We start from the raw sequence: 115,343 nt of genomic DNA, 5'->3' as shown, positions 1-115,343 counted from the left end.
TCGTCGAAAAATATCCGTCGCTGGTCGCGAGGCTCAACACCACCTTCGCGTCCGAAGGCGTCTGGGCCAACGAACACCATGAGGACGTCGCCAAGGCGCAAGCCGACGCGACCGGCGTCGACATCGCGGCCGTCAGGCGTTTCGTGGATCGCTCCAACTTCCGCGTCGTGCCGCTGGATGCCGAGGTGATCGCAACCCAGCAGGCCGTCGCAGACCGCTTTGCCAAGCTCGGCCTGATCCCGAAGCCGGTCAACGTCTCCGACATTGTCTGGAAGTGGACGCCAGGTTCCTGAGCGGGCACCCTTTTGAGGAGTGGTAAAATGAGTTTCTACAGAGACTTCAATGACAAGCTCGCGATCGAACGCTGGAATACGGACCAACGCAAGCCGTTCGAGACGATCAAGGTCACGCAGCTCTCACCGACCGTGGGCGCGGAGATCTCCGGCGTCGACCTCGCCAAGGAGGTGAGCGAGACGCAATTCGCCGAGATCAGGCGGGCGCTCGACGAGAATCTTGCCGTGATCTTCCGCGACCAGAAACTGTCGCCGGAGGACCATAAGCGCTTCGCGCGCCGCTTCGGCAAGTCTTTGCACCGGCATGAGCTCGCCGCCACGCGCTTCAAGGGCGATGGTCCGTTCGATCCGGAATTCCTGTCTTGGAAGACCGGCCGGGATTCACGCTTCACCGCCGGCGACGGCTGGCATCCCGACGTGTCCTGCGATCCCAGCCCGATCGCCTATTCGCTGCTGCGGGTGACGAAGACCCCGCCGCTCGGCGGCGATACCGCCTTTGCCAACATGTATCTAGCCTACGAATTCCTGTCGGATCCGATCAAGCAATTGCTCGACGGGCTGACCGCGATCCACGACGGGGCGCTGGCCTGGACCGCCGGCTATGGCGCAAAGCCTGATCCCGGCAAGACCTATCCGCAAACCGAGCACCCGGTGGTGGCGATCCATCCGCGTACGGGACGCAAGTTCCTCTATGTGAATGCGTCCTTCACCTCGCATATCGTGCAACTAACGCGGCGGGAAAGCGACGCCGTTCTCCAGCTCTTGTTCCGGCATGTCGAAAGCCAGCTTGCACTGCAGACCCGCGTGCACTGGCAGCCGAATTCGCTGCTCGTATGGGATAATTGGGCGAGCCAGCACCACGCGGTCTGGGATTACTATCCCGAGGAACGCTGGGGCGAGCGTGTCTCGGTAGTGACTGGAGAGGCACCGCGAGCGCGGCTCGATCTCAGCGAAGCAGCCGAGTAGCTTCGCCGATGCGGCGCTCCATCTAGCTCCGGCGGCGCGCCCGCGTGCGCGCCGCTTTCTTGGCGGCGGCGGAGCGGGCCTTGGCGCCCTTGGTGCGGCTCGCCTTGCGCGCGGCAGCGGAACGCGAGGCCGAAGATTAACCCTATCAGCCTCTCAGCGCCGCGAGCAGTTCGTCCGGCCGCTCCGCCATGATCATGTGGCCCGCGCCCGGCACCACGACAGTCTTCGCATGCGGGATCGCCGCCGCGAGCGCCTTGCCGGCCTTCACCGGCGTCATCATGTCCCGCTCGCCAAGAATGAGTGTCGTCGGCACCTTCACGCTCGCAGCCGCAGTCAGCGCATTCGCGTAGGCATTGCAGGCGGACAGATCCTTGAACAGCACGCCCGGTTCGCAAGCCTGAAGCACGGCCTGTGCGCCGCCATGCATCCACAGGCCCGGCGCGAGGCTGCCGCCGAGCTCGGCGTTGAAGCCGAGGCCCCAGATCGAGACCATGTCGTTGGCATCCTGCGAGTTGGCCTCGGCCGCTTTCAGCAGATCCGGGCCGACGGTCATGGTCGCAGCCGTGCCGATCAGGCTGAGCGCCGACACCTTGTCGGGGTGACGCGCCGCGGTTTCCAGTGAGATCAGCGATCCCATGGAATGGCCGATGAGGTGCGCCTTCGCAGCGCCGGCCGCATCGAGCAGCGCCGCCGTCCAGTCTGCCATCTCAGCGATACTTCCCAGTGATAGGCCGGCCGAACGGCCGTGGCCGGGCAGATCAGGCGCCAGCACGCCAAAGCCGTGATGGGAAAACCAGCGCGTGTGCAGCGCCCAGGTCGAATGATCGAAGCCGGCGCCATGGAGGAAGACGACCGTGGGCAGGGACTTGTCGAAGTCGCGGCCGCCGGTCGCGACAAACACCTCAGTGCCGTTGACGGAGAGCTTCATCGTCTCAAACCTTTTGCGAGATGCGCAGCGCCTGCGCGAGATCGTCGATGATGTCGCTGGCCGTCTCGATGCCGACCGAGAGCCGCACCAGCTCCTCACCGATGCCGGCGGCCTTCAGCTGCTCGGCATCCATCTGCTGATGCGTGGTCGAGGCGGGGTGGATCACCAGCGTCTTGGCGTCGCCGACATTGGCAAGATGGCTGATCATGCGCAGGGACTCGATGAACTTGCGTCCCGCTGGCCGGCCGCCCTTGATGCCGAAGGAGACGATCGAGCCCGCGCCGCGCGGCAGCAGCGTCTTCGCAAGCTGGTAGTCGGGATGGGTCTCCAGCGAGGGATGCAGCACCCAGTCGACCGCCTTGTTGGACTTCAGCGCCTCCAGCACCAGGTGCGTATTCTGGATGTGCCGGTCCATGCGTACGCCAAGCGTCTCGACGCCCTGCAACAGCTGGAACGCATTGGTCGGTGACAGGCAGGCGCCGAAATCGCGCAGGCCTTCGGTGCGGGCCCGCATGATGAAGGCGGCCGTGCCGAACTGCTCGTCGAAGACGATGCCGTGATAGCCGCCATAGGGCTCGGTCAGCACGCCGAATTTGCCCGATTTGCGCCAGTCGAACCGGCCGCCGTCGACGATGGCGCCGCCGATCGCGATGCCGTGGCCGCCGATCCACTTTGTCGCCGAATGCATGACGATGTCGGCGCCCAGCTCGATCGGTCGGCTGAGATAGGGCGTCGCAAAGGTGTTGTCGATCAGCAGCGGGATCTTTGCCTCATGCGCGATTCCCGCGACCTTCGGGATATCCAGCACCTCGAGCCCGGGATTGCCGATGGTCTCGCCGATCACCAGCTTCGTGTTCGGCTTGATCGCCTTCCGGAACGCGTCATGATCGCGTGGCTTCACGAAACTTGTGGTGATACCGAAGCGCGGCAGCGTGTGCGCCAAGAGATTGATGGTGCCGCCATAGAGCGAGCTCGACGCCACGATGTGGTCGCCGGCGTTGAGCAACGTCGCGATCGCGAGATGCAGCGCGGCCATGCCGCTTGCAGTGCAGATCGCGCCGACGCCGCCTTCCAGCGCCGCGAGCCGCTCTTCCAGCACACCGGTGGTCGGATTGGAGATGCGCGTATAGATGTGGCCGGCGCGCTCGAGATTGAACAGCGCCGCCGCATGGTCGGAATCCTGGAACACGTAGGACGTGGTCTGGTAGATCGGCACCGCACGCGCCCCGGTCGCGGGATCCGGATGCTGGCCCGCATGCAGGCTCAGGGTTTCGAAGGCGGGCGGTTTCGGCGCGGGCATGCGTGGCCTCGTTAACTTCTCGGTAAGATCTTCGACATTTGCCACAGATCGAGGGGGACGTCAGCCGTTGACAGGCCGATTTTGCGTCTTTCTGCCGCGAGCTCCGGCAGGCGTGCGCCGTAACTGAGTTCTTAACGAATTGCCTCTATTTTTCGCGTTCTCGCCAATGTGATCGCCTGCTGCCTGATTCTCCACGGCGCGGCGTCAGCAACCCGAAGAGGCAGAATGCCGGCTCTCAAGAACCTGTTTTCGTTGCGCTCGATCGGCGCCAAGCTCGCCCTCATGACCTTCGTCGGCGCCGTCTGCATGGCGATGGTTGCCTCGACCGTGCTGTGGATCGCGCGCAACCAGCTCGTCACCGAGCGCATCGAGAAGGCGCATGCTGCCGTCGATATCGTCTGGAGCCTGGCCGATGGCTACTACAAGGCCTACAAGGCCGGACAGATGACCGAGGAGGAAGCCAAGAAGCGCTTCCTCGAGGCCAACAATTACGTCTGGTACGAAGACCACGGCAACTACGCCTATATCTATGACTACGAGACCGGGCTGTGCGTCTCCAATCCCGGCATCCCCCAGTTCGTCGGCAAGGACATGCGTCCGAACAAGGATGCCAATGGCATGCCGTTCGCGATCGCGCTGATGGACATCGCCAGGAAGGGGCAGGGCACGCTGCGCTATTCGTTCCGCCGCAGCGGCAATGATGCGACGCCGCTCGACAAGGTCGCCTTCACGCGCGGTTTCGCGCCCTGGAACCTGATGATCGGCTCGGCCGAATACATGTCCGAGGTCGACAATTCGTTCTGGTCGATGGTGCAGACGGCCTCGATCGTCATCGCCGTGCTGATGCTGATTTCGATCATGATCGCCTGGGCCGTCGGCCGCAGCGTGGTCAAGCCGCTCACCGGCTTGAAGGAGCGCATGGCCTCGCTCAGCGAAGGCCAGCTCGAGGCGCCGGTCGCGCATGCGGATCGCCGCGACGAGATCGGCGAGATGGCGCGCACCGTGCAGGTGTTCCGCGACGCCATGATCGAGACCAACCGCCTGCGTGAGGAGCAGGCCGTCACCGAGCAGCGCCAGGGCGAGGCCCGCAAGGTCGACATGAACCGGCTCGCCGATCAGTTCGAGCGCGAGGTCGGCGAGATCATCGAGCTGGTGTCGGTGGCTGCAGGCCAGCTCGAGACGTCGTCGACGACGCTGTCCAAGACCGCCGACACCGTCGCGCAGGTCTCGAACCGCGCCTCTACCGCGTCGGGCGACGCATCCGCCAACGTGCATTCGGTCGCCGCCGCGAGCGAAGAGCTTGCATCCTCCATCGGCGAAATCTCGCGCCAGGTCGAGACCTCGGCGCGGATCGCCAGCGAGGCGGTCAGCCAGGCGCAGAAGACCGACAGCCGCATCAGCGAGCTGTCGCAGGCCGCAAGCCGCATCGGCGACGTCGTCGATCTCATCCAGACCATCGCCGGCCAGACCAACCTCCTGGCGCTCAACGCGACCATCGAGGCCGCGCGCGCGGGCGAAGCCGGCCGCGGCTTTGCCGTGGTGGCGTCGGAAGTGAAGTCGCTCGCCGAGCAGACCGCCAAGGCAACCGACGAGATCAGCCAGCAGATCGCCGACATCCAGTCGGCGACGCGCGATTCAGTCGCGGCGATCAAGGAGATCGGCGCCACGATCGGCAAGATCTCGGAGATTTCGGCCGCGATCACCACCTCGGTCGAGCAGCAGGGCGCGGCCACGCAGGAGATTTCCCGCAACGTGCAGCGCGCCGCCGAAGGCACCTCGCAGGTCGAGACCAGCATCGCCGACGTCCAGCGCGGCGCCTCCGAGACCGGCGGTGCGTCCGCCCAGGTGCAGTCGGCCGCGCAATCGCTCGCGGGCGAAAGCGCCCGCCTCAAGCGCGGCGTCGCCAGCTTCATGAGCTCGATCAGGGCGGCGTAAGCGGCGCTATGTTGTGGCCATCCTTCGAGACGCCCGCTTGCGCGGGCTCCTCAGGATGAGGTCTGGTGTTGCTGTTAGACCCTCATGGTGAGGAGCCCGCCTCTTGGCGGGCGTCTCGAACCATTGAGGCCGAACTGCCTCACGCCCCCACCAATCTCTCCCGCACCTCCGCCGCGATCTCGAACGAGCGCAGCCGCGCGGTGTGATCGTAGATCTGGCCCGTGGTCATCAGCTCATCCGCGGCGGTGTCGGCGATCAACGCCTTCAGCTTCTCTTCGACAACCGCGGGCGAGCCGACGGCGGAAATCGCCAGCGCCTGCGCGACGCCGGCCTTCTCGGCCGGCGACCACAGCGCATCCATGTCGTCGACCGGTGGCGGCAAAGGTCCGGGCGTGCCGCGGCGCAAATTGATGAACTGCTGCTGCAGCGAGGTGAACATCCGCTGCGCCTCCGCATCGCTGTCGGCAGCGAACACATTGACGGCGACCATGGCATAGGGCTTGTCGAGCTGCGCCGACGGCTCGAACCGCGCGCGATATTCGCGCAGCGCCGGCATCAGCATCTGCGGCGCGAAATGCGAGGCAAACGCAAACGGCAGCCCGAGCATCGCCGCGAGCTGCGCGCCGAACATGCTGGAGCCGAGGATCCACAGCGGCACCTTCGTGCCCATGCCGGGCACGGCGCGGATGGTCTGGTTCGGTTTGACATCGCCGAGCAGCGCCTGCAATTCCAGCACGTCATGCGGAAAATTCTCCGCCGCCGTTGCAAGGTCGCGCCGCATCGCCCGCGCGGTGAGCTGGTCGGTGCCGGGCGCGCGGCCAAGGCCGAGATCAATCCGTCCGGGATAGAGCGACTCCAGCGTCCCGAACTGCTCGGCGATCACCAGCGGCGAATGGTTCGGCAGCATCACCCCGCCCGAGCCGACGCGGATCGTCTTGGTCCCGCCCGCGACATGGGCGATCACCACCGACGTCGCCGCGCTCGCGATACCCGTCATGTTGTGATGCTCAGCGAGCCAGAACCGCTTGAAACCCCATCCCTCGGCATGCTGCGCGAGATCGAGCGAATTGCGAAACGCCTGCGCGGCGTCGGAACCTTGCTTGATAGGCGCGAGGTCGAGCACGGAGAAGGGGATCATGGAGGCTACCGGTGTGGAGGGGCTGCGTGTCTGAGGCAAGGACATGTAGTGTCACCGCGCGGGATGGGTAGAGCACCGTTCACAACCCTGTTATGGCGCCGCATGGGGCCCGTCGTCTCAGCTGGGCGTTTCGCGCGTGTTGTAGTACTCTCCGTGCGCGCCACCTTCGCCTGGAGGACAGACATGACCCTTGTCGTACTCAGTCGCCGCAACCTCCTCGTCGTCGGCGGCTCGGTCCTTGCCTCAGGCGTCCTGGCGGCGGGCACTTCCAGCCTCCTGCTGCCTGCACGTGCGGACGGCCTCGCGCCGACGGAATCGATGACCGGCGGAGCCAACAACTACCGCAAGGGCGCGCCGATCGTGGATCGGATCGGCAAGGGCGGCTTCTGGATGAGCGGCACTGTGCGCCGCGCCGGCGACGGCGCACCGCTGGCCGGACAGCGCATCCAGATCTGGGCGCACACGGTCGAAGGGCAGGAGCACGAGCCGCAGAGCCACGGCGCCACGCTCACCGACAAGGACGGTGCGTTCCGGCTCGAAATGCCGCAGATCATTCCGATCTTCGGCCAGCCGCATGGTCATCTCGCTTATGATAGCGGTGAATTCAAAACCGTCTTTCTGCGGCCGATCATGCGGAGCGCAAAGGACGCCAGCCTCGAGGCGCATTTCGTGCTGCAGCCGGCCTGATTGCGTTGCAGATCAAGGGCTGGAAATCCCTGATCTGGGCCGCACTCGCGTTGGCTATCGGTGTGCCGATCGCGCTCGCAGCGACAAGCGAGCAGCTCGCATGGCGCGGCCCGATCTACATCCTCGCCGGCTTCGCTGGAATCATCGCCCTCGGTCTCGTGCTGGTTCAGCCGCTGCTGATCGGCGGATATCTGCCAGGCCTGTCGGCCTATCGTAACAGGCGCGCCCATCACTGGATCGGCGGCGCGCTCGCGGCCGCGGTGGTGATCCATGTCGCCGGCCTCTGGTTCACCAGCCCGCCCGACATGATCGACGCGCTCACCTTCTCATCGCCGACGCCGTTCTCCCCCTTCGGCGTGATCGCCATGTGGGCGATCTTCGCCGTCGCGCTTCTAGCCGCCCTGCGTCGGCGATTGGGACTGCGGCTCCGCGCATGGCGCCTGATTCATATTCCCCTCGCGATCATCATCGTCGCATGCAGCGTGATCCATTGCCTGCTGATCGAAGGGACGATGGAGACGATCTCGAAGGCGGTGCTCTGTGCGCTTGTCCTCGCGGCCACCATCAAGGTCGTGGCCGACCTCGGGCGAAAGCGGATGGTGCGCAGCGAGAGTATCGCGCCGCAATAAATCATGCCGGCTCGCGCTCGGCTTGCCGCTGATGGCGCCGACAACTATCCTCGCATGATGACCGCCAGCACCCCCGATCTGAAAGCGTTCCTGCTCGCGACGCCGTTCTTCGGCGGTCTCACGGATGCAAGTCTCGACCTGCTGGTCTCGATGCTGGTCGAGTGCAGCTTCGATGCCGGCGCGACCGTCGTGGCCGAAGGCGAGCCAGGACGCTCGATGTTCATCGTCAAATCCGGCCGGCTGGTGGTGAGCAAGCGGGCACATTCGGGAAGCGTCATCCCCATCTCCGTTCTGGGGCCCGGTGATTTCTTCGGCGAGATGACGCTGATCGAAATGCAAAATCGCTCCGCCACGGTGGTCGCGGAAAGCCCGACCGTGCTGTACGAGCTGACGGCGCCAAAGCTCTACGCCTGCTATAAGGCCGATATCCACGCCTATGTGATCATTCTGCAAAACATCAATCGTGAGCTCTGCCGCCGGCTGCGCCGTTCCGACGATCGCTTCACGGGATATTTGTCGGGGGATGATGGATAGGGCATTTGCGAAATCCCCCATGTTGGCGGCGACCTCGGCGCGACCGACGTTTTTTGTTATAGGTGAGCCACGACGCGTCCCTGCGCGCGAGGCTGGCGCGCCGGCTGTTGCAGGTCGGCTACGCGGTGAAGCTAGCTGAAAGCCCGCGGCGTGCGCACAATGCGCCCGCGCCAATTGGACCTTCGTTGGGGGAAGAACATCGTGACCGGTGCCCGCCTTGTGATCCTGCTTGTTGCATGCGCCTGCAGTGCCGCGTCACCCGCATGCTCCGATGACTTGCTGGAATCGGCAGCCCCGTTGGCCGTCACTATCGGCAAGGATGTTGTCCGGCTCGACGGGCTCATCATCAGGAAGTCCGACGCCCAGGGCCGGCTGCCGATTGCGATTCTCACCAATGGCGGCGTTGCGACCGCAACGGGCGGAGGCGGGGCGAACATCGCGACCTACGCGCATTACGCGCGGGATTTGGCGCGGCGCGGCTGGCTCGCCGTGGTCGTGATGCGGCGCGGCTTTGGCCAGTCCGAGGGGCAAAAGCCGGTGGCGATCGCCTGTCAGGCCGCATCCCTCGATGCATGGGCAAACGCCGCGGCGGACGATCTGCAGGCAGCCCTCGATATCGTCGCGAAGCGGCCGGATGCCGATGCGAGCAGGGTGATCGTGATCGGATCCGAAATCGCAGGCGTGGCGGCCGTCGCGCTGTCCGCGCGCAATCCGCCCGGATTGGTCGGCGTCGTCTCGGTGTCGGGCAGCCTGCAGTCGGAATCGAACTGCCCGATCAACGACCTCCTGGTCGAGCGGTACAAGAGCTTCGGCACCAGGAACCGCGTCCCCAACCTCTGGATCTATTCCCGGAGCGACAAGGCGTTCGGCCCTGATCTTGCCGAGCGCTTGCACAGCGCGTTTCTCGATGCCGGCGGTGACGTCAAGTTCGTCATGTTCTTCCGCGACGGCGACGTCGGCACCGCCATCTTCGGTCAGGCGACCGGCGCATGGTACGCGCAGATGGATGCCTTCCTGCGCGTCAGAGGCCTGCCGACATGGAGCCCGGCCGACGTCTGGAGTGTCGCCGACCGGCTCAAGATCACCGACAGGATCGAGCGGGAGAATGTCGCGGAGGTCCTGTTCCAGCGCTATTTCGCGGCTCCCGGCGAAAAGGCGATCGCGTTCTCGCCGACCCTGCAGGCCGCGTGGACGCGCCCCCCGAACAAGGTCGTCGCCGAGCCGCATCTGCCGCTGACGTACCAGCTTGGAGCGAAGAGCCTGGATGAGGCGCGCAACGGCGCCCTGGCGAGCTGTCAGAAGATTGCGCAGGACTGCGCCATCGTCATGGAAAATGATCGCTGGGTCGGTGACGTCAGATGATGCGTCCGTTCTGCAGAACCCCAATATGCCGCGCGCATGTCGCTTTCGCGGTCGTTGCCCTCATCGTCTCGTGCGCGACGGCGTTCGCCGGCGATCTCGTCGAGGAGCGTCAATATCTGCGCGTCAAGATCGGCGGCAGGGATGTTCGCCTGGAGGCGCTGTTCGTCAAACGCTCTGATGCCGCGGGACGTTTGCCGATCGCGTTCTTCAATCACGGCCGGCCGCCGGTTCGTGTCATGGCGCTGGATCAAAGTCTCTCTCGCGATCCAGGCATCAATGCCATCGCCGACATCGCGCGCCGGGGTTGGCTCGTGGTGGCGATCAACCGGCGTGGCTATGGTTCGTCCGACGGCCCGAGCCAGTCTGACGGGCCGTGTGCTGCGGATACCTTCATGTCCTGGATGAATGCGGATGCCGATGACATCGAGGCCTCGATCGGCATTGTCACGCAGCGCACTGACGCCGATCCGGCGCGGATGATCGTCATCGGTGAATCCGCAGGCGGCGCGGCTGCGCTCGCACTGGGCGCGCGCAACATTCCGGGCCTTGCGGCGGTGATCGACCTTGCGGGCGGCGAGCACCTGGCGGGATGTGCTGTCATCAACGATGCCATTCCCGCTGATTTCAGGGCGCTTGGCGCGCGCAGCCATGTTCCCAATCTCTGGGTGTTCGCCAGGAACGATCTCAATCATCCCGTCGATCAGATCGAAATGATGCGAGCGGCATTCACGGCATCAGGCGCCGATCTCAAGCTCGTGCTGCTCGAGCCGATCGGCGAAGACGGTCACACCGGACTGGGATCGATTGCCGGTCGCGCGCGCTGGCTGGCCGAGCTCGACATTTTCCTGAGGAGCCGCAATCTCCCGACCTGGCCGCTCTCCAACGTCGAATTCGTGCTGCAGAAACTGCAATGGCCGCCATCCCTGCACAACTATGTGCAGGCCTATCTGACCGCGCCGGGCGAGAAGGCGCTGGCCCGCACACCGGGAACGCAGAATGCGTCCTATCGGACCGCGCCGACCCTCGACGATGCGCGCAAGTTCGCCCTCGATGCCTGTCAGCAGAAGGGCGAGCATTGCACTGTTGTGATGGAGAATGACCGCTGGACCGGGGCGCAATGAATTGTGCGACAGGCGCATGCGATCGTCGGCAAGATGGCTGTGCGGAACGATCCTGAAGCACTAGCTGGACAAAGGACGCCCGCATCCGCCGGCATGACCTGGTTCATCGTCAGGAAGGATGTTGCAGGCGACGGATTGCGCTTGCCGTTGAGGACGACAATCCGTAAGCCATTGTCCAGCGACCGGTTACCTTCGCGGGCTCCAGCCTTTCCGGCGCCGTTCCGCTGAGATGATGGAGGATCACATGCGTCTCGCCCTGTTGGTTGTTGTCATGGTGGCCGGGCTTGCCGGTGCAGCACACGCCGAGCGCGACTATCCCTGGTGCGTCTTTGGCGGATCGCTCGGCTTTTCCGGCGAATGCATGTACTCGACGCGTGAACAGTGCCTGGCCTCGGCATCCGGGCGCTGGAACACCTATTGCGACATCAACCCGCGCGTGAGGTTTCAACAGCAGACGACGCCGCCTCCGCGCCGGACGCATTGATGACCGCAGCGGAAGCGGCCGTCACGCCAGCAGGCGCCGCGCATTTGCAAGCGTGTGTGATGGAAGCTCTCCGATTGTATCGCGATAGAGCTTGGAGAAATCACCCATATGCCAGAAGCCGTGGGCGCAGGCGCTGGCCTTGACGGTCAGGCCCGGGGCTCCGCTGCGGAGCTGGCGCCGGACGGCCCAGAGGCGGCGAAGCTGGCTGTAGCGCAACGGGCTGGTGCCGCAAACGGCGTGGACGGCACTGTGCATCGTGCGCGTCGAAACGCCGAGCTCCTGTGCCAGGGTATCGCAGTAGATGTCAGTGGTCTGGTTTGCGCTGACCACGCGTTCGATATGATCCACGATCGTCTTGTACCGCCCGCGCGCGTGGCCGTGGTCGATGGATCCGGAGCACATCGCCTCGTCGAATGACGAGAACAGCGCAGTCTCGATTGCCTCCGGCGTGCCCTCGGCCTCGATGGCCCCGGGTTCCGCGGCGGCGGTCTCGAGCACGCCGCGAAGGTGCATTTGCAATCGGACCAGGTCGACATCGGTCAATTGCAGCAGCACATGGCTGTCGTCGAAAGCCTGCCAGCTATCGGCCAGTGCATCCCGGCGGATCGCGAGGATAGCGACCAGACGCCCCTCTGGCTCGTAGACCGTGCAGTCGGGGGCGCCCTTGAGGATCAGCAGCGACCGGCCGATATCCTTGCCGTTGACCCGGGTCGAGGCGACATCGTCCATGGGGACGACGAAGACGAGCCGGCCAGAGAAATCGTACCCCCTGATGATGCGCGGAAATGTTCGCACCAGCGAAAGGGAGCACGAGGGCAACGCGACACTGGCCCGCAGCACCGCGAAATCACCTGTTCTCAGCGGGATGCTTTCGGCACCGGCATATCGTTCGCTCTCGCGAAACTGGTCAATGTCCGCGTAGCGCACCAACTCCAGCGACGTCGAGGAATGGAGGTTTCTGAAGAGCATCGGAAATTCGAATCAAAGGCAATAATCGTATGAAGTTCATCATATTAACGCCGGCATGAGTTGGGAAAAAGTGGCATTTTCGTTCATTCAGGCGAAATTTCACGCGGCCTTCTGCCGGAGCAGCTTCGCCAGTACGGGATCTTGCCCGCTGGTCGATGAGAATTTCACCAGCGCGGAGCGGGCGTCGATCCGGGCGACGGTTCCAACAAGATCGGCCGAACTGCCCTCGATCCGCAGGCGAACCTGCGTGTCGATCGGCCAGCTCTCGGGAATGTCGTCGATCCTTGCGCCGCCCTCCGAGATGTCCCGCACGACAACGTCGAAGGATTTTCCCGCCACCAGCAGCGTGCCGGGACGACGGACCTCGAGCCGTGTTGCCGCGCGGCGGTCGACGTCGGAGGTGGAGGTCCTGATGACCCGCACCAGCGTCAGCCGCAATTCGTCGACCTTCTGGGCGATGTCGACCGAGCCATGTCGGATTTCGGCAGCGCGACGACCCGTCTCGACAGCCTCGCGCGAGACGGAGGCGATCTGGGCGGCGACCTCGCGGGCTGCGAGCGAGGTTTCCTCGACGGTGCGCGAGATCTCGATCGTGGTGGTATTCTGCTGCTCGATGGCGTCGGCGATGGTTGTCGACACCGTTTCAACATTGCGAATCACCTCGCCGATCGCGCTGATCGACTGCACCGAGGCGCGGGTCGATTCCTGGATCTCGGCAATCTGCTGCGAGATTTCGCTGGTTGCCTTGGCGGTCTGCTCGGCGAGCGACTTTACCTCGGATGCGACCACGGCAAAGCCACGTCCGGCCTCGCCGGCGCGCGCCGCCTCGATCGTGGCGTTGAGCGCCAGCAGGTTGGTCTGCTCGGCGATCTCGCTGATCAGATTGGTGACGGCGCCGACCTTGCCGGCGGCCTCTTCCAGCCGCGCGATCGTCGATTGCGCATCAGCGGAGGCGGTGACTGCCTGCCGCGTCAGGTCGCGGGAGGTGGAGACCTGCTGGGCGATCGCGGTGATCGATGCCGCCATGTGCGAGGATGCCTTCGCCATCGTCTGGGCATTGATGAGCGCCTCTTCGGCGGCGGCCGCGACGCTGCTCGAATTCTGGCCCAGCGTCCGCGCGGTGTCGTTCATCTGGGTCGCGTTGTCGGCCATCCGGCTGGTGCCGCTCGCGACGTCGGCGACCGCAGCGTTGGTCTCGCGCTCGACTGTTTCGGCCATGTCCTGAAGTGCGGCAGCCTTGGCCTCCTCGGCCCGGAGCCGCCGCTGTTCGTCGGCCGCGGCCTCCTCGCGCATCTTCTCGGCGGCCTTGATCTTGAACTGCTCGATCGAGCGCGCCATGTCGCCGATCTCGTCGCCGCGATTGAGGCCCGGCAGCTTCACGTCGAACTGTCCGGCGCCGAGCGCGATCAGCGCCGACGTCATCGACGACAGCGCGGACGACATCTTGCGGGCGATGACCAGCGTGATCGCGCCGAGAACGATGACGATGCAGAGCCCGGCGATGATCAGCTGTCGCGTGCTCGACCAGACCTGCGCGTCGAGATCGTCGATGTAGACTCCGCTGCCGATGACCCATCCCCACGGCGCGAAGCCCGTGACATAGGACAGCTTCGGCTGCGGCGCGTCCTTGCCGGGCTTCGGCCAGTGATATTCGACCACGCCCGAGCCCTGGCGTTTGACGGTCTCGGCGAACTCCACGAACAGGCGCTTCCCGGTCGGGTCCTTGATGTTGCTGAGATCCTGCCCGTTGAGCTCCGGCTTGATCGGGTGAATGATCATCCGTGGCTCGAGGTCGTTGATCCAGAAATAGTCGCCGTTGCCGTAGCGCAGCTTGCCGATCTCGTCGGCCGCGCGTTGACGGGCGACGTCGTCAGGCGTCTTGTCGCGCTGCGACCTGTCGTATTCGCTCTTGGCGATGCTGAGTGCCGACTGGACCAGATGGCTGAGCTCGTTCTGCCGCTGCTCGCGCAACGAGACGGCGAGATTGTCGACCTGAACGGCGGCGAGGCCCAGCAAGCCGCAGAAGCTCAACCCGATGATGCCGTAGATGCGAAGCTTGATCGAAGCGCGCAGCTTCATTCGACAGATCTCCCCACGTTCGGAATCCTTGCGTCTCGCGGCCCGGCCTGAGCTTCGTAGGCGCGTCGCACGCAGCCTACCGGCGTAGAGTATCGATGCGATTAAACGGCCTATCGAAATTCGGAGGGAGCGGAGTCGGACAGGAATTATCTTGCCGGAAAGGACACGAGTTGCCGAATCTCGATATGGAAATCGTCGGTGCGCAGGACCGGCCTTGCTTCACGCAGCCGCTGATTTCGACCCGTTGCAGACCTCGGCCTATCAGCTAAAGATGAGGGCCTGGTCTCCGACGCGTTCAACAATGGCAATCGCGATCAACCTTCGAGCCGATGATGCCTCCGCGGGCGAGGTCGAACGATTGTGGGACCAGGTCGCGGCGTTCGAGGACGAGCCCTCGATGCGCGCTCTCGGCTACCGGCCGCATCTGACGTTCGCAATCTACGATTCGCCCGAGATCGAGGCGAAAACCGCATGGGAGGCGATGCTGCGCGCGGTGAATAGCGATGCGCAATTGCGCATCGCGTTCAAGCGCATCCGCTGGTTCTCCGGCCCCCCGCTGGTCCTGTGGGCGGAGCCCACGAGTGACCCGGCGCTCGCGCGGTGGCACGCCGCGATCGGCGAAGCCATCGATCCCGCTCACTGTCGACCTCACTATCGCCCCGGCGCCTGGACGCCGCATTGCACCCTGGGGACGCGCATCGCGGATGCGAAGCGCGATGATGCGATCGCATTTGCGCGGTCTTTCGACCAAGACATCACGGTGCTGTTCGACGTGGTGGACTGCGTGACGTTCCCGCCGGTGCGGGTGATTGCAGAACAGAGATTGCCGCCGATTCCGTGAGGGCGTTGGTCGGCTACAGCAGCGCGATCGAGTGCAGCGAATTTTGATGAAGGCCGAAGGCGACCAGGCCGGAGAGAAGCAACGCAGTTCCAGTCACGATCAGGCAAAACGCAAACACTATTGAAGGCTCCGGTTCGTCTCGAATGCCAAGGACGATAATAGATAAAATTTTAGCGACAATCGAAAGGAAGAATTAACCTTACCTGCGCGGCTCATTCGTTCAGTTCGGTTGCCAGGAAGTCGTGCATGTCCTGGATTGAACGCGATGCCGCATTCGCGTCGTATTTGAGCCAGTGGCCGAACAGCCGCATTCCCTCGGCGAGGTTCGGGGCATCAAAGGCATGATAGGCTCCGGGATAGATCGTAAGCTTGACGCGCGCCCCCTTGCCCGCACGCCGTTCCATCAGGAGTTCGCAATCCCTGGCCGGACTCCAGTCGTCGAGGGCGCCGATCAGGATCGTGGTCGGAATGGTCAACTGGTCGGTGGCAAGCGCGCATAGGGGATAGTAGGCGACCGCAGCCCTGAATCTCAGCCCATCCGGAACTGCGAAATAATCGGCCGAATGGGTCGAGGCCAATTGTAGCGCGACGATGCCGCCCTGCGATGACCCAACAACTGCAATTCGCCTCGGATCGACGTAGGGAAGCTTCGCAAGATAGCTCAATGCGCCCAGTGCGTCCCTTTGTCGTGCACGCAGCACGTCCTGCCGGATAACCGTCTCCGCCTCACAAGCGTGTTCGATGCCGCGGGTCGTAAAGCTGTCCACCATGAGCGAGACGTAGCCCCAGCCTGTGAGCAGCTCCGCCATCCGGCTGCGGGTATTGTCCAGCAGCCCGGAGCAGCCGTGGAGATAGACGACCGCGGGGAAAGGGCCGGGTCCGTCAGGCCTGGAGAGATAGCCTTCGATCTCATCGGGATTGTTGGTCGGCGTTTCGCCGCGCTCGCGCGCCCGCTGCTGCTGGAGACGGCCCATGATGACGGGCGCATTGTCGAACTTCACCAGATCGCCCGCCGAAGCGATGGTAATGATCTCGAATGTTGCGAGAACCGTCAGGATGAGACGTGTGATAATCCCGGTCCGCACGTTTCGCTCCCCGATACGTCTCGCCCCGCCTTGCGAGCTACGATCTGGCCATCCTGCCCTACGAAGTTCACCGTACCTCTGCCGCTCGGATCAGTTGCGGTGTTTCCGCATGGGAAAGGCCCCTCGGTCGTCCATTCGCGGTTGGCAGGCCGCGCAACCTGTATTAGGCTCCTCGAATATTGACAACTTTCGAATTTCAATAGGAGGCCCATTATGAATTGGTGGCTACTCCTTACGATACTCGCGGTCGCAGCGTCCGCAGGCTTGGCCGCCGGGAAGACCGATCAATCCATGGGGTGGAAACTTGAGCGCCTTGGCGGGGGTCCTGCGTGGGGGAGCCGTGGGTTCACCCTGGCGATCATCATCCCCTTGCTTGCCGTGCTATACGCATCCGAGCTCAGGGCGGACTCTCCGCGTCCGGAGGGCACGGTTTATGCTTACGTATCGGCCTTGCAGGGAGGAAACATCCCAGCCCTGCAGGCACTGCTGGAACCTCAGCTCTATCAAAACACGTTGGCCCAGACGTCCGGAACGGGGGTCTATCCTGTCGTTCGAAGTCTGGGGGCGATTGCGAATATTCAAGTATCGGCAGTTCAATTGGATCCCGCCCACCAAGCGTACTGGTTTCAAGCGACCGTTTCTCACGAGAGAGGCATTTCTCGTTGGACATTCTTCGTGGCGGTGGCGGATCTACGAATACGGCAGACAAATCTTGAATTCGTTTCGTTGATTCCGATCAACCCGCCGAGCCCGAGCCCGAGCCCGAGCCCGAGCCCGATCCCCGGTCCGGCGGCTCCAAGCAATCCGGTCCACGGGGGCGTCTACGGCGATATCTTCGGCAGCCGGCCCCTTCGTAATCCGGATGCAGGCGGCCAGATTGCCTCTGCGTTTCCGAATTGGGGCGAGCAGCCCACTCCGCGGCCGCCGCCGCCGCCATCCGCCCCGCCGCCCGTGCAATACAGCAACCCGTGCCAAACTACGCCTGGCGCCTGCGGCTCCGGGACTTCAGGCCAACTCAATGATCGCCGGCTTGTTGAATTCCTCTTCGCGACCGATCGCGTGCCGAAGAACGGAACGACTGCCGTCGAGTTTACAGGTGATCGTCAAGCAAACCTCACGTTCGGCGCTGCTGCCATTCACATCCCCGAGCACCACCGAATAGGCCGTACCGAACTGCCCTCTGTATGGAAGTTCTGGGGAATAGAACTTCGGCGAGAGCAGCAAGATGATACGAAGCACTTTGCGCTCCGCAAGCTATCGATCATGCCTCTTGAGAATTGGGAGCAACTCGTGAGAGGGAAAAATGCGAAGAGCGCCTTGGTGTTCGTACATGGCTTCGCCAACACATTCGAGGATGCCATGTTTCGCAATGCGCAGATGGTCTACGATCTCGACTATCAGGGTCTTTCGGTTCTCTACTCGTGGAGTTCGCGCGGAGAAGTCCAGGACTATCGCTATGATCTCGACAGTGCACTTGCCGCGCGGGACGGCTTCATCTTCATTTTGAAGAAACTGAGGGATCTTGGGATCGAGCATGTCGATGTGCTTGCACACAGCATGGGCAACCTTGTCGTGCTTGACGCCCTGAAAAACAATGCAGGATCCGCAAGTCCTCTTCAGCTGGATCAACTCATCATGGCCGCGCCGGATGTGGATCGTGGCACTTTCGAGCGGCAACTCCCAGACGTACAGAAGATTATCCAAGGCGCCACGCTGTACGCGTCGGGAGCCGACAAGGCGCTGATGGCATCCAAGGTTCTCGCGATCTACCCTCGAGCTGGCGACGTACCAACAGGGATAGGTCCGGTCGTCCTTCCCAACCTGGATACGATCGATGTAACGGAGATTGGGGACGAGCTGTTGGGGTTGAACCACGCTGAGTTCGCCACCAATCGCGCGGTCATGGACGACTTGAAGATATTGCTCGACAGCCGCGGCAAGTCACCGCGGTTGGGTGAGATCCGCGGTTTTCCTGAGCCACCTCTTACTCGGGCCTACTGGAGGTACGTTCCCTGATCGTTGAATGCGTAGGATGGTTGAGCACTTGCGAAACCCATCATTTTTCCGCGCGGAAGGAGCGTTGACGGGTTTCGCTGCGCTCAACCCATCTACGAGCTTAATCGGTCAGTAATAGTCATGACGCTTGTGGTCGCCCATGCGGAACCGGACATTTGCTTCATGGTAGGAGACACGCTCCTGAGCCATGAACATTTCACGCTCAAAGGTGATATCGGCCCGGTCAACGGCGAGTTTCATAGCCTAAAAATTCAAATAGTGACCGGCGAGCTTGCTATCGGATTTGCAGGAAATTTCGATGCCGCTTATTCGGCGGTATCAGCTCTGAAATTGGCCATCGCCGCCGAACCCGTACTCGATCCTACGGAATGGATTGCATCTAGAAACATCCTCGACGCGGATTTTCTGGTATTGAAGAACGCGGCGAAGAAGGAATTGTTCGTCATTGAGCGTGGTGAGGTTCGGCAAGCTATCAACGCGCATATCGGTGACACCGACGAGTGGAATCGGTTTCTTCAACTGAAAAAAGAATACAGTGGGGCGGCGGAGCGGTTCTCTGTCGAAGAAGATGGAAGGGTTCTGAGATCCGATCCAGTGACATGCGGCGAGAAGGAGTTTTCGGTTGCATCTGACGCGATGGAGGCCCTTTGCTGGGATTGTGTTGGCCGAAAACAGCCCACGGTAGGAGCAATCAGCGGGTGTGTCGTTCGTGTTGTAGATGCTCGAATTTCAAGGCAGCTCGAATACCTCCAGGCAGTCGAAGACTCTCATTTTCCATGGGAGCCCGCTGGCGGCTTCGCCATTCTGGCGTCGAATGAAATAGAACGCGGGATCGGAATCTATTTTGGAGTTGGACAGAGAGGATTCATTCTCCCGGTGGGGGGCCAGCCGCCTTGTGTAGGTAGTACGGCATCAACTTTAAAAGCGTTCGTCGAAGAAGCCCGCTCCAAGTTCGGAATGAGGCTAACAGGCGGCACCTGGGGCGAAACTTCCTAAAGCGGCCGATCAAACGTACAGATGGGCCGCGCCGCCGCAATCCGTCGGGCAAAACACCCCCCTCCCGCCAAACTCCGTCAATCCCCTCCCGCAAAAATATTCCACTTTACCGAAATTCGGTTTTACGGCATTCTCTGCGCCATCCCGGCCCGTTGGAGAGGGGCGATCGTACGTCGTCACGAACGTGGGTTGGGGAAGCGGTGGACGCGGCAGCGCCGGCGCGGATGTGAGGGCAGGGCGGGCGGAGGATTGAGCCGAACCCCGTGAGCCCGGCACAAGCCGTGTCGTACGAACGGCGCCCATGCGTACGGCAAAACCGTGTGGTCCTGGCCGTCGTCGCTACGGTCAAGCCTTTGCGGAGGCGGCACTGGCGTCAACCGGCGCGGTGCCGGTGAATTCCGCGAGGGCGACGGAGACAACAAGAATTCGTCTCCGGGGAGAGCGCGGCATAAGCCGTCCAACCATCGCGCAGGGAAGGCCGAGTGTTCGGCGTCACCTGTATGCTGCTGTGCGGTTTCCTTGCGCTACATTTTCGCGCAGCGGACCGCGGGTGCCTCGTCGGCACCCGGTCTTCCCTGCGCCCTCTTCACAAGAGGAGGGCAACGAAGACGAGCAAAACTCGGGCGTTCGGTGCCGCGAGAATGCCGATCCATGTTCATTTTCTGAAGATGAATGGTGCTGCCAGACAGGATTGAACTGTCGACCTCTCCATTACCAATGGAGTGCTCTACCACTGAGCTACGGCAGCAATGCTGGGATAAGAATCGGCCGCCACAGGGGCCTACCAAGCGGGCCGATATCTGCCACAGGCCTCCCCGCTGTGCAAGCTTGCAAGGACGGCCAAAACGAGAAAATCGGAGCGATATCGGGGATATTACGGCCGTTTTCGCCCGAAACGACCAACTCTCCGTCGAATTTGGTTCCGATTCCCCGGCCAACTGGCCAGTTGGCCGCCGCAGCGGATTCGACCCATTTTGGATTTCGCACGATCGAGAGCATCAGGGGCTCTTGAGCTGCCGCATTCTCAGGGCATGTTACCCGTCATCTGCTGGATGGACGCTTGATGGCCGACGAGAACGACAAGACCACGAAACAAGCGAAGGGATCGCGGGACGACCGCCTGAAATCGGCGCTGCGGGAAAACCTGAAGCGGCGCAAGGCGCAGGCGCGCGAACGCGCCGCAAGCGGTGATCCCTCGCAAAACGAAGATGGTTCCCTAGATGAGGGAGCCGCCGGCAAGGCCGGGACCTAAAGCGCGTCGCGCTTTAGGTTATTGTTTGAGCATGATCTTTTCGGAAAACCGCTTCACACTTTTCCGGATCACGCTCCTGAACTTTGGAGTGCATGGACGTGGCCATGGGGCAGAACGAGCAGGACCAGACCGATCGGACCGCGATGATGTCGCGTTTCATCCGCCCCGAGCAGACGTTTCCGACGTTGACGCCGGCCGAGATCGAGCGCCTCAGGCATTTCGGCGAGCTTCGCACCTACAAGGACGGCGAGCTGCTGTTCGAAACCGGCAAGCCGGGGCCGGGCATGTTCGTCGTGCTGAAGGGCCACGTCGCGATCACCCAGCGCGACGGCCTCGGCCATGTCTCACCGTTGATCGACCAGGGGCCCGGGCAATTTCTGGCCGAGCTCAGCCAGCTCTCAGGCCGTCCGGCGCTGGTCGATGGCCGCGCCGAGGGCGATGTCGAGACGCTGCTGCTGCCGCCGGAGCGCCTGCGTGCGCTGCTGGTCGCCGAGGCCGAACTCGGCGAGCGCATCATGCGCGCGCTGATCCTGCGCCGCGTCAATCTGCTGCAGGCCGGCGTCGGCGGCATCGTGCTGATCGGTCCATCGCATTCGGCCGGCGTGGTGCGGTTGCTGGGTTTTCTCACCCGCAACGGCCAGCCGCATCATCTGCTTGATCCCGACAGGGATCGCGATGCCGCCGAGCTGATCGCGCGCTATTCGCCCAAACCTGAGGATTGGCCGCTGGTCGTCACGCCCGATGGCGCGGTGCTGCGCAACCCTGGCGAGACCGAGCTTGCGCGCGCGATCGGCATGATCGGCGGTCCGCGCAATGATCGCATCTATGATGTCGCGATCGTCGGCTGCGGCCCGGCGGGGCTTGCGACCGCGGTGTATGCGGCCTCCGAGGGGCTATCGGTCGCGGTGCTCGATACCAGAGCGTTCGGCGGCCAGGCCGGCGCCAGCGCGCGCATCGAAAACTATCTGGGTTTTCCGACCGGCATTTCCGGCCTGGCGCTCACGGCACGCGCGTTCAACCAGGCGCAAAAATTCGGCGCGGACATCATGATCCCCGTCACGGTGCAGTCGCTCGACTGCACCCGCAAGGACGGGGCTTTTTCCGTCGCTCTCGACGGCAGCGATGCCCTGCGCTCGCGTTCGGTGGTGGTCGCAAGCGGCGCGCGCTATCGCAGGCCTGATATCGCCAACCTCGACAAGTTCGAGGGGCGCGGCGTCTGGTACTGGGCGTCCCCTGTCGAGGCGAAGCTGTGTGCCGGCGAGGAGGTCGCGCTTGTCGGCGCCGGCAATTCGGCCGGGCAGGCCGCAGTATTTCTGTCAGGCCACGCCAAGAAGGTGCTGATGATCATCCGCGGCGGCGGCCTAGGCGCCAGCATGTCGCGTTATCTCATCGAGCGCATCGAGGCGACGCCGAACATCGAGCTGCTGTTCAACACCGAGATATCGGCGCTCGAGGGCGACGAGGCCTCGCTGCTGCGGCGGATCCGCTGGAAGAGCCGGCTGTCTACGGATGAGGATTCCGCCGACATCAGGAATCTCTTCTTGTTCGTTGGCGCCGATCCCGCCACCGGCTGGCTCGACGGCTGCGGCGTCACGCTCGATCGCGGCGGCTTCGTCGTGACAGGCGCGCAGTCCGAACAGAACCAGGGTCGGCTGGTCGCGCCGTTGGAAACGTCTGTTCCCGGTGTCTACGCCGTCGGCGACGTCCGCTCCGGCTCGGTCAAACGCGTCGGCGGCGCCATCGGCGAAGGCGCGCAGGTGGTCGCCTCACTGCACGGTTATCTCGGCGACGCCGCAAAACCGGCGCTTTAGTCAAGGACAAGACAAGCAAATGGCAAGTCGAATGTGACTTGCGATTTTGCCGACAACTGCAGACTATCTCCTCATCCTGAGGAGCCGCGAAGCGGCGTCTCGAAGGATGAAGGCCCAGCCGGGCCTGCATGGTTCGAGACGGCGCTTGCGCGCCTCCTCACCATGAGGAGCTACAAACAAAACGCTTAACGGGAGGACTAAATGGCCGAACTCGTCGTGCTCTATAAAACGCCCAAAGACACTGCCGCCTTCGACAAGCATTATGCCGAGACCCACATTCCGCTCGCCAAGAAACTTCCCGGCCTGAAGAAATATGCCGTCAGCACCGGTGCCGTCGGCTCGCCCGCAGGTCCCTCGGGCATTCACCTCGTCGCCATCCTCAGCTTCGACAGCGTGGCCGACATCCAGAAGGCGTTCGGAAGCGAAGAGGGCAAGGCGGCTGCAGGCGACGTGCCGAAATTCGCCAGCGGCGGCGCCGACCTGCTGATCTTCGACACCAAGGAAGTCTGAATCTCCGCTATCGTCGAACGCTGCCATCGTTTGTGACAGCGCTGCAATAAATTCAGTCATGCATTTGTCGATTCGCACGATGATGCATGGCTGCACGCGCATGTGTGATCGTGCGCATGTGGCAATCCGATAAGGACCGTAATATTTCTCCGATCTCAATGCTGAGAACAGGAGATATGTCATGGTACTCGGAATGAGCCTGCAAGCCTTCACACTGGTCCATGTCATCATCAGCCTGATCGCCATCGCCGCCGGCCTCGTCGTGATGTTCGGCCTGCTCGGCTCGAAGCCGATGCCGGGCCTCACCGCGGTCTTCCTGTTCTTCACCATCCTCACCAATGCGACGGGCTTCCTGTTCCCCTTCAAGGAGCTGCTGCCCTCCTACATCATCGCCGGCATCTCGCTGGTGCTGCTCGCGATCGCCTGCTTCGCGCTCTACGGCATGAAGCTCTCGGGCGTGTGGCGGCCGGTCTATGTCGTGACTGCGATGATCTCGCTCTATTTCAACGTCTTCGTGCTGATCATCCAGTCGTTCTTGAAGATTCCGGCGCTCGCCGCGCTTGCACCGGCGGTGCCGCCGGCACCGCCCTCCGGCCCGGTGTTCGCCGCGGTGCAGGGCATCGTGCTGGTGTTCTTCGTGCTGGTGACCATCGGCGCCTGGCGCCGCTACAAGCCGATGGCGTTCGCCTGATCGTTTTTGACTGAAGGAGCCCCCCTATGCCCACTATCACCACCAAAGACGGCGTCGAGATTTTCTACAAGGACTGGGGCTCGGGCCAGCCGATCGTGTTCAGCCATGGCTGGCCGCTGTCGTCAGACGACTGGGACGCGCAGATGATCTTCTTCGTCACCCGCGGCTATCGCGTCATCGCCCATGACCGCCGCGGCCATGGCCGCTCGGCGCAGGTCGCCGACGGTCACGACATGGATCACTATGCCGACGATCTCGCCGCGCTCACCGCGCATCTCGATTTGAAGAATGCGCTTCACGTCGGCCATTCCACTGGCGGCGGCGAGGTGGTGCACTACATCGCCCGTCACGGCGAGTCTCGCGTGGCGAAAGCCGCGATTCTCTCGGCGGTGCCACCGCTGATGGTGAAGACCGAGGCCAATCCCGGCGGTCTGCCGAAGAGCGTGTTCGACGGTCTCCAGGCCGCGCTCGCCGCCAGCCGCACGCAATTCTACCGCGACCTCCCCGCCGGTCCGTTCTACGGCTACAACCGTCCCGGCGCAAAACCCTCGGAAGCGGTGATCCAGAACTGGTGGCGCCAGGGCATGATGGGCGGCGCGAAGGCGCATTACGACGGCATCGTCGCATTCTCGCAGACCGACTTCACCGAGGACCTGAAGAAGATCAACGTGCCGGTGCTGGTGATGCATGGCGACGACGACCAGATCGTTCCCTACGCAGACTCAGCGCCGCTGTCGGCCAAGCTTCTGAAGAACGGCACGCTCAAGACCTACAAGGGATTTCCGCACGGCATGCCGACCACGGAAGCCGAAACCATCAACGCGGACTTGCTGGCGTTCTTCAAGAGCTGAGCGTTGCCTCTGCTCGCAGGAGCGGGTGGGATGTCACAGCGACGCTCACCGGTGTATCTTCGAGCTCGCAGCCGCCGTGTCGGCTGCGAGCTTTTGGATATTTCGGCGGCGGCGCGCGTTGAGCCCCGTCCGCCCCCCCTGGAGAAGTGCCGGCGATGTCTCCCCAGCTCAAACTGATCGCGCTCGATGCCGACGATCTCGCGGTGATCTCGACCCATGTGCAGGATGCGCGCGTCCAGCCGTCCGACATCGTCTGGCGGCAGGGTGAGAGGCGCCTGGTGGTCGGCATGAGCCGGCTGGACTGGGAGCAGACGCTGGAGGGTGAGACCGCGCCGCGCCGGCTGGTCGCCGCACTCCGCTTCGACCGCGTGCTGGCCTGCAAGTCGCGCAACATCGATCTCGCCGCGCCTGAAGCGGTGCTCGACCTCGTCGGCATCGAGTTTCATCCCCAGGGCGGCCGCGACGAGGAGCCCGGCGGCAGCGCTTTGCTGCTGTTTGCCCAGGGCGGGGCCATCCGCCTCGACGTCGAGTGCCTGGAGTGCGAGCTGACCGATCTGGGGCCGGACGAATTGGGGGCGGGACTGCAGATCGAGGGGGAGGGGTGAGGCGGCCTGTATAGGGTTGACGCAGCTTCCCCGCCGCGCCATTGAGCAGGGGGCCGGTGAGCCGGACCATGCTCCTAACCAGCAGAAGCCAAGCCCAAAATGCCCGTTCGTCTCGACCGCAGCAGCGCCGATTTTGACCAGCGATTCCAGGCCTTCCTCGCCGCCAAGCGCGAGGTTTCGGCCGACGTCGAGGCCGCCGCGCGCGCCATCGTCGACGACGTCGCCAAACGCGGTGATGCGGCCCTGCTCGAGGCCACCGCCAAGTTCGACCGCCTGAAGCTGGATGCCTCGGGCCTGCGCATTTCGGCCGCCGAAATTGAAGCTGCGACAAAGGCCTGCGATGCCGCGACGCTGGATGCGCTCAAGCTCGCGCGCGATCGCATCGAGATCTACCATCGTCGCCAGCTGCCGAAAGACGAGCGCTTCATTGATCCGCTCGGCGTCGAGCTCGGCTGGCGCTATTCCGCGATCGAATCCGCCGGCCTCTACGTGCCCGGCGGTACTGCGGCCTATCCGTCTTCGGTGCTGATGAATGCGGTGCCGGCGAAGGTTGCCGGCGTCTCGCGCCTCGTGATGGTGGTGCCCTCGCCCGATGGCAAGCTCAATCCGCTGGTGCTGGCGGCGGCCGCGCTCGGCGGCGTCAGCGAGATCTATCGTGTCGGTGGCGCGCAGGCGGTGGCGGCGCTCGCCCATGGCACCGCGACGATCGCGCCTGTCGCCAAGATCGTCGGCCCAGGCAACGCCTATGTCGCCGCCGCAAAGCGACTGGTGTTCGGCAAGGTCGGCATCGACATGATCGCCGGTCCCTCCGAAGTGCTGGTGATTGCCGACGATACCGGCAACGCCGACTGGATCGCCGCTGATCTGTTGGCGCAGGCCGAGCACGATGCCAGCGCGCAGTCGATCCTGATCACGGACTCCGCGCGCCTTGCCGCCGATGTGGAGAAGGCCGTCGAGGCGCAGCTGAAGACGCTGCCGCGCGCCGCGATTGCCGGCAAGTCCTGGGCTGATTTCGGCGCCATCATCATGGTGAAAACTCTCACCGACGCCATCCCGCTGGCAGACGCGATCGCTGCCGAACATCTCGAGATCATGACCAGCGATCCCGACGCGCTCGCCGCAAAAATCCGCAATGCCGGTGCGGTGTTTCTCGGTGCGCATACGCCGGAGGCGATCGGCGATTATGTCGGCGGCTCCAACCACGTGCTGCCGACGGCGCGCTCGGCGCGATTCTCCTCGGGCCTCGGGGTCGCCGATTTCATGAAGCGCACCTCGATCCTGAAATGCGGCCCGGACCAACTGCGTGCGCTGGGGCCGGCTGCGATGACGCTTGGACAAGCGGAAGGGCTGGACGCTCATTCGCGCTCGATTGGATTGCGCCTCAATCTGTCATGACAAAGCCGCCCGAACAGGACGACTCGACCAATCGCATCGTCGCGGTCACCCTCGACGAGGACTCGATCGGCCGTTCCGGGCCCGACATCGAGCATGAGCGCGCGATCGCGATCTACGATCTGATCGAGCAGAACCTGTTCGCGCCCGACGGCGCGGAGGGCAAGGGACCGTTCACGCTGCATATCGGCATCACTGGCAGCCGGCTGATGTTCGACATCCGCCAAGAGGACGGCACGCCCGTGGTCGCCCATCTCTTGTCGCTGACGCCGTTCCGGCGGATCGTGAAGGACTATTTCATGATCTGCGACAGCTATTACCAGGCGATCCGCACCGCGACGCCCGACAAGATCGAGGCCATCGACATGGGCCGCCGCGGCATCCATGACGAGGGATCGCGTACGCTGCAGGAGCGGCTGAAGGGCAAGGTGCGCGTCGATTTCGAGACCTCGCGCCGGCTGTTCACGCTCATCACTGTCCTGCACTGGAAGGGGTAACCGCGGATGGCTGCGCCCCCACGCGCACGCGATCCGCAATCGGTGCTGTTCGCCTGCGCGATGAACAGCGTGCGCTCGCCGATGGCGGAGAGCCTCCTGCAGCACATGTTTCCGCACGGCCTCTATGTGAAGTCGGCCGGCGCGAGAAAAGGCGAACTCGATCCGTTTGCGGTTGCCGTGATGGCTGAGCTCGGCCAGGACATCTCGACCCACAAGCCGCAGACCTTCGAGGAGCTGGAGGACTGGGAGGGGCTCAATTTCGACCTCATCATCACCCTCTCGCCGGAGGCGCATCACAAGGCGCTGGAGCTGACCCGCACGCTTGCCGCCGACGTCGAATATTGGCCGACGCACGATCCGACCACCATGGAGGGCAGCCGCGACCAGAAGCTCGCCGCCTATCGCGAGGTCTGCGACCAGCTGTTGATGCGCATCCGCCGGCGGTTCGCGAAAGTGGGCGCGGCGAGCGGGTAGTATGGGGCGGCCGTAACACCCGCGTCACAGACTAAGGGCACACGCATGTCGGACACCTCGAATCAGCAAAGTCCGGGTTCCCGGGTTGTGAAATCAGCCCCCTTCCGATAGGTTCCGCGCGCAATTCACCCCCTGCCTGATCCCCCAAATCACCTGATGCTCGGCCGCCCCAAATTCGTTCTTGCCTCCGGTTCGCCGCGGCGCCTGTCGCTGCTCAACCAGGCCGGCATCGAGCCGGACGCGCTCCGGCCGGCCGACGTCGACGAGACGCCGAAGCGGGGCGAGCTGCCGCGCGCCTGCGCCAATCGCCTCGCGCGGGCCAAGGCCGATGCGGCGCTCAAGTCGGTGCAGCTGGACGACGAACTGCGGGGCGCCTTCATCCTCTCCGCCGACACCGTGGTGGCGGTCGGCCGCCGCATCCTGCCGAAGGCCAATCTGGTGGACGAGGCCGCGCAGTGCCTGCGGCTCTTGTCGGGCCGCAACCACCGCGTCTACACCGCGATCTGTCTGGTCACGCCGCGTGAGGCGTTCCGCCAGCGTCTGGTCGAGACCCGGGTCCGCTTCAAGCGCCTCTCGGAAGACGACATCCAGGCCTATATCGGCTCCGGCGAATGGCGCGGCAAAGCGGGCGGCTATGCCGTGCAGGGCATAGCCGGCTCGTTCGTGGTGAAGATGGTGGGGTCCTACACCAACGTGGTCGGCCTGCCGCTGTACGAGACCACGACGCTGCTCGGTGGCGAAGGCTTTCCGATCCGCTTCGGCTGGCTCAACGCCACCGCGGTCTGACAAAACCGCGAAAACAACCCCATGCACAGTAGAACCGGTCGGCGAGGATCCTGCGCCGCGGCCTGAGAAACCTGTTTGCCGACGGGCCCTTGAACGCCCCGACCTCGTGTACAGCTATCCCGATCATGGACGACCAAGTCAAAAAGCCCGCCCCGCCCCTCAAAACCTGCCCGATCTGCGGCAAGCCGCAGGCGCAGGCCACCCGTCCGTTCTGCTCGTCGCGCTGCCGCGACGTCGATCTGAACCGCTGGCTGAAAGGATCCTACGTCATCCCCGGTCGGGATGACGAGGTCGACGACGTATAATAGCAAGTAATATCAATGTCTTATTCGGTCGACCGGAGTGCCGCGGCAAGCCCGCCTTACCTTGTGCACAGCCGGGCCGCGCCCGGCGAAGCCGAAGGCGAAGCGCGGGTGGACAGGCAGCTCTCGGCCCACTATAAACCGCCCGCTCGATGGGCTTTGGCCCCTCTCGTGGAGCACGCCCAGGTAGCTCAGTTGGTAGAGCATGCGACTGAAAATCGCAGTGTCGGTGGTTCGATTCCGCCCCTGGGCACCATCCCCCGTTAAGCATCAGGTCCTGATCAGCCGGCAAGCGCTGTTTGCCGCGACCGCAGGTGGCCGCCAAGCGCAGCGAGGGCGGGGCTAGCTCGAGGAGCGATCCTTGAGGTTACTGATCTCGGCGTTCCATCGCTGTTACGGCTAAACAAACAAGACGTCGTTGGCATGGGCCAACAGCATTCTGACCGAGGTGTGCTGCAGCTCGATCGTGTGCGCGGGGTCTGTTGCGACCACGACATTCGATCCGGATTGCGTCACCTCGGTGCTGGTCAGCAGCGCTTGAACCGTCGCGAATTGGGAAAATAGCGAGTGGTCCAGTTCAAGGATGTCGTGTGGATTGCCACTGGTCGTCGCCACATGGAAGTCGGTGATCGCGGCCCTGCCGAAACCAGCCTTGAACACGAAGGTGTCGCCGCCGCCACGTCCTGTGATGACGTCAGTGCCCGAGCCGGCCTGGAAGATATTCGCGCCGGACGATCCGATCAGTCGCTCGTTGCCGGAGCCGGCTATGATGTTCTCGATCGAGTTCAGCACGCTGAAACCGACCTGACTGCCGACCATGGTGTCTCGCGCAAGGTTGACCGTCACATGGCCGGAAATCTGCGAGAGATCCAGCGTATCGTTGCCCGGACCGCCATTGAGGAAATGGAATTGGAAATTGCTGCCCGGCATCAGCGTGATGGTATCGTTGCCGGCAGCACCGTTGACGACGAAATTGGCGGAGGAGATCGTGATGTGGTCAGCGCCGGCAGTGCCGGCCACAACCGCCTGGTTGGCCGGAGCGACAATCTGATTGTCGAGCGTGAAAGTCGCGACGCCACTGCTGCCGACATTGCCCGCGAGGTCGGTGTCGATGGCCGTGACGAAATGGGTGCCGGTACCGACCAGCGTGATCTGTTCTGACCAGTGGCCGGTTGCATCAACGGTGACGGCGCTCCCTATGTTGTTGGTGTTGTCGGATAGCTGGATCTGGGTCCCAGCCTCTCCAGTGCCGGAAACGGTCAACTGTGGATTGGCAATCTGCGCGTCCGGCGTCGTGATCGCCATGTGCGGGGCGAGCGAGTCGTAGATGAAGGCCAGGCTCGCATGGCCGGCGCCAGCGGTGTTGGTCTCGCTGGCGGTGACGGTGTGCGACCCCTGCGACAGGTTGGCGGGTGTAAAGCTCCAGCTGCCGGAGGCGTCGGCCGTTGTCGTGCCGATCGATGCGCTGCCTTCGGTGAAGGTGACGATCGCAAACGGATCGCCTGTGCCGGCAAGCGTCGGGTCGTCGGTCAACCGGTCGGTCGCACTCGCGCCGGTGTCGTGCGCGAGCGATTCGGTGACTTGAGGTGGCGTGATCGGCGCCACGGTGATCGAGGTACCGGCTTTGCCGTCGCTTGCCGCGGTGAAACGTTCGCCGAGATTGGTGCTATCGAGTTGTAGGGAGCCGATCTCCACGCCGTTGCTGAAGAGGTGCAGCGTGGCAGTCGCATCGAGCGAGGCGCTGGTGACCTTGAGCTGAGTGAGGTCGATCCGATCGCCAACGCTGAAGCCCGAGATGTGAGCCCCGATGGTCGTGTTGTCGATCGTCGCGTCGTCGAGAACGAGGGTTTCGTTCGTGCCTTTAAGGAACTGAATGGCTTGACCGGCGATCGATGTGTTGCTGAGCGTCAGGGTTGCGTTCGCATCGATGAGAAGCCGCCCGCTCGTTCCGAACAATCCTGCATTTGCGAAATCGATATGCGAACCGGCATTGGCCTGGATGGTGCCATTGTTGGTCACAAACGTCTGCGAGAAAACAAGTCCGCCGGTGCCGGAGGCTTCCATCAGGCCATCGTTGACTGCGTCAATCCTGACCGCGTCGAAAAGCGTGGTATTGAATTTGAGCGCGTTTGTCCCGGTGGCGTTGATGATGCCGCTGGCCTCGTTGTGCAGTGTAAAGACTGCATTGAAATTACTACCTCCCCCTGTGATGAAGGAGCCGGCACCAGAGATCGTCTCGAAATTGTCGAGGGTGGTGTTACCGCTCGAGTTGAAAATTGAGTCAGGAGTGACGGAGTTAAGACTCGAGTCGGATAGCCGAACTGTCCCGTCGCCAATCAGCGTGGCGTTACTCGAAATGAGCAGGCTGGCTGAGCTTGTGGACGTTCCGAGAAGATTGATGGTGCCTTCGTTGGCGATGGTACCGTCGATACGCAGGGTGTGGTTGCCGCCGACGTCGACAGTACCGAGATTGGTTAGCGCTCCATTCGAAAGGCCGTCGAGTGTGGGGCCGGGTTCACCCGAATTCGTATCTGCTGTGGCCTCCGACTGAATGACGCCGGTGCCGATCGTTCTCAGAGTTCCACCGAAGATGACGGTACGGTTTTCGAGGTCGACATGTGAGCCATTGTTGGCCTGAATGGTCCCATTATTGGTGACGAACGTCTGCGTGAAGATCAGGCCTCCGGTGCCAGCGGCTTCCATCAGGCCGTCGTTGATCACGTCAACCCTGACCGCATCAAAAAGCGAAGTGTCGAACCTGAGCGCATTTGTTCCGGTGGCGTCGATGACGCCGCTGGCCTCGTTGTGCAGCGTAAAGACTGCGTTGAAATTGCTTCCTCCCCCGGTGATGAAGGAGCCCGCACCAGAGATCGTCTCGAAATTGTCGAGGGTGGTGTTGCCGCCGGAGTTGAAAATTGGGTCGGGGGCGATGGTGTTGAGGTTCGAGTCGGATAGCTGAACTGTTCCGTGTCCAATCAGCGTGGCGTTGCTTGAGATGAGCAGGCTGGCTGAGCTTGTGGAGGTTCCGAGAAGTTCGATGGTGCCGTCGTTGGCGATGGTGCCCTCAATACGCAGGGTATTGCCATTTCCGATCTCAATGAGGCCGAGATTGGAGATCGCGCCGTTCGAAATGCCGTCGAGGGTCGGCCCGGACTGATCAAAAGCCACGTTTGCCGCTGACGCCGACCGGATAACACCCGTGCCTGTCGTCCTCAGTGTCCCGCCGGAGATGACGGTGCCGTTTTCGAGATCGACATGCGAGCCGTTGTTGGCCTCAATGGTGCCGTTGTTGGTGACGTTGACGGCGTCAAGAACCAGGCCACCCCTACCCGAGGCCTCGATCAGGCCGGCATTGGTGAGCGTTCCATGAATGTCGACTCCCGGAGCCCCCTCGATCACGAGCGCGTTGAGGCCGGTGGCGTTGATGATGCCGCTGGTGTCGTTCTGAAGCGTCAGGGATGTGTCGATGGTGGCAGGACCGATCAGATAGAAGGTGCCAGCGCCCTCGATCGTCTGCGCATTTTCGAGGGTGCCGGTGCCGGTATCCTGGATGGAATTGAGCCCTGAGTCCGAAAGCACGACCTTGCCCGTGCCGAACAGCGCCGCGCTGCCGTTCACCACCAACGTCGCTGCCGAAGTCGTATCGCCGAGAACGTTGATCGAGCCGAAGTTGTTTATGGTTCCGCTGATGCGGAGCTGATAGCCGGCATCGATATCGACCGTCCCGAGGTTTGTTACGCCGCTGAGTTGGGCAGCGGCTTCCGGATCGATGCTCTTCGACCGGATCGCTCCGGTGCCGATTGTGCGTAGTGTACCACCAGCGATGGTGGTCCCGTCATAGAGGGCAACATTCGAGCCGTTGTCCGCCTCGATGATGCCGGATGTGTTGGTGATGCCTACTGCAGAGAAAACAATCCCTCCGCCAATGTCGAAGGCCCCTGTCCCAATATCGATATGTGAGCCGTTGTTGGCCTCGATGGTGCCGCTATTGGTGACGTTAACGGTCTCGAGAACCAGGCCACCCGCACCCGATGCCTCGATCAGGCCGGCATTGATGATTGTACCGCTGACGCCGACCCCCGGAGCTCCCGTCATCGCGAGGCCATTGACACCGGTGGCGTTGATGATGCCGCTGGTGTCATTCTGCAACGTCAGAGATGTGTCGATGGTGGCAGGACCGATGAGATAGAAGGTACCGGCTCCCTCGATCGTCTGCGCATTTTCGAGGGTGCCGATGCCGGTATCCTGGATGGAGTTGAGTCCCGAGTCCGACAGCACGACCTTGCCCGTGCCGAACAGCACGGCGCTACTATCCACCAACAATGTCGCTGCCAAAGCCGCATCACCGAGGACGTTGATCGAGCCGAGGTTGCTTATGGTTCCGTTGATGCGGAGTTGATAGCCGGCATCGATATCGACCGTCCCGAGGTTTGTTACGCCGCTGAGTTGGGCAGCGGCTTCGGGATCAATGCTCTTCGACCGGATCACTCCCGTGCCGATTGTGCGTAGTGTGCCGCCGGCGATGATGGTTCCGTCATAGAGGGCAACCTCCGAGCCGTTGTCCGCCTCGATGACGCCGGATGTGTTGGTGATACCTACAGCGGAGAAAACAACACCTCCGCCAATGTCGGAGGCCCCTGTACCAATATCGACATGTGACCCGTTGATGGCCTCGATGGTGCCGATGTTGGTGACGTTGACGGCTTCGAGAACCAGGCCGCCCTTGCCCGATGCCTCGATCAAACCGGCATTGATGATAGCACCGCGGGCGCCGACCCCCGGAGCCCCCGTCATCGCGAGGCCATTGACACCGGTGGCGTTGATGATGCCGCTGGTATCATTCTGAAGCGTCAGGGATGTATCAATGGTCACAGGGCCCAAGAGATCGAAAGTACCGGCTCCCTCGATCGTCTGCGTATTTTCGAGAGTGCCAGTGCCGGAATCCTGGATGGAATTGAGCCCCGAGTCCGACAGTACGACCTTGCCCGTGCCGAACAGCGTTGCATCACCACTCACCAGCAAAGTCGTCGGCGAGGCGCTCGAGCCAAGCGTGATGGTCCCGTTGTTCGTCACCGAGCCACTAATCAGTCCGGTAGCTCCGTCGAAGATGATCGGTTGAGGCCCAGTTCCCGGGATGAAGATGTCCTGGCCCGCAATCGGCGCGCCGGGCGTTGTCCAATTCGCGGCGTTGTTCCAATTGTTCGGGTCGCTGGCGACCGTACTGGTCCAGGTCTTTTCCGTCACCACCGGGATCCTGAACTGACCGGACGCATTTCCGAATCCGTCACCTACTCCGCCGGTGATGAATTCCAGCCCGACGACTGTCCCGGTAATCGTCAGCGATGCCAGCTCCGCATTGACCTGATCCAGGCTGCCGCTCAGCGTCAGGTGGTTGGTCCCGCTGCCGATGACCGGGCTTCCGCCGAAGTTCGCGGACAGCAGCCCGTAGGCGTCAGACAAGACCACCACAAAGACCTCGCCGGTGGTGTTGCCGGTCTCGGCCACCTTCATGAGAGGCACTGGCGTCACAAGTCCCGCAGGAGCCCTGACGACCGAAGGCGTCGTGATCGTCGGCGCTCCGTTGACGCTGACATCGACCGAAACAAACGGCGCGCTCTCGCCGTTGCTGTTGCTGGCCAGCATGAACAGCGAATCGGGTGTCGTCGACGTGTTGGTGTCGGTCAGCGTCGTCAGGTCGGCGTTGACCTGGTCGAGCGTGCCGGTGATGGTCAGCGTGTTGGCGCCGCTGTTGACGATGGTGCCGCCGCCGCCCGGGACCAGGGTGGAGGCTGACAAGGCGCCGTTGACGTCCGAGAGCACGATCGAGAAGGTCTCGCCCGGCGTCGTCGGGGACTCCACGAGGCTGATGCCGCTGATCGAACCGGCTTGATTGACGCCGGTTATCGCCGATGAGGGAGCGATGATCGAGAAAGGCACATTGGTGCCAGGCGTGACCGTGACCGCGATCTTGTGGTCGTCGCTGCCACCGCGCCCGTCGCTGGTGGCGACGTCGATCTGGTCCGGCCCGACGCTGTTGCTGAGGAAGGAGAGCGTGGCAAGCGCGGCATTGACCTGGCCGAGGCCGCCGCTGATGATCAGTTGCTGGGTGCCGCTGCCGGTGATGCTGGCGCCACCGCCGCTGCCGGGCACGAAGGCAGACAAGAGGCCTGTGGTGTCGGTCAGCACCACCGTCATGTTTTCACCGGTGCCGCTTTGGGCATCCGGATCGGCGACGCTGATCTGGTCGGCGCCGGTGAATGACAGCGCAGTGCCCTTGGACACGGTCTCGCTCGCCGGCGCGGTCGTCACCGGCGGCTGGTTCGCCACCACGTTGATTGCGATCTTGTGGTCGTCGCTGCCGCCGCGCCCGTCATTGGTCGCGATGTCGATCTGGTCCGGCCCGACGCTGTTGCTGAGGAAGGAGAGCGTGGCAAGCGCGGCATTGACCTGACCGAGCCCGCCGCTGATCGTCAGTTGCTGGGTGCCGCTGCCGGTGATGCTGGCGCCTCCGCCGCTGCCGGGGGGGAAGGCAGACAAGAGGCCCGTGGTGTCGGTCAGCACCACCGTCATGTTTTCGCCGGCACCGCTTTGGGCATCGGGATCGGCGACACTGATCTGATCAAAACCGGTGAAGACGAGAGGAGTGTTGGTGGATGCGATCTCGCTCGCCGGTACCGTCGTCACCGGCGGCTGGTTCGCCACCACATTGACCGCGATCTTGTGGTCGTCGCTGCCGCCGCGCCCGTCACTGGTTGCAACGTCGATCTGGTCGGGCCCGGCGCTGCTGCCGAGGAAAGTGAGCGTGGCAAGTGCGGCGTTGACCTGGCCGAGGCCACCGCTGATCGTGAGTTGCTGGGTTCCGCTGCCCGTGATGCCGGCGCCGCCGCCGCTGCCGGCAACAAAGGCCGACAACAGCCCGGACGTATCGGTCAGCACGACCGTGATGTTTTCGCCGGTGCCGCTCAGCGCGTCGGGATCAGCGACGCTGATCTGGTTGGCGCCGGTAAAAGCGAGCGGCGTGCCTGTGGAGGCGATCTCGCTCACTGGTACCGTCGTCACGGGCGGCTGGTTCGCCACCACATTGATGGCGATCGTGTGATCGTCGCTGCCGCCGCGCCCATCGCTGGTCGCGACGTCGATCTGGTCGACTCCGAGGCTGTTGCTGAGGAAGGACAGCGTGCCGAGTGCGGCGTTGACCTGACCCAGGCCGCCGCTGATCGTCAATTGCTGGGTGCCGCTACCGGTGATGGAGGCGCCACCGCCGGCGCCGTTGACGAAGGCCGACAACAGGCCGGTGGTGTCGGTCAGCACGACCGTGATGTTCTCACCGGTGCCGCTCAGCGCGTCGGAATCGGTGACGCTGATCTGGTTGGCACCGGTAAAGGCGAACGGCGTGCCCTTGGACGCGATCTCGCTCGCCGGCGCGGTGGTGACCGGCGCCTGGTTGGTGAAAACGCTGAGCAGGCTCCCGGCGGCGCCGTCGCCTGAGACCAGAAATGTCTTGCCGGTATAGTCACCGGTCATCTGCAAGGTGGCTACTGTCGCACCGCTTGCATCCCGCAACACAAGCAGGTCGGAACCATCGATCGTCGCCGATTTCGCCGTCGTGTGGGTGAGATCGATGGTATCCAGTGTCGTGAAGCCTTGCAGCGTGGCTGCAAATCCTGCCGCATTCACCGCGTCGATGATCAGCTTCTCGCCGGTTTCCGGCGCATCGAAGTTGATGGTTTCGCTGCTGGCTACGGCGCCCGCGAATTCGAGCGTCGAGCCGTCGAACAGCCGAGCCGAGCCGGTACCTACCACATCGTTGGCGATCAAGAGTGAACTGGTCCCCTGACTCTCGGACCAGAGTTGACCGTTGTTGGTGATCGATTGCCCGGTGACCGCAATCGAGCCGACGCCGCCCACAATGCTGCTGGCGTCTATGAAAAGCTCGGCGGCCTGGAAGTTATCGTTGACCAGCGAGATCCGGCCGTTGCTGACGACGTTGATCGAGTTCAGAAACGGTGTGTTGTGTGCATTCAGCGACAGCTCGTTGCTGAGCGTGGCTGTGCCGCTCACGTTGAAAAGCGAGGCGGTGATATCGATCAGGTTGACCCCGTTGGAGACCTCGAATTTGGATCCCGCGCTGAGGCTCACATTGGTGAGCAACGTATCGATGGGACTGGCTGCACCGGGAGTGTCGAGATCAATAAATGTCCCGCCGGCCTCGATGACGAAGTTGGCACGTTGCCCGCCTGTCAACAGCCCATTGGAATCGAGATTGGCAATCGCGCCCGCCTGCACCGTTCCTGCCACGTCGAACGACATATCGACTGAGGTCGCGACGACGCTGATTGAGCCGGCGACGTCGAGGGTCGCACCGCTGGCGACAAAAGTGGTTTCATTGACGACGAGACTGTTGACGGTGGCATTGCTGCTCAGCGTTGGGAACGGCAGGTGCGGCCCGCCTCCCATGTCGACGTCATCGGCGTTTCCCGGAATGCGTCCGGCTGGCTGCCCGCCGATGGACCAATTGAGTGGATCGTCCCAGTTGCCGTTGTTCGCCGCGCCGGTCCAGATCAGTAACGCCATGTTACGCCCCCATTGCTGGTTGCATCGCTATTAAGTAGTAAATAGAAAAATAAACACGTATAAATTGAAAAATCGGGCGGTCTTAGGCACGCAAGAATGGAACCCACAGAAGTGGGAGAACCGCAGCAACTCGGCTTTCATTGACCAAACGGTGGCGCCGAATGTGACACGCCAGAGTTTGTAGAGGCGCGTATCAAACGCTGGTTTGATCGCACCCAATTCATGGTGGCCGCCAACGGCGAGCCCTCTCCGCGTATTGTTAGACTATCGTCGAAGACGTCTTGGCCGGTCAATCTGAATAAGTTTTCGTTGCTTGGGAATATTTCGGCAAAAAAATGATAGGGGAGCTCCCGAGGCGGCGACTCCGGTTGGTCGGCGATTGCCAACGAAATTTGAAGTAGTTTCAATAATGTACAAGTTCGCATCTTTGTATTGACTGGGCACCACGCTTCGCTTTTCCACGCTCGGGCACGATCTCGTACGAAGCACTCTCAAGAGCGGCCCATCCAGATGGTTCCGCTCGGACAGTCATCCGCCAGTTGCAACTGTTCGAAGCCCATCTTTGACCAGAACCGAGCAGCTCGCCCGTTCGCGCGGTTGACGCCGACATGCATCGCCTTGATGCCCAGCCGTGATGCGCGGGCCACCCACTCCGAGAAGAGCAAGACTCCAGCTCCGCGTCCCTGAAGCCTCGAGGACAAGTTCAGATGCAAGTGTGCTGGAAAGGCTTCAACGACCTGTTTGGGAGGTTGTTCTGGATGATGAATCGCAAATGCCCGGCGCTGATCGGCCGACCATTGGGCTGACGGTATGGTGCTTGGGTCGTCGTACTCTCGACGAAGCTGCGGCCACCATTCGGCCTCGAGCCTGTCGTGCCATCTTTCGGTGTCGGACGTGCCAACGACGAAACCGGCGACTCCCACATCATCTTCAACAACGAGCGCCAGGCGTGCTTCAAGAGCGGCGTAGGGCGCAGAGTAGATGTGACCGATCAGCTTGCCGTCCTGATAGAGGTGCGAGGCATCGCCGCCGTTGTGGCCGGTAGCAAGAGAAATCGCATAGACAGCTTCAAGATCGACTGACCTGAATTGTCTGATTTTGAGTGCTCGCATTCGATGATCATTCGGGAGCGAATTCAGTGTTCAAACGCTGCAGTGCCGCCGGCAAGCCCCTGGATGGAGGCCGTCAATAAACCGTCTCCGGTTGCACCAAAGGCTCGATATCGAGGTCGATGCGAATTCCCGAGCTGTCGCTGCGCACGACGACGAAATGCACGGGCTGACCGGGGTCGAGATTGATTTCTTGATGGGGCACGTTCGGAGCAAAATAGACAAAATCGCCAGAGCCGACGTCCGCTGTGAACTCCAACTGTTCGCCCCACCGGATCTGGCTCCGGCCCTTGCTGACATAGACCGCGACCTCGTGCGTTCCGTGGTGATGCGCGCCGGTTCGTCCATTTGGCGGCAGGGTTACGGTTCCCATCCAGATCCTTGCACCGCCCCTACCCGCAAACTCAAATGCTGTCGCCCGGCCCTTTCCGGAAGTCGTGGCTGCGCGCACCACCCTCACCCCGTCATGTCGCCAATCTTCGATAGCCATGGTCGACTCCAGTTTTGTCCACGAAAGCGAATGCATGTACTCTATCGTGCACAGCTGGACTGTCCACTATAAAGATTGGAATTCGCAAATTTGTCCTCTATAGATGACAATATTTTGACCCAGATCGCTCAGGCCATTCGCAGACGGCGGGAGGAATTGAGCCTGACGGTGCGCGCGCTTGCGAGCAGGAGCGGGGTTTCCTCTTCGATGATCTCGGATGTGGAGCGCGCCGCCAAATCGCCGACGATTTCGACGCTTGCCGCGCTTTCCGAAGCGCTCGAGATGCCGCTTTCGATGCTGGTCGAGAGCCGGCAGCCGGCCCGACTGCGCGTCGTCAAAGCCGTAGAGCGGCAGTGGCTCGTCGAATCGGGCACCGGCGCAAAGTGCGATCGCTTCATGCCTACCGTTGCCGGCAGCGAAATCGAGTTCTTGCGCTATGTGGTGCCACCAAGAACCTTGGCGGGACCATTTCCTGCTCACGCGCCGGGCACGATAGAGCACGTTTATCTGGTGTCGGGTGCGCTTCGCATAACCCTCGGCAACGATGTCGCAGACCTCCAGGCAGGCGATAGCTGCTCGTGCTACGCCGATTTGCCGCACGGTTTTGACAATCGTGATGGCAAAACGCCGGCCGAACTCATTATCGTCGTCGAACCGCCCCGTGCATCGATGTCGGATCGGGCAAGGCGCCACGAGAGAGGCCAATGACGACGACCTCGTGCGTAGGGCTCCTATTTCCGCGGGTCGCTCGCGTCATTGTGGCGGTTGGCGAAGACGGGCTGCCCTGGATCTCGCTTCGATTGCGCCGCTGGTTTGCTACCGGACGCCCATCCGATTATCCTCCAGGTTGCAACGTCTGCGCTTAAGTTGCCGAACGGCTCTTCGAGCAACATTCCGTCGGCATGTGCAACGTCTTGGCTTTCGCCGGCGGGGATTCGTTCGACACATGGACATCATGTTGGCCACCGCACTTGACCTCGGCCTGCGCGGCGCAGTTGCGGGCCTCTTCCTGATGATCGCGGTCGTTATCTTGAGGCGTGTTCGCCCGCTGGATGCGATCAGATGGCTCAGCGTCGCCATGGCTGTCTCAGGCGCACTCTACGCGATCGTGACGGCACCATTCGTGCCGAAGGCAACGGTCTGGTGGATCATGCCGGTCCTGGCCGCCAACCCGGTCCTCGTATGGTTATGGGCGCGGGCGAGTTTCGATGACGATTTCGTGGTTCGGCGCTGGCATGGCGTGCTGTGGCTGGCTGTCGTCGGCGTCTGGTTCTCGGTGATCTACACATCGACGACATGGCCGATGTTCGCCAAGGCGGGCGTTCGATCGATGTCGGTCCTGGCGATTATCCTGTCACTCTCCGCTGCCCTACAGACGGTCAGGACGTGGAAGACCGACCTCGTCGCCGGCCGGCGCCGGCTGCGGTTCGCAGTCCTGATTCTGTCACTGCTCATTGTGGTCTCGCTGTCCGTCCCGGAACTGATGCCGATCTCGGCCAGGAGCTTCGGCATTTCCGGCAGCTTGGCCACCGCCGTCGGCCTGCTGGCTATCGCGGCACTGGCCGGATGGGCTCTATTCCATCCGCCGCCCCCCGCCGTGGTCGCGATCGCAGCGACCGGGTCTGAAAATATGGGTCATGTGGCTTCGACCAAAGCTACCGAGGGCGGTCGCGCCGTCGCGTCGCTTCTGTTGCGTCGGCTCGACAATTTGATGACGGTCGAACGGATCTATCGGCAGGAAGGCCTCACCATCGGCGGGCTCGCGGCCAAGCTCGATGTGCCGGAATACCGGCTCCGGCAGGCCATCAACGAAGGCCTCGGCTATCGCAACTTCAATGCCTTTCTCAATCGCTACCGCATTGAAGAGGCCAAGGCGGCATTATCCGATCCGAGTCAACGAGATGTCGCGGTGCTGACGATCGCCATGGACTCCGGCTTCCAGTCGATTGGACCGTTCAATCGTGCATTCAAGGCCGAAAGCGGCCTGACGCCGACCGAATTCCGTCGCGAGGCACTTGCCCGGTCGGCAGCCATTGCATTGGAAAACGACGGAAAACTTCAGAATCGGCCAATCCCCGTGAAAATCGGCTAGCCGAATTCTGTATCGGGCGAGAACGAACTCGCGGCGGCCGGTAGATTTCTATGTTGATGGTGGCGTCGGAGCAGGCAAACGTGTGCGCAGGGACGAAATCACCTGGGGTTGTGCCAGCCAATGGCTTTTGTCAGAGACGCAGCATAATATTAGTTACGCCATTCCAGGGGCCTAGAGTCTGATGGATGACAGAACGCGATCGTTACGCTCGCTCGTCATCGAACGGTCCCAACCAGCTGGGCCTTCGTCCCGGCGGCAAAGATGGCGGCTGCCGGCCGTTGCGATACTGGTAGCCTTGCTTGTGCTGGGGGGCGGGGCGGTGCTTTGGCTCGGCGGTTGGTCGCCGTCCGCGCAGGCGCCGGCTGCCGCGATCTCATCCAGCCAGGTCGCACAACAGGAGCATCCGGCCCAACCGGCCGCGCTCAGCGCGGGCAGCCTGATCGCGTCCGGCTACGTCGTAGCGCGTCGCAAGGCCACGGTCGCGGCCGAGGTCACGGGCAAGGTCGTCGAACTCCTGGTCGACGAGGGCATGGTGGTGGAGGCCGGCCAGGTTCTCGCCAGGCTCGACGATGTCCTGGCCGACAAGGACTACGCGCTGGCGCAGGCGCGCGCCGAGGCTTCCGATGCGGCCGTGGCCGCGATTGCGGCCGATTTGGCCGATGCGGAGCGAATCCTCAATCGAACCCAGACGTTGTCGGGGAAGAACTACGCCACTGAGGCCGATCTGACCAAAGCGCAGGCGAGAGCCGGCGTCCTGCGAGCCCAGCTTCGCCAAGCGGAGGCCCAACGCGCGGCGGCCCGACTCGAGGCCCAGCGCTACAGCGAGGTGCTTGGCAAGCATCGGATTCGCGCCCCGTTCACCGGCATCGTGGTCGAGCGCAGCGCGCAACCCGGCGAGATGATCTCGCCGCTGTCGGCCGGCGGCGGTTTCACCCGCACCGGCATCTGCACCATCGTCGACATGGACTCGATCGAGATCGAGGTTGACGTCAACGAAGCCTCGATCGGCCGCCTGCATGCCGGCACCCGCGTCGAAGCCGTTCTCGATGCCTATCCGGACTGGCGCATCCCGGGTGCCGTCATCGCCATCGTGCCGACCGCCAATCGCGAGAAGGCGACCGTCAAGGTCCGTGTCGGCATGGACGTGAAGGACCCGCGCGTTCTGCCGGACATGGCGATCAAGGTGACCTTCCTGGAAGACGCTGCGCCCGCCACCGCGCGGTCCGATCACCCTTAAGCACGCGGGAGCAAGACCGATGTCATCACCAGCCGAGCCGATGATTAGTATCGTCGATCTGTGCAAGCGATTCACCAAGGGGAAGGAAACGATCACCATCTTCGATGGTCTCAACCTCGTCATTCCGCGTGGGGATTTCGTTGCCGTGATGGGACCGTCGGGGTCCGGCAAGACCACCCTGCTCAATCTGCTCGGCGGCATCGATCGGTCCAACGCAGGCGGGATCGAGGTCGCCGGTGAACGCCTCGATCGTCTGTCCGAGACAGAACTTTCGCGCTGGCGGGCATCGCATATCGGCTTCATCTTCCAGTTCTACAACCTGATGCCGATGCTGACCGCGGCGCAGAATGTCGAGCTGCCGCTGTTGCTGACGCGGCTCGGCCGCAACGAGCGGCGCCAGCGGGTCGAGACCGCGCTCGGCGTGGTCGGGCTCGCCGATCGGGTCAAGCACTATCCCAAGGAAATGTCGGGTGGGCAGCAGCAGCGCGTCGCCATCGCGCGCGCGATCGTTTCAGATCCGGCGTTGTTGTTGTGCGACGAGCCGACCGGAGATCTCGATCGCACCACCGCCGACGAGATCCTGTCAATCCTGCAAGTGCTCAACCGCGATCTTGGCAAGACCATCGTGATGGTGACCCACGACCCGGCGGCGGCGCAATACGCCAGGCGATCGCTGCATCTCGACAAGGGCCACTTCATCGAGAAGGAGCTCGCGGCGTGAACGACCTGACCTTGATTCGCAAGAATCTGTTTCGCCGGAAATTGCGGGCCATCCTGATGATGGTGTCGATCCTGATCGCGTTTGCGATTTTCGGCGTGCTGGCGAGCTTCGAGCGCGCCTTCAACGCCGGCCAGGACCGCGCCACGCCCGACCGCCTGGTGGTCACCAACAAGATCAGCTTCACCCAGCCGCTGCCGATTTCCTACTTCAACCGCGTCGCCGCCATCGACGGCGTCGCCCAGATCAATCACTTCAGTTGGTTTGGAGGCTATTATCAGGAGCCAAGGAACTTTCTCGTTGCCTTTGCGGTGGATCCGGAGAACTGGATGAAGCTTCGCGATAGCGACTTCGTGTTCTCGCCCGAGGCACGCGCAGCCTTCATCCGCGAGCGCACCGGCGTTCTGGTCGGGGCGCGCATGATGGAGAAATGGGGCTGGAAGGTCGGCGATCATATTCCGATATCGAGCAACATCTGGTCCCAGAAGAATCGCTCGCATGCCTGGGACTTCATCATCGTTGGCAGCTTCACCGCCCGCATTCCGCAGGCCGACACCAACGTGATGCTGATGGGCTACGATTATTTCAACGAGACACGCTCGTTCGGCAAGGACCTGATCAGCTGGATGTCGCTGCGCACCACCTCGGTGGCCGCGAACGAGCGCGTGAGCAACGCCATCGACGGGATGTTTGCCAATTCTCCCTACGAGACGACGACCGACAGCGAGAAGGCCTTCAACAAGGCGTTCGCCGCCCAGCTCGGCAACATCGCGCTGATCGTCGAACTGGTGGTCGGGGCGGCCTTCGTGACGATCCTGATGATCGTCGGCAACACCATGGTGATGACGGTGCGCGAGCGCACGCGCGAGATCGGCGTGCTGAAGACGCTGGGCTTTTCCGGTGGCCGCATCCTGCGCATGGTGCTCGGCGAATCGATCCTGTTGGCGCTGCTCGGAGGCCTGCCCGGCCTCGGCGTCGCGCTTCTTCTGATCACGAGAGTGCGAGACAGCCTGATGAGCTTCGTTCCGACGCTGTCGCTATACCCCGACATCGGGGCGGCGGCGGTCGGACTGATGGTCGTGTTCGGGATCATCACGGGTCTGGTGCCGGCGCTCAACGCGATGCGCCTCAATATCGTCACCGCGCTGGGACGGAGCTGATCCGATGCGCTCGATTTTCCTGCAGATCCTGGCCGTCACGACCATCAACCTGAAGAGCCTGCCGCAGCGCCTGTGGCTGTCGCTGGCGACGGTGATCGCGGTCGGTCTCGTCGTCACCGTGCTCCTGGCATTCCTCGCCATGGCCAATGGATTCCAGCGCACCATCGCGGACTCCGGCGCGGAGGACATCGCCATTGTGTTGCGCAGCGGCTCGCTGTCGGAAATCAACAGCGTGGTCCTGCGCGACCAGGTTCGGCTGATCGAGGATGGCCCGGGGATCGCCAAGGGCGCGGACGGCAAGCCGCAGACCTCGGGCGAACTCTACCTGACGGTCGATGGGATCAAACGCAGCACCCAGACCAAGGCGAGCCTGCCGCTGCGCGGTCTCGGCCCTCAAGGCCCTGCGCTACGCCGCGGCATCGTCATCACCGCCGGCCGCATGTTCAATCCGGGCAGCAACGAGATCATCGTCGGCAAAGCGCTGGGCAAGGAGTTCGAGGGCTTCGATCTCGGTCAGACGGTGACCTTCAACAGCACGCGATGGATGGTGGTCGGAATCTTCGCCGCCGACGGGAGCGTATTCGAGTCGGAGATCTGGGCCGATCTTCCGGTGGTGCAGAGCCTGTTCAAGCGCACCGGCGCCGTCCAGACCGTACGCGCACGGCTGACCAGCCCAGCGGCGATCGAGGCGCTGCGGGCGTACAGCGACAACGAGCCACGCCTCAAGCTCGACGTAATGTCGGAGGCCGCCTATTTCGCCCAGCAGGCGTCGAATACGTCGGACCTGATTCAGAAGCTCGGCTGGCCGCTGGCGATCGCGATGGCATTTGGCTCGCTGGCGGGCGCGCTCAACACCATGTACTCCTCGGTCGCGGCGCGGGCGACCGAGATCGCGACCTTGCGCGCCATCGGGTTCGGCGGCTTTTCGACCTTCGTCGGCACGCTGGTCGAGTCGTTGATCCTGGCTGCGATCGGCGGCGTGATCGGGGCCGCAGCCACCTATCTGGTCTTTGACGGCTTCACCGCCTCGACCATGGGCGCAAGCTTCAGCCAGGTGGTGTTCAACTTCCAGCTCAGTCCGCGTTTGATCGGCCAGGGCCTGTTGCTCGCGCTCGTGGTCGGCCTGTTCGGCGGACTATTTCCCGCATTCCGAGCCGCGCGCATGCCGATTGTCGCTGGGCTCTACGGCTGATCGTTCCCAACGCTCGAGGCACGCGAACCTGCCCGCGATCATGCAGACGGTCCTTTCGGCGCAAATTGTAGAGCTATTGCAAACATATGCGAGTTCGTAGCTCTAGTCTGAATGGCGCACCATGTTCCCCCCGCTGCAATAAAACTGCAAACATCGGGGCGACAGCCAGCCCACCGGCCCTACAATCCGCTGAACCAGTTGTAGCCATAGGTCTCCCAATAGCCGCCGGTAAAGTCGTTGCCGATCTCGATGCCCGCGACGTGCTTCGGGTTCTTGAAGCCGAGCTTGGTCGGGATCCGCAGTTTCATTGGGTAGCCGTATTGCCGCGGCAGGATCTCGTCGTCGAATTTGAGGGTAAGCTGGGTCTGCGGATGAAGCGCCGTCGGCATGTCAATCGACGTGATATAATTGTCGTTGCAGCGGAAGGTCACGTATTTGGCCGACGTGTCGGCCCCGATGCGCGTGAGGAAATCGCGGAACCGGACGCCAGTCCATTTGCCGATGGCGCTCCAGCCCTCGATGCAGATGTGCCGCGTGATCTGCGTGAATTGCGGCAGTGCATGGAGCCGGTCGAGGCTCCATGGCGTTTTGTCGACCGCCATCCCGGAAATTTCCAGCTTGAAAGTCGATCCGTCGACGTCAGGCGATTTTTCCGGCGAGTTCGGCGTGTAGAACGAGTTGAACGGGAACGGGCGCGTGATTGCGCTTTCCGGATATTCCCTGGCCATGGCGGCGGGATTGAATAGCCAGGCCTGCACGCGATCGTTGAAGTCGGAGACGTTGCCGAGCATGCGCTCGGTCGATAGTCCGTCGACCACGTCGCATCCGGTCAGCAGGGTCAAGCTGCCGAGGCCCGCGATGTTTTTCAGGAATAGCCGGCGGGTCGATAGATCCAGGTGCTTCGAGACGTCCTTGAGGATGTCCCTTCGGTCGGACTCCGACAGTTTTTCGACTTGTCTGCGCTTCATAACGCCTGTCTCCGATCAACGGCCGCGGACCATGGCGAGCAGGCTCGCCGGCACGATCAGCGCCATCGCCACATGAACCACCAGGAAGGCGCTGATCGCCGACATCGCGACGAAGTGGACGACCCGCGCGGCGGCGAAATCGCCGAACAGAGAGGTCAGGACCCCCAATTGCACGGGCTTCCAGATCGCGAGCCCGGACAGTACCGCGACAATTCCGGCAAGGATGACGCCGCCGTAAAGCAGCTTTTGCACCGCGTTGTAGGTCGACAAATCGGCATGTGCGAGCCGGCCCTTCAGTGCGTCGGACAGGTCGGCCAAGAGCGCGCGCGTGCCGATCGGCCACAGCTTGCGGTAAAAGCGGCGCGACAGCACGCCGTAGCCGAGATAGATCAGCCCGTTTAGCATCAGCATCCACATCGCCGCGAAGTGCCATTGGATCGCGCCGCCGAGCCAGCCGCCGAGCGTCAGCGCATCGGGGAAACGAAACGGGAAGATCGGCGAGGCATTGTAGATCTGCCATCCGCTCGTGATCATCGTGATCGTCGCTACGGCGTTGACCCAGTGGGTGATGCGCACGATGCGCGGATGAATGACCTTGCGTCCGGCGTCTTTGAGTTTCGTGTCCGAGGCATATGAAGCGATCAGGCTCATCCCGCACTCCGTTGAATTCAGTCGTCGCCGGCCCGCGCCCGCGGTTGTGTCCCGCGGGCGCGGCTGCGCGTTACGGCATCAGCACGGAATCGACGACGTGGATCACGCCGTTCGACTGGTTGACGTCGGCGATCGTGACGATCGAGGCGCCGCCCTTGGAATCGATGATCTCGATCTTGCCGCCATCGTGCTTCACGGTGAGTTGCTCGCCTTCGACGGTCTTGAGCATCTTGCCGTCGGTGAGGTCGGACGCTTCCAGGCGGCCGGCGACAACGTGGTAGGTCAGGATCTTGGTGAGGGTCGCCTTGTTCTCGGGCTTCACCAGGGTGTCGACGGTACCGGCCGGCAGCTTGCCGAACGCAGTGTTGGTCGGCGCGAATACGGTGAAGGGACCCTTGCCTTCGAGCGTCTCGACGAGACCGGCGGCCTTCACCGCGGCGACCAGCGTGGTGTGATCCTTCGAGTTCACCGCGTTCTGGATGATGTTCTTGGAGGGATACATCGGCGCGCCGCCGACCATCACGGTCTTTTCGTTGGCGTACGCGTTGATCACCGCAATGCTGCTCAGCGAGGTAGCGCCGATCGCGGCCGCAAGAAGAATTTTGCCGAACTTGTTCAAAGTAGTCTCCTGTGTCTGGATTGATGGTTGTAGCGAGATTGGCGTGAGCCGGGTCGGCATCGCGTGTCTCGTGCTTCGAAGTACAGAGCGTCCGAGAGTTTGTTTCAGTGCGATTCAAGAAACGCGCGATAAAAAATTGGGACCGGCAGCTGAAACTTGATGATGGCGAAGGCGTATCGGCGAGCACGCTACGCGCTCCCGATCGACGCGCGCGCGGGCAGGGTCCATCAGGCGGCGGTCTGACGGTTGCCGTGCGGGCGCTCGAGCGTCGCGCGCACGTCCATGAGGGCGCGCCGCAGCCAGGTCTTGATGGTGTTGGCGGGAGCGCCGAAGCGCTGCGCGAGTTGATCGCGGCTTTCGCCACGAACATAGGCCGCGACGATCAGGCGGCGCTGCAACGGCGCAAGCGCCTGCAAGGCCGCGAACGCATGGCCGTTTTCCTGCGAAGACTGAACCTGGTCGAGCGGGCTGCGGTCGTCTCCGGCCACCTCCATGACGACCGATTGATCGCACTCGACCTCGACCGTCGGCCGCCGGACGACATTGATCGCCTGATTGCGGGTAATGGTCGCCATCCACGTAATCGGCGAACCCTTCGCAGGGTCGAAGCGCGCGGCGTTGTGCCAGATGCGGACATAGGCCTCCTGCATCACGTCCTCCGCGAGATCGCGGCGCCTGACGATCGCGAGCGCGACGGCAAACATCTTGCCCTTGGTCAGGCCGTACAGGGCGGCGAATGCCGCCTCGTCGCGATGGCCGACTGCGATCAGAAGCCGCCGCAGCGCGTCGGCACCGTTTTCGACACGAATATCTTCGATCATGGCTCGCCCCAGCCCTCGTCAAGCAGAACCGGCGCCCGGAAAGCCCGGGCGTTTCATTGATTTGTCATTGATTGCGAAATAACGTCACGATCTATGACATCAACTCACACGGGCTGTCAAGGCCCCCGACCGTGCACGCCTCTCGATGGTTTTTTCGAGCTTGCAATTTCGTCCGGTTGAATGTTCGCTGCCGGCGCATTTCGGCGCTCTTGATCATGAATTTCCGGCGGCACAGACCGAGTTGAGCGATGAAGAGACTACTCAGTCCGGTTCTGGTCCTGTTCGGAAGTTCGGTCGTCGCATTTCTCCTGATCCGGCTTGCGCCCGGCGATCCGGCGCTGGCGCGGCTGGGGCTCGAGGCGGACGACGCCTCGATAGCCGCCTTGCGAAGGGATTTCGCGCTGGACCAATCCATCGTCCTGCAATATGTGCGCTGGCTGTCGCATGTTCTGACCGGTGATTTCGGCCGCTCGCTGCAAACCGGAAGGCCGGTGCTTCCACTGCTGCTCGGCGCGCTTGGCCCGACCATGCTGCTGTCACTGGCGGCGCTCGTGCTGTCGACCGCGATCGCAATACCGGCGGGTGTGATGGCCGCGAGCCGCCGCGAGAAATTATCGGACTACGTATTGTCGCTGGTCGCCATTTGCGCGCTGTCGGTGCCGAGCTTCTGGCTCGGAATGCTGCTGGTGATCGCCTTCGCGATCCACCTGCCTGTCCTGCCCGCGTCGGGCTACGTCTCGCTGGCGGTCGATCCGGCCGGCTTCCTGCGGCATCTCGCGCTGCCTACGCTGACGCTCGGCATCGCGCTCGCGGCTTCGAGCCTGCGCATCACCCGCGCCGCCATGCTGGAAATTCTGGGCGCGGACTTCATCCGCACGGCCCGCGCGAAAGGGTTGCGACAAAGCGCGGTGCTGCGCAGGCACGCTCTGCCGAATGCGATGGTCCCGATCGTGACGTTGCTCGGAATCCAAATGGGCCAATTGTTCGGCGGCGTCGTCGTCACCGAAACGCTATTCGCATGGCCCGGCCTGGGCAAATTGACGGTGGATGCGGTATTCGCGCGCGACTATCCGGTGGTGCAGGGCGCGGTGCTGGTGACGGCGACGCTTTTCCTCCTGATCAATCTGCTGACCGATCTGCTGTACACGCAGCTCGATGTCCGGATCGGCTCCGTTGCGGGCGGGGGTGCTTCCTGAAACCGGCGGCGCCCAGGTCTGATAGAGCGGCGGCGCGGACGGCGTTTGGTCCCCGCGCCCGCGTCGGCGGGGTGATCGTCGCGGCATCCATCGCCGCGGCTGCGCTCGCGCCGATGCTGGCGCCGTATCCCCCTGACGCGCTCGAATTCGCATCGATCCTGGTCCCCCCCGGAGCTTCTCATCTCTTTGGCACCGACGACCTCGGTCGGGACGTGTTGTCGAGGGTGTTGTTTGGTGCACGTGCTTCGTTCATGGTCAGCCTCGCCGGCATTTTCGTCGCATTTCTGATCGGCACCGCGGCGGGCGTCTCCGCAGGCTATTATGGAGGATGGATCGATGAAGCGCTCATGGCGATCGCGAACGCAATCCTCGGTTTTCCGGGCATCCTGGTCGGGCTTGCTCTGGCGTCGACGATCGGTCCACGGCTCGAAAATGCGCTGATTGCGATTGCCATCGTCAACATTCCGATCTTTGCCAGGCTCGCGCGGTCGCAGGCGCTCGTGGTCCGCGAACTCGGTTATGTCATGGCCGAGCGCGCCATGGGCCTCGGTCATTTGCATATCCTCACGCGAACGATGGTGCCGAATGTTCTTTCTCCGCTGATCGTCCAGGCCTCGCTTCTGGTGGCCTCCGCCGTCATCATGGAGTCTTATCTCTCGTTTCTGGGCCTTGGCGCACAGCCGCCGACGCCGACGCTGGGGAGCATGCTGCGCCAGGCGATGGGGTTTCTCGACCAGGCGTCGTGGCTCGCATGGTTTCCGGGCTTGGCCATTTTCCTCGGTGTGCTTGGCTTCAACTTGCTCGGCGACGGGCTTCGGGATTATCTGGATCCGCAACAGTGCTGATCTATTCGGAGAACCTTTCCACGTGCGCAGCGTCACGCGACGAACATTCGTAGCCTTGCTGGGCACCGCCCCGCTGCTAGCCACCTCCGGCCACGCTGCGCACGACAACACCCTCACCGTCGGGATCGCATCCGACCCGGTCACGCTCGATCCGGCGCTGATGTCCTCCTATTTCGAGATTTCGGTCCAGTTCAACATTCACGAACCGCTTCTGCATATGACTCCGGATTTCCGGATCGAACCCGGCCTTGCGGACTGGACCTCGCCCGACGCACTGACCTACCATCTGACGTTGCGGCCGGGCCTGACCTTCCATGACGGGACGCCGGTCGACGCGGCGGCCGCGAAGTTCAATTTCGACAGGATGCTCAATCCTGCAACGGGATCGCCGCGTCGACTCGAATTGGCGCCGGTTGTCGCGGTCGACGTCACCGGCCCGCTCACCTTTACGATCAGGCTCAGCAAGCCCTATGTGCCGCTGCTCCAGGTCCTGGCCTTGCGTGCCGGAATGCTGGTGTCGCCGCATGCCGTCCAGGCATTAGGAGCCGACTTCGCGTCGAAGGCTGTCGGCGCTGGGCCTTACCGGGTCGTCCGTTGGACCAAGAATTCCGAACTCGTGCTGGAGCGGTTCGACGCATACTGGCGCGGGCCGGCGCCGGTCGGCCGCATCGTTTTCCAGCCGGTGGTCGACGAAACGGCGCGCATCACCAATCTGAGAGCCGGCACGTTTCAACTCGTGGATGGCGTGCCGCCGCAGATGCAGGGTCTGATCGGGCGAGATCCGGCGCTGACGCTGAAGCAGATGCCAGGGCTTGGCTTCAACGCATTTTCGTTCAATATGACGCGGCCGCCCTTCAGCGATATCCGGCTCCGTCGCGCCATGATCGCGAGCTTCGATCCGGACACGGCGCTGCATGCCGTCTATTTCGGGACGGGCGCCGCGGCCTACGGAGCGATACCGCCGTCGCAGAGCTGGGCCTATGACCCCGACTTTAAGCCGTATCGCTACGATCACGTGCTGGCGAAGTCACTGGTCCGCGAGTCCGGCGCGGCTACACCGGTCGATCTGACGATTACGGTCACCAACACACCATCCCAGGTGCGCATCGCAGAAATTCTCCAGGCGCAGGCCAATCTGGTCGGCTTCAATGCGGTGATCCGGCAGATTGATCCGACCAGCCTGATCACGGTGCTAAGGCAGCGGGATTTCGACATCGCGATTTCGCCCTGGTCGGGCCGCTCCGATCCCGACGGCAACATGTTCGGCTGGTTCACGAAGGATGGACCTTTCAATTTCTCGGGTTACGTCAATGACGAGGTAACCGGATTGCTGGAGGCGGCTCGTGCCGAGCCCGACCAGACCGGCAGAGCGAAGCTTTACCGCGCCGCACAGACGCAGATCGCCGCGGACGCCCCGATGCTGTTTGTCGTATTTCCCGCAACTATCCAGGCGTCGTCGGCCTCGCTCGCATGGAACCAGTTTCCAGATGGAGCCTTTCAGCTGCAATTTGCACGGTATCGTTGAGCTTGGACTGCTGGCATCCTTCGCTTGCGCAAGGTTGACAGTTCATGTTGATGGTGTCATTCATTGTGACATGAAAAAGAAGGCGGCCTCGTCGACCTACAACAGTCCACTGCGCGAACGGCAGAAGGAACAGACACGCGAGATGATCCTGATCGCGGTCGGCAAGATTCTCGCGCAGGCTGACACGACGGCCGTCACCATTGGCGAGGTTGCGCGCGTCGCCGACATCACCATGCGGACGATCTTCCGGCATTTTGCCAGCCGGGAGGAATTGTTAGGCGCTTTCTGGAAATGGCAGTTGGAGAAAAGCGGGGGCGAAACGGTGCTGGCGCCGAATTCGCTCGAACAACTCTCGGAGAATATCAAGACTCTGTTCGCGAGCCTCGATGCCGACGAGGGCGTGATCAGGGCCGTCATTTCCTCGCCGGAAGGTCGCGAAATGCGCACCCTGACCAACAAGCGGCGTTTGGAAGCGATGCTCGATTTCATTGCGCCGCTCGTGCCCGAGCTCTCGAAGCGGGATCGCCACAGCATGGCTTCTGGGATCATTTCCGTTTCGAGCGTTCTGTCCTGGATGTTCATGCGCGACAATTGCGGCTACGACGGAAAGCGCGCGGGCGAGGCGGCGGCTTATGCCGTGCAACTCATCATCGAGGGCGGGCAGCAGCGTTGTTCGGCGCTCCGGGCTCAACGTTCGACTGGGGCCTAGCCTCAGCGAGCGCCGATAAGGCTCCGCCTCGCACGAACGCCGGCACGGCAACCCGCGCGTAGTTAATTCCGGAATCGCTGCTACCCACCTGTCCTGGCACCCCGCTTGCTCAGTCACCTCCAAAACGCGGCCTCAGCAGGGAGGCCGTTTCAGGTTGAGGCAAGTGATGCAGGAAGTGTCCCGTTCTGGTGCGGCTGGAGAACTCCGGCTCGATGGGTTGATCGCCGATTTGTGGTGGCGGGTTCGGCTGCTCAACACCGACATTCTCGAGGAAGAGGCGAAAGCCGGGGTGTTCGACGCGCAGCAGCCGACCTATCCGCCGCTCGCGGCGAACCTCCGCGCGCGACGCGACAATCTGGTCGCGACGATCGGCATGCTCGAGCAGCGTGCGAGATCGGCGTCCGAAGCGGCTTGAGAGCGGTCTTCGCCACTCCTCGATCTAACCCGAATGCCGAAGCGCATCGGCACGCGGTGCGTTCGCGGCGGCCAACTGCTCGCGTCCATGTGCCGCGGTGAAGTCCAGGACCGGACCGAGCGGGACGATCCCGGTTGGATTGATCGAGCGATGGCTTTCGTAATAATGGCGTCGGATATGCTCGAAATTCACCGTCTCGGCGATACCGGGCCATTGATAGATGTCGCGTGTATAGGCCGAGAGATTGGGGTAGTCGATCAGGCGGCGGATATTGCACTTGAAGTGCCCGACATAGACGGCATCGAAGCGGATCAGCGTCGTGAACAGGCGAATATCGGCCTCGGTCAAGACGTCGCCGAGCAGAAAGCGCCGCTCAGTGAGCCGCTGCTCGAGCCAGTCCAGCGTGTCGAACAGCGGCACGACAGCTTCCTCATAGGCCTCCTGCGTCGTGGCGAAGCCCGCCTTGTAGACGCCGTTGTTGACCGTGTCGTAGACGCGCGCGTTGATCGCGTCGATCTCTTCGCGCAGCGCGGCCGGATAATAGTCACCGGGTTTGGCGCCGCTGCCGTCAAAGGCCGCGTTCAGCATCCGGATGATCTCGGACGATTCATTGTTGACGATGCCGCCGGTGTGCTTGTCCCACAGGACGGGAACGGTGACGCGACCCGTGTAGTACGGATCGGCCGCCGTATAGATTTGGTGCAGGAACTGCGCCTGGTAGACGGCGTCCGGGATGACGGCCGGGCCGTCCGCGAAGGTCCAGCCGTGCTCGAGCATCAGCCAATGCACGACGGATACAGAGATCATGTCCTCGAGCCCCTTCAGCGCACGCATGATCAGCGTGCGATGCGCCCAGGGACAGGCGAGGCTGACGTAAAGATGATAGCGGCGGGCCTGCGCCTTGAAGCCGCCAGTTCCGGTCGGGCCGGCGTCGCCGCCGGCCGTGACCCAGTTGCGGAAGGAGCTGTCCTTGCGAATGAAGCGGCCACCGTTCGGCGCCGTCGCATACCAGGCGTCTTGCCACTCACCGTCCACCAGCAATCCCATGTCAGTCTCCTCTTGCGTTGCCGTTGTTGCCGACCGGCTCAGGTGCGGGTGATCGAAAGGCCGCCATCGACCAGCAAGGCCGTTCCGGTGACGAACGATGAATCCTCGGATGCCAAATAGAGCACGGAACGGGCCACTTCTTCAGGCCGTCCCACACGCTTCAGTGCGTGCAGGTTGGTGATGAAGGCCGCCTTGTCCGGCGTATCGTTCATCTCGCGATACATCTCGGTCTCGATCGCGCCTGGGAGCACCGCATTGACCCTGATATTCTGCGGGCCGAACTCGGCGGCGAGCGTCTGCGTCAAGCCGATCAGGCCGGACTTGCTCGCGGCATAGGCGGCGACACCGGGGAATGAGGAGCTGTAGCCGACAAAGGTCGAGGTGAAGATCACCGAGCCGCCGCCATGCCTGGCCATCTCGGCGATCTGGTGCTTGGCGCCGAGGAACGAGCCGGTGAGGTTGATCGCGACGGCATCGTTCCAGCCGGCCTCCGAGACGCCGGTCGAGGCGCCGCCTTCACCGAGCGTGCCGGCATTGTTGAAGGCGATATCCAGCCTGCCGAATGCCTTCACCGCCAATGCAACCAGGGCCTTGGCATAATCTTCCGAGCGCACGTCGCCGGCCAGCGCGACCGCCGTGCCGCCGCTCGCCTTGATCTCGGCGACGAGGCTCGCCAGCTCGCTTTCGCGCCGGGCGCCGACCACCACCTTCGCGCCTTCGGCCGCGAACAGCTTGGCCGTGACCCGGCCGATGCCCGAGCTCGCGCCGGTCACGATGGCAACCTTGTTTGAAAGACGTCCCGCAACTTGTGTCATGTCCGATCTCCCGTTCGGCCGCTCCATCAGCGACCTGATGACAAGCTACGTAGACCCTCAGCGAACTGGAAAGAAGACAAAGAAAATGGTTATATTATTCAGCTTTGCTGAATGATTGAGGATTGCCCGTGGATCGTCTCCGTGCCTTTGAGGTGTTCGCCGCGGTGGTGGGCCAGGGCTCCTTCACCCGCGCCGCCGACAAGCTCGAGACCTCGCCGGCCAATGTCACCCGCTACGTCAACGAGCTGGAGGAGATGCTCGGCGCGCGCCTGCTCAACCGGACGTCGAGGCGGCTTTCACTGACCGAAACCGGCAAGACGCTGTATGACCGCGCGCTCTCGATTCTGGAGGAGGTGGCGGAGACGGAAGCGATCGCGTCCTCCGCGGCCATGCAGCCGCGCGGGCGCCTGCGGATCAATGCGCCGCTGAGCTTCGGCATCCTTCACCTCGCGCCGCTATGGCCTCGTTTCATGACGCGCTATCCTGATATCCAGCTGGACATCAGCCTGGTCGACCGGCTCGTCGATCTCGTCGACGAGGGCTTCGATCTGGCGGTCCGCATCTCGCGCGGCGGATCGCCGAGCCTGATCAGCCGCAAGATCGCGGCCGTTGGTCACTTCGTTTGTGCTTCGCCCGAATACGTCGCCAAACATGGCGCGCCGCAGACCCCGGACGACATCAGACACCATCCCTGCATTGCCTACGCCTATTCCGCCTCGGCCGACGAATGGCGATTGCTCGACAAGGAGGGCAAGGTCCACACGGTGCCTGTCACCAACATCTTTCATACCAACAACGGCGAAACGGCTTGTGCGGCGGCGCTGGCCGGACTCGGACTGTTCCTGCAGCCGACGTTCCTGGTCGGCGAGCTGCTGCGGCAGGGCCGCCTCGTTCGCCTGCTGCCAGACTATCATGCGCCCGAGCTCGACGTGCTGGCCGTCTATCCAAGCCGTCGCTACGTCAGCGCCAAGGTGCGCGTGATGGTGGACTTCCTGGTCGAGGCATTCCAGCACAAGCCGTCGTGGGACTAGCGGGTTGCAGTTTTTGGCGCTGTTCGCTGTCACATTCCGTTCAACCTTGAGATGATAATAACATAGCTATCTTTTGTTATCTTTATCGTTCGGTGGTTGAGCTCTGGAATGTCGTCTGCCTCAGTCGAGAGCGCGGATTCGGGGCTGGCCTGCCTTGTTCTCCTGCTTAGGTCTTTGGGCATCCCCGCGGATGCCGAGCAGTTGCGCCATCACGCAGGCGGCGCGGCCTATGGTGTTGCCGAGATGTTGCGCCGCGCGCGAGAGCTCGGGCTCAAGGCGCGGGTCGTCGGCAGGGACTGGTCGTGGCTCGAGAAGGCTTCGCTGCCGGCGATCGCCGAATACGGCGACGGCACGTTTTCGATCCTGGCCAAGGCCGGTGAAGGCAAGGCGCTGGTGCACGATTCCGTCAGCGGCCGCTCGCAGCTGTTGACCAGGGAGGAGTTCGAGGCGGTCTGGACCGGCCGTCTCGTGCTGATGACGCGCCGCGCTGCGCTCGGCACGCTGACCGGCAAGTTCGACATCGGCTGGTTCCTGCAGGCGATGCACAAATACCGCGGCCTGCTGGCGGAAGTGTTCGTCGCCTCGTTCTTTCTCCAGATCTTTGCGCTGATCGCGCCGCTGTTCTTTCAGGTCGTGATCGACAAGGTGCTGGTGCATCACGGGCTGACCACGCTCGACGTGCTGATTTTCGGCCTGCTTGTGGTGTCGGTCTTCGAGACGCTGCTGAGTGCGTTGCGCACCCACATCTTCGCCCACACCACCAACCGGATCGACGTCGAGCTCGGCGCCCGGCTCTATCGTCATCTGATGGCGCTCCCGTTCGCCTATTTCGCCGTGCGGCGTGTGGGCGATTCAGTGGCGCGGGTGCGCGAGCTCGAGAACATCCGAAATTTCCTCACCGGTTCGGCGCTGACGCTGGTGATCGATCTGCTGTTCACCATCGTGTTCCTTGCGGTGATGTTCTATTACTCGCCGCTGCTGACCTTCATCGTGATCGGATCGTTTCCGTTCTACATCGCGGTCTCCGCCGGGGTGACGCCGCTGTTCCGGTCGCGGCTCGATGAAAAATTCAATCGCGGCGCAGAGAACCAGGCCTTTCTGGTGGAGAGCGTCACCGGCGTGGAAACGCTCAAGGCGATGGCGATCGAGCCGCAGATGCAGCGCCGCTGGGAGGAGCAGCTCGCGGGATATGTCAGCGCGAGCTTCAAGGTGCTCACGCTCGGCAACTGGGCAAGCCACGGCGTGCAACTCGTCAGCAAGGTCGCGACCGCGCTGACATTGTATTTCGGCGCCCGCCTCGTCATCGACGGCAATCTCAGCGTCGGCGAACTGGTCGCTTTCAACATGTTGTCCGGGCGCGTCGCCCAGCCGGTGCTGCGGCTGGCGCAGCTGTGGCAGGATTTTCACCAGGCGCGGCTGTCGATCGCGCGGCTTGGCGACATTCTCAACACCGCGCCGGAGCCCGCCAACCTGCCGGGTCGCGCGGCGCTGCCGGCGATCAGCGGCGCCATCACCTTCGATCAGGTCGCCTTCCGCTATCGCATCGACGGGCCGGAGATATTGCACGGCGTCAACCTGCATGTGCCGGCGGGGCAGATGATCGGCATTGTCGGGCCCTCAGGCTCGGGCAAGTCGACGCTGACCAAACTGGTGCAGCGGCTCTATGTGCCCGAGAGCGGACGCATCCTCATCGACGGCGTCGATCTGTCGATGGTCGATGTGGCCTGGCTGCGGCGCCAGATCGGCGTGGTGTTGCAGGAGAACGTGCTGTTCAACCGCTCGATCCGCGACAACATCGCGCTCGCCGATCCGGCGATGACGATGGAGCGCGTCATCACTGCTGCCGAGCTCGCCGGCGCGCATGAGTTCATCCTCGAGCTGCCGCAGGGCTACGACACCATCGTCGGCGAGCGCGGCGCAAGCCTGTCCGGCGGCCAGCGCCAGCGTATCGCGATTGCGCGCGCGCTGGTCGGCAATCCCCGCATCCTCATTTTCGACGAGGCGACGTCGGCGCTCGATTACGAGAGCGAGCGCATCATCCAGGAGAACATGCGCAGGATCGCGCAGGGCCGCACGGTCCTGGTCATTGCCCACCGCCTGTCGACGGTTCGGCGTGCCGACCGGATCCTGACCCTGGAGCGGGGACGCCTGGTCGAGGACGGCAGCCATGATGAGCTGATGCGCCGCAATGGCCGTTACGCCAGTCTGCACAGGCTGCAAGCAGGTCTCCATGAAGTCGGCTAACTCCAATGTCCTGCCGCTGCGCCGCCAGGCTGCGGCCAGACGCGACCAGCTGGAGTTTCTCCCCGCAGCGCTGGAGATCACCCAGACGCCGGTCTCGCCGCTGCCACGTGCGATCGCGCTTTCTATCTGCGGCTTCCTGGTGATCGCTCTCGGCTGGGCCTGCGTCGGCCATATCGACATCATCGCCACCGCTCAGGGCAAGGTCGTGCCCGCCGGCCGGGTCAAGCTGATCCAGCCGCTGGAGGCCGGCATCGTCACTGCGATCCACGTCAGCGACGGCGACAGGGTCAGCCAGGGCGATGTGCTGATCGAGCTCGATCACACGATCAATTCGGCCGATCGCGACCGTGCGCGTCACGATCTGACGCATGCGCGGCTCGATGCTGCACGATTGGCTGCGTTGCGAGCCGGCATGTCTTCCGGCGCGATGCCGCTCGATTTCGTGCCGCCGCCGGATGCCCCGGCCTACGATGTGGCGCGGACCCGTGCGGCGATGACCGCGCAGGCCGAACAGCAAATCGCCAAGATCAACGCGCTCGACCAGCAGATTGCCCAGAAGGTCGCGGAGGCCGACAGCGTCGGCGCGACCATCGACAAACTGCAGGCCGGGTTGCAGTACCTCACTGACACCGCCGACATTCGCGAAAAGACCATGAAGATGGAGTTCGGCAATCGCATCGCCTATCTCGACGCGAAGCTCAGGCTCAGCGAACAGAGCCACGAGCTGGTCGTGCAACGCCGCCGCGCGGTCGAGGTCGAGGCCGCGCGCAAGGCTCTGGAGGCATCCCGCGACCAGACCCGCGCCGAATATGCCCGCGGCATCGTCACCGACCTTGCCGACGCAGAGCAGAAAATGGCCCAGGCCGAGCAGGATCTGGTGAAGGCCGACAAGAAGATCCAGGACCAGGTGCTGCGCGCGCCGATGGATGGCACGGTGCAGCAGCTCGCCGTTCACACCGTCGGTGGCGTGGTGACGCCGGCGCAGGCGCTGATGGTGGTGGTGCCGGCCGATGCTCAGGTCGAGGTCGAGGCGATGGTGCTCAACAACGACATCGGCTTCGTGCACCAGGGCGATCCGGCCGAGATCAAGGTCGATACGTTCAACTTCACCAAATACGGCCTGCTGCACGGGACCGTCATGAGCGTCTCTCAGGACGCCATTCAGCGTGACAAGCCCGCGGGCCAGGTCGAGGCGCAGCGTCAGGCGGGGCAGACTGCGCGCAGCAGCGAACCGCCGGGACAGGAACTGCTCTATGCCGCGCGCGTCGCGCTCGGCGATCGCCGGATGCAAGTGGAAGACCACATGGTCGATCTCGCGCCGGGCATGGCGGTGACGGTCGAAATCAGGACCGGGCAGCGCAGGATCATCGAATATCTGCTGTCGCCGCTGCTGCACTACCGGCACGATGCGATGCGGGAGCGGTGAAGCCGGGAATGCTGCGGATCACCGCCTTGACGTGGTCCGGCGTGATCAGCCGCGTGCATTCGAACTGCCGCGGCGTGCCCGAATGGCGCGGACACCAGAGGAAGTCCTTGTGGTCGAAACGCTGGCGCACGTCGTTCCAGCAGCTGTTGCAGGCATGCCAGTTGATCACGCGGTACGGGGTGTCGAACTCGTTGTTCGGATGGGTGAAGCCGGAGATCATCACCACCGGCGTGCGCGCGGCCCAGGCGAGCCAGGACAGGCCGCTGGAGAGGCCGACGAAGAACGATGCGTGCTTGAGATAGCGCACCCGTTCGGACAGTGGCTTGTCGCCGGTTTCGTCCTCGGCGCCGTGCGGGATGTGATTCCAGATCAGGCCGTGGCCGTGGACCGGCTTCTGGTCGATGCAGATGACGCGATAACCGGCCTCCCTCAGGAAGGCGACGATGCTGCGCCAGCCGTCGGGATTGTTCCAGTATTTGCTCTGGGTCGTGCTCTGCACCGCGATGCAGACATAGGGCTCCGCGATCGGGCGGCTGTCGTCGGGGATCGTCAGGCGCGGCGGCACCTCGGTGGGATCGACGCCCAGAATGTAGCCGGCCGTGCGGTGCAGGCCGACATGACGGAAGTCGGTCGGCTGGTACAGGAAATCCTTGTCGTCGAAGAACAGACCGATGCCGTAGCTCGCGTAATAGCGCTCCGGCTCGACCTCTTCGGGGGTCACGAAGGTGATATGCGGGTATGAGTCGCGGAGCAGCGCGATCAGCTTCTCGCTCATGGCGCAGGTCAGCTTGCAGCCGTGGCGCTCCTGAAACTTGACGGCATAGGGAAACCAGCCGAGCGGATCGCCGAGCGTGCCGACCGGAAACTGGATCAGCACCTCGCGATCCCTGGCCGAATAGTCGTGTGTCAGGACGTTCTCGTCCTGCTGCCAGACCTCGATGCCGATGCGCACGTAATAGCGCTTGGAACTGCTGATCCGCCCGGCCGGGATCACGGTCTCGAACAGGATGTTGCCGGTGTCGAGATCGCGCAGCCGCACCTTCCAGGGATGCGTGCTCTGGGGCAGCGCGACGCGGCAGCCATGGTTGAAATCGTATCGCAGGCCGTTCGCGCCCTGCTGCGTCGGCAATTCGGCCGGCGCGCGATAGGCGCTCTTGGGCGGGACGGGAGCCGCTGAAGACGCAGGCGCCGGCGCTGCATCTGCAGAGACTTGCACGGGGGTGGCATCATCTCTGCCAGTCTCTGCGGAACCGTTGACGCCGGTGAATTTGCTCGGGTCTGCAGCGATATTCATGTGACACCAATATCAGACGTAACATCGCTTGCTTAAACACGGTGGCGCGAGAGCGAGTCAATCCGTGTTCGGTGTCTCCGCTGCAGAACGTCTCATCGAATGCGAGAAAAAGAATCGGGGCTCGTCATATTCCTATCATGGAAGCACTTTCCGACGTGCTGAAGCACGCGCGCGCCATCGCGCAACCACTGTCAACAGAGATTTCTACCGACGCGCGCGATGACGAAGAAAGTGTCACGTGACTGTATCGGATCATGATTAACGTAGTTAACAGACAATCAAGGATTGCAGTGCGAGGCATTTGATCATGACCACCGTGAGCTCCGGAACGATCTACGTAGTCTCCTCGGGACAATCCGCCGACGGCATCGTCGTACAGCAGGGCGGCAACCTTTTTGTGAGCTCGGGAGGCACGATCACCAACGCGATCGACAACGGCAACGTCGTGCTGTGGGGCGGGACCGCCGTATCGACCACGATCTCTGGCGATGCCTACCATGCCGCGTTCGAGAGCATTGTCGCAGGAGTCGATAGTGGCGCGCATGTCTCCGGCGGCTATCAGTCCGTGGATGCCGGCGGCGTCGCCATCGGCGCTACACTCCAGGGCGGCTCGCAGTTTGTGAGCGGCACGGCGATCGGCACCGTCATCGGCTCAGGTTCTCTCGAACAGGTCTACGGCATCACCAGCGACACGACAGTCGAGAGCGGCGGCATCCTTACGCTTTTTGGCGGTGCGCAGATGACGGGCACCACAACGATCAACGCGGGCGCCACCGTCGATATCGACGGCGGTTATGCGTTGAGCGGATTTACGGTGAACAGCGGTGTGACGCTGAAAGCGTTCAACGGTGCCAGCACCAACAACACCGAGGTCGCGGCCGGTGGGACGCTCGTTCTGAACTTCGCGACAGCAAACGCCACCACCATCGACAGCGGCGCGCAGCTCGATCTGTCGGGCCAGACGTTTGCGATTGCGAGTGGCAATACGCTGCAGCTGGTGAGCGGCGGTCAGCCGGTGGGAACAGTGACCGTCAGTGCCGGCGCCAAAGTGGAACTCGACACTGGCGCGGTGTTGAGCGCCCTCGCGCTGCCTGACGGCGTCACGGTGGAGGTCGCGCAAGGTGGCACCCTCGATCTGATTGGCGGGGCGCAGCTTACCAGCACGACGGTGTTCAGCGCCGGCGGCATTCTGGAGTTCGGCTCCGGAACAACGGTGAGCGGCTTCGTGGTGAGCTCAACCGGCCCGACGCTGGAGGTCGGATCGAGCGGCGCCGCGATTGCTCCGGTGGTGCTGTCCGGTGCGACCCTTGAGGTGGCTTCGGGCGGTACGGTGACGTCGGCGACGATTAACTCTGGCGGTGTGGAGTACGTCAGCGCTGGAGGCATCGACAGTGGCGCGCAGGTGAGCGGCACCCAGCAGCTCGGCGTCTATATCCCTAATTTGCCTGCTGGCGTGCCCAACGCAACTGCGATCAACGCCACTGTTTATGGCGTGCAGGCGATCGGAGCGCCCGGCATGACCTACGGCACGGCGATCGGCACCACGGTCAGCTCCGGCGGCGTCCAGGAATTGTATTCAGGCGTCGCGAGCAACACGACGATCGTAAGCGGCGGTACGGTTGTTCTCGAAGGCGTCTTTGGCGGTCATGGCGCGGCGAGCAACACTGTCGTCGAGAGCGGCGGTGTGCTGCTCGTGCAAATTGCCCGCGTGGCGAGCGATACGACAATCGAGAGCGGTGGCATCGTCCGATTGTCGGGCACCGGCGCACGGCTGGCGGGCACCACGACGGTCAGCTCTGGCGGTCTTATCGAGGTCGATGCTGGCGCCAAATTCCAGGTGTCATCGGGCGCCAGCATTCCTGGCGTCACGGCTCTGGCGGGCGGCGAGCTCGATGTACAGTCGGGCGGCACCGCCACGGGGGCTCTTCTTCTGAGCGGTGGCTACGAAGCGGTCTACAGCGGCGGCACCGACAGCGGCGCCACGGTGTCGAGCGGCGGCTTGCAGGATCTGCAGGGCGTGGTGACGAGCGCCACAGTGCTGAGCGGCGGCATGCAGCATGTCTATGCCGGTGGCCTTGCCAGCGGGACTGTCCTGAGCGGCGGCAATTTGTTGGACGACGGGACCGTGCAGGGCGCGGTGATCGGCAGCGGCGGGTCCGAGGTGGTCAATACCGGCGCGATCGACATCTCCGCGACCATCCTGAACGCCGGCTATCAAAGCGTGCTCGGCACGGCGACAAGTGCGACGGTGTCGAGCGGCGGCACGCAATATGTCTACGCCGGCGGCGTTGCCAGCGCGACGGCGCTCAGTGGCTCGCTGGTCGATTACGGCACGGTCAGCGGCGCCGTTATCAACGATGGCGGCTATGAGGCGGTTTACGCCGGCGCGACCGATATCGGCACCACGCTCTCGGGTGGTGGACACCAGGGCGTTGCGGGCACCGTGATCAGCGCCACGGTGCTGGGCGGCGGCGAGCAGGACGTCTATGCCGGCGGTATCACCAGCGGCACGGTGCTGAACGGCGGGTTCGAGGCGAACTCGGGCGGCACCGCCAGCGGCACCCGCATCGGCAGCGGTGGCCGCGACTATGTCTACAGTGGCGGCCTTGACGTCGGCGCGACAATCTCGAGCGGCGGATACGAGGCGGTGCAGGGCGTGGCGACGAGCGCCACGGTGCTGAGCGGCGGTGTTCAGCTCATCTACGCGAACGGCCTCGCCAGCAACACACTGGTCATGTCCGGCGGCACGTTGGACGTGCTCTCGGGCGGCATTGCCTCGTCGACGACGGTTTCCCAGGGCGGACTGGAGGTCGTCAGCGCCGGCGGGATCGACATCGGGACAAGAGTGAGGTCAGGCGCTGTCTTGGTGAACTCCGGGTCCGTGAGCGGGGCGGTCATCAGCGGTGGTCGGGAAACCGTCTCCGGCGGCCTCGATGTCGGTGCGACCATCCTGGCAAATGGCCAGGTCCGTGTCTTTGGGGGCACCGTGAGCGGTGCGACGATCGCAGCTGGCAGCCAGTACATCAACTATGGCACGGCGGTAGACACCACCATCAGCGGCACCGGCAGCTACCAGTACCTCGGAGTTAGCGGGGGCGTTGGCTCCGCAAGCAACACCACCATTCTGGCGCACGGTGGCCAGGAGGTGGGATACAGCGGCGGCAGCGGCTACGCCACTAGCACTACGATCCAGGGTGGAGGCGAGCAGGATATCGGCGCAAGCGGCGGCACTGGCATTGCGGTCAGCACAACAATTTCAAGCGGTGGCAGCCAGGTCATCTTCAGCGGCACGGCGATCGACACCATCGTCTTCAGCGGAGGTGACCAGGCCGTCTTTGGTGGTACGGCCAGCGGAACCATGGTCGAGGCTGGCGGAACGGTATTTGTGGCTCCACCTGCGACCAACGATCCGGCTGGAGGTACGATCACCGATACGGTGGTTAGCTCCGGCGGCGTCCTATTCGCGGGAGGTGTTGCCAATAATACAACGGTGCTCAGTGGTGGCGCGCTCGTTCTTTTGAGTGGTGCCCAGTTGACCGGCGCGACGACGCTCAGCGCCGGCAGCATCGAGGAAGTCGGTTGGGGGGGAATCCTGAATGTGTCGAGCGGATTCACGCAGGCCGGCGTCACACTCGAAGTGCTGTCGAGCGGCACGCTTGCACTTTACGCCGGCGCACCGCCGGTTAGTGCGACAGTCATGTCGGGCGGCATCGTCGAACTGTTCGCCGGCGCGCAACTCACGAATGCGACGACACTCCTTTCCGGCGCTATCGAGGAAATCGGCTCCGGCGCGACGGTGAGTGGCTCAGTGCTGAGCAGTGGCAGCACGAACCTGTGGATCGCGTCGGGCGGCACGGCGAGCAACATGGTTCTTTCCGGCGGGACCCTGCAGGTGCTAGCTGGCGGCATCGCAGTTGCGACCACGATCGCGAGTGGCACCGAAACCGTCAGTTCCGGTGGCGTCGACAGCGGCGCCACGGTTTCCGGTGGCAATCTCGTCGTCAGTTCCGGTGGCTCGATCGTCAACGCGGTCGCCGGCGGTGGCGAGATCGATCTCTATGGCTCGGCGACCGTCACGATCTTGAGTTCCGGTGGACGCGAAAATGTCTACACGAACGGCGTGACGAGCAACACGACGATTGGAAGCGGCGGGACGCTCCAGGTCACCTCCACTTACGCGTTTGGTGGATATCTGCCTGGTGGTGTCGCAGTCGGGACACTGGTCGAGAGCGGCGGGGTTCTGACCGAAGTGACGGGCGTGACAAGCAACACCACCGTGGCCTCGGGCGGTACGTTCGTGCTCCGCGCTGGGACAGTCATCAACGCCACCATCGACAGCGGCGGCACGGCGGTCGTCTCGGGAGGATCCAGCCTGTTCCTCAGCAACACCGTCATCGAGGGCGGTGGCACGCTCGACCTGGTTGCCGGTGGGTCTTTCGATGATCCGACCCAAGCCAGCCTCAACAATGCCGCGGTCCTGAGCGGCAGTGCATTGGAATCGATAGGAGGCGTTGCTGCGACAGCCACGACAGTCGAGGCAGGGGCTGTCGTGGATGTCGGTTTTGGCTTTACCTTGAGCGCTCTTGCGCTCCCCAGCGATGTGATCATCAAGGTGGAGAAGGGCGCCACGCTTGCACTGGTGGGCGGCATCCTGCCGACCAGCACGACCATCGTCAGCTCCGGCGCCACTTTGGAACTCGCCTCTGGCGTGTTCAGCGGCCTCGCCGTCGGCAGCGGTGTGACGGCGAAGTTGGACGCGGGCGTGACCGCTTCGGCGACGACCGTCCAGGCCGGCGGTGTCGAACTGGTCGGATGGGGAGCCACCGATATCGGTGCCCGGGTCAGCGGCATCCTGGAGCTCGGAGTGGGGTCTGTTCCTGGCGGCAACTCCAGCGGGACGTTGGTGGAGAGTGGTGGCGGGCTCCTTGTGGCAACGGGCCATGTCGATAGCGCGATCATCGAGAGCCACGGCTATGCTGTCGTGTCCAGGGGCGGATCTGCCGCCAACACGACCGTCGATGGCGGCACATTGACCGTGTTCGGATCGGCGACCGGCACGACCGTCGAGTCCGGGGGCAGCCTCAACGTGATGGTCAACTACTTTGATGCAGGCCCGAGCGCGACCGTCGTTTCGACGACGGTAGCGTCCGGCGGTACTGAGACGCTCGGCTCGGGCGGCGTCGATATCGGCGCCACCGTCCTGAGCGGAGGCAACCTCGTCGTCAATTCCGGTGGCACCGCCAGCGGAGCGATGATCAGCGGGGGCACCCTGGAAATCGCCAGCGGCGGCTCCGCACAGGGAACCATCACCTTCGCAACGAGCGCCGGCGGCATGCTGCTGCTCGATGCCGGCAACACCTTCTCCGGCACGGTCGCCGGTTTCGGCGAGCCCGACTACATCGATTTCGGCGGCATCGCCTTCACCTCGGGCACAACGATCAGTTTCACCGAGGCTGTGAACAACACCAGCGGCACGCTCAGTGTCAGCGACGGCACCCACACCGCGCAGCTGACACTGCTCGGCCAGTACGTGGCGACGCAGTTCACCTCGGCCAGCGACGGACACGGCGGCACCCTGATCGGCGATCCCAGCCAGATCAGCACTGCGCAGGCCCCGCTGGTGATGCCGCCCCACGCGTAAGGGGCCTGCATCGCGCCCGGCTTTGGCGCGAGCAGTGAGCAAGACCTCCAACAGATAATCGCAAGACCACAATTCGAGGTATCTTATCATGACCACCGTGAGCTCCGGCACGACCTATGTCATCTCGCCGGGACAATCCGCCGACAGCATTGTCGTGCAGCAGGGCGGCAAGCTCTGGGTCAATAGCTATAGCACGGCCACCAACGTCATCGATTACGGCACGCTCAACGTCGACTTCCGTGGTAGCGTCAGCGGAGTGGTCGTCAGCAGCGGTGGCTCCGAGACACTGTCCGCCGGCGCGAGCACGAGCAATACCGAGGTCGAAGCCGGTGGAACCCTGTTTCTGTGGGGCGGGAGCGCATACAACACCACGATCGACAGCGGTGCCAGGCTCGATCTGGCATTAGAGACTGCCATCGCGAACGGTAACACGCTGCAATTGTTGAGCGGCGGTCAGCCGGTGGGAACGGTCACGGTCAACAGCGACGCCACGGTGACGATCGAACCGAGCGCAGTGTTGAGCGCGCTCGCGCTGCCCGACGGCGTCACGGTGCAGGTGGCACGAAACGGCATCCTCGATCTGGTTGGTGGCACGCCGCTCCCCAGCACGACCGTTTTCAGCTCCGGCGGCATTCTGGAGTTCGGCTCCGGGACGACGGTGAGCGGATTCGTCGTGAGTCCAACCATAACGCTGGAGGTCGGCTCGGGTGGTACAGCGGTCGCGCCAGTGGTGACGTCGGGCGCAACCCTTGAGGTGATCTCGGGCGGCACCGTGGAGTCCGTCACGGTTATCCGTGGCGGCTACGAGTACCTCGACGCGGGAACCGTTGATAGCGGCGCGCAGGTTGCTGGCGCCCAGATCATCTCGTCCAACGCAACCGCGATCAGCGCCACGATCTCCGGGGCCTTCGCAAACCAGACCGTCTTCGGCACGGCGATTGGCACCACCGTCATCGCAGGGGGCGTTGAAAGTGTTGGCGGAGTCATTAGCAACACTGTGGTGGCGAGCGGTGGTTCGGTTGGTCTCGGTGCCGGTGCCGTGGCAAGCAACACCGTCATCGAGAGCGGCGGCAGGCTGGTTGTGGCGGGCGTGGCCAGCAACACCACGATCGAGAGTGGTGGCACTGTCGTCTTGAGCGGGCTTGCCGCTCGCCTGGCCGGCACCATAACCGTCGAGAACGGCGGCCTCCTTCAGGTCGGTGCTGACGCCAAGTTGCCGGTGTCATCGGGCGAGGTCCTGACCTACACCTTCGCCCTCCAGCATGGAGAGCTCGATATTCAGTCCGGCGGTGCTGCTATTCACGCGCTGGTTCTGGGTCTTGAGGTCGTCTCTGCGGGCGGGTCCGACATTGACGCCTCGGTGTTCAGTGGCGGCGGGCAGAAGGTGCTGGCCGGCGGCACCGTCGTTGGAGCCACGATTTCCGGTGGCGGCACGCAATATGTTTATGCGGGCGGGTTTGCCAACGCGACGGCGGTCGGCGGTTCGCTGGTCGACTACGGCACGGTCAGCGGCGCCGTCATCAACAACGGTGGCTATGAGGCGGTAAGCGCCAGCGCGACCGACATCGGCGCCACGCTCTCGAGCGGCGGCCATCAGGGCGTTGCGGGCACGGTGATCAGCGCCACGGTGCTTGGAGGCGGCGAGCAGGACGTCTATGCCGCCGGTGTCACCATCAGCACCGTGCTGAGCGGTGGGTTCGCGGCGAACTCCGGCGGTACGGCCAGCGGCACCCAGGTCGGCAACGGTGCCCGCGACTATGTTTACACCGGCGGCACCGATGTGGGGGCGACGATCACCAGCGGCGGTGTCCAGGCGCTGGTGGGTACGGCGACCAACGCCACCGTGCTGAGCGGCGGCGCGCAATATGTCTACGCTGGCGGCGTTGCCAACGCGACCGTGGTCGGCGGCTCGCTTGTCGATTACGGCACGGTCAGCGGCGCCGTCATCAACGATGGCGGCTATGAGGCGGTTTACGCCGGCGCGACCGATATCGGCACCACACTCTCGAGTGGTGGACACCAGGGCGTGGCGGGCACCGTGATCAGCGCCACAGTGCTGGGCGGCGGCGAGCAGGACGTCTATGTCGGCGGCGTCACCAGCGGCACGGTGTTGAACGGCGGGTTCGAGGCGAATTCCGGCGGCACCGCCAGCGGCACCCGAATCGGCAGCGGCGGTCGCGACTATGTCTATTCCGGCGGCACCGATGTGAGTGCGATCATCGCGAATGGCGGCTACGAGGCGGTGCAGGGCGTGGCGACGAGCGCCACGGTGCTGAGCGGCGGCAGGCAGGAGATCTATGCCGGCGGCCTCGCGAGCGCGACCGTGCTCAGCGGCGGCACGTTGATCGTGCAGTCGGGCGGTGTCGCCAGCGGCGCGGTGATCAATGGCGGCGTGCTTGAAGTGCAGAGCGGTGGGTCGATCGGCGATGCGCCCGTGACCTTCGCCACCAGCGCCGGCGGCATGCTGTGGCTCGATGCTGGCAATACCTTCTCCGGCACGGTCGCCGGCTTCGGCGAGCCCGACTATCTCGATTTCGGCGGCATCGCCTTCACGTCAGGCACCACGATCAGCTTCACCGAGGCCGCGGACAACACCAGCGGCACGCTCAGCGTCAGCGACGGCACCCATACCGCGCAGCTGACGCTGCTCGGCCAGTACGTGGCGACGCAGTTTACCTCGGCCAGCGACGGTCACGGCGGCACCCTGATCGGCGATCCCAGCCAGATCAGCACTGCGCAGGCCCCGCTGGTGATGCCGCCGCATGTGTAGGAGCTGGGTTGGCTTCACCGTTCCATCTTGGTGAGGTGGATCAAATTGTCGTAGGCCGGCGTGGCGCTGCCTCTATTGGCTGCTCCCGTCGGTCCCATTTCCATGGTTTCGTCCCGCCCTTATGCTATGGCTGCCGCGCACAATGATGCGAGGTCCCCATGCTGCCCATTCCTGCCGATATTTTTACCGAGCAAGAGGACGTCTCCCCTGACAGCCTTGCCAATCTCGGGCCGCTGCGCCGGCTCGCCGGCACCTGGCAGGCGGACAAGGGCATCGACATCAATCCGAAGGCGGATGGGCCGGAGCGGCGGACTTTTATCGAGAACATCCGGATGGATCCGATCGACCCGCAGGCCAACGGGCCGCAGCTGCTCTATGGCCTGCGCTATCACATCCACATCAACACGCCCGAGGAAGACATCACCTTCCACGACCAGGTCGGCTATTGGCTGTGGGAGCCTGCGACCGGGCTGATCATGCAGACGCTGGCGATCCCGCGCGGGCAGGTGCTGCTCGCCTCGGGTCATGCCAAGCCGGACGACAGGAAAATCTTCGTCACCGCGACGCGTGGCGACACGGCCTATGGGATCTGCTCGACCGACTTCCTGGAGCAGGCCTTCCGCACCGACTCCTATCGCTGCGACGTCACCTTCAACGACGACGGCAGCTGGAGCTATCTGATCCAGACCGCGTTGTTCGTGCGGGGCGCGCCGTTCAATCATCACGACAGCAACACGCTTGTGCTGGTCGCGCCGCCAAAGCTCAACCCGCTTGCCGTGATCGTGAACGATCGCGCGAAGGAAAGTAAGCCGGCCTGAGAGCGGTTGCGGAGAATTTTCATGAAGCCCTACGTCATCTGTCTGATGCATTCGAGCCTCGACGGCCGCACCCATCCAAGCCGCTGGCGTCCGAAGGGGGCCGGGACCGACTGGTTCGAGAAGATCCATGACGAGGTCGGCGGCGATGCCTGGGTGATCGGCCGCGTCACCGGTTCGGAGTTCGCCAAGGGCAAGCCGTACCCTGAGGTGAGCACGAAGCTGCCGCGCGAAAACTGGTTCGCGCGGCGCGATGCCAAAACCTACGGTGTCGTGCTCGATGCGCTGGGCAAGATCGGCTGGGGCCGCTCGGACATCGGCGGCGATCCCATTGTCGTGGTGCTGACCGAGAGCGTGCCGGATTCGCATCTCGCGGGACTGCGCGGCGAGGGCGTGTCGTACATCTTCGCCGGCAAGTCCGAGATCGATCTCGCCTTGACGGTCGAGATCCTCAACCGCGAGCTCGGCGTGAAGCGCCTGCTGGTGGAAGGCGGCGGCGTCGCCAATGGCGCGTTCCTGCGCGCCGGCCTGATCGACGAATTCAACCTGATCCTCAGCCCCGCGATCGATGGCGCCAGGGGCGCGCCCTTCGTGTTCGATTCGACGGAGGAGGACGGCGACAAGCGCGCGCCGCTCACGGCGATGACATTGGAGAGCACGCGGGACCTTGGCGGCGGCGTCCTGCTGCTCCGCTATCTGATCCAGAACGATTCCTCGCGCCAATAGCAGCATGCCTGATACGCCAGAGCACATCGTCATCATCGGCGCGGGCGCGGCCGGCTTGATGGCGGCCCGTGAGCTTGCGCGCGGCGGCAAACGAGTGACGATCCTGGAGGCGCGTGCGCGCTGCGGCGGCCGCATCGATCCGTTGCCGGCCTCGGAGTTCGGTTATGCCGCCGATGGCGGCGCCGAATTCGTCCATGGCGAGGCGCCGGTCACGCGCGGCCTCGCGCGCGAGGCGGGGCTGACGGTGCGGGCGATCGGCGGAGCGCAATGGAGCTTTGACGGCACGGACTTTTCGCAGGAGAGCCCGCGCGATCCCTATGACGACAGGCTTCACGCCGCGCTGAAGGATTTGACCGAGGATATCACCGTCGCCGATTTCCTGCGTCGTCATTTCGCCGGACCGGAGCACGCGCGCCTGCGGCACGCCGTCGAACGCATGGTCGAGGGCTATGATGCGGCCGACCCCGCGCGCGCCTCGACGCTGGCACTGCGCGACGAATGGATGAACGAGGGACTTGCGGCGCAGGCACGCATCGACGGCGGCTATGGCGGGTTGATCGACTTTCTTGTCGGCGAGTGCCGCAAGTCCGGCGCTGCCATCCACCTCGGTGCCATCGTCGCGGCGATCGAGGAGAGCGGCGGCAAGGTCGCTGTCCGCTGCGCCGGCGGCGCGGTGCATGCCTGCGATCGCGTCATCCTCACCGCGCCGCTGCCTTTGCTGCGCGAGATCGCGCTGCCCGCGGCGACGCGTGAGAAGGCTGCGGCCGCAGACGACATCGGCTTCGGCAGCGTCATCAAGATCCTGCTGCGGTTCGCGCGGCCATGGTGGCGCGAGCGGAAGCCGGAGCTTTCAGACATGCTCTTCCTGCTGTCCGACGAGACGATTCCCGTCTGGTGGACGCGTCATCCGGATCAGCACCCCGCGCTGACGGGGTGGCTCGGCGGCCCGCGAACGGCCGAGCTGGCGCATCTCGATCCGCAAGGGCTGATCGATGCCGGGATCGACTCCCTTGCAGTCATGTTCGGCCTGCATCGCGATGAGATCGCGCGGGACCTCGTGGCAGCGGCAGCGGCCAACTGGGCGAACGATCCCTTCGCCCGCGGCGCCTATTCCTGGGCAACGCCGCGGACGCGCGCCGCGCAACAGCGTCTCGCGCGCGCCGACGGTCCGGTGCTGTTTTCAGGCGAAGCGCTCTATCGCGGCCGCGACATGGGAACGGTCGAGGCCGCGCTTGCGAGCGGGCTGGAGACGGCAGGAATCATCTTGCGCAGCTGAGAAAGAAGGCCCGCATCTCTGCGGGCCTGTCGTCACCAGCGGCCGCCGCCGTAATAACCATAGGGGCCACTGCCGTAATAGCGGTGGTGCCGCGGGTAGTAGCCATAGCTGCGATAATGCGGCCGATAATAGCCGTGGTGGCGCGGACGCCAGTGCTGATGGCGATAGCCATGATGGCCGTGCCTGTGCTGCGCGCTGATGTCGGTCGATTGGGGCGCTTGCGCGTTCGGCCCGGCCTTGCCGCCGCCGGCCGCGTTGGCCGCAGACGCCGTGAGCGCAGCAGCACCGATGGCCATTGCGACAAAGAGATACTTCATGTCGTCACTCCAGTTGAGATGTCTGATGACAACAGATGGGTGGCGATGGCGTTCCGGCGAGAGCGGGCGTCGAAACGACGCAGACGATGACCGCGCGATCGTGCTGAGATTTATTGTCGCAGCACCGAGAGCGAAGCGATCACTTCGTCGGTGGTCACGATGCGGGCAAATTCGCCATTCAGATTCGATAGCGTCATCGCGTGGATGGATTCGGCCGAATGCGTGTCGCCGTCCGGGCCGACACGATCGAATGTCCAGGTCGCATCGCGCACGAGGTGCGCGTCGAAGCCGAGATTGCCGGCCATGCGCGTCGTCGTCTCCACGCAATGATTGGTGGTGGCGCCGCAGATCACGAGCGTGGAGATATCGCTGGCACGCAGGCGCGTCTCGAGATCGGTGCCGATGAAGGCGCTGTTGACGCGCTTGACGATGACAGGCTCGCCGTTCTGCTCGCGCGCCTCGTCCTTGACGGCGTAACCAGTACGCTCGGGGCGAAACGTCGAACCAGGCTTGGTGCCTTCGTGGCGGATGTGAAAGATCGGCGCGCCGCTCGCCCGGAATTCCGCGAGCAGGTCAGCGATCCGCGCCACGGCATCCGGATTGTTGCGCCGCTTGCCCGCCGCTTCCCATTCGTCGAATGCGCGCTGGACGTCGACGACGATGAGGGCTGGGAGGAGATGGGGCATGGAGAGGGATTCCGGGGTTTGGCAAACTATGCGAGGCGATCGCCGGCGCAGGCAATGCCGATTATCCCTCGTTTCGGGACGGCCTCACGGATGCGGCTCGGGAAAGCCGTGGCGCTCCGACAGCGCAGCGATGATGGCATCCTTGTCGTTGATGAAGGCGCGCCCCTGATGGCTGCCGGTCTGGTGCGGCGATGTGGTGCCGTCCGCGAGCACGAGCAACGGCAACCACTGGTTCTCCTCGCCGACCAGCGCGATCACGTCCCGCCGCGGCTTCGGCCAGGCGATGCGCTCGACGTCGAGCTTCTCAGTCAGCGCCGGAAACGAGGCGAGCAGGCCCTCGATCAGCGCACAATGCCAGCAAAAGAAGCGGCGGCCCGGATAGGCCGGATCTTCGAAACCGGGGCGGAGCAGAAACAGGCGGTCGCGAGTCATGGGTTGCTCCGAAGCATGGCCGCCTTGCTGAGGATCAAGGCGCCAAGGACTGGCTGGCCTAGTGTCGAATCCCCAGATTCGATTGGGAATCGAGACCTTGCGAAAGGACACCATGCCGGGGCCGGTCAGTCAATTGCAGACGCTTGCCGAGGTGAGGACGTTGCCGGAGCTCCTGCGCTGGCGCGTCGCCGCGACGCCGGCGGCGGAAGCCTATCGGCATTTCGACGCGTCGGCGGGGCGCTGGATCAGCCAGTCCTGGCAGGAGATCAACGCGGAGTTCGAGATCTGGCGGCGGGCGCTCGCCGCGGAAGGCCTCGCGCCCGGCGAGCGCGTCGCAATCCTGATGCCGAACGGCACGGCGCACATCGCGATGGACCAGGCGACGCTGTCGCGCGGCCTGGTGCCGGTGCCGATGCATGCGGTCGACAACCCCGACAGCATCGCCTACATCCTCGCCGATTCCGGTGCGCAGCTCCTGTTCGTCGATACGCTGGCGCGTTGGCAGGCGATTGTCGCGACCGGTCAGCCGCTCGGCCAGCTCAGGCGCGTGATCTGCGCGGATATGAGCGGACCAGCGGCAACAGATGCGCGTGTCGTCGCGCTCGACCGCTGGCTCGCCGCCGCGCCCGGCGCGGACGCGCCGATGGCGGATGTCGCGGTGAAACCGGATGATCTTGCCGCCATCGTCTACACCTCCGGTACGACCGGGCGACCGAAGGGCGTGATGCTGTCGCATGGCAACGTTGTCGCCAATGTGAAGGCTGTCGCGCAGCGCATCGCGGCCGCGCCGGATGACGTCTTTCTGTCCTTCCTGCCGCTCTCGCACACCTTCGAGCGGACCGGCGGCTACTACTATCCCATCGCGGCCGGCGCCTGCGTCGCCTATGCGCGCTCGGTGCCGCTGTTGTCGGAGGATCTGAAGCATGTTCGGCCGACGGTGCTGGTTTCGGTGCCGCGAATCTATGAGCGTATCTCGGCGCTGATCATGCAGCACCGCGCCGCGGCCGGACCCGTCGAGCGCGCGCTGCTCGATCTCACGCTCGCGGTCGGTGGCCGGCGTTTCGATGCACGGCAGAAGCGCGCGACGCCATCGCTAGCCGATCGCCTGGCTTGGCCGCTGTTGAAGCGCCTCGTCGCCGACAAGGTGCTGGCGCAGCTCGGTGGCTGCCTGCGGGTTGCCGTCTCCGGCGGCGCGCCGATCGCGGAGCCGGTCATTCGCCTGTTTCTGGCGCTTGGGCTCGACATCCTCCAGGGCTACGGCATGACCGAGACGTCGCCGGTGGTCTCCGTCAACACCGTCGAGGACAACGATCCGCGTTCGGTCGGTCAAGTCCTCGACGGCGTCGAGGTCAAGTTGGGCGAGAACGATGAATTGCTCGTGCGCGGGCCGAGCGTGATGCTGGGCTACTGGAACAAGCCTGAAGAGACGCGGCGCGTGAAGGAGGCTGACGGTTGGCTGCACACCGGCGACCAGGCGCGCATCGAGAACGGCCGTATCACCATCACCGGCCGCCTCAAGGACATTCTCGTCACCTCGACGGGCGAGAAGATCGCGCCGGTGGATCTGGAGACCGCAATCGTCGCCGATCCCCTGTTCGAGCAGGCGCTGGTGGTCGGTGAGCAGCGCCCCTTCCTCGCGGCGCTGGTCGTGCTCGACGCAAAATCCTGGGTGCAGGAGAAGGAACGGCTCGCGGCTAGCGGAAAGCAGGGCGGCGCGGCGGAGCGGGCTGCCCTGCTCGCGAGAATCGCGGCAGCTGTGAAGGTCTATCCGTCCTACGCAACGCCACGCGCGGTATGGTGGACGCTGGACCCCTGGACCATCAGCGCGGGGCTGCTCACGCCAACCCTGAAGAACAAGCGCCTGGCGCTCGAACGCCACTTCGCCGACGAGATCGAGCAGATCTATGCGAAGAAGCCGCCGGCAACGCACACGGCGCGTGAATAGGAGGAATGGCTCTCCGGAAGTCGGCCTCAAATCAACGTGATGCCGGCATCGATCGTGCTTGATCCAGCGCAACCTCTCCCATCGCCCGCGTGCAATGTTGCGCCGATCAATCGGACTGCAATCGAGGCAAGGCATGAAGGCATATTTCATCGGCGGCGGCATCGGATCGCTGGCCGGCGCGGCATTCCTGATTCGTGATGCGAAGGTGGCGGGACGGGACATCATGATCTACGAGGCGCAGCCGCTGGTCGGCGGCAGTCTCGACGGTGCGCAGCTCGAGAACGGTGCCTATTCGCTGCGCGGCGGCCGCATGCTCACCACCGATCACTACGAATGCACCTGGGACTTGTTCTCCGGCATTCCTTCGCTCGAACGTCCCGGCCTGAGCGTGCGCGAGGAAACCGTCGCGTTCAACGCGGAGAACCCCGCGCATTCCCGTGCACGCCTGGTCGATCGCAACCGCTTCAAGATCGACGTCTCGCATATGGCCTTCAGCGCGCGCGACCGGCTCGAGCTGTTGCGGCTGACGGAAGCTTCCGAAGAGACGCTCGGCGCCAGCCGCATCACCGACTGGTTGTCGCCGGGATTCTTCGAATCCAATTTCTGGTACATGTGGCAGACCACCTTCGCCTTCCAGCCCTGGCACAGTGCGGTCGAGCTGAAGCGCTATCTGCACCGTTTCATGAACGAATTTCCGCGCATCGAAACGCTCGCGGGCGTCAAGCGCACCGTCTTCAATCAATATGACGCGATGGTGCGGCCGCTGGTCGACTGGCTCAAGCAGCAGGGCGTGCAATTCGCGCGGGGAACGCGCGTCATCGATATGACGTTCGAGCAGGAGGCCGACAAGCTGCGGGTCCGGCAACTCATGCTCGACCGCGATGGCCGAAATGCCAATGTCCGCCTCGAGGATGGCGATCTGGTCTTCTTCCAGAACGGCTCGATGACGGATGCGTCGAGCCTGGGTACCATGACCGAACCCGCGCCGCACCTGACCAAGTCGGACAGCCAGGGCTGGGCACTCTGGGAGACGATCGCGAAGGGGCGCCCCGAATTCGGCAATCCGTCGGCGTTCAACGGCTCGATCCCCGAATCCTATTGGCTGTCCTTCACCGTGACCTGCCGCGACCGGCGCTTCTTCGATCAGATGGAAGCATTCTCCGGCAACAGGGCCGGCACCGGTGGGCTCGTGACGTTCAAGGATTCCAACTGGCTGATGTCGGTCGTGCTCTACCATCAGCCGCATTTCCCCAGTCAGCCCAAGAACGTCCAGGTCTTCTGGGGCTATGCGCTGCATCCCGATCGCATCGGCGATTTCGTCGCCAAGCCGATGTCGGAATGCGGCGGCGTCGACATTCTGACGGAGCTCTGCGGTCATCTGAACTTCGACCGCGCCGTGTTCGAGGACGCGATCTGCATTCCCTGTCGCATGCCCTACATCACCAGCATGTTCATGCCGCGCCATGTGGCCGATCGGCCGCTGCCGGTGCCGAAGAATTCGGTGAACCTCGCTTTCGTCAGCCAGTTCGTCGAGATTCCGGACGACGTGGTCTTCACTGTCGAATATTCGGTGCGTGCGGCGCAGATGGCGGTCTATCAATTGATGAAGATTGATCGCCCGGTGCCGGCCGTGACCCGCCACGACAAGTCGCTCGGGGTGATCTTCGCGACGCTGGAGAAGGCGTTCGCGTGATCGGGATTACTTGAACGGATCCTGCACCGACGGCGACGACTGCCTGATGCGGCGCACATTCACCGGCGTGCCGTCGGAGACGAACAGCAGTTCATACCTGCGGCCTTCGCTGTCGGTCGCAGAGCAGGTGACGTCGTTCACCTTCTTGGCGGCGAAATTGCCGGTCTGACGGCAACTGCCGGTGGAGGTCTGCGCAGCCGGAACCGGCAGGCCGTCGACCTTCGGCCGGTGCTTGGAGTTGAGCAGCATGCGGTCGATCGGCAATTCGTAGGAATTGTCGTCGGCCCGCTTGCCGTTCTCGCCGGAGAACGACACGACGTGATTCTCGTCGCTGGGGTCGTCGACGGCGACCGCGAAATTGACCCGGCCCTTGTCGTCATGGGCGAAGGCCACGGTCTTGCACGCAAAAGGACGCCCGGCGACCTTGAATGTCTTGCAGTGGCCCGACATCAGCGCCAGCATGTCGACGAGGGAGTTCTGCTGCGCCGGCGGATTGTTCACCGCGATCGCGGTGGAAGACTCGGCAAAACAAGGGCTTGCGAGAGCAACGAGAGGTGCAGCCAGGACCAACAGGCGGAGGCGCATCGTCAGGCTCATGTGCCAGGGGGCCACGGACGGGCGAGAGTTCCGCCCACTAACCATCGAATCGCAAATTGGTTGCGATCCCGTTTGTCCCGCCAAAGCCGCCTGGAATACCACCGCGCCACCCCATCGGCGATTCGCCCTGATCGCCCCAACCCGTCCCGACAGGCACATGCCTCCAGACCGATGTTTTTTTCGTGGCAGATGGTCTCGCCTCAAGCGATCGCCGCCTGCCAGCGCGTATCGCGCAGGGACGGGCGGCGGTGCAGGCGGGCATCGAGAAGCTTGCGGGCGCGCGGCAGCTCTCCGCTGCGCATCAGGGCGACAAGGTAAGTGTCCTCGATCAGCTCGCGCTGGGCGTGGCTGCCGCCGATGCGCACGACGTCAGCGAGCGCAGGCGCAAGCTCGCGCACGCAAGCCGCATAGTTCCCATTCGCGAAGGCCGCCAGCGCGCGGCAGATCGCCGGTACCACGGGGCCGGCCGGCAGCTTGCCCTCGGCGAGGCGCTGCTCGATCACGGCAACGCGCGCTGCCAGTGCGTCCTGATTTTGCGTTGCGGCCGCGAACAGCGCCATGTGGACGTCGGCGAAGGGCAGCCCTGACTTCGGGAACAGTTTTTGCGCGTTGGCGTCGGCCTCGACCCAAAGCGCCTTCGGCACGGCGTAGCCGTAAGCCGACAGACGCCACAACAGCGAGGCGCCGTCCGTGATGACGTTGAGCGGCGGTGCCTGCGTGGCGCCGGGCTGCAGCACGTCGGCATAGATCGCGAGCGCACGCGCCGCATTGCCGTGCTCGAGCGCACCAAGCGCCTGATGCCAGAGAATATGGCCGTGCAGGAGTCCGGCGCGGTCATAGGTCGGAAGCCATTCATCGACGAGGCGGTCGGCGTCGTCGATCGAGCCATCCTCGAACATCGCATGCAGCACGGCGTGGGCGGCGTGGGCGTTCGCCCGGCGCAGATTGAAGCCGCGCTCGGTGATCCCGCGGCCGCGGGCGACATCGCCATTCTCCGTCATCGCCCAGCCGGACATGGTAAGGAACCACCAATCCTCGCCATAATGATGCGCGACCGTTTCGCAGAGCTCGTGCCGGGCGCGGTCGTGATCGGCCATGCCGGAGAATGCGAACAGGCCGAACGCGCCGAGCGGCAGCGACAGCACCACGGCATCGCGCGGCCATGCCTCGATGTGCTGGCGCATCGCTGCGATCGCCTCGGGCAACCGTCCCTCGATCGCAAGCGCCAGCGTCTCGACATGCGAGCGCTCTCGCTCGCTGCCGCGTTTGGCGACGAGCTCGCGCGCAGTCGACGCTTTCTGCCGTGCAAGATCGCCTTGCTGGTAGAAGGCGTGCACTCGGGCGCGGGCAATATGAGGGAGCGCGAAATCCGGGTCGGCGGCGATCGCGTGCTCCAGCGTCTCCGCTGTGCCGGTCCAGCCGGCGAGCATGAGGTCGACGCCGCCGCGATAGGCGGATGCCGCCTGATCGGTGGCCGTGGACAGCGGCAGGCCGTAACGGTCTTCAAACGCCATTGTCGTCTCTCCGCTCACGCCGTCCGCGCGCGGCGTCCCTCGATTGGATAGGCGGGATCGTTGTAACCCGGCGTCGAGGGATGGCCCGGCACGACGAGCCGGTCGATCAGTGCCTCGTCCTCAGCCGTGAAGCGATAGTCGAGGGCGCTGATATAGCCATCCCATTGTTCTTCCGTGCGCGGGCCCGCGACGATCGATGAGACGAAGGCGGAATTCAGCACCCAGGCGACCGCGAACTGGCCGGCGGTGATGCCGTTCTTCTCGGCGTGGCTCTTGATCTCCTGCGCGAGCTGCAAAGACTCCGGCCGCCACTCCGTCTGCATCATGCGTGTGTCGTTGCGGCCCGCGCGCGTGTCCTTGTCCGGGGCCGCATCGGGCTTGTACTTTCCAGTGAGCACGCCGCGCGCCAGCGGGCTATAGGGCACGATGCCGAGGCCGTAATAGGAGCAGGCCGGGAAGTGCTCGACTTCGGGCATCCGGTTCATCGCGTTGTAATAGGGCTGGCTCACCACGGGACGGTCGATGCCGAGCCGATCGCAGATGTTGCAGATCTCGGCGACGCGCCAGGCGCGGTAGTTGGAAACGCCGAAATAGCGGATCTTGCCCGCGCGGATCAGGTCGCCCATCGCACGCACCGTCTCCTCCAGGGGCGTCGAATGGTCTTCCTTGTGCAGATAGTAGATGTCGATGTGATCGGTGCCGAGCCGCTTCAGGCTTTCCTCGGCCGCCTGCAACACCCAGCGCCGCGACAGCCCGACGCGGTTGGGATCGTTGCCCGGGCCACTGTTCATGGGATTGGCGAGCTTCGTCGCAAGCACCCAGGCATGCCTGACGTTGCCGATCGCGCGGCCGACGACCTCCTCGGAGCCGCCCTTCGAATAGGCATCGGCAGTATCGATGAAATTGATGCCGGCATCGTGTGCCTTGGCGATGATGCGCTTCGATGCCGCCTCATCCGTCGGCCCGCCGAACATCATGGTGCCCAGGCAAATCGGCGACACTTTCAGGCCGCTGCGGCCGAGTTGGCGGTATTGCATGGGGTGTCCTCGAGGCTTGGGTTGTGAGGCACAATAACGAGCTACGCCCGTCATTGCGAGCGCAGCGAAGCAATCCAGAACTGCATCCGCGGAAAGACGCTGGATTGCTTCGCTGCGCTCGCAATGATGAGGAGACGGCGGTGGGGCCGCCTGACGATAAGCCTACTCCGGCCCCTTCAAAATCTTGAACACGCCATTCGCCATCACCACGCAGCGGTCGTCGACCATCACCTCGGTGCTCATGAAAATCAGGCTGCGGGTGGTGCGCACGACGCGGGGGCGGGAGACCAGGATGTCGCCGATCTTGCCGGCTTCGACGAAATGCGTGTCGAGCTGCACGGTCGCCATGTATTGCTTGCCGGTCTCGTAGCGGGCAGTCATGCCGCAGGTGCGGTCGGCGAAGGTCATCATGACGCCACCCTGGACCATGCCGCGGCGGTTGTGGTGCTTGTCTTCGGTCGCCAGCGCGAATTCAAAGTGGCCGTCGACCTTGCGCTCCCAGAGCGGGCCGATCAGATGGATGAAGCCGCTGGTGTCGACGATGGTCCAGCCGTCCTGTTTGAGCTTTGCGGCGGTCTTGTCGATCATCTCTCCGTCCATCCTTGCGACGCCTGTCTCTCCTCGTTTCATCAGATGCGGTCTTGGTGTAGTCAAGCATCATGAGAAATTTCGGCGATGCCACCAGACGGAATATCGCAGAGGCCTGCGCGTCCTTTGCGCGGCTGCCTGATGCCGCCGAGGCGTCGGCGCTGAAGCGCGCCGCGGTTGTGGTCGCGCTGACCGCATCCCATGACGGCGACGACACGGCGTTTCTGCTGACCAGGCGCGCATCGAGCTTGCGCTCCCATCGCGGCCAATGGGCCTTGCCGGGCGGACGCTGCGACGCCGGCGAAACGCCGGTCGAGGCGGCGCTGCGCGAGCTCGACGAGGAGCTCGCGCTCAAGCTCCCCGCCGACGCGGTGCTCGGCCTGCTCGATGATTATCCGACGCGCTCGGGCTATCTGATCACGCCGGTCGTGGTCTGGGCTGCGGACAGTGCCGCGATCAAGCCGAATCCGGACGAGGTCGCCTCGGTCCATCGCATCGCGCTCGACACGATCGAGCGCGACGATGCCTTCGATTTCACGGATATTCCCGAAAGCACCCGCCGCGTGATCCGCTTCCATCACCAGATGAGCATGATCCACGCGCCGACGGCTGCGCTGATCTACCAGTTCCGCGAGGTGCTGGCGGGGCGGCAGACCCGCGTCACCGACCTGGAACAACCGGTATTCGCCTGGAAGTGATGGTAAACGGTGCGTTAACGTGACGGTTACCGGATGCCTGCTAAGAGGGCAGCATGCATCATTCGATTCGTAGACATCTGGCGTCGGTTCCACTCGCGCTCGTCCTGCTCGTTCCCGCCGCGCGCGGTGGCGAAGCTGACGCGCTGCCGCCTGCCGTCGCCAATGCCAACGCGCAGCTGCTGTCGCAGTTCTTCGCGCAGGGCGGGGGCGCGTCGCCGGCCGTGCTCGAATATCGCCGCAAGCTCGCTGAGTACCAGGCCATCCGCGGCGCCTTTGACCAGGAAGCCGGTGCTTACTGGAGCCAGGTCTCGGAGAAGCGCAAAGGCCGCAACGCCAAGCGTCGCAGCGGACAGCAGATCACGCTTGATGATTACGTGCTGGAGCAGCCGCCTGTTTATACCGGGCCGAAGCGTCCGGTGAATCCGGAGCCCGAGGAAACGCCGGAGCGTCCGGCCCGCAAGCCGCTTCCGGTCGCATCCGACCTCTTGCGTGCCGCGCAGGACCTCTATCAATTCACGCCGCAGCGTCCCACCAATGAGGTCGAGTTCAAGCGCGCCTATGCGCGTTACGCGCTCGCCTCGGGGCTCACGCGCGAGCAGGCGGTGCGGGTTTATTCGTTCGAGACCGGCGGCACCGGCAATTACGACGTGCAGGCCGGCATCGAGCATGGCGGCAAGCGCGCGATCTCGACCGCGATGGGCTACAACCAGCTGCTGACCACCAACAGCGTCGAGCTTCTGGCCGAACAGGGCCATGAGCTCGTCCGTGCGCTGAGCGAGAAGGTCGCGCGCACCTCGGGGCCGGCGCGACAATCGCTCGAGCACAAGCTGACTGTTCTGAAGAAGATGGTGGCGCACGCGAAGTCGGTGCCGGACACCTGGTCGGAGCACGAGAAGATCGCAGACAGCGCGCAGGGCTGGGCCATGCATGCGATGGTGCTCGACATCGACATCGGGCCGATGCTGCAAACCCATAAGCTCTTGACCTCGGTGCTGTTCGCCCGCGCCAAGGGCTACACCCGTCCGCTCACCGCAGCCGAACTCGAGATGATGAACCTCACCGGCGACGGCACCGGCCTCGACATGGTGACGATGCCGCAGGCGATGCGCGAGCAGGTGCCGACCTCAAATTTCTTCCAGCGTAGCGGCTACGAGCGCAATCCGGTCGCGATTCGCCACAACACAGTGGCCAAGCTGCTGGCCGTGACGGATGATAGAATGGACTCCAACAGCAGCAAACCCGGCGCAAGGGAATTGGCTGCGGCGTTTTAGGACGGTGTCGTAGGGTGGGTTAGCCTTGCAGATGCACGAAGTGCAGCTGCTCGGCGTAACCCACCTCTTGACTTCCGCGGAGACGAACAGTGGTGGGTTACGCCTACGGCTAACCCACCCTACGAATTCAACCCTACCGATCCGGCCCGAACTTGAACCGGCCGTCGCCTTCCAGATATTGCCCGCTGCGCATGTAGAGCTGACCGTTCTGGCCGATGAAGAACAGCGTGCCCTTGGGCACCTTCTTGGCGCCCTTCAGCAGCTCGCCGGCATTGCTGGTGCCCATCTTGTATGAGAAAGTCTTGCCGTCCTTGTCGTAGGCATAGCCGGTGTCCGGCTTGAGCTCCCACGGCGTCGCCGCATTTTGCGCGAATGCGGGGGCGGCGAACGCGCCCACCACGGCTGCGATTGCAAAGGTCTTGATTGAAAATGCCATCATCCATCCTCCCCGTTGGCGGGGTGCCCATTTGAACAAATCACGAACGATACGTTCGGGTCAATCTGCGATGACGCCGCAGCGCATCACGTCTTGCCCAGCAGTTTGTGATTTTCCCTTCGTCCCCTCGCGACTATGTTCCGCTTTCAGTCTAGAACGCAACACGACAAAGATATTGGTGGGGATGATTCGAATGCGTCACGTCATAAAATTTTGCGCGATTGCCCTGGTGTCGCTGACGGCGCTCGCGCCGGCCGCTCGGGCCGATGACTATCAGCTCAGCCACAACCAGCGGATTTCGTGCAGCCGCGGCCTTGCCCCGGGCAAGCTCAACACCGCGACCTGCAAGTCCTACACCTATCTCTTCAATACCAAGACCTCGGAATATTTCCGCTGCCAGGTTTCGCTGGCGCTGACCCGCGACAACAAGGAAGTCATCAACGTTCAGACCGACGGTGGCTGCACCAAGAAGCCGCGCATCTTCGAGACCGATGGTCACTATGATTTCGACGCGACCGAGACCGAGCCGCCGAACACCAACTCGTTCTTCGGCCCCGGCGGCTATTCGGTCTGGGCTGCCGACATGAGCGCCCAGAAGATTCGTGGCTGCATCATCATCTCCTCGGGCCTCGGCTCCGACATCTCCAAGTGCCTGGACATGACGTTCCAGTGAGGGCTTGCCAGTAATGGTTTGCCAGTGACGGCAAGGCGCGCGTAGCCCGGATTACGCTTTCGCTCCATCCGGGCTACAAGAATAACAATCAGGGAGACGCGCGATGGACCGGCTCAAGGGCAAGGTCGCGATGGTGGTGGGCGCCGGCTCGATCGGGCCCGGCTGGGGCAACGGCAAGGCGACCGCGGTGACGTTTGCGCGTGAGGGCGCGCAGGTGTTTTGCGTCGACCGCAATGGCGCTGCCGCCGAAGAGACTACCAGGATCATCACGGGCGAAGGTGGCAAGGCGACTGCGTTCACTGCCGATGTATCGAAGCCTACCGAGATCGAGGCCATGGTCGCTGCGTGCCTCAAGGCTTATGGCCGCATCGACGTGCTCGACAACAATGTCGGCATCGCCGAGATGGGCAGTGTGGTCGAGGTGACGGAGGAGAGCTGGGACCGTGTCTTCTCGGTCAATCTCAAGAGCGCCTATTTCGCCATGAAGCACGTCATTCCCGTGATGGTGAAGCAGGGCGGCGGCTCGATCATCAACATCTCCTCGATCGCTTCGATCCGCCACATGGGCATCTCCTACGTCACCTACGGCACCTCGAAGGCCGCGATGAACCAGATGACGCGCACCACCGCGATCGAGTTCGCGCGACATCATGTGCGGGTGAACGCGATCCTGCCCGGCCTCATGAAGACGCCGATGGTGGAGCATTCGGCGGGGCTCGCGAACAGCTACGCCAAGGGTGATGTCGAGGCGATGTGGCGCGCCCGCGACGCGCAGGTGCCGATGGGTCACATGGGCGACGCGTGGGACGTTGCGAACGCCGCGCTGTTCCTGGCGTCGGACGAGTCGAAATATGTGACGGGCATCGAGCTCGTGGTGGACGGCGGGATCACCTGCAAGGCGGGGGCGTAGGTCTATCCCCCCGCACTCAGCTCCGCCCGATCGAGCTCCTCCTCCAGCCGATGAAATGCATCATCCCCGATCACTTCCGTGGTGCGGAGATGAAAGATCGATTTGCGTGCGGCCTCGATGGCGCGGCGGCGCAGCGGATCGGCGGGCAGCTCGCCATTGGCGATGCCGCCGTGCGGATCGTCATCGGCCTGCATCAGGATGGCGCGGTATTCGAGCCTGAGGATCTCGGCCTCTTCCGACGGATCGTCCTCGATCGCATCGAGCGCCGCGCGATAGGCGATGGCGCGGGCGCGCGCGACCTCGATGCCGACAGGGTCGTCATCCCTAAGGTCGAATGCCAGGATCAGCGGCCGCAGGGTCAGGCCCTGGATCACCAGCGAGCCCAGCACCACGGCAAAGGCAATGAAGACGATGAAGTCGCGATAGGGGAAGTTCTCCGGCAGCGCGAAAGCGGTGGCGAGCGTGACGAGGCCGCGCATGCCGCACCAGGAGATGATGAGCCCCCCTTTGGGCGAAGCGATCTGCTTCGGATCCTTCAGGTGATAGATCCCGTGCCCGATCAGCAGGCGTAGCGTCGTGCGGTAGAACGTAATCCAGAGCAGCCGGACCAGGATGACCGTAGCCAGGATCCAGGCCGCAGCCACGTAATATTCCCAGCGCACGTCTGCATCGAGCTTCGTCCAGATCGGCCGCATCTGCATGCCGATCAGCATGAAGGCGAGCACGTTGAGGACGAACACCGTCGTCTCCCATACCGCGTAGGATGGCACCCGCAGCCGCGCCGGCATGCGCGCTGGCGCCGATTGCGCGATGGTGATGGCATAGACCACGATGGTGAGGATGCCGGAAAGGCCGAGATGCTCGGCGCCGATCTAGATCATGAAGGTGGTGGCGAACTGCACGATGATCGCGCTCGGCACCTCCCTCACCCGCTCCATGATCGGCGGGATGATGCGCCCAGCGGCAAGGCCGGCCAGCACGCTGCCGACCAGTGCGAGCGCAATCGTCGGCGCGACTTCGCTCCATTTCAGATGCTCCATGACGACAGCGCCGACAGCGATGCGATAGATCAAGAGTGCGCTCGCGTCGTTGAGCAGGCTCTCGCCTTCCAGCACCTTGACCATGCGATAGGGCAGCTTGACCTGGCTCAGGATCGCGACGGCAGCTGCGGCATCGGGCGGCGCCACGATGGCGCCGAGCGCCACGGCGGCGGCCCAGGGCATGTCGGGGAACAACCGATGCGCGACAAAGGCGACGCCGACGGTGGTCAGGCCAACCGCCGCCACCACCAGGGTCGCGACCGGAACCCAGTTGTTGCGCAGATCGCGCAGCGAGGTGTCGAAGGCGGCATCCAGCAGCACCGGTGCGACAAAAAGTGCCAGCGCGAGGTCCGGTTCCAGCGCCCAGGTCGGGCTATCAGGCACAAAGGCGATCAGCGCGCCGCCGATCGCGAGAAAGGTCGGGTAGGGGACCTTGATCCGCCGCGCCAGCGCCGATAAGGCAACGGCGCCGAGCAGAAGCGCGATGATCCATTCGAATGTCGACACGTTCGTCCCCGAAAACGATGTGAGCGGCACCACAAGCTGGCACCAATCCTGCCGTATGATGGATAGTACGGTCCTGAGGCAAGCCTTTCGACGATAGCGAGCATGCGTTTTCAAAAATTGATTCAGATGTCAGCGGCGGTCTTACTTGCAGCGGTCTTGCCTTGTGCAGCCCATGCCGCAACCGGCGGCGAGCCCGCCGCCGTCGCGCAGATCGACGTCGCGGCATGCCTCACTGCGGCCGCTGCCGACGATATGGACAAGGCCGGTCCGGCCTGTGCTGCCATCATCGACAACGAGAAGGCCGCAAAGCCCGATCTGATCAAGGCGCTGGTCGCGCGCGGCGCGCTTCTTGCGCGGCACGACCAGATCGACCGCGCCATCGCCGACGACAGCCGCGCGTTGCAGCTCGATCCGACGCTCGCCGAATTGTTCAACGCGCGTGGCGAGCTTTGGCTGAAGAAGGGCGACAAGCCGAAGGCAGTGCAGGATTTCGGCGCGGCGTTGCGGATCGATCCGAACCACGAAAAGGCCAAAGCCAATCACAAGGCCATCGCGCGCGAGCTCGAGCGGATTGGTGCCCAGATGGCAGTGGCCGGCAAGCCCAGCTTCAATTGCGCCGGTGCGCGCCGCCCGGTCGAGAAGGCGATCTGTGCCAATCGCGAGCTCGCCGATCTCGACCGCGAAGTCTATGCCGCGAGTGCGCGCGTGATCCGCGAGGCGCGCAACGAGGGCGAGGCGAAGAAGCTCCAGCGCGAGCAGGAGGAATTCATTGCCGGCCGGAATGCCGGGTTCGGCAGGCCGGGGTATGATCTGAAGAAGGCGATGCAGGACCGGCTGCAGCGGCTGAACGGCGCGGACGGGTATTGAGGGTTGCGCCTCGTAAGTGCTCGTCATGCCCGGGCTTGTCCCGGGCATCCACGTTCTTCTTACCGTGCGGCAAGGCGTGGATGGCCGGGACAAGCCCGGCCATGACGGCGTGGACGGCCCAATTTGAACCCATTCTCCCTCCGCCGCGACATCAGGAAACCCAGATGTCACGGAGTTATCCCATGTGCGGCGTGCGTTCTTCCGCGCAAATATCCAAAATCTCGCTTCGCACCTTCCTGCTCGGTGCGGCGCTCGGCCTTGTCCTTGCCGCCCCGGCATCGGCCGCCGATTGCGTGATGGGCAGCAAGGCAGCGCCGGTTGAGATCCTCTCGGCGTGTAGCGCCATCATCGACCAGAGCTCGAATCCGAATTCCGATCGCGTCGCGGCGCTGCTGGTTCGGGCCGACGCCAATGCGCGGACATCAGGCGGTCTCACGCAGGCGCTGCGGGACATCGACCGCGCCATCGCCCTCGACGGCAAGAACGCGCGCGCCTGGCGGCTGCGCGGGGATCTGCTGCGCGAGGCGGGTGGCGATCTCAACCGGGCCACGTCCGATCTCTCCAAGGCAATCGAGCTCGATCCGAGAGATGCCGAAGCCTATGAGCTGCGCGGTGTCGCCTACACCAACCAGCACCGGTTCGATCGCGCGATCGCCGACTACGACCAGGCGATCAAGCTGAAGCCGGATTATGCGCAGGCCTGGTCCGACCGCGGGGCGACCTATTATCTCAATGGTGACAACGACAAGGCGGTCGCTGACCTCAGCGAGGCGCTGCGGCTCGATCCGAACCGGGCGCGCAGCTACACCAATCGCGGCGCCGCCTACAAGAAGCTCGGCCAGCTCGACAAGTCTGTCGCCGACGACAGCGAGGCGATCAGGATCGATCCGAAAGTGCCGGAATATTACGACAATCGCGCGCTCTCCTATGCGGCGATGAAGGACTACGACAAGGCGATCGCGGACTACAATGAGGCACTCCAACTTTCCCCTAGGCCGAACTTCTTCACCAACCGAGGTGATTCCTATCAGTTCAAGGGTGAGCTCGGCGCAGCGCTCAGCGACTACAATGAGGCGCTTAAGCTCGATCCGAACTTCGCGAAGACGTACAACAATCGCGCGGTGCTCTACACCAAGATGGGCGAGCGCAAGAAGGCGCTGGCCGATTACGAGACCGCGTTGCGGCTCGACCCCGGCAACACCAACGCCGCCGACGGCCGCCGCACCATGATGGCGGAGATCGCCAGGTTCGGCGCCGAGTCTCCGCAGCCGCTGGCCGCGAATTCCGGCAGCGGCCCGTCATTCGATTGCGCCCATGCCAAGCGCGAGGTCGAGAAGGTGATCTGCGCCGATCCGCAACTGGGCGTGCTCGATCGCCAGCTCGCCGAGGCCTATGAGCGCGTGCTGAAATCGATGAGCCGGCGCTCGGCCGCCGACTTCCGCAAATCCCAGCAGGATTTCCTCGCCACCCGCGACGCCAGCTTCCGCCGCCCCGGCTACGATTTGAAAAAGGTCATGCAGGACCGGTTGCAGCGGCTGAATGCGATGGAGGGGTGAGTTCGCCTCGCCCGCCTGCGGGGGGAGGCCCGAATGCGCGCTGACTCCCCCCTTTTCGGCTTGAACCGCGGCCCGTTCCCGGAAAATATCCCTCAAACAAGGCGGCACTTGATCCCTGTCATGGCGGGACTGACGTCCTGTCGTCAGGTCAAGGGCGAGACCATCAAAAGGGAACGGGAGCGCCGGGAATGAACGTCCAGGGTAAGAGCCTTTATCATGAGGTCCATGCACACTCGCTGGCTGATCCCCAAGGCTTTTGGGCCGAGGCGGCAAAGGAAATCGACTGGATCGAGCCGCCGAAAAAGATTTTCGATGCGGCGCAGGGCGTCTACGGCCGCTGGTTCACCGGCGGGGTCGTCAACACCTGCTACAACGCGCTCGACCGGCATGTCGAACGCGGCCGAGCCGATCAAGTCGCGCTGATCCATGATTCGCCGCTGACCAATTCCGTCACCAAATTCACCTATGCCGAACTGCTGGCCGAAGTGCAGGTGCTCGCTGCCATCATGCAGGAGTTCGGCGTTGCCAAGGGCGATCGCGTCATTCTCTATATGCCGATGGTGCCGGAGGCCGTGGTCGCGATGCTCGCCTGCGCGCGCATCGGCGCGGTGCACTCCGTGGTGTTCGGCGGCTTCGCCGCCAAGGAGCTCGCAACCCGCATCGACGATGCACAGCCAAAGCTCATTCTCTCCGCGAGCTGCGGCATCGAGCCCGGCCGCATCGTGCAGTACAAGCCGCTGCTAGACGAGGCGATCAAGTTGGCGTCAGCGAAGCCGAAGGCCTGCATCGTGTTGCAGCGCCCGCAGTTGACTTGCGACCTCACGCCAAAGCGCGACTATGATTGGGCGAGCCTGCGCCGCAAGGCGATGAACGACGGCAAGAAGGCACCGTGCGTGCCGGTCGCCGCCACCGATCCACTCTACATTCTCTACACGTCGGGCACGACAGGCATTCCCAAGGGCGTCGTTCGCGACAATGGTGGGCATCTCGTCGCGGTGAAATGGTCGATGTTCAACCTCTATGGCGTCAAGCCGGGCGAGGTCTGGTGGTGCGGCTCGGACATCGGCTGGGTGGTCGGCCACAGCTACATCATCTATGGCCCGCTGCTCCATGGCGCGACCTCGATCATGTATGAGGGCAAGCCGGTCGGCACACCCGATGCGGGCGCGTTCTGGCGCGTGATCTCCGAGCACAAGGCGGTCGCCTTGTTCACGGCGCCGACCGCGTTCCGCGCCATCCGGAAAGAGGATCCGGACGGCAAGTTCATCCGGCAATATGATTTGTCGAAATTCCGCACGCTGTTCCTCGCCGGCGAGCGTGCCGATCCACCGACGGTGGAATGGGCAGAGCAGCAGCTGAAGGTGCCCGTCATCGACCATTGGTGGCAGACCGAGACCGGCTGGTGCATTGCCGGCAATCCGGTTGGCCTCGGGCAGCTGCCCGTGAAGCACGGTTCGCCGACCGTGCCGATGCCCGGCTATCAGGTCGATGTCGTCGATGAGGCGGCCAAGCCGGTTGGTCCCAACACGATGGGCTCGATCGTGATCAAGCTGCCGATGCCGCCGGGCTGTTTGCCAACGTTGTGGAACCAGGACGAGCGCTTCAGGGAAGCTTATTTGAGCGAATTTCCCGGCTACTACAAAACATCGGATGCCGGCTACAAGGACGAGGACGGCTATGTCTTCGTGATGGGTCGTACCGACGACATCATCAATGTCGCTGGCCACCGTCTCTCCACCGGCGGCATGGAAGAGATCCTGGCCTCGCATCCCGATGTCGCCGAATGCGCCGTGCTTGGCGTCAAGGACGCCATCAAGGGCGAGGTGCCGTGCGGTTTCCTGGTGCTGAAGGCCGGCGTCAAGCGCGCTCCCGCCGAGATCGAGAAGGAGATCATCGCATTGGTGCGCGACCGGCTCGGCCCCGTCGCCGCCTTCAAGCTCGCGATCACCGTCGGCCGCCTGCCCAAGACGCGCTCAGGCAAGATCCTGCGCGGCACCATCAAGAAGATCGCCGACGGCGAGGCCTGGACCATGCCGGCCACGATCGAGGACCCCAAGGTGCTGGACGAGATCGGGGATGCGTTGAAGGGGAGGGTGTGACGGGCAGGGACTTACAATCTCCTCATTCCGGGCTAAACAGGGGCGGCCAACAGGAAACTTCCTATGCCACTCCCCACCGCGCCGCGGCTGCTCTTTGCCGTGGGTCTTGCCATCGCTCTCTCCGCCTGCGCCGCGCGTTACCAGACGCCGACCGCGATGGGCGGCGACGATGACGATGCGGTGTGCCAGAGCCGCGGTCTCGCGGTCGGCTCGCCCGAATATGTGGCCTGCCGCAAGGACCGCGATGTCCAGCGCAGCGCGGCGACCGCCCGCGCCGATCGCCGCCAGCGCGATCTCGGCGAATACATGCTGAACCATCCCGAGCGGCCCTGATCCGAGGCGCGGTATCATTCTGCGCATTTGCTCGGGATTCTCGTGACACATCTGCAACGCCGCGGCCAAATCGTGTCGCATCCGTCCTGATTTGATCGGCGTCAAATCCTTCACTGTCCTCTTTCTGCTCTGACCCACATGTCGCGCAACGAAGCGCCGATATGTTTGAGGATTTGGCTGAAGGGGAATGCAATGCAGAGAACAGTAAGAAGCTTGGCGCGGCTTGCGACGCTGGGCGCGATGCTCGCGGGGACTTTTGCCGCAGCGCAGGCCGCCGATTTGCCGGTCTACAAGAAGGCGCCGCCGCCGGCTGAGAGCTTCAATCCGTGGATGGTGCGCCTGCGCGTGCTCGGCGTGTTGCCGGATGCCGGCGGCTCGACCGTCAATGTTGCGGGCACGCCGTCGCTGTCGTCGCCGAACTCCGGCCTCTCGATCAGCAACCAGGCGATACCTGAGCTGGATATCAGCTATTTCTTCACCAAGAACATCGCGGCCGAACTGATCCTGGGTGTGACCAGGCACTCGATCAGCGGTACCGGCTCGCTTGCCAACCTGCCGATCGGCAAGACGACGCTGCTGCCGCCGACGCTGACGCTGCAATATCACTTCGACAATTTCGGCGCGTTCAAGCCCTATGTCGGCGCCGGCGTCAACTACACCGTGTTCTTCAACAATTCGGCGGCCAATTCGCCCGCCGCGATCGTCGGTCCGCCCGCGATCGTCGCCACCACCACGGCCCTCCACGTCAGCAATGCCTGGGGCGGCGCCGTGCAGTTCGGCTTCGACTACATGCTCGACCGGCACTGGGGTCTCAACGTCGACGTGAAGAAGCTCTGGCTGCGGCCGGATTATAGCGCGACCGTCAGCGGGCTGCCGGTCACCGGCACCGCCCATATCGATCCGTGGCTGGTCGGTGGCGGTGTCACCTATAAATTCTGACGACGCCGCAGTCGCCAGACAAACAAGAACGCGGCGGGTTGTCCCGCCGCGTTTTGCGTTTCGATGACGAATAAGAGCGAGGACTACTCCTCCTCTTCCTCGTGCTTCTTGCCGCCGAGGGTCTTGAGCTTGGCGAACACGGCGTCGACGTTGAGATCGTCGCTCGACTTCTCCGACGGCTCGTACTCGTCCTTCTTGGTGGTCTCGGAGGCCGGCAGCAGAGTGGCGCCGCCGTAGTTTGCGTCGATCGGCTTTTCCTTGGCCGCGCGCGCCACTTCGAAATCGAGCTCGATCTGCGAGCAGAGGCCGAGCGTCACCGGATCGATCGGGGCCAGCTGCGAGGTGTTCCAATGGGTGCGGTCGCGGACACTGGCGATCGTGCTCTTGGTGGTGCCGACCAGGCGCATGACCTGCGCGTCCTTGAGCTCGGGATGGCTGCGCAGCAGCCAGAGGATGGCGCTGGGGCGCTCGTGGCGGCGCGACACCGGGGTATAGCGCGGGCCCTTGCGCTTGGGCTGGGGCGGCAGCACGACCTTGCTCTCCTGGAGACGGAGCCGGTAGTCCTGGTTCTTCTCGCCCTTCTCGATCTCCTCGCGGGTCAGCTGGCCGTTGGAAATCGGGTCACTGCCCTTGATGCCTTGCGCGGCGTCACCGTCGGCGATCGCGCGCACCTCAAGGGGGTGCATCTTGGTGAAATCGGCGACCTGGTCGAAGGTCAGCGCGGTGTTGTCGAGCAGCCAGACGGCGGTCGCCTTGGGCATCAGAGGTGCGTTGCTCATGGCAAATCTCCTTTGTGCTTCGCCCACCCCCTCAGGAGGCGAAACCGGTGGTCATCAGCGATGACAGGGAATTCGCGCTATATAAGCCCGGAGGGGGTAGCCACGCAATGGTTCTGCTATAGATAGTGCCTTGACAGCGCCCGAAAGGGGGCCCAATTCCCTCTCAAGTCGCTCTAACGTCCCACGAGACCGTTTTAGGCCCTTTTCCATCCATCGACCGTCCCCCGCCAGAAGGCGAATGGGTGATTCGGTCCCGAGATCGCTCAATGTCAGCCAAACCAGACCTCAGAATCGTGCTTTGTTCTCCCCGCGGCTTCTGCGCCGGGGTGGTCCGGGCGATCGACACCGTGGAACGGGCGCTCGATAAGTATGGCGCCCCCGTCTATGTTCGCCATGAGATTGTGCACAACAAATACGTCGTCGACGGGTTGAAGAAGAAGGGCGCGATCTTCGTGGAGGAGCTCGCCGAGATCCCGGAAAACGCCACCGCGCCCGTCGTGTTCTCGGCCCATGGCGTGCCGAAGTCGGTTCCCGCCGATGCCCAGTCCCGCAATCTGTTCTCGCTGGATGCGACCTGCCCGCTGGTGACCAAGGTCCACCGCGAGGCGGCGATCCACTTCAAGCGCGGCCGCGAGATCTTCCTGATCGGCCACTCTCATCATCCTGAGGTGGTGGGCACGCTCGGCCAGCTTCCGGTCGGCGCGGTCACTCTCATCGAGACCGCCGAAGACGCCAAAACCATCAATCCGAAGGACCCGAACAATCTGGCCTTCGTGACCCAGACCACGCTGTCGATCGACGATACCGCGGAGATCGTGGCGCTGCTCAAGAAGCGCTTCCCCAACATCAACGGGCCGCACAAGGAAGACATCTGCTACGCCACCACGAACCGCCAGCTCGCGGTGAAGAAGGTGGCGCCGGTGGTGGACGCGCTCATTGTTGTCGGCGCCCCCAATTCGTCGAACTCACAGCGCCTGCGCGAGGTCGCCGAGCGTGAGGGCTGCAAGATCGCGGTGCTGGCGCAACGCGCCGCCGACATCGACTGGACCAAGTTCGGCAACATCGCCAGCCTTGGCATCACCGCGGGCGCATCCGCGCCAGAAGTGATCGTCGAGGAGATCATGGACGCGTTCGCCGAGCGCTACACGCTGCATGTCGAGACGGTCTCGGCCGCGGAAGAGAACGAGTTCTTCCCGCTGCCGCGTCAGGTGCGCCCCGAAGCCGCCGCCGAGTAGTCCCGTATGGCGGTCTACACCGACGTTGCCGCCGACGAGCTTGCGGATTTCCTGAAGCAATACGATCTCGGCGAATTGCTCTCCTACAAGGGCATCGCCGAGGGCGTCGAGAACACCAATTTCCTGCTGCATACAAGCAAGGGATCGTTCATCCTCACGCTCTATGAAAAGCGCGTGGCGAAGAACGATCTGCCGTTCTTCCTCGCCCTGATGACGCATCTGGCCGAGCACGGCGTGAGCTGCCCGCTGCCGGTGAAGGCGAGAGACGGCGAGGCGTTGCGCGAGCTGGCGGGACGCCCCGCCGCGATCATCACCTTTCTCGAAGGCATCTGGCCGCGCAAGCCGAACGTGGCGCATTGCGCCGGCGTCGGCGAAGGGCTGGCCACGATGCATCTGGCCGGCGCCAATTTCGCGATCAAGCGTGCGAATGCGCTATCAGTCGCCGGCTGGCGGCCGCTGTTCGATGCTGCGGCTGAGCGCGCCGACGAAGTGCAGCCGGGCCTGCGCGCGTTTCTCGCAGCCGAGCTCGACTACCTCTCCGGCGGCGTCTGGCCGAACAATTTGCCCGAGGGCGTGATCCACGCGGATCTCTTCAACGACAACGTCTTCTTCCTCGGCGACAAGCTCTCGGCAATTATCGACTTCACCTTCGCCTGCAACGATATGCTGGCCTATGACGTTGCGATCTGCCTGAACGCCTGGTGCTTCGAGCCGGATCATTCCTTCAACGTCACCAAGGCGCGGGCCTTCCTCAACGCTTACGGGCGGGTGCGCAAGCTGAGCGAAGCCGAAGATGCCGCGCTGCCGCTGCTCGCGCGCGGGGCTGCAATCCGCTTCCTGCTGACGCGGCTGGTCGACTGGCTCAACGTGCCGCCGGGTGCGCTGGTGAAGCCGAAGGATCCGCTGGAATATTTCCGCAAGCTGCGCTTCCACCAGAACGTTTCCAGCGCGCGCGATTACGGGCTGATGCCGTCAGGACTGGTCGCGTGAGCGAGCTCCCCAACGTCACGATCTATACCGACGGGGCCTGCTCGGGAAATCCCGGGCCCGGCGGCTGGGGCGCGATCCTGAAGTTCGGCGACAAGGAAAAGGAGCTGAACGGCGGCGAGCGCCACACCACCAACAACCAGATGGAATTGATGGCGGCAATCTCCGCGCTGGAAGCGCTGAAGAAGCCGTGCACCGTCGATCTCTTTACCGATAGCCAGTATGTCCGGCAGGGCATCACCGGCTGGATCCATGGCTGGAAGCGCAACGGCTGGCGCACCGCCGACAAGAAGCCGGTGAAGAATGTCGAGCTATGGCAGCGGCTGGATGCAGCGCTGAAGGCGCATCAGGTGCGCTGGCACTGGGTCAAGGGCCACGCCGGCCACCCGGAGAACGAACGCGCGGATCAGCTCGCGCGCGACGGTATTGTAAAGGCGCGGTTGCAGCAGCGGTTGGCGGAGTAGTGTCCCTCCGCCCGTCATGGCCGGGCTTGACCCGGCCATCCACACCTTTCCGCACATAACCAAGAACGTGGAAGCCCGGGCATGACGTCGTGGTTAGAGCGTTGCGAAATTTACAGCTGCCCCAGCAGCGTATCGCCGCCGGAGACCTCGACCTTGCCGGGCATCGCTTCGAGGTTGAGCTTCTTCACCACGCCGTCCTCGACCAGCATCGAATAGCGCTTGGAGCGGATGCCGAGGCCGTTGCCGGAGGCATCGAGCTCCATGCCGATCGCTTTGGCGAAGTCGGCATTGCCGTCGGCGAGGAAGATCGCCTCGTCGCGCTGGTCGGTGTCGCGCTTCCAGGCGTTCATGACGAAAGCGTCGTTGACCGAGACGATCGCGATGGTGTCGACGCCCTTGTCCTTCATGGCGTAGGCGTTGAGGAAGATGCTCGGCAGATGCATCTTGTGGCAGGTGCCGGTGTAGGCGCCGGGCACGGCGAACAGCGCCACTTTCTTGCCCTTGAAGATATCGTCGGTGGTCTTCACCTGCGGGCCTTCCGCCGTCATCACGCGGAATTTCGTCTCGGGCAGCTTGTCGCCAATCTGGATGGTCATCGCGAATTCTCCTTGGAAAGGGCCGGGGTTGTTCTAGAGCATTTTACCGCCGGAGGGAAACGGCTTCACTGCGCTGTGATGAGGCGGCGCCCTGCCGATTTTCTCGTCTTCGCTCGCAACGACGAAGGGCGCGCTGGTGCGCGCCCTTCGGGGCCGGCTCCAGCTTTACGCCGCCTGGGCCTTCTTCTCGTCGCGCAGCTCGCGGCGCAGGATCTTGCCGACATTGGTCTTGGGCAGATCTTTGCGGAATTCGATGTGCTTAGGCACCTTGTAGCCCGTCAACTGCTCGTGACAGAATTTGATCACGTCCTCGGCCGTGAGGTTCGGGTCCTTCTTCACCACAAAGGCCTTCACCGCCTCGCCTGATTTGGAATCGGGAATGCCGATCACCGCGCATTCCAGCACGCCCGGATGGCTCGCGATCACTTCCTCGACTTCGTTCGGATAGACGTTGAAGCCGGAGACCAGGATCATGTCCTTCTTGCGGTCCACGATCTTGGTGTACCCCTTCTCGTCCATGATGCCGATGTCGCCGGTGCGGAAATAGCCGTCCGCTGTCATCACCTTGGCGGTCTCTTCCGGCCTGTTCCAATAGCCCGACATCACCTGCGGACCCTTGGCGCAGATCTCGCCGGCCTGGCCGAGCGGGACTTCGTTGCCGTCGTCGTCGCGGATCGAGATGTAAGTTGACGGCACGGGAATGCCGATCGTGCCGTTGAACTCGGCATTGGTCGCGGTGTTGCAGGTCAGTGTCGGCGCCGTCTCGGACAGGCCGTAACCCTCCGCGATCGAGCATCCGGTGATCGCCTTCCACTGCTCGGCGACCGGGCGCTGCACGGCCATGCCGCCGCCGTTCGAAATCTTCAGCTTGGAGAAGTCGAGCTTCTTGAAGTCAGGATGGTGCATCAGGCCGTTGTAGAGCGTGTTGACGGCCGGGAAGCTGTTGACCTGGTACTTCGCCAGCTCTTTCACGAAGCCAGCGATGTCGCGCGGGTTGGGGATCAACAGATTGCAGCCGCCAGCGCGTACCGCGAGCAGGTAGCAGGCCGTCAGCGCGAAGATGTGATAGAGCGGCAGCGCGCAGACGATCATGAGTTGATCGACATGGGGCGGCGCGGCCATTGCCGGCTGCAGCCAGGCGTCGTTCTGCAGCACGTTGGCGACGATGTTGCGGTGGAGCAGGGTGGCGCCCTTGGAGACGCCGGTGGTGCCGCCGGTATATTGCAGGAAGGCGACGTCGCCCGGCGACAGTTTCGGCTTGTTGAAGGTCTGGCCGCGTCCGGCCGCGAGCGCGTCGTTGAACGACACCGAGCCCGGCAGCGACCAGGCCGGCACCATCTTCTTGACGCGGCGGACGACGAGATTGACGATCACGCCCTTGAAGCCGAGCAGATCGCCCATGCTGGCGACGATGACGTGCTTGACAGGCGTCTTGGCGATCACCTGCTCGACGGTGTGGGCAAAGTTCTCCAGCACGATGACGGCTTCGGCGCCGGAATCCTTGAGCTGATGCTCGAGTTCGCGCGGGGTGTAAAGCGGGTTGACGTTGACCACGGCAAAGCCGGCGCGCAGCACGGCGGCGGTGGCGACCGGATATTGCAGCACGTTCGGCATCATGATGGCGACGCGGGCGCCGCGCTGCAGGCCGCGTCCCTGCAAGTACGCCGCCAGCGCCAGCGACATCTGGTCGAGGTCGCGGTAGGTGATCGCCTTGTCCATGCAGATGAACGCCTTGCGGTCGGCGAACTTCGCAAAACTCTCCTCGAGGAGGTCGACCAGCGATGCGTATTGCGTCGGCTCGATATCAGCGGGCACGCCGGGCGGATATTGCTTGAGCCAGATGCGCTCCATGGAAACTCCCCTCTCTTGACACCAGAGCCCGTTGTGTCTCGGGCTTGCCTCATTACCGCCAGTATTGAGCCTGCCGGATCAGCTGGCAAGCGGTCGAGGGCTTAGGGCAAAGGCCGGCGAGTGGCTACTGGAATCGTCGCAAAACGGCTGCCGCAGGTGCGAAGTGCGGGCGGCAGCCTGACGGGCCAGGCGCATTAACCTGGTCTAGCTGTTGTTGGGTGCAGGCTTCGGCTTCGTAGCCGCCTTGGGCTTGGCGGGCTTGGCAGCCTGATCGCCGCTCGCCGCCGGCTTGTCGCCAGCAGGCTTTGCTGCCGCATCGGGCTTGGCTGCGGCATGCTTGGTACCGGCCGGCTTTGCCGCGGTCTTGGTGTCGCTCTTGGTGTCCGCCGGTTTTGCCGCAGCCGTCTTCGCATCAGTCTTGGCATCAGCGTCGGGCTTCTTGGCGACGCGCGACTTCTTGCCACGCGCCTTTGGCGTCGCCTGCTGGTCGGTGTCGGCTGCGACCGCTGCGACCAGGGCCGCGCCGGTGCGGGTCGGGCCGGTGTAGACCACCACGGGTTCCGCGGCCGCCGGTGCCGAGGCCATCAGCTCGGATGCCTTCATCAGTGGCGGCTGGAGGCCCGCGGTGAAGAATGTCACCGGAGCTGCGCCGCCGGTTAGGGCGCCAGATCCGCCGCTGCTGCCGTTCGTTGCGATTAGCGCATCGTCGTCGTCGCTGGCCGGACGCTTGCGGTGACCGCCGCACATCTCTTCGCGCAGATTTGGCGGCGAGGCATCGACCGGCACCAGATTCTCGACAGTGCCGAGCGAAGGACGCAGCCACGACAAACCGTCCTGGCTGAAGCCGCGCTCGAGCAGCTGCGCGGCCTTGACCGCGCGTGCGGTACCTGAGTTGGCGCCGAGCACCACCGCGATCAGGCGGCGGCCGTTGCGCGTGGCTGACGCCACGAGGTTATAGCCGGAGGCGCAGATGAAGCCGGTCTTGAAGCCGTCGGCGCCGGGATAGCGACCGATCAGCTTGTTGAAATTGCCGGTGACGCGCTTGCCGAAGCGGATCGCGGGGATGTGGACGAAATATTCGTATTCGGGCAGGTCGCGCAGGAACGAGCGCGCGAGAATGCCGAGGTCGCGTGCCGAGGTGATCTGGCCGTCGGCGGGCAGGCCGTTGGGATTGACGTAGCTCGTCTGCGTCATGCCGAGCCGCTTGGCGGTGTCGTTCATCATCACCGAGAAGCCGTCGATCGAGCCGCCGACGCCTTCGGCGAGCACCACGGCCATGTCGTTCGCCGACTTGACCATCATCATCTTCAGCGCGTTATCGACGGTGAGCTGTGTCCCCGGACGGAACCCCATCTTCGACGGTGATTGCGAGGCGGCGGTCGGCGACACTGTGACCAGCGTGTCGAGCGTGATCTTGCCGTCCTTCACCGCCTTCAGCGTCACATAGGCGGTCATGATCTTGGTGACGGAGGCCGGATACCAGGGGATGGTCGCGTTGTCCGCCTGCAGCACCTTGCCGCTGTCGGCTTCGATCAGCAGCAGCGCTTCCGCATTGACGGAGCGCGGTACGAAAAGCGCAGCGACGGCGAGCGTCGCGGCAAACAGGTTGAACAGGGGTTTGCGAAGCAGCGGGCGAAAGGCGTGCACTATCCGATTCCGGTCCTTGGAGATCCGCCTGATACGGTCGGCTCTCGTGATCTGATGTTCGGTTTTGAAATCCAGCGCCGCCGCTCGCGGCAGCGCAAACCTATACCGGCTCGTGCGTCGAGAATAGGGGTTTCGGCCGGGTATTCCGCAACGAAATAGGCCGAATTTCGACGGTGCTGCGGGGACTTGTCAGGGGGATTTGGCGGCAGCCGAAGCGGCCTCCGCGGCACCGATGCCGACCCGCGCATTTGCTTGAGCGGTTTCCTGCACCATGAACTGGGCCTTGGCAAGTTCGGCGAAATGGCCGCCTTTGGCCACGAGTTCATCGAAAGTTCCGGTTTCGATCACCCGTCCGTTCTCGAACACCAGGATCCGCGTGGCATTGCGGATGGTGGAGAGGCGGTGGGCAATCACGAAGGTGGTGCGGCCCTTCATCACTTCATCGAGAGCGGCGTTCACCTTGGCCTCGGTGACGGCATCGAGCGCGGAGGTCGCCTCGTCCAGGATCAGGATCGGCGGGTCCTTCAGCAGCGCACGAGCGATCGACAGCCGCTGCCGCTCGCCGCCTGAAAGCATGCGGCCGCGCTCGCCGGCATTGGTCTCGAAGCCGCCGCTGCGCTCGATGAATTCGAGCGCCTGCGCGCGCTCGGCCGCCTTGCGCATCTCGGCCTCGGTCGCGTCAGGCTTGCCGACGCGCAAATTCTCCGCGATCGAGCGGTTGAACAGCAGCGCCTCCTGGAACACTACGCCGATGTTTCGCCGCAGCGATGTCAGCGTCACGCCGCGCACGTCCATGCCGTCGATCCTGATGAAGCCGGATTGCGGATCGAAGGCGCGATGCAAGAGCGCAATCGCTGTCGACTTGCCGGCGCCGGTCGGCCCGACCAGCGCGATGGTCTGGCCGGGCAGCGCGGTGAAGGAGAGGTCCTCGATCGCCGGCCGCTTGCCGTCATAGGAGAAGGTGACGTCGTTGAATTCGACGAGGCCGGAGAACCGTCCGGCATCGATCGCGTCGGGCCGGTCGTGCACCGCGGGCACGGCGTCGAGCACATTGAAGAATTCGCGGAGGCGCGGCGCTTCCATGAACACGTTGTTGATGAAGCTGACGACCTGCTCCAGTTTCTGGATCAGCAGCGTCGCAAAGCTCACGAACATCACGATCTCGCCGACCGAGCTGAGGCCCTGGTCGTGCAGCGCGATGCCGAGGGTGAAGATCGCGAGCACGGTGATGGTGGTGGAGGCGCGCGTGATCACGGTGACCAGCGCCCACCACGATAGCACTGGCATTTGCGCCGCGAGCAGCTGGTCGGCGACGGAGCGCAGTCCCTTCACCTCGGATTCGACGCGGACGAAACTCTGCACCAGCGCGACATTGCCGAGCGCATCGGAGGCGCGCGCGGAGAGCTCGCTGTAATGCTCCTCGACCGCCATCTGCATGCCGAAGGTCCGGCGCACGACGAAGGTTGTCAGCGCGGTGAAGACGACGCAGAGCACGAACAGCAGGATCGCGAGCCGCCAGTTCAGATAGAGCGACAGCGGCAGCAGCACCACGACGGAGAGGATCGCGGCAAAATGCTCGCGAAAGAAGCCGAGCCAGAGCCGCCACAGCGCGTCGGTGCCGTTGAGCATCACCTTCATCAGCCGGCCCGAATGGGTGCCGGAATGGAAGGTCAGCGGCAGCTGCAGGATGTGCTCGAAATAGCTGGTCAGCACCGCCTGGCGCTGGCGGTGGGACAGCCGGTCGGCCTGCAGCGCCACCAGCGCGCTGCAGGCGATGGTAAACAGTCCGAACGCGACCCACGCCATCAGGAACGGCCAGGCCGAGGTCGCACCTGCGACGGCCTTGCCGGAGAGGACGTCGACGATCCGGCCGAACAGCACGGGTTCTGCGAATTGCGAGCCGGCGAGCAGCAGATTGGCGAATGCCAGCAGCCAGCCGAGCCGCGCCTCCTTGCCGAGCAGTTCGAGAACGCGGGTGTAGAGGCTGAACATGGACATGAGGCAGGCGCTGACCCAGGCAGGCGGCGTGACGACGGGACCACATTTTAAGCAGGGATCGCCAGAGAGATACAGCGGAAGCTTTTGGTCTTTTCGCTCGACGTGCCCGCTGGGCCGGCCCGCGCCGGGTTTGCCAGCATGACCGAACCTGAACCGGGGATGAGCGGCGCTTGCGTCACGATCACGCAAGGCCGTTCAGCTTGTGTTGGGGGTGGGGAACCCAAAATGGGATGCGGGTGTTTGAAGACATGAGCCTGTCTCGAGGCACCAATGAAGGTCCCAAGGAGGGTCCAGATCATGTTTGACCGATTTTCGAAGTTTGCCGGCCGCAAGGCCGTTCTTGCCACCGCTGCGGTGCTGGCGCTGACCAGTGTCGCCCCCACCGCATCGTACGCCGGCGGCCGCCACTGGCATGGCGGCGGCGGTGCAGCCGCGCTCGCGGCTTTTGCCGCCATCGGCACCGGCCTTGCGATCGCCGCGAGCCGCGATTCCTACGCCTATGACGCTCCGGCCTATTACGGCGGCGGCCCGGTCTACTACGATGAAGGCCCTGTCTATTACGGCGGCCCGAGCTATTACCACAGCAACAGCCGCGACTACCCGGGCAATGGCAATGTCGGCCGGGACCCCTTCGCCACTTGCAGCAGAAGCGGCGCCGGGTGTTGGTGAGTCGTTGACCACGAAAGGCCGGCGCGCTTGTCGCGCCGGCCTGTTTTGTCTTTTATTCTCAAGCGTTAACGCGTCGACCATTTGTTTAGAGTAGTTTTGAGTACATGAGTGATTCGCTTGAGCGGCTATATCTGGCTGTGCTCGCGGCCAGAGATCTTGATCCGGCAACATCGCGTACGGCCCGGCTGTTTCAGCGTGGGCCTTCCAAAATGGCGAAGAAGCTGGCCGAAGAGGCGATCGAGGTCGTGATCGATGCGGTCAACGGCGACCGTGAGGCCGTGGTCCGGGAAAGCGCCGATCTGCTCTACAATCTCACCGTGCTCTGGGCGTCCGCCGGCGTGCGCCCCGAGGACGTCTGGCGAGAAATGTCACGCCGCGAAGACTTGCTCGGCATTGCCGAAAAGCTACCTAAATCGTCGATGAAGCTGCCCAAAGTCGCGTCACCGAGCATCTCCAGGCGGCGGCCTATTGTCGCGCTCGAAGGCCGCGCGGCGCGTAAACGGCACTGAAGCGCGATGAAGCGTCATCGCGCTTCAGGTTGTTGTTTGAGCGTGATCTTTTCGGAAAAACGCCCACACTTTGCACTAACGCGGCCCTTCGGGTCCGGATCACGCTAAACCGTCACAAAACTCGCGATGGACAAATCCGCCCCATGGTGCTTCATCGCGGCGCCATGCTAAAACGTATCTACGACTGGTGCATCGACGCCGCCCACAAGCCTCACGCGCTCTGGATCATGGGTGCCGTGGCTTTCGCCGAAAGCTCCTTCTTTCCCGTTCCCCCGGACGTGATGCTGATTCCGATGTCACTGGCGCGCCCGCAGCGCGCGTGGGTCTACGCGGCTATCTGCACTGCGACGTCAGTGTTGGGCGGTCTGCTCGGCTATGCCATCGGCGCGCTGTTGTTCGACTCGGTCGGCCACTGGCTGATCCAGGTCTACGGCCTCGGCGACAAGGTTGACGCTTTCCGCGCCTCCTATGCCGAATGGGGTGCGGTAATCATCCTGCTCAAGGGGCTGACGCCGATCCCCTACAAGCTCGTGACCATCACCTCGGGCTTCGCCGGCTATAATCTCATTTTATTCGTCCTGTGCTCGATCGTCGCGCGCGGCGGACGCTTCTTCATCGTGGCGATCCTGCTCAACCGCTACGGCGACTTGATCCGGCACAAGCTCGAAGAGCATCTCGGCCTGTGGGTCGCGCTCGGCGCCGCCGTGCTGGTGCTCGGATTTGTGGTGGCCATCAAGCTGATCTAGGTTTCTGGCGCTTTGCCGCTGCGTCGCGTTCGGTTACGGTTGCCCTCATGATGGTTCGATCGGGCAATCCGGCGGTGCGGTTCGGGACGCTGATATCGGCAGCGCTTCTGCTCCTGCTCGGTGCCGGCGCGACCGGTTCGGCGCAATCGGCCCCGCCTTCGCTCGGCGTGCAGGAGCAGGGGCCGCAGGCCGTGCCGCCGCCTTCGACACCCCCCGCATCAGGGCCGCCGGCGGCCGATGACAATCCCGGGCTGATCCATGAGATGGGCAAGCTGTTCGACAAGCTGCCCTCGATCCTGCCGCCGATCAAAAGCCCAAGCGAGACCATGAACGACCTGTCGCGACTGGCGACGCCGTCGACCATGGTCTCCGGGCGTACGGCCTGTCCGCTCTCCTCGAACGGTGCGCCCGACTGCAAGCTCGCCGCCAACCAGCTCTGCCAGAGCAAGGGCTACAAGGAAGGCAAAAGCCTCAACACCGATTCCGCCGAGAAGTGCTCGGCCAAGGTTCTGATTCCGGGCCGGCAACGCAAACCTGACGATTGCCGCACCGATACCGTCGTCACCAGCGCGCTGTGCCAGAACTGATGCGATGACGCCGCGCGCGAGCAGCAAGGAGCGCCCATGAGCCGCTACGAGCAGGACTTCCTCGGACAACGTGAGATCGCCGACGACATCTATTACGGCGTTCAGACCATCCGGGGGAAGGAGAACTTCCACATCACCGGCATTCCGATGAACCAGGAGCCTTACTTCGTGAAGGCGCTGGGCTACGTGAAGAAGGCCGCGGCGATGGCCAATCGCGATCTCGGCGCGATCGACGCCAAGGTGGCCGATGCGATCGTCGTCGGCTGCGACCGCGTCATCGCTGGCGACATGATGGATCAGTTCGTCACCGACTTCATCCAGGGCGGCGCCGGCACCTCGACCAACATGAATGCCAACGAGGTCATCGCCAACCTCGCGCTGGAATCGCTCGGCTTCGTCAAGGGTGACTACCAGCACGTCAGTCCGAACGACCACGTCAATTACGGCCAGTCCACCAACGACACCTATCCAACCGCGTTTCGGCTGGCGCTGATCCTGCGTCTCGAAAGCTACATGACGGCGCTGCGCCAGCTCCAGGAGGCGTTCTTTGCCAAGGGCCGCGAGTTCGAACGCGTGCTGAAGATGGGCCGCACGCATCTGCAGGACGCGGTGCCGATGTCGTTAGGAGCCGAATTCCGGGGATGGGGCACCACGATCGGTGAGGAGGTCGACCGCATCTCCGAAGCGCGCGCACTGCTGCGCGAGATCAATCTCGGCGCAACCGCGATCGGCACCTCGGTCACCGCGGCCGTCGGCTATCCCAAGCTCGCGGTCCGGCATCTCAGCGCGCTGACCGGCGTCGATTTCATTCTCGCCGGCGATCTGGTCGAGGCGACCTCGGACACCGGCGCCTATGTGCAGCTCTCCGGCGTGCTGAAACGTACGGCGAGCAAGCTGACCAAGATCTGCAACGACATTCGCCTGCTGGCTTCCGGCCCGCGCGCCGGCTTCAACGAGATCAACCTGCCGCAATTGCAGCCGGGCTCATCGATCATGCCGGGCAAGGTCAATCCCGTGATCCCCGAGGTGGTCAACCAGACCAGCTTCCTCGTCATCGGGCTCGATACGACGGTGACGCTCGCGGCTTCCGCCGGTCAGCTTCAGCTCAACGTGATGGAGCCGGTGATCTCGTTCGCGCTGTTCTTCTCGATCCGCACCATGGAGCGCGCGGTCAACAGCCTGCGCGAGAATTGCGTCGTCGGTATCACCGCGAACGAAGAGCACACCCGCAACATCGTGCTCAATTCGCTCGGCATCGTCACGGTGCTGAAGCCGCTGCTCGGCTACAAGCAATGCGCCGAGATCGCGCGTGAGGGTTACAAGAGCGGCAAGTCGCTGCACCAGATCGTGGTGACCGAACGCAAGCTGCTGACGCAGGAGAAATGGGACGAGATGTTCTCGTTCGAGCGGTTGATCAATCCGGATTTGATTGGCTAGGCACAAGTCTCTCCCACCGTCATTCCGGGGCGACGCGCAGCGTCGAGCCCGGAATCCATCGGGCGTCAGCGCGAATTGCGAAATGGATTCCGGGCTCGCGCAAGAGGCGCGCCCCGGAATGACAGTCCCTGAATTCCGCGGGTTGGAATTGCGGTAACGCCGTCCGCCACGGCGCCAAAACGCAATACTTGACAGTGGAAAGATTGCCTTGTTGGTATGGTCCCAACCCTCTCATGCGTCTTGCAAGCAAAGGATCGCTCCGAAAATGTCCATGCCCGCTCTGTTCAAGGGACGCCTGTCGATCCCCGTGATCGGTTCGCCGCTCTTCATCATCTCGGTGCCCGACCTCGTGATCGCGCAGTGCAAGGCGGGCGTGGTGGGATCATTCCCGTCGCTGAATGCGCGGCCGCCCGAGCTGCTCGACGAATGGCTGGCGCGGATCACGGAAGAGCTCGCGGCCTATGACCGCGCCCATCCCGACAAGCCGTCGGCGCCGTTCGCTGTCAACCAGATCGTGCACAAGTCGAACAACCGGCTCGACCACGACATGCAGCTCTGCGCCAAGTACAAGGTGCCGATGATCATCTCCTCGCTCGGCGCACGCGAGGAGCTGAATCAGGCTGTGCACGGCTGGGGCGGCATCGTCTTCCACGACGTCATCAACCAGAAATTCGCACACAAGGCGATCGAGAAGGGCGCCGACGGCCTGATCCTGGTCGCGGCAGGCGCCGGCGGTCATGCCGGCACCATCTCGCCGCTCGCCTTCGTCGCCGAGACGCGCAAATGGTTCGACGGTCCGATCGCGCTGTCGGGCGCCATCGGCAACGGCAAGGCGATCCGCGCCGCACGCATTCTCGGTGCAGATTTCGCCTATATCGGCTCGGCCTTCATCGCCACCAAGGAAGCCAACGCGGTCGAGAAGTACAAGGAGATGATCGCGGGCTCGACGGCCGATGACATCGTCTACTCCAACCTCTTCACCGGCGTGCACGGCAACTACCTGAAGCCCTCGATCCTCGCCGCCGGCATGGATCCGGAAAACCTGCCGACGTCGGATCCCTCCAAGATGAATTTCGGCACCGACGCCTCCGGCGAGCGAGCCAAGCCGAAAGCGTGGAAGGAGATCTGGGGTTCCGGCCAGGGTATCGGCAGCATCGACAAGGTCTTGCCCGCCGCCGAGCTGATCGCGCGATTCAAGAAGGAATACGACGAGGCGATCGATCCGCCGTTGTAATGGCTCTCGAAATGACCGCCATCTACCGTGTTGACGGCAACAGCGTCATCACCAGCCCCAACGCCGCCGGTCCATGGGACCGGCGCATGCAGCACGGTTCGGCGCCGTCGGCGCTGGTGACGTGGGCGGCGGAGCGGATTCCGACACCCGTGCCGATGAACATCGCGCGCGTCACCATCGATCTGATGCGTCCGGTGCCCGTCGCGCCGCTTACCATCGAGACTGAGGTTTTGCGCGAGGGACGCAAGATCCAGCTCTGCGAGGTCAAGCTCTTCGCCGATGACGTGCAGGTCGTCGGCGCCACCGTGCTCAAGATCAAGCAGCAGTCGCAGCCATTGCCCGATGACATCAAGGATCTGCCGGTGACGCTGCCGTCGCCCGAGGACTCGCTGGTCGAGGACGGCCATGGCGCGACCAGTCCGTTCGCGGGCATGGTCTCGATGCGCGCCGCGCGCGGCCGCTTCGGGCAGGCCGGTGCCGGTGCGATCTGGTTTCGCCTCGACCACCCGCTTGTCGAAGGCGAGGTGGTCTCGCAGGCGATGCGCGCCGTGGTCGCTGCCGATTTCTCCAACGGCACGGCCTCGACGCTCGACTTCCGCACCTGGACCTACATCAACGCTGATCTCTCGGTGAATCTTGCGCGCCAACCGGTCGGCGACTGGATCCTGCTCGACGGCGAATCCTGGATTGGTCCTGATGGTGCCGGGCTCGCGATGTCGCGGCTTGCGGACAGGCAGGGCTATTTTGGCCGCGCGGTGCAGAGTCTGGTGATCGAGAAGCGGTGAGAGCTACGGCAGGTGCCGTGCTTGCTGCGTGGGCCGATTGAACGGCAGGCTTCCGCCGCCGCGGAAGGGATGCCCGGCCGTCTCAGAGGTGGCATCCTGCCAGTTCAAAAACCGTAGAAGATCTTGATCTCCCACAGCACCACGAGGATAGCCATGATCAACGTGACCGCGGCGACTGCACTTTCCAGGGAAGCGACTCTCATGTCCCACTCCACTTCCCAGCCCCATCAGCGGTCTAGTTGATTCCCTGATTCGCGGGCAATCGCGCGGGCCTCACGGATGTGCACTCCGTTGCGCGTTGTGGTGCGGGGGCCACAACGACACCGTAAAATCCCGGGTGAAAATGCTGTCGTTCCGAAAATTTCGCGCGATGCGTGTAGTCCGAACCCGTCGCCGCAATCAGGGGGTTTATCCCACCATCCGGTCCCGGCCACTCCAGAAGCCCGCACGCAGCACCTTCTTGTCGACCTTGCCGACGCCGGTCATCGGCAGCTGCTTGACGAACTGAATCTGCTTCGGCGCATGCGCGGAACCCTTTCGGGTCCGCACCATATTGATCAGTTCGTCCGGATCGGGCTTGGCGCCCTCGCGCGGCACGACGATGGCGGTGACGGCTTCGCCCCATTTCTCGTCGGGAATGCCGACGACCGCGACCATCGCGACGTCAGCATGTTGCGAGAGCACGTCCTCGACCTCGCGCGGAAAGATGTTGAAGCCGCCGGTGACGATCATGTCCTTCTTCCGATCGAGGATGAACATGTAGCCGCGCTCGTCCTGACGCGCGATGTCGCCGGTGTGAACCCAGCCGTTCTTCAACGTCTCCGCAGTGATGTCAGGCCGCTTCCAGTACTCCGCCATCACATGCGGCGCGCGCACGCAGATTTCGCCGGCCTCGCCCGTCTTCACTTCCTGGTCGTTGTCGTCGAGGATCTTCACCTCGCAGGCGGCGATCGGGAAGCCGCACGACAAGAACAGCTCCGGTGTCCTGGGATCGTGATCTTTCTTGCGCAGCACCGAGACCGGATAGCATTCGGTCTGGCCATAGAGCTGCGAGAACACCGGACCGATGCGCTCGATGCCCTCGACCAGCCGGCTCGGCGACATCGCGGACGCGCCGTAGAGCACGAGTTCGAGCGAAGAGAGGTCGGTCTTGTCAAGTGAGGGATGATCGAGCAGCACGTAGATCATGGTCGGCACGAACAGCGTGAAGTTGATGCGCTCGCGCGCGATCGTCGCCAGCACGGCCTCGGGATCGAATCCTTTCAGCATGTGCACGGTGCCTCCGCGCATCAGCGTCGGCAGCACCTTCGTGCCGGCGACGTGGCTGATCGGGGCGACGGTGAGATAGCGTGCGGCGTCGGGGATCTCGAAGTCGGCGAGGATCGCACCGGCGGCTCCGGCGTTCTCGCGGTGATAGCGCAGCGCGCCCTTGGACTTGCCTGTCGTACCGCCGGTGTAGTTCAGCGTGGAGAGATCGTCGAGATTTGCGAGGCACAGCGCGCTGGCATGGCCCGCGCCCTCGACCGCCGCCAGCAGATCGACGCCGTAATCGGCGGGCCCCATCGTGAAGACCGCTTTGAGCAGCGGGGCCTTCGCGGCGAGTTCGCCGCCGCGATCGCGGAAGGCGGCGACATCGACCACCAGCACTTCGGCTTCGGAATCCTCGAGCTGAAACAGCTGGTCGCCCTGCGATCCCAGCGGATGCAGCCAGGTGACGCAGCATCGCGACAGTTGGGCCGCGACGCCGGCGCACCAGGTGTCGGCACGATTGGCGGTGAGGAAAGCGACGCGTGCGCCCGGCTGCAGGCCGAGCCGCATGAACACGCCCTGGAGGCGTCCGATCAGATCGAGCGTGCCCTGATAGCTCAGCGATCCGCCGGGCCATGAGAATGCAGTGCGATCGGGATAGCGCGCCAGCGCCCGCAGCGTCTGCGCGCAAGTTGGGGATGATGCGTGGAGCAGATCGGACATATGTTTCCTCGTTGCTTCTTCATTGGCGTTTCGCGTGCCAATGTTTGTGTGCAACGCTAGCACAGAGAATGCGGGATGGAACGACAAAGCCCGCGCAGGGAGGCATGAGTGGCATCGGTTCGACTGCAACGATTTCACGATCGTCTGAACTTGCCGCTGATTGCCGCGCCAATGTTCCTGGTGTCGGGCGTCGAGCTCATGGTCGCGGCTTGCCGTAACGGCGTGATCGGCAGCTTCCCCACCGTGAATTGCCGCAATACGGAACAGCTCGATGAATGGCTCAACGAGATCGCAACACGGCTGCGGCAGCACGAGGATCAGGCCGGCCGCAAGGCTGCACCGCTCTGTCCGAACCTGATCGTGCACCGTTCGAATGCGCGGCTCGAGCAGGATCTCGCCGTGCTGCTCAAGCACCAGCCCGAGATTGTCATCACCTCGGTTGGCTCGCCCGCTCCGGTGTTGAAGCCACTGCACGATTCCGGTGCGCTGGTGCTGGCTGACGTTGCTTCCATCCGCCACGCCGAGCGCGCGGTCGCAGCGGGCGCTGACGGACTCGTGCTGCTTACCGCGGGCGCCGGCGGGCAGACCGGCTGGCTCAATCCCTTCGCCTTCGTCCGTGCGGTGCGCGCGTTCTACGACGGCATCATCGTGCTTGCCGGTGGCATCAGCGATGGCCGCGCTTTGCACGCAGCTGAAGTGCTCGGGTGCGATCTCGGCTACATGGGCACGAAATTCATCGCGACGCGCGAGAGCATGGCGGACGAGCGGCACAAGCAGATGCTGGTCGAGAGCAGCGCCGACGACATTTTGCTGACGACCGCGTTCACGGGCCTGCAGACCAGCATGCTGAAGCCGTCGATCGTTGCGGCCGGTCTCGATCCCGATGACCTTCCGGCGCGCGGCGCGATTGACATCGGCAAGGACATCGACGTCGGCGCGCGGGAGAACCGGCCCAAGCGCTGGCGCGATATCTGGAGCGGCGGCCATTCGACTTCGGGTGTCACAGGCGTCATGGCAGTCGATGATCTCGTTGCCCGGACGGCCGCGGAATACCGTGAAGCAAGGGGGTGGTAGCGCTACGCGCCGCCCAGCACGGTTAATCCCGCATGGCTGAACAAGCCTGGACTTAACGGCAGATTAACCAAGCCCCGCCAACAATCCCCCTCACGGCCGCCAATCAGGACCGAGAGGGACAGGCGATGGATTTCGATTTTCTCAACAGCAAGACCGCCGCGACGTTGGATGAAATCCGCGTCCGCGTCGCCCATGCGCTGGCCCGCCACCCGCTGTGCCGCAATGTCCGCTTCGACATCGTCAGCGTTCCCCGCACCCGTCGGGGCGGCAATTGGACGGTAACGCTGCAATCGGTCGAGCCGCGCGCGGTCTGGGAGGCCTCCGAGATCGTCGCCGACATCCAGGACGCCTATGATCTGGCGGCAGCTGCCTGATTTCAAATGACTTTTGGCGGTGGTCGCCGTGAGCATGATGATTGTCGCCGCAAAGGCACACTCAAGCCATAATTCGTGCCTTTTTCCCGGGCATCTCTAACAACATCGTGAAGCGGTCCTTCCGGAGAGACGTTTGTCCAGAGCCATCACCATCACCGTGCTGACCTGTATCCTCGTCCTCGGTGCCGCCACCACTGCCATTCTCGGCCGCGACAGCGTGCCCAGCGTCAGTGCCGAGATGATCACCCAGGCTCCGCCCAAGCCGCTCGCCGCCAACCGCGCCGCCAAGGCCGACCGGCTGGTTCCGACCCTGGCGCTGGCCTCTGCCGCCATTAACCCCGTCCAGGTTCCTGCCGATCAGCTTTCGCAGGCTCCCGCCCTGACCGAGCCGCTGCGCCAAGCCTTTGCCGCGGCGACGCCGTCTGATTTTCCGATGCCCAAGGCGAACATCAACGAGGCGCCCGCCGCCGCGGACACCACTGCGGCCATCGAGCCCGCGCCCAAGCCGAAGGCCGTCGCGAAGCCCCAGCCGCAGAAAACCTATTCGCTGCTGTCCGACGTGCAGATCGCCGGGATCAGGGATCGCCTGAAGCTGTCGTCGTCGCAGGAATATTACTGGCCCTCGGTCGAAACCGCGCTGCGTAACGTCGTCAAGAAGATCTCGGCGAACAAGCTCTCCAATCCCAACGGGCCGAACGTGCAGATCGATCCGAATTGCGACGAGGTCCAGCAGTTGAAGTCGGCGGCGATGCCGCTGCTGTTCCAGCTGCGTGACGACCAGAAGGAAGAAGTGCGCAAGCTCGCTCGTGTCATCGGGCTCGAGAAGGTCGCGCAGCAGATCTGAGGCGCTAGATTCAAGGCTTGGGTTCCTCCTGGGAACCGCGCGCTTATCAGGAACATCCGGCAATCGACAGGCGTTGCCCGCTCCAAACAGGAGTGGGTCAATGCGCGCCACGACAGCCTATTTCGTCGGTGCCGGAACGATCGTCGCAGCCATCGCCATTGGTCTCGGCGGCGGCATCGTGGCCGGCAACATCATGAATCCAGTCGCGCCCAAGCAGGGGCCGGACACCAGCAAGATGGCGCAGCGCGCGGAAGCCGCCTCGCCGGCGACGACGAGCGCGCCGTCGGAGCGCGTCCGATATCTCACGGGCTCGCAATCCTTTGGCGCCGTGATCGCGGCGCCCGCGCAGGCGCAGGGCGAAGCCAAGCCCGATGCGCAGGCCACTCAGGCGAGCGCTGAACCTGCGGCGCCGCCGCCTCCGCAGACAACGGCCGCGGTCGAGCCGCCCAAGCCGGGGCTTGCCTCACCTCCGCAAGCGACAAAGCCCGTCGAGCAACGGGCTTCGACCGAATCGGCATCCTCACCTGACAACGCCTATGCCAAGGCCAGGGATTCTGACGTGAAACGCGCCGCGTCCGAACGACGCCGGGCAGAGCGCCGCGAGCGCTGGGCCGAACGACGCCATTATGACCAGCGCGATGCACGCGGCGGGCGCGACCAGACCGATTGGGATGACGTTGCGCGCAACGTTCGCGCAGACTCCGATACTCGTGATGTTGTGATCCGCCGTCCGCGCGGCGGGTTCACATTGTTCGGTCCCGATGACGACTAACGCGTGACACTTTCGCCGCGCACGCGATCGTGAGCGGCGGTTCGTCCTTTGGGGGCGCCTGCCTCAATTTTCAACTTCCGGATGATCGTCCTGCAAGGCATGATCGACGCAGCCAGCCAGAGGCCGCGTCATGGGAGTTGCGCTGCTAGCTTGGGGACGCTTCTTCGGTCCGCACGGCGAGCGCGTGACCGTGCCGGCGCCGGTTGACGGACGCGGGGCGCCCTGGCTGCTCGACTTCCTCGCCGCTCATCTTCGCGCGTTACGCAATGTCGGCTTCACCGCAATCCAGTTGCCGCCGACCTCGAAGGTGCAAGGCGGCGCCGGGCCGGGCTGTGACGGCTACGGCGTGTTCGATCCCCGCGATATCGGCAGCAAGAGCCAGCAAGGCTCGGTGGCCACGCGCTATGGCACCAGAGCGTCGTTGACGCGTCTGGTCGCGGTCGCCCACGCATGCGACATCGACGTCTATCTCGATCTCGTTCTGCATCAGCGCATCGGCGAGAACGGCGGCCCGGGCGTGTTCCGCTATCTCGGGGCGGACGGGCACACGCTCAACGGACGTCACACCACCTCGCCCGGATGGTTTCGCGGCGTGCCGCCGGACGATCTGCCCGACGATGATGTGCCGAGCCCGCCCAACGATTTTCCATTCGGCCGCGAGCTGTCCTATCAGCATTGCCGCCCGCCGCGCGTCACGATCGGGGATGCGCTCGATTTCGGTGAATGGGTGTTTCGGACCACCGGCGCCGATGGCGCGCGCTTCGACGACGTCAAGGGCACCTGGGCGCCGTTCGTGCGCGAGTTCATGACCCACGGCGTGATGGCGTCGAAGTTCTTCTACTCGGAGTATTTCGACGGCAATCGCGCGATCCTCAACGGGTGGGCGACGCAGCCGCCGCTCAGTGGCCGGTCGCTGGTCGCCGACTTTCCGCTGCATTGGGCGCTGCAATCCGCTTGCGATGGCGGCAATGCGCGCGTGCTGGATGGCGCCGGTTATACGAGCTGGCGGCCCGATCTGACCTGCACCTTCGTCGACAATCCCGACACCGATACCTCGCCGGGACAGCAGGTCATCAGCAACAAGCTGCTCGCCTATGCGTTCCTGCTGTCGATCGAAGGCTACCCTTTTGTCTACGGCAAGGACTACTTCCCGGCCAGCGTCTGGCCCGGCGCCTACGGGCTGAAACCGTGGATCGACAATCTCGTCTGGATCCACGAGCACCTCGCCAACGGGCCGACCAGCGGCCGTTTTCACGATGACAAGGTCATCGTGATCGAGAGAACAGGGGCGCCTGGCCTGCTGACGGCGCTGAACTTCGACACCATGAATGCGCGTACGATCAGCTGCCAGACCGCGTTCGGCGCCAACGTTCAATTGCATGACTATAGCGGTCATCATGACGATGTCAGGACAGACGGAAACGGCGTCGTGACCTTCACGATTCCCAGCAACGCCTTCAGCAGGGGCCAGAGCTATCTCTGCTTCTCGCGCGCCGGCCTGAACGTTGCGTCGGTCAGGCCGTCGCGTCCCACCACGCAGACGATTTTTGGCGCGGCGGATCTCGATACGCCGCCCGCGACCAATGTAGAGCACGAGCCCGGGCAAATATGGGTCAGGCAGGGGAGCAAGATTGCCCTTGGCGTCAGTCTCGATCGCCACGGCGTGGCGTCCGATGGATCGCTCAAGGTCTCCATCACCGATGCGCAGGGGCACAGCGTGGTCGAGGCCGTTTGCAGCGGGGACCATGTCAGCGCTGAGGGAACCGCCGGTGCGACTGGCCAACATCACATTCGCGTCGCAGGTCGGCAGTTGCCGGAGCACGGCGCGGCGTTTTCGATCGACGTCACCTACCTTGCTCCGCAAATCATTTGAGAGGACCTCATGTCATTGCATCTGTTGTGGACGTCCGCGGACAGCCTGATCGCCGCGTTTGCATTGTCCTTCGTTGTGCCGGCACGGCACGCTCTCCCGCTCGCCTTGATGTTCGGCCTCTGCGACGGGCTCGGCTCGGCACTCGGCGTCAGTCTGCCGCTTGGGCTTGCCGCGATGCTGCTGCTGGCGTGCGGAGCGGCGCTTCTCGTCGGTCTGCCTGTCGCGCCGCGTCTGTCGAGGGCGCCGGGTTGGCTCTACGTGTTGCCGCCGTTGCTGGCGATCGACAATGTCGTGTCGCGCACGAACGAAGCGCCGGTGCTTGCTGCGCTGTCGAGCGCGATCATGGCCGGGGTCGGCTTTGCCTGCGGCGCTGCCGTCCTCAACTGGTGGGGCGCGGGCCTGCGTGACGCGCGGGCGCTCGCGGCAGCCGTTCTGATCGCAGCCGGCAGCCTGCTCGCCTGGGGAGCCTGATCATGGCCGGCTCCGTCACCACCCGAGGCTATGACCTCGCCAGATCAGGCACGAACAATGCCGAGACAGTGCTGACGGCGACCGCCGTCCGCACCAAGGGAATCGTGAAACTCTTCAGCATTCCCATTCCCGACGATCCCAGGCTCGAGGCACAGCCGCTGGCGGTCGGCGGCGTGCACACGCCCGACGGCAGGACCCGCGACCTGATTTTCCAGGCCACGATGGGCAATTGGGTCTATGCGTTTGATGCTGCGACCGGCGACAAGGTCTGGGCGACAAATCTCGGCCGTCCCATCGTCGGAACACGCGCCATCGACGGCCATCTGACCAACGTCAATTGGGGCATCCTCTCGACCCCCGTG

The 115,343-nt window shown here is 63.7% G+C and carries 100 protein-coding genes, 2 tRNA genes and 1 pseudogene (2 of these 103 cut by a window edge); 71 read left to right on the top strand and 32 right to left on the bottom strand.

Annotation, left to right across the window (positions count from 1 at the left end):
* Together M2427_RS20840 and M2427_RS20835 are read left to right on the top strand one after the other, a co-directional pair.
* On the top strand, nt 1-293 hold the 3' end of the coding sequence (locus M2427_RS20840) for an aliphatic sulfonate ABC transporter substrate-binding protein (protein ID WP_280708471.1). It extends 661 nt beyond the left edge of the window; only the last 293 of its 954 coding nucleotides appear in the window; its start codon lies beyond the left edge, outside the window; it ends in the stop codon at nt 291-293.
* Between the two features lie 27 nt (nt 294-320).
* On the top strand, nt 321-1,259 hold the full coding sequence (locus tag M2427_RS20835) for a TauD/TfdA family dioxygenase (RefSeq protein ID WP_280708470.1): 939 nt from the start codon (nt 321-323) through the stop codon (nt 1,257-1,259).
* A 145-nt stretch (nt 1,260-1,404) separates the two neighbouring features.
* Here the strand turns inward: M2427_RS20835 and M2427_RS20830 are convergent, their stop codons facing one another.
* Both M2427_RS20830 and M2427_RS20825 read right to left on the bottom strand, forming a co-directional pair.
* Nucleotides 1,405-2,187 carry an alpha/beta hydrolase gene (locus tag M2427_RS20830; RefSeq protein ID WP_280708469.1) on the bottom strand — a complete coding sequence of 261 codons (783 nt, stop codon included), beginning with the start codon at nt 2,185-2,187 and terminating at the stop codon, nt 1,405-1,407.
* A gap of 4 nt (nt 2,188-2,191) precedes the next feature.
* Entirely contained in the window at nt 2,192-3,487 is a 1,296-nt protein-coding gene (locus tag M2427_RS20825) for an O-acetylhomoserine aminocarboxypropyltransferase (protein ID WP_280708468.1), read from the bottom strand.
* 225 nt (nt 3,488-3,712) lie between these two features.
* On the opposite strand from M2427_RS20825, the gene M2427_RS20820 reads away from it, so the two are divergent.
* Nucleotides 3,713-5,422 carry a methyl-accepting chemotaxis protein gene (locus M2427_RS20820; protein WP_280708467.1) on the top strand — a complete coding sequence of 570 codons (1,710 nt, stop codon included), beginning with the start codon at nt 3,713-3,715 and terminating at the stop codon, nt 5,420-5,422.
* A 139-nt stretch (nt 5,423-5,561) separates the two neighbouring features.
* On the opposite strand, the gene M2427_RS20815 is transcribed toward M2427_RS20820, so the two are convergent.
* On the bottom strand, nt 5,562-6,560 hold the full coding sequence (locus M2427_RS20815) for an LLM class flavin-dependent oxidoreductase (protein ID WP_280708466.1): 999 nt from the start codon (nt 6,558-6,560) through the stop codon (nt 5,562-5,564).
* 183 nt (nt 6,561-6,743) lie between these two features.
* Between M2427_RS20815 and M2427_RS20810 the strand changes: the two genes are divergently transcribed.
* From M2427_RS20810 to M2427_RS20785, 6 genes are all read left to right on the top strand, one after another.
* Entirely contained in the window at nt 6,744-7,247 is a 504-nt protein-coding gene (locus tag M2427_RS20810; protein ID WP_280708465.1) for a Twin-arginine translocation pathway signal, read from the top strand.
* Between the two features lie 11 nt (nt 7,248-7,258).
* The gene (locus tag M2427_RS20805; RefSeq protein ID WP_280708552.1) at nt 7,259-7,876 is read left to right on the top strand and encodes a ferric reductase-like transmembrane domain-containing protein; all 618 of its coding nucleotides are present in this window, start codon (nt 7,259-7,261) and stop codon (nt 7,874-7,876) included.
* A 57-nt stretch (nt 7,877-7,933) separates the two neighbouring features.
* Complete coding sequence (locus M2427_RS20800) at nt 7,934-8,410, top strand: cyclic nucleotide-binding domain-containing protein (RefSeq protein WP_280708551.1); 477 nt, start codon at nt 7,934-7,936, stop codon at nt 8,408-8,410.
* Nucleotides 8,411-8,707: 297 nt separating this feature from the next.
* Nucleotides 8,708-9,772, top strand: coding sequence for an alpha/beta hydrolase (locus M2427_RS20795; RefSeq protein WP_280708463.1), 1,065 nt, complete (start codon nt 8,708-8,710; stop codon nt 9,770-9,772).
* Complete coding sequence (locus tag M2427_RS20790; RefSeq protein WP_280708462.1) at nt 9,769-10,893, top strand: alpha/beta hydrolase; 1,125 nt, start codon at nt 9,769-9,771, stop codon at nt 10,891-10,893. Before M2427_RS20795 ends, M2427_RS20790 begins: the two co-directional genes overlap by 4 nt.
* Before the next feature lie 244 nt (nt 10,894-11,137).
* Complete coding sequence (locus M2427_RS20785) at nt 11,138-11,377, top strand: DUF3551 domain-containing protein (RefSeq protein ID WP_280708461.1); 240 nt, start codon at nt 11,138-11,140, stop codon at nt 11,375-11,377.
* A 21-nt stretch (nt 11,378-11,398) separates the two neighbouring features.
* Here the strand turns inward: M2427_RS20785 and M2427_RS20780 are convergent, their stop codons facing one another.
* Together M2427_RS20780 and M2427_RS20775 are read right to left on the bottom strand one after the other, a co-directional pair.
* Complete coding sequence (locus M2427_RS20780; protein WP_280708459.1) at nt 11,399-12,346, bottom strand: helix-turn-helix domain-containing protein; 948 nt, start codon at nt 12,344-12,346, stop codon at nt 11,399-11,401.
* A 99-nt stretch (nt 12,347-12,445) separates the two neighbouring features.
* Nucleotides 12,446-14,425: a cache domain-containing protein gene (locus M2427_RS20775; RefSeq protein WP_280708457.1), complete on the bottom strand. Its 1,980-nt coding sequence runs from the start codon at nt 14,423-14,425 to the stop codon at nt 12,446-12,448.
* A gap of 301 nt (nt 14,426-14,726) precedes the next feature.
* Here M2427_RS20775 and M2427_RS20770 point away from each other — a divergent pair, with 301 nt between their 5' ends.
* Nucleotides 14,727-15,266, top strand: coding sequence for a 2'-5' RNA ligase family protein (locus tag M2427_RS20770; protein WP_280708456.1), 540 nt, complete (start codon nt 14,727-14,729; stop codon nt 15,264-15,266).
* A gap of 212 nt (nt 15,267-15,478) precedes the next feature.
* Here the strand turns inward: M2427_RS20770 and M2427_RS20765 are convergent, their stop codons facing one another.
* Nucleotides 15,479-16,351, bottom strand: coding sequence for a dienelactone hydrolase family protein (locus M2427_RS20765; RefSeq protein ID WP_280708455.1), 873 nt, complete (start codon nt 16,349-16,351; stop codon nt 15,479-15,481).
* 213 nt (nt 16,352-16,564) lie between these two features.
* Between M2427_RS20765 and M2427_RS20760 the strand changes: the two genes are divergently transcribed.
* Together M2427_RS20760 and M2427_RS20755 are read left to right on the top strand one after the other, a co-directional pair.
* Nucleotides 16,565-18,367, top strand: coding sequence for an alpha/beta hydrolase (locus M2427_RS20760; RefSeq protein WP_280708453.1), 1,803 nt, complete (start codon nt 16,565-16,567; stop codon nt 18,365-18,367).
* A 120-nt stretch (nt 18,368-18,487) separates the two neighbouring features.
* Nucleotides 18,488-19,363: a hypothetical protein gene (locus M2427_RS20755; protein WP_280708452.1), complete on the top strand. Its 876-nt coding sequence runs from the start codon at nt 18,488-18,490 to the stop codon at nt 19,361-19,363.
* Between the two features lie 673 nt (nt 19,364-20,036).
* Here M2427_RS20755 and M2427_RS20750 read toward each other — a convergent pair.
* Nucleotides 20,037-20,111, bottom strand: a tRNA-Thr gene (locus M2427_RS20750).
* A 315-nt stretch (nt 20,112-20,426) separates the two neighbouring features.
* Here M2427_RS20750 and M2427_RS20745 point away from each other — a divergent pair.
* The 12 genes from M2427_RS20745 to M2427_RS20690 all read left to right on the top strand — a co-directional run bounded on the left by M2427_RS20745 (nt 20,427) and on the right by M2427_RS20690 (nt 28,790).
* Nucleotides 20,427-20,615, top strand: coding sequence for a hypothetical protein (locus M2427_RS20745; protein WP_280708451.1), 189 nt, complete (start codon nt 20,427-20,429; stop codon nt 20,613-20,615).
* A 104-nt stretch (nt 20,616-20,719) separates the two neighbouring features.
* Nucleotides 20,720-22,426, top strand: coding sequence for an FAD-dependent oxidoreductase (locus tag M2427_RS20740; RefSeq protein WP_280708550.1), 1,707 nt, complete (start codon nt 20,720-20,722; stop codon nt 22,424-22,426).
* A gap of 201 nt (nt 22,427-22,627) precedes the next feature.
* Entirely contained in the window at nt 22,628-22,936 is a 309-nt protein-coding gene (locus M2427_RS20735; RefSeq protein WP_280708450.1) for an EthD family reductase, read from the top strand.
* Nucleotides 22,937-23,117: 181 nt separating this feature from the next.
* Nucleotides 23,118-23,627 carry a hypothetical protein gene (locus M2427_RS20730; protein ID WP_280708449.1) on the top strand — a complete coding sequence of 170 codons (510 nt, stop codon included), beginning with the start codon at nt 23,118-23,120 and terminating at the stop codon, nt 23,625-23,627.
* Nucleotides 23,628-23,653: 26 nt separating this feature from the next.
* Entirely contained in the window at nt 23,654-24,478 is an 825-nt protein-coding gene (locus M2427_RS20725; RefSeq protein WP_280708448.1) for an alpha/beta hydrolase, read from the top strand.
* Between the two features lie 155 nt (nt 24,479-24,633).
* The gene (locus M2427_RS20720; RefSeq protein WP_280708447.1) at nt 24,634-25,083 is read left to right on the top strand and encodes a DUF2948 family protein; all 450 of its coding nucleotides are present in this window, start codon (nt 24,634-24,636) and stop codon (nt 25,081-25,083) included.
* A 99-nt stretch (nt 25,084-25,182) separates the two neighbouring features.
* Nucleotides 25,183-26,478 carry a histidinol dehydrogenase gene (hisD, locus tag M2427_RS20715; protein ID WP_280708446.1) on the top strand — a complete coding sequence of 432 codons (1,296 nt, stop codon included), beginning with the start codon at nt 25,183-25,185 and terminating at the stop codon, nt 26,476-26,478.
* Entirely contained in the window at nt 26,475-26,972 is a 498-nt protein-coding gene (locus tag M2427_RS20710; RefSeq protein WP_280708445.1) for a UPF0262 family protein, read from the top strand. Before hisD ends, M2427_RS20710 begins: the two co-directional genes overlap by 4 nt.
* Before the next feature lie 6 nt (nt 26,973-26,978).
* Nucleotides 26,979-27,446, top strand: a complete 468-nt coding sequence (locus M2427_RS20705; RefSeq protein ID WP_280708443.1) for a low molecular weight phosphatase family protein — start codon at nt 26,979-26,981, stop codon at nt 27,444-27,446.
* 156 nt (nt 27,447-27,602) lie between these two features.
* A complete protein-coding gene (locus tag M2427_RS20700) occupies nt 27,603-28,232 on the top strand; it encodes a Maf-like protein (RefSeq protein ID WP_211381135.1) in 630 nt (209 codons plus the stop codon).
* A gap of 125 nt (nt 28,233-28,357) precedes the next feature.
* The gene (gene yacG / locus M2427_RS20695) at nt 28,358-28,537 is read left to right on the top strand and encodes a DNA gyrase inhibitor YacG (RefSeq protein WP_280708442.1); all 180 of its coding nucleotides are present in this window, start codon (nt 28,358-28,360) and stop codon (nt 28,535-28,537) included.
* A gap of 177 nt (nt 28,538-28,714) precedes the next feature.
* A tRNA-Phe gene (locus M2427_RS20690) sits at nt 28,715-28,790 on the top strand.
* A 143-nt stretch (nt 28,791-28,933) separates the two neighbouring features.
* Here the strand turns inward: M2427_RS20690 and M2427_RS20685 are convergent.
* From M2427_RS20685 to M2427_RS20675, 3 genes are all read right to left on the bottom strand, one after another.
* Nucleotides 28,934-37,108 carry an Ig-like domain-containing protein gene (locus M2427_RS20685; protein WP_280708440.1) on the bottom strand — a complete coding sequence of 2,725 codons (8,175 nt, stop codon included), beginning with the start codon at nt 37,106-37,108 and terminating at the stop codon, nt 28,934-28,936.
* A gap of 491 nt (nt 37,109-37,599) precedes the next feature.
* Nucleotides 37,600-38,220 carry a GNAT family N-acetyltransferase gene (locus tag M2427_RS20680; RefSeq protein WP_280708438.1) on the bottom strand — a complete coding sequence of 207 codons (621 nt, stop codon included), beginning with the start codon at nt 38,218-38,220 and terminating at the stop codon, nt 37,600-37,602.
* A gap of 73 nt (nt 38,221-38,293) precedes the next feature.
* The gene (locus tag M2427_RS20675; RefSeq protein ID WP_280708436.1) at nt 38,294-38,707 is read right to left on the bottom strand and encodes a cupin domain-containing protein; all 414 of its coding nucleotides are present in this window, start codon (nt 38,705-38,707) and stop codon (nt 38,294-38,296) included.
* 114 nt (nt 38,708-38,821) lie between these two features.
* Between M2427_RS20675 and M2427_RS20670 the strand changes: the two genes are divergently transcribed.
* From M2427_RS20670 to M2427_RS20645, 6 genes are all read left to right on the top strand, one after another.
* Complete coding sequence (locus M2427_RS20670; RefSeq protein WP_280708435.1) at nt 38,822-39,415, top strand: XRE family transcriptional regulator; 594 nt, start codon at nt 38,822-38,824, stop codon at nt 39,413-39,415.
* On the top strand, nt 39,324-40,799 hold the full coding sequence (locus tag M2427_RS20665; protein ID WP_348521936.1) for a helix-turn-helix domain-containing protein: 1,476 nt from the start codon (nt 39,324-39,326) through the stop codon (nt 40,797-40,799). The genes M2427_RS20670 and M2427_RS20665 overlap by 92 nt, the downstream gene beginning before the upstream one ends.
* 301 nt (nt 40,800-41,100) lie before the next feature.
* A complete protein-coding gene (locus M2427_RS20660; protein ID WP_280708547.1) occupies nt 41,101-42,036 on the top strand; it encodes an efflux RND transporter periplasmic adaptor subunit in 936 nt (311 codons plus the stop codon).
* Between the two features lie 19 nt (nt 42,037-42,055).
* Nucleotides 42,056-42,757, top strand: a complete 702-nt coding sequence (locus M2427_RS20655) for an ABC transporter ATP-binding protein (RefSeq protein WP_280708434.1) — start codon at nt 42,056-42,058, stop codon at nt 42,755-42,757.
* Nucleotides 42,754-43,914, top strand: coding sequence for an FtsX-like permease family protein (locus tag M2427_RS20650; RefSeq protein ID WP_280708433.1), 1,161 nt, complete (start codon nt 42,754-42,756; stop codon nt 43,912-43,914). Before M2427_RS20655 ends, M2427_RS20650 begins: the two co-directional genes overlap by 4 nt.
* 4 nt (nt 43,915-43,918) lie before the next feature.
* The gene (locus M2427_RS20645; RefSeq protein ID WP_280708432.1) at nt 43,919-45,106 is read left to right on the top strand and encodes an ABC transporter permease; all 1,188 of its coding nucleotides are present in this window, start codon (nt 43,919-43,921) and stop codon (nt 45,104-45,106) included.
* A 179-nt stretch (nt 45,107-45,285) separates the two neighbouring features.
* Here the strand turns inward: M2427_RS20645 and M2427_RS20640 are convergent, their stop codons facing one another.
* The 4 genes from M2427_RS20640 to M2427_RS20625 form a co-directional block, all read right to left on the bottom strand.
* A complete protein-coding gene (locus M2427_RS20640; protein WP_280708430.1) occupies nt 45,286-46,074 on the bottom strand; it encodes a molybdopterin-dependent oxidoreductase in 789 nt (262 codons plus the stop codon).
* Between the two features lie 15 nt (nt 46,075-46,089).
* On the bottom strand, nt 46,090-46,725 hold the full coding sequence (locus tag M2427_RS20635; RefSeq protein WP_280708429.1) for a cytochrome b/b6 domain-containing protein: 636 nt from the start codon (nt 46,723-46,725) through the stop codon (nt 46,090-46,092).
* 70 nt (nt 46,726-46,795) lie between these two features.
* Nucleotides 46,796-47,344: a fasciclin domain-containing protein gene (locus M2427_RS20630; RefSeq protein ID WP_280708427.1), complete on the bottom strand. Its 549-nt coding sequence runs from the start codon at nt 47,342-47,344 to the stop codon at nt 46,796-46,798.
* A gap of 227 nt (nt 47,345-47,571) precedes the next feature.
* Complete coding sequence (locus M2427_RS20625; protein ID WP_280708426.1) at nt 47,572-48,165, bottom strand: sigma-70 family RNA polymerase sigma factor; 594 nt, start codon at nt 48,163-48,165, stop codon at nt 47,572-47,574.
* A 248-nt stretch (nt 48,166-48,413) separates the two neighbouring features.
* On the opposite strand from M2427_RS20625, the gene M2427_RS20620 reads away from it, so the two are divergent.
* The 5 genes from M2427_RS20620 (at nt 48,414) to M2427_RS20600 (ending at nt 52,855) form a co-directional block, all read left to right on the top strand.
* On the top strand, nt 48,414-49,361 hold the full coding sequence (locus M2427_RS20620) for an ABC transporter permease (RefSeq protein ID WP_280708425.1): 948 nt from the start codon (nt 48,414-48,416) through the stop codon (nt 49,359-49,361).
* 71 nt (nt 49,362-49,432) lie between these two features.
* Nucleotides 49,433-50,206 carry an ABC transporter permease gene (locus tag M2427_RS20615; RefSeq protein WP_280708424.1) on the top strand — a complete coding sequence of 258 codons (774 nt, stop codon included), beginning with the start codon at nt 49,433-49,435 and terminating at the stop codon, nt 50,204-50,206.
* Nucleotides 50,207-50,261: 55 nt separating this feature from the next.
* The gene (locus tag M2427_RS20610; protein ID WP_280708423.1) at nt 50,262-51,731 is read left to right on the top strand and encodes an ABC transporter substrate-binding protein; all 1,470 of its coding nucleotides are present in this window, start codon (nt 50,262-50,264) and stop codon (nt 51,729-51,731) included.
* Complete coding sequence (locus tag M2427_RS20605) at nt 51,694-52,440, top strand: TetR/AcrR family transcriptional regulator (RefSeq protein ID WP_280708422.1); 747 nt, start codon at nt 51,694-51,696, stop codon at nt 52,438-52,440. Before M2427_RS20610 ends, M2427_RS20605 begins: the two co-directional genes overlap by 38 nt.
* A gap of 166 nt (nt 52,441-52,606) precedes the next feature.
* On the top strand, nt 52,607-52,855 hold the full coding sequence (locus tag M2427_RS20600) for a hypothetical protein (RefSeq protein WP_280708421.1): 249 nt from the start codon (nt 52,607-52,609) through the stop codon (nt 52,853-52,855).
* Between the two features lie 24 nt (nt 52,856-52,879).
* Here the strand turns inward: M2427_RS20600 and M2427_RS20595 are convergent, their stop codons facing one another.
* Nucleotides 52,880-53,902: a glutathione S-transferase family protein gene (locus M2427_RS20595; protein ID WP_280708420.1), complete on the bottom strand. Its 1,023-nt coding sequence runs from the start codon at nt 53,900-53,902 to the stop codon at nt 52,880-52,882.
* 38 nt (nt 53,903-53,940) lie between these two features.
* Entirely contained in the window at nt 53,941-54,717 is a 777-nt protein-coding gene (locus M2427_RS20590; RefSeq protein ID WP_280708419.1) for an SDR family oxidoreductase, read from the bottom strand.
* 128 nt (nt 54,718-54,845) lie between these two features.
* On the opposite strand from M2427_RS20590, the gene M2427_RS20585 reads away from it, so the two are divergent.
* From M2427_RS20585 to M2427_RS20575, 3 genes are all read left to right on the top strand, one after another.
* On the top strand, nt 54,846-55,748 hold the full coding sequence (locus M2427_RS20585) for a LysR family transcriptional regulator (protein WP_280708418.1): 903 nt from the start codon (nt 54,846-54,848) through the stop codon (nt 55,746-55,748).
* Nucleotides 55,749-55,856: 108 nt separating this feature from the next.
* Entirely contained in the window at nt 55,857-57,992 is a 2,136-nt protein-coding gene (locus M2427_RS20580) for a type I secretion system permease/ATPase (protein ID WP_280708417.1), read from the top strand.
* Nucleotides 57,979-59,418, top strand: coding sequence for an HlyD family type I secretion periplasmic adaptor subunit (locus tag M2427_RS20575; RefSeq protein ID WP_280708416.1), 1,440 nt, complete (start codon nt 57,979-57,981; stop codon nt 59,416-59,418). The genes M2427_RS20580 and M2427_RS20575 overlap by 14 nt, the downstream gene beginning before the upstream one ends.
* On the opposite strand, the gene M2427_RS20570 is transcribed toward M2427_RS20575, so the two are convergent.
* Nucleotides 59,357-60,634: an autotransporter strand-loop-strand O-heptosyltransferase gene (locus M2427_RS20570; protein ID WP_280708414.1), complete on the bottom strand. Its 1,278-nt coding sequence runs from the start codon at nt 60,632-60,634 to the stop codon at nt 59,357-59,359. The two genes, M2427_RS20575 and M2427_RS20570, sit on opposite strands and share 62 nt — an antisense overlap.
* Before the next feature lie 385 nt (nt 60,635-61,019).
* Here M2427_RS20570 and M2427_RS20565 point away from each other — a divergent pair, with 385 nt between their 5' ends.
* The 5 genes from M2427_RS20565 (at nt 61,020) to M2427_RS20545 (ending at nt 71,940) form a co-directional block, all read left to right on the top strand.
* Nucleotides 61,020-66,353 carry an AIDA repeat-containing protein gene (locus M2427_RS20565; RefSeq protein WP_280708413.1) on the top strand — a complete coding sequence of 1,778 codons (5,334 nt, stop codon included), beginning with the start codon at nt 61,020-61,022 and terminating at the stop codon, nt 66,351-66,353.
* Nucleotides 66,354-66,441: 88 nt separating this feature from the next.
* Nucleotides 66,442-69,123 carry a hypothetical protein gene (locus tag M2427_RS20560; protein ID WP_280708412.1) on the top strand — a complete coding sequence of 894 codons (2,682 nt, stop codon included), beginning with the start codon at nt 66,442-66,444 and terminating at the stop codon, nt 69,121-69,123.
* Between the two features lie 158 nt (nt 69,124-69,281).
* Nucleotides 69,282-69,941, top strand: a complete 660-nt coding sequence (locus tag M2427_RS20555; protein ID WP_280708411.1) for a heme-binding beta-barrel domain-containing protein — start codon at nt 69,282-69,284, stop codon at nt 69,939-69,941.
* Nucleotides 69,942-69,962: 21 nt separating this feature from the next.
* Nucleotides 69,963-70,664 (top strand): dihydrofolate reductase family protein, encoded by a 702-nt coding sequence (locus M2427_RS20550; protein ID WP_280708410.1) that lies wholly within the window; start codon nt 69,963-69,965, stop codon nt 70,662-70,664.
* A gap of 4 nt (nt 70,665-70,668) precedes the next feature.
* The gene (locus tag M2427_RS20545) at nt 70,669-71,940 is read left to right on the top strand and encodes an NAD(P)/FAD-dependent oxidoreductase (protein WP_280708409.1); all 1,272 of its coding nucleotides are present in this window, start codon (nt 70,669-70,671) and stop codon (nt 71,938-71,940) included.
* A 32-nt stretch (nt 71,941-71,972) separates the two neighbouring features.
* On the opposite strand, the gene M2427_RS20540 is transcribed toward M2427_RS20545, so the two are convergent.
* From M2427_RS20540 to M2427_RS20530, 3 genes are all read right to left on the bottom strand, one after another.
* Nucleotides 71,973-72,257, bottom strand: a complete 285-nt coding sequence (locus tag M2427_RS20540; protein WP_280708408.1) for a hypothetical protein — start codon at nt 72,255-72,257, stop codon at nt 71,973-71,975.
* Nucleotides 72,258-72,367: 110 nt separating this feature from the next.
* Complete coding sequence (locus M2427_RS20535; protein WP_280708406.1) at nt 72,368-72,943, bottom strand: cysteine hydrolase family protein; 576 nt, start codon at nt 72,941-72,943, stop codon at nt 72,368-72,370.
* 84 nt (nt 72,944-73,027) lie between these two features.
* Entirely contained in the window at nt 73,028-73,375 is a 348-nt protein-coding gene (locus M2427_RS20530) for a DUF3088 domain-containing protein (protein ID WP_280708405.1), read from the bottom strand.
* A gap of 112 nt (nt 73,376-73,487) precedes the next feature.
* On the opposite strand from M2427_RS20530, the gene M2427_RS20525 reads away from it, so the two are divergent.
* The gene (locus tag M2427_RS20525) at nt 73,488-75,320 is read left to right on the top strand and encodes an AMP-dependent synthetase/ligase (RefSeq protein WP_280708546.1); all 1,833 of its coding nucleotides are present in this window, start codon (nt 73,488-73,490) and stop codon (nt 75,318-75,320) included.
* Between the two features lie 94 nt (nt 75,321-75,414).
* The gene (locus M2427_RS20520; RefSeq protein ID WP_280708404.1) at nt 75,415-77,013 is read left to right on the top strand and encodes an oleate hydratase; all 1,599 of its coding nucleotides are present in this window, start codon (nt 75,415-75,417) and stop codon (nt 77,011-77,013) included.
* A 6-nt stretch (nt 77,014-77,019) separates the two neighbouring features.
* Here the strand turns inward: M2427_RS20520 and M2427_RS20515 are convergent, their stop codons facing one another.
* The 4 genes from M2427_RS20515 to M2427_RS20500 all read right to left on the bottom strand — a co-directional run bounded on the left by M2427_RS20515 (nt 77,020) and on the right by M2427_RS20500 (nt 80,761).
* Nucleotides 77,020-77,598, bottom strand: a complete 579-nt coding sequence (locus tag M2427_RS20515) for a hypothetical protein (RefSeq protein WP_280708403.1) — start codon at nt 77,596-77,598, stop codon at nt 77,020-77,022.
* A 212-nt stretch (nt 77,599-77,810) separates the two neighbouring features.
* On the bottom strand, nt 77,811-79,124 hold the full coding sequence (locus tag M2427_RS20510; RefSeq protein WP_280708402.1) for a tetratricopeptide repeat protein: 1,314 nt from the start codon (nt 79,122-79,124) through the stop codon (nt 77,811-77,813).
* A 14-nt stretch (nt 79,125-79,138) separates the two neighbouring features.
* On the bottom strand, nt 79,139-80,161 hold the full coding sequence (locus tag M2427_RS20505) for an aldo/keto reductase (RefSeq protein ID WP_280708401.1): 1,023 nt from the start codon (nt 80,159-80,161) through the stop codon (nt 79,139-79,141).
* A gap of 162 nt (nt 80,162-80,323) precedes the next feature.
* Entirely contained in the window at nt 80,324-80,761 is a 438-nt protein-coding gene (locus M2427_RS20500) for a PaaI family thioesterase (RefSeq protein ID WP_280708400.1), read from the bottom strand.
* A 59-nt stretch (nt 80,762-80,820) separates the two neighbouring features.
* On the opposite strand from M2427_RS20500, the gene M2427_RS20495 reads away from it, so the two are divergent.
* Together M2427_RS20495 and M2427_RS20490 are read left to right on the top strand one after the other, a co-directional pair.
* Nucleotides 80,821-81,447: a CoA pyrophosphatase gene (locus M2427_RS20495; protein ID WP_280708399.1), complete on the top strand. Its 627-nt coding sequence runs from the start codon at nt 80,821-80,823 to the stop codon at nt 81,445-81,447.
* A gap of 53 nt (nt 81,448-81,500) precedes the next feature.
* Nucleotides 81,501-82,718, top strand: coding sequence for a hypothetical protein (locus M2427_RS20490; protein WP_280708398.1), 1,218 nt, complete (start codon nt 81,501-81,503; stop codon nt 82,716-82,718).
* Nucleotides 82,719-82,851: 133 nt separating this feature from the next.
* On the opposite strand, the gene M2427_RS20485 is transcribed toward M2427_RS20490, so the two are convergent.
* Entirely contained in the window at nt 82,852-83,154 is a 303-nt protein-coding gene (locus tag M2427_RS20485; RefSeq protein WP_280708545.1) for a hypothetical protein, read from the bottom strand.
* A gap of 193 nt (nt 83,155-83,347) precedes the next feature.
* Between M2427_RS20485 and M2427_RS20480 the strand changes: the two genes are divergently transcribed.
* Both M2427_RS20480 and M2427_RS20475 read left to right on the top strand, forming a co-directional pair.
* Nucleotides 83,348-83,827: a hypothetical protein gene (locus tag M2427_RS20480; RefSeq protein WP_280708397.1), complete on the top strand. Its 480-nt coding sequence runs from the start codon at nt 83,348-83,350 to the stop codon at nt 83,825-83,827.
* Nucleotides 83,828-83,930: 103 nt separating this feature from the next.
* Nucleotides 83,931-84,737, top strand: a complete 807-nt coding sequence (locus M2427_RS20475) for a glucose 1-dehydrogenase (RefSeq protein WP_280708396.1) — start codon at nt 83,931-83,933, stop codon at nt 84,735-84,737.
* Nucleotides 84,738-84,739: 2 nt separating this feature from the next.
* Here M2427_RS20475 and M2427_RS20470 read toward each other — a convergent pair.
* A pseudogene (locus M2427_RS20470) lies at nt 84,740-86,284 on the bottom strand (sodium:proton antiporter).
* A gap of 102 nt (nt 86,285-86,386) precedes the next feature.
* On the opposite strand from M2427_RS20470, the gene M2427_RS20465 reads away from it, so the two are divergent.
* From M2427_RS20465 to M2427_RS20445, 5 genes are all read left to right on the top strand, one after another.
* Entirely contained in the window at nt 86,387-87,151 is a 765-nt protein-coding gene (locus M2427_RS20465) for a tetratricopeptide repeat protein (protein WP_280708394.1), read from the top strand.
* Between the two features lie 182 nt (nt 87,152-87,333).
* Nucleotides 87,334-88,707 (top strand): tetratricopeptide repeat protein, encoded by a 1,374-nt coding sequence (locus tag M2427_RS20460; protein WP_280708544.1) that lies wholly within the window; start codon nt 87,334-87,336, stop codon nt 88,705-88,707.
* Nucleotides 88,708-88,895: 188 nt separating this feature from the next.
* Nucleotides 88,896-90,806 (top strand): propionyl-CoA synthetase, encoded by a 1,911-nt coding sequence (locus tag M2427_RS20455; RefSeq protein WP_280708393.1) that lies wholly within the window; start codon nt 88,896-88,898, stop codon nt 90,804-90,806.
* A gap of 63 nt (nt 90,807-90,869) precedes the next feature.
* Nucleotides 90,870-91,139: a hypothetical protein gene (locus tag M2427_RS20450; RefSeq protein WP_280708392.1), complete on the top strand. Its 270-nt coding sequence runs from the start codon at nt 90,870-90,872 to the stop codon at nt 91,137-91,139.
* A 192-nt stretch (nt 91,140-91,331) separates the two neighbouring features.
* Nucleotides 91,332-92,078: an OmpW family outer membrane protein gene (locus M2427_RS20445; RefSeq protein WP_280708390.1), complete on the top strand. Its 747-nt coding sequence runs from the start codon at nt 91,332-91,334 to the stop codon at nt 92,076-92,078.
* Between the two features lie 83 nt (nt 92,079-92,161).
* Here the strand turns inward: M2427_RS20445 and M2427_RS20440 are convergent, their stop codons facing one another.
* Nucleotides 92,162-92,857, bottom strand: a complete 696-nt coding sequence (locus tag M2427_RS20440; RefSeq protein ID WP_280708389.1) for a cell cycle transcriptional regulator TrcR — start codon at nt 92,855-92,857, stop codon at nt 92,162-92,164.
* A 266-nt stretch (nt 92,858-93,123) separates the two neighbouring features.
* Here M2427_RS20440 and ispH point away from each other — a divergent pair, with 266 nt between their 5' ends.
* The 3 genes from ispH to rnhA are packed head-to-tail and all read left to right on the top strand — an operon-like array spanning nt 93,124 to nt 95,543.
* Nucleotides 93,124-94,092 carry a 4-hydroxy-3-methylbut-2-enyl diphosphate reductase gene (gene ispH, locus M2427_RS20435; protein ID WP_280708388.1) on the top strand — a complete coding sequence of 323 codons (969 nt, stop codon included), beginning with the start codon at nt 93,124-93,126 and terminating at the stop codon, nt 94,090-94,092.
* 6 nt (nt 94,093-94,098) lie between these two features.
* On the top strand, nt 94,099-95,082 hold the full coding sequence (locus M2427_RS20430) for a homoserine kinase (protein WP_280708386.1): 984 nt from the start codon (nt 94,099-94,101) through the stop codon (nt 95,080-95,082).
* Nucleotides 95,079-95,543 (top strand): ribonuclease HI, encoded by a 465-nt coding sequence (gene rnhA / locus M2427_RS20425; protein ID WP_280708385.1) that lies wholly within the window; start codon nt 95,079-95,081, stop codon nt 95,541-95,543. The genes M2427_RS20430 and rnhA overlap by 4 nt, the downstream gene beginning before the upstream one ends.
* Before the next feature lie 110 nt (nt 95,544-95,653).
* On the opposite strand, the gene M2427_RS20420 is transcribed toward rnhA, so the two are convergent.
* From M2427_RS20420 to M2427_RS20405, 4 genes are all read right to left on the bottom strand, one after another.
* Nucleotides 95,654-96,139 (bottom strand): peroxiredoxin, encoded by a 486-nt coding sequence (locus M2427_RS20420; RefSeq protein WP_280708384.1) that lies wholly within the window; start codon nt 96,137-96,139, stop codon nt 95,654-95,656.
* 165 nt (nt 96,140-96,304) lie between these two features.
* Nucleotides 96,305-97,990 (bottom strand): long-chain fatty acid--CoA ligase, encoded by a 1,686-nt coding sequence (locus M2427_RS20415; protein WP_280708383.1) that lies wholly within the window; start codon nt 97,988-97,990, stop codon nt 96,305-96,307.
* 204 nt (nt 97,991-98,194) lie between these two features.
* Entirely contained in the window at nt 98,195-99,637 is a 1,443-nt protein-coding gene (locus M2427_RS20410) for a D-alanyl-D-alanine carboxypeptidase family protein (protein ID WP_280708382.1), read from the bottom strand.
* Between the two features lie 189 nt (nt 99,638-99,826).
* Nucleotides 99,827-101,635 (bottom strand): glucan ABC transporter ATP-binding protein/ permease, encoded by a 1,809-nt coding sequence (locus tag M2427_RS20405; RefSeq protein ID WP_280708381.1) that lies wholly within the window; start codon nt 101,633-101,635, stop codon nt 99,827-99,829.
* Between the two features lie 297 nt (nt 101,636-101,932).
* On the opposite strand from M2427_RS20405, the gene M2427_RS20400 reads away from it, so the two are divergent.
* The 7 genes from M2427_RS20400 to M2427_RS20370 all read left to right on the top strand — a co-directional run bounded on the left by M2427_RS20400 (nt 101,933) and on the right by M2427_RS20370 (nt 107,602).
* On the top strand, nt 101,933-102,304 hold the full coding sequence (locus tag M2427_RS20400; RefSeq protein WP_280708380.1) for a hypothetical protein: 372 nt from the start codon (nt 101,933-101,935) through the stop codon (nt 102,302-102,304).
* Nucleotides 102,305-102,408: 104 nt separating this feature from the next.
* Nucleotides 102,409-102,813, top strand: coding sequence for a phosphoribosyl-ATP diphosphatase (hisE, locus tag M2427_RS20395; protein WP_280708379.1), 405 nt, complete (start codon nt 102,409-102,411; stop codon nt 102,811-102,813).
* Between the two features lie 143 nt (nt 102,814-102,956).
* Entirely contained in the window at nt 102,957-103,559 is a 603-nt protein-coding gene (locus M2427_RS20390) for a YqaA family protein (RefSeq protein WP_280708378.1), read from the top strand.
* Between the two features lie 47 nt (nt 103,560-103,606).
* Nucleotides 103,607-104,146 carry a hypothetical protein gene (locus M2427_RS20385; protein ID WP_280708377.1) on the top strand — a complete coding sequence of 180 codons (540 nt, stop codon included), beginning with the start codon at nt 103,607-103,609 and terminating at the stop codon, nt 104,144-104,146.
* Between the two features lie 36 nt (nt 104,147-104,182).
* Nucleotides 104,183-105,583 carry an aspartate ammonia-lyase gene (locus M2427_RS20380; protein WP_280708376.1) on the top strand — a complete coding sequence of 467 codons (1,401 nt, stop codon included), beginning with the start codon at nt 104,183-104,185 and terminating at the stop codon, nt 105,581-105,583.
* A gap of 265 nt (nt 105,584-105,848) precedes the next feature.
* The gene (locus tag M2427_RS20375) at nt 105,849-106,817 is read left to right on the top strand and encodes a nitronate monooxygenase family protein (RefSeq protein ID WP_280708375.1); all 969 of its coding nucleotides are present in this window, start codon (nt 105,849-105,851) and stop codon (nt 106,815-106,817) included.
* An 11-nt stretch (nt 106,818-106,828) separates the two neighbouring features.
* Nucleotides 106,829-107,602, top strand: a complete 774-nt coding sequence (locus tag M2427_RS20370; RefSeq protein ID WP_280708374.1) for a thioesterase family protein — start codon at nt 106,829-106,831, stop codon at nt 107,600-107,602.
* A gap of 408 nt (nt 107,603-108,010) precedes the next feature.
* Here the strand turns inward: M2427_RS20370 and M2427_RS20365 are convergent, their stop codons facing one another.
* Nucleotides 108,011-109,573, bottom strand: coding sequence for an AMP-binding protein (locus M2427_RS20365; protein ID WP_280708373.1), 1,563 nt, complete (start codon nt 109,571-109,573; stop codon nt 108,011-108,013).
* Between the two features lie 108 nt (nt 109,574-109,681).
* Here M2427_RS20365 and M2427_RS20360 point away from each other — a divergent pair, with 108 nt between their 5' ends.
* The 7 genes from M2427_RS20360 to M2427_RS20330 form a co-directional block, all read left to right on the top strand.
* A complete protein-coding gene (locus M2427_RS20360; protein WP_280708372.1) occupies nt 109,682-110,647 on the top strand; it encodes a nitronate monooxygenase in 966 nt (321 codons plus the stop codon).
* A 125-nt stretch (nt 110,648-110,772) separates the two neighbouring features.
* Nucleotides 110,773-111,021, top strand: a complete 249-nt coding sequence (locus M2427_RS20355) for a hypothetical protein (RefSeq protein WP_194479426.1) — start codon at nt 110,773-110,775, stop codon at nt 111,019-111,021.
* Nucleotides 111,022-111,154: 133 nt separating this feature from the next.
* The gene (locus M2427_RS20350; protein ID WP_280708370.1) at nt 111,155-111,865 is read left to right on the top strand and encodes a hypothetical protein; all 711 of its coding nucleotides are present in this window, start codon (nt 111,155-111,157) and stop codon (nt 111,863-111,865) included.
* 100 nt (nt 111,866-111,965) lie between these two features.
* Nucleotides 111,966-112,637 (top strand): hypothetical protein, encoded by a 672-nt coding sequence (locus M2427_RS20345; RefSeq protein WP_280708369.1) that lies wholly within the window; start codon nt 111,966-111,968, stop codon nt 112,635-112,637.
* Between the two features lie 130 nt (nt 112,638-112,767).
* Nucleotides 112,768-114,510, top strand: a complete 1,743-nt coding sequence (locus M2427_RS20340; protein WP_280708368.1) for a hypothetical protein — start codon at nt 112,768-112,770, stop codon at nt 114,508-114,510.
* A 9-nt stretch (nt 114,511-114,519) separates the two neighbouring features.
* A complete protein-coding gene (locus M2427_RS20335; protein ID WP_280708367.1) occupies nt 114,520-114,981 on the top strand; it encodes a hypothetical protein in 462 nt (153 codons plus the stop codon).
* Between the two features lie 2 nt (nt 114,982-114,983).
* Nucleotides 114,984-115,343 carry the start of a hypothetical protein gene (locus M2427_RS20330; protein ID WP_280708366.1) on the top strand. Its footprint extends 1,524 nt past the window's final position, so the window shows 360 of its 1,884 coding nt (coding positions 1-360); its start codon is at nt 114,984-114,986; its stop codon lies beyond the right edge, outside the window.

This window comes from Bradyrhizobium sp. BR13661, assembly GCF_029892425.1.
Lineage (GTDB): Bacteria > Pseudomonadota > Alphaproteobacteria > Rhizobiales > Xanthobacteraceae > Bradyrhizobium.
The sequence above is the reverse complement of the archived record's forward strand: the minus strand, read 5'-3'. Positions and strand labels throughout refer to the sequence as shown.

Coding starts and splice junctions, on each gene's coding strand:
- M2427_RS20555 (WP_280708411.1), top strand. CDS start 69,282: ATGCTGCCCATTCCTGCCGATATTTTTACCGAGCAAGAGGACGTCTCC.
- M2427_RS20830 (WP_280708469.1), bottom strand. CDS start 2,187: ATGAAGCTCTCCGTCAACGGCACTGAGGTGTTTGTCGCGACCGGCGGC.
- M2427_RS20730 (WP_280708449.1), top strand. CDS start 23,118: ATGGTACTCGGAATGAGCCTGCAAGCCTTCACACTGGTCCATGTCATC.
- M2427_RS20595 (WP_280708420.1), bottom strand. CDS start 53,902: ATGGGATTGCTGGTGGACGGTGAGTGGCAAGACGCCTGGTATGCGACG.
- M2427_RS20760 (WP_280708453.1), top strand. CDS start 16,565: ATGAATTGGTGGCTACTCCTTACGATACTCGCGGTCGCAGCGTCCGCA.
- M2427_RS20335 (WP_280708367.1), top strand. CDS start 114,520: ATGTCATTGCATCTGTTGTGGACGTCCGCGGACAGCCTGATCGCCGCG.
- M2427_RS20535 (WP_280708406.1), bottom strand. CDS start 72,943: ATGCCCCATCTCCTCCCAGCCCTCATCGTCGTCGACGTCCAGCGCGCA.
- M2427_RS20835 (WP_280708470.1), top strand. CDS start 321: ATGAGTTTCTACAGAGACTTCAATGACAAGCTCGCGATCGAACGCTGG.
- ispH (WP_280708388.1), top strand. CDS start 93,124: ATGTCAGCCAAACCAGACCTCAGAATCGTGCTTTGTTCTCCCCGCGGC.
- M2427_RS20685 (WP_280708440.1), bottom strand. CDS start 37,108: ATGGCGTTACTGATCTGGACCGGCGCGGCGAACAACGGCAACTGGGAC.
- M2427_RS20565 (WP_280708413.1), top strand. CDS start 61,020: ATGACCACCGTGAGCTCCGGAACGATCTACGTAGTCTCCTCGGGACAA.
- M2427_RS20450 (WP_280708392.1), top strand. CDS start 90,870: ATGCCACTCCCCACCGCGCCGCGGCTGCTCTTTGCCGTGGGTCTTGCC.
- M2427_RS20580 (WP_280708417.1), top strand. CDS start 55,857: ATGTCGTCTGCCTCAGTCGAGAGCGCGGATTCGGGGCTGGCCTGCCTT.
- M2427_RS20390 (WP_280708378.1), top strand. CDS start 102,957: ATGGTGCTTCATCGCGGCGCCATGCTAAAACGTATCTACGACTGGTGC.
- M2427_RS20420 (WP_280708384.1), bottom strand. CDS start 96,139: ATGACCATCCAGATTGGCGACAAGCTGCCCGAGACGAAATTCCGCGTG.
- M2427_RS20770 (WP_280708456.1), top strand. CDS start 14,727: ATGGCAATCGCGATCAACCTTCGAGCCGATGATGCCTCCGCGGGCGAG.
- hisD (WP_280708446.1), top strand. CDS start 25,183: ATGCCCGTTCGTCTCGACCGCAGCAGCGCCGATTTTGACCAGCGATTC.
- M2427_RS20480 (WP_280708397.1), top strand. CDS start 83,348: ATGCGTCACGTCATAAAATTTTGCGCGATTGCCCTGGTGTCGCTGACG.
- M2427_RS20640 (WP_280708430.1), bottom strand. CDS start 46,074: ATGAAGCGCAGACAAGTCGAAAAACTGTCGGAGTCCGACCGAAGGGAC.
- M2427_RS20495 (WP_280708399.1), top strand. CDS start 80,821: ATGAGAAATTTCGGCGATGCCACCAGACGGAATATCGCAGAGGCCTGC.
- M2427_RS20340 (WP_280708368.1), top strand. CDS start 112,768: ATGGGAGTTGCGCTGCTAGCTTGGGGACGCTTCTTCGGTCCGCACGGC.
- M2427_RS20380 (WP_280708376.1), top strand. CDS start 104,183: ATGAGCCGCTACGAGCAGGACTTCCTCGGACAACGTGAGATCGCCGAC.
- M2427_RS20530 (WP_280708405.1), bottom strand. CDS start 73,375: ATGACTCGCGACCGCCTGTTTCTGCTCCGCCCCGGTTTCGAAGATCCG.
- M2427_RS20700 (WP_211381135.1), top strand. CDS start 27,603: ATGCTCGGCCGCCCCAAATTCGTTCTTGCCTCCGGTTCGCCGCGGCGC.
- M2427_RS20455 (WP_280708393.1), top strand. CDS start 88,896: ATGAACGTCCAGGGTAAGAGCCTTTATCATGAGGTCCATGCACACTCG.
- M2427_RS20430 (WP_280708386.1), top strand. CDS start 94,099: ATGGCGGTCTACACCGACGTTGCCGCCGACGAGCTTGCGGATTTCCTG.
- hisE (WP_280708379.1), top strand. CDS start 102,409: ATGAGTGATTCGCTTGAGCGGCTATATCTGGCTGTGCTCGCGGCCAGA.
- M2427_RS20605 (WP_280708422.1), top strand. CDS start 51,694: ATGGAGCCTTTCAGCTGCAATTTGCACGGTATCGTTGAGCTTGGACTG.
- M2427_RS20540 (WP_280708408.1), bottom strand. CDS start 72,257: ATGAAGTATCTCTTTGTCGCAATGGCCATCGGTGCTGCTGCGCTCACG.
- M2427_RS20790 (WP_280708462.1), top strand. CDS start 9,769: ATGATGCGTCCGTTCTGCAGAACCCCAATATGCCGCGCGCATGTCGCT.
- M2427_RS20490 (WP_280708398.1), top strand. CDS start 81,501: ATGCATCATTCGATTCGTAGACATCTGGCGTCGGTTCCACTCGCGCTC.
- M2427_RS20815 (WP_280708466.1), bottom strand. CDS start 6,560: ATGATCCCCTTCTCCGTGCTCGACCTCGCGCCTATCAAGCAAGGTTCC.
- M2427_RS20560 (WP_280708412.1), top strand. CDS start 66,442: ATGACCACCGTGAGCTCCGGCACGACCTATGTCATCTCGCCGGGACAA.
- M2427_RS20590 (WP_280708419.1), bottom strand. CDS start 54,717: ATGACACAAGTTGCGGGACGTCTTTCAAACAAGGTTGCCATCGTGACC.
- M2427_RS20475 (WP_280708396.1), top strand. CDS start 83,931: ATGGACCGGCTCAAGGGCAAGGTCGCGATGGTGGTGGGCGCCGGCTCG.
- M2427_RS20725 (WP_280708448.1), top strand. CDS start 23,654: ATGCCCACTATCACCACCAAAGACGGCGTCGAGATTTTCTACAAGGAC.
- M2427_RS20745 (WP_280708451.1), top strand. CDS start 20,427: ATGGCCGACGAGAACGACAAGACCACGAAACAAGCGAAGGGATCGCGG.
- M2427_RS20820 (WP_280708467.1), top strand. CDS start 3,713: ATGCCGGCTCTCAAGAACCTGTTTTCGTTGCGCTCGATCGGCGCCAAG.
- M2427_RS20515 (WP_280708403.1), bottom strand. CDS start 77,598: ATGCGCCTCCGCCTGTTGGTCCTGGCTGCACCTCTCGTTGCTCTCGCA.
- M2427_RS20740 (WP_280708550.1), top strand. CDS start 20,720: ATGGGGCAGAACGAGCAGGACCAGACCGATCGGACCGCGATGATGTCG.
- M2427_RS20720 (WP_280708447.1), top strand. CDS start 24,634: ATGTCTCCCCAGCTCAAACTGATCGCGCTCGATGCCGACGATCTCGCG.
- M2427_RS20465 (WP_280708394.1), top strand. CDS start 86,387: ATGCGTTTTCAAAAATTGATTCAGATGTCAGCGGCGGTCTTACTTGCA.
- M2427_RS20810 (WP_280708465.1), top strand. CDS start 6,744: ATGACCCTTGTCGTACTCAGTCGCCGCAACCTCCTCGTCGTCGGCGGC.
- M2427_RS20415 (WP_280708383.1), bottom strand. CDS start 97,990: ATGGAGCGCATCTGGCTCAAGCAATATCCGCCCGGCGTGCCCGCTGAT.
- M2427_RS20510 (WP_280708402.1), bottom strand. CDS start 79,124: ATGGCGTTTGAAGACCGTTACGGCCTGCCGCTGTCCACGGCCACCGAT.
- M2427_RS20645 (WP_280708432.1), top strand. CDS start 43,919: ATGCGCTCGATTTTCCTGCAGATCCTGGCCGTCACGACCATCAACCTG.
- M2427_RS20680 (WP_280708438.1), bottom strand. CDS start 38,220: ATGCGAGCACTCAAAATCAGACAATTCAGGTCAGTCGATCTTGAAGCT.
- M2427_RS20625 (WP_280708426.1), bottom strand. CDS start 48,165: ATGATCGAAGATATTCGTGTCGAAAACGGTGCCGACGCGCTGCGGCGG.
- M2427_RS20345 (WP_280708369.1), top strand. CDS start 111,966: ATGCGCGCCACGACAGCCTATTTCGTCGGTGCCGGAACGATCGTCGCA.
- M2427_RS20775 (WP_280708457.1), bottom strand. CDS start 14,425: ATGAAGCTGCGCGCTTCGATCAAGCTTCGCATCTACGGCATCATCGGG.
- M2427_RS20460 (WP_280708544.1), top strand. CDS start 87,334: ATGTGCGGCGTGCGTTCTTCCGCGCAAATATCCAAAATCTCGCTTCGC.
- M2427_RS20400 (WP_280708380.1), top strand. CDS start 101,933: ATGTTTGACCGATTTTCGAAGTTTGCCGGCCGCAAGGCCGTTCTTGCC.
- M2427_RS20370 (WP_280708374.1), top strand. CDS start 106,829: ATGACCGCCATCTACCGTGTTGACGGCAACAGCGTCATCACCAGCCCC.
- M2427_RS20545 (WP_280708409.1), top strand. CDS start 70,669: ATGCCTGATACGCCAGAGCACATCGTCATCATCGGCGCGGGCGCGGCC.
- M2427_RS20710 (WP_280708445.1), top strand. CDS start 26,475: ATGACAAAGCCGCCCGAACAGGACGACTCGACCAATCGCATCGTCGCG.
- M2427_RS20780 (WP_280708459.1), bottom strand. CDS start 12,346: ATGCTCTTCAGAAACCTCCATTCCTCGACGTCGCTGGAGTTGGTGCGC.
- M2427_RS20365 (WP_280708373.1), bottom strand. CDS start 109,573: ATGTCCGATCTGCTCCACGCATCATCCCCAACTTGCGCGCAGACGCTG.
- M2427_RS20525 (WP_280708546.1), top strand. CDS start 73,488: ATGCCGGGGCCGGTCAGTCAATTGCAGACGCTTGCCGAGGTGAGGACG.
- M2427_RS20485 (WP_280708545.1), bottom strand. CDS start 83,154: ATGGCATTTTCAATCAAGACCTTTGCAATCGCAGCCGTGGTGGGCGCG.
- yacG (WP_280708442.1), top strand. CDS start 28,358: ATGGACGACCAAGTCAAAAAGCCCGCCCCGCCCCTCAAAACCTGCCCG.
- M2427_RS20355 (WP_194479426.1), top strand. CDS start 110,773: ATGGATTTCGATTTTCTCAACAGCAAGACCGCCGCGACGTTGGATGAA.
- M2427_RS20375 (WP_280708375.1), top strand. CDS start 105,849: ATGTCCATGCCCGCTCTGTTCAAGGGACGCCTGTCGATCCCCGTGATC.
- M2427_RS20705 (WP_280708443.1), top strand. CDS start 26,979: ATGGCTGCGCCCCCACGCGCACGCGATCCGCAATCGGTGCTGTTCGCC.
- M2427_RS20655 (WP_280708434.1), top strand. CDS start 42,056: ATGTCATCACCAGCCGAGCCGATGATTAGTATCGTCGATCTGTGCAAG.
- M2427_RS20825 (WP_280708468.1), bottom strand. CDS start 3,487: ATGCCCGCGCCGAAACCGCCCGCCTTCGAAACCCTGAGCCTGCATGCG.
- M2427_RS20620 (WP_280708425.1), top strand. CDS start 48,414: ATGAAGAGACTACTCAGTCCGGTTCTGGTCCTGTTCGGAAGTTCGGTC.
- M2427_RS20755 (WP_280708452.1), top strand. CDS start 18,488: ATGACGCTTGTGGTCGCCCATGCGGAACCGGACATTTGCTTCATGGTA.
- M2427_RS20675 (WP_280708436.1), bottom strand. CDS start 38,707: ATGGCTATCGAAGATTGGCGACATGACGGGGTGAGGGTGGTGCGCGCA.
- M2427_RS20520 (WP_280708404.1), top strand. CDS start 75,415: ATGTTGCGCCGATCAATCGGACTGCAATCGAGGCAAGGCATGAAGGCA.
- M2427_RS20575 (WP_280708416.1), top strand. CDS start 57,979: ATGAAGTCGGCTAACTCCAATGTCCTGCCGCTGCGCCGCCAGGCTGCG.
- M2427_RS20505 (WP_280708401.1), bottom strand. CDS start 80,161: ATGCAATACCGCCAACTCGGCCGCAGCGGCCTGAAAGTGTCGCCGATT.
- M2427_RS20800 (WP_280708551.1), top strand. CDS start 7,934: ATGACCGCCAGCACCCCCGATCTGAAAGCGTTCCTGCTCGCGACGCCG.
- M2427_RS20735 (WP_280708450.1), top strand. CDS start 22,628: ATGGCCGAACTCGTCGTGCTCTATAAAACGCCCAAAGACACTGCCGCC.
- M2427_RS20550 (WP_280708410.1), top strand. CDS start 69,963: ATGAAGCCCTACGTCATCTGTCTGATGCATTCGAGCCTCGACGGCCGC.
- M2427_RS20600 (WP_280708421.1), top strand. CDS start 52,607: ATGCAGGAAGTGTCCCGTTCTGGTGCGGCTGGAGAACTCCGGCTCGAT.
- M2427_RS20500 (WP_280708400.1), bottom strand. CDS start 80,761: ATGGACGGAGAGATGATCGACAAGACCGCCGCAAAGCTCAAACAGGAC.
- M2427_RS20785 (WP_280708461.1), top strand. CDS start 11,138: ATGCGTCTCGCCCTGTTGGTTGTTGTCATGGTGGCCGGGCTTGCCGGT.
- M2427_RS20445 (WP_280708390.1), top strand. CDS start 91,332: ATGCAGAGAACAGTAAGAAGCTTGGCGCGGCTTGCGACGCTGGGCGCG.
- M2427_RS20440 (WP_280708389.1), bottom strand. CDS start 92,857: ATGAGCAACGCACCTCTGATGCCCAAGGCGACCGCCGTCTGGCTGCTC.
- M2427_RS20665 (WP_348521936.1), top strand. CDS start 39,324: ATGGCAAAACGCCGGCCGAACTCATTATCGTCGTCGAACCGCCCCGTG.
- M2427_RS20635 (WP_280708429.1), bottom strand. CDS start 46,725: ATGAGCCTGATCGCTTCATATGCCTCGGACACGAAACTCAAAGACGCC.
- M2427_RS20405 (WP_280708381.1), bottom strand. CDS start 101,635: ATGTCCATGTTCAGCCTCTACACCCGCGTTCTCGAACTGCTCGGCAAG.
- M2427_RS20385 (WP_280708377.1), top strand. CDS start 103,607: ATGATGGTTCGATCGGGCAATCCGGCGGTGCGGTTCGGGACGCTGATA.